This is a genomic window from Lacinutrix venerupis, assembly GCF_001971745.1.
Classification (GTDB): Bacteria; Bacteroidota; Bacteroidia; order Flavobacteriales; family Flavobacteriaceae; genus Lacinutrix; species Lacinutrix venerupis.
In genome coordinates this window covers 1351200-1466542 of record NZ_CP019352.1, presented here as the reverse complement: position 1 = coordinate 1466542, position 115343 = coordinate 1351200, and the positions used below count along the sequence as shown (strand labels likewise).

78 protein-coding genes and 1 pseudogene (2 of these 79 cut by a window edge) are annotated in these 115343 nt (G+C 30.6%); 33 read left to right on the top strand and 46 right to left on the bottom strand.

The genetic code is table 11. The annotated features are described in order from the left end of the window. Both dndD and BWR22_RS06525 read right to left on the bottom strand, forming a co-directional pair. On the bottom strand, positions 1-1535 hold the 5' portion of the coding sequence (dndD, locus tag BWR22_RS06535; protein ID WP_076732793.1) for a DNA sulfur modification protein DndD. The gene continues 571 nt to the left of window position 1, outside the view; only the first 1535 of its 2106 coding nucleotides appear in the window; the start codon lies at positions 1533-1535; its stop codon lies off the left edge, out of view. A gap of 175 nt (positions 1536-1710) precedes the next feature. After that, positions 1711-3624, bottom strand: coding sequence for a sigma factor-like helix-turn-helix DNA-binding protein (locus BWR22_RS06525; RefSeq protein ID WP_076732789.1), 1914 nt, complete (start codon positions 3622-3624; stop codon positions 1711-1713). 382 nt (positions 3625-4006) lie between these two features. On the opposite strand from BWR22_RS06525, the pseudogene dnaX reads away from it, so the two are divergent. The 3 genes and pseudogenes from dnaX (at position 4007) to miaE (ending at position 6992) form a co-directional block, all read left to right on the top strand. Next, positions 4007-5735: pseudogene (dnaX, locus tag BWR22_RS06520) on the top strand (DNA polymerase III subunit gamma/tau). An 84-nt stretch (positions 5736-5819) separates the two neighbouring features. Next, complete coding sequence (locus BWR22_RS06515; protein ID WP_076732788.1) at positions 5820-6410, top strand: hypothetical protein; 591 nt, start codon at positions 5820-5822, stop codon at positions 6408-6410. Beyond that, positions 6411-6992, top strand: coding sequence for a tRNA-(ms[2]io[6]A)-hydroxylase (gene miaE, locus BWR22_RS06510; protein WP_076732786.1), 582 nt, complete (start codon positions 6411-6413; stop codon positions 6990-6992). It abuts the gene before it with no gap. Positions 6993-7084: 92 nt separating this feature from the next. On the opposite strand, the gene BWR22_RS06505 is transcribed toward miaE, so the two are convergent. From BWR22_RS06505 to BWR22_RS06490, 4 genes are all read right to left on the bottom strand, one after another. Beyond that, positions 7085-7615 (bottom strand): porin family protein, encoded by a 531-nt coding sequence (locus BWR22_RS06505; protein ID WP_076732784.1) that lies wholly within the window; start codon positions 7613-7615, stop codon positions 7085-7087. Between the two features lie 100 nt (positions 7616-7715). Beyond that, on the bottom strand, positions 7716-8627 hold the full coding sequence (locus BWR22_RS06500; protein WP_076732782.1) for a Ppx/GppA phosphatase family protein: 912 nt from the start codon (positions 8625-8627) through the stop codon (positions 7716-7718). Further along, positions 8627-10687: a polyphosphate kinase 1 gene (ppk1, locus tag BWR22_RS06495; protein WP_076732781.1), complete on the bottom strand. Its 2061-nt coding sequence runs from the start codon at positions 10685-10687 to the stop codon at positions 8627-8629. Before ppk1 ends, BWR22_RS06500 begins: the two co-directional genes overlap by 1 nt. Before the next feature lie 40 nt (positions 10688-10727). Beyond that, positions 10728-11237 carry a SixA phosphatase family protein gene (locus tag BWR22_RS06490; protein WP_076732779.1) on the bottom strand — a complete coding sequence of 170 codons (510 nt, stop codon included), beginning with the start codon at positions 11235-11237 and terminating at the stop codon, positions 10728-10730. Between the two features lie 439 nt (positions 11238-11676). Between BWR22_RS06490 and BWR22_RS06485 the strand changes: the two genes are divergently transcribed. The 3 genes from BWR22_RS06485 to BWR22_RS06475 are packed head-to-tail and all read left to right on the top strand — an operon-like array spanning position 11677 to position 31655. Next, the gene (locus tag BWR22_RS06485) at positions 11677-28752 is read left to right on the top strand and encodes an HYR-like domain-containing protein (RefSeq protein ID WP_076732778.1); all 17076 of its coding nucleotides are present in this window, start codon (positions 11677-11679) and stop codon (positions 28750-28752) included. 8 nt (positions 28753-28760) lie between these two features. Beyond that, complete coding sequence (locus BWR22_RS06480) at positions 28761-29708, top strand: PorP/SprF family type IX secretion system membrane protein (RefSeq protein WP_076732776.1); 948 nt, start codon at positions 28761-28763, stop codon at positions 29706-29708. A gap of 6 nt (positions 29709-29714) precedes the next feature. Then, positions 29715-31655, top strand: a complete 1941-nt coding sequence (locus BWR22_RS06475; protein WP_076732775.1) for an OmpA family protein — start codon at positions 29715-29717, stop codon at positions 31653-31655. Between the two features lie 360 nt (positions 31656-32015). On the opposite strand, the gene BWR22_RS06470 is transcribed toward BWR22_RS06475, so the two are convergent. Beyond that, the gene (locus tag BWR22_RS06470) at positions 32016-32501 is read right to left on the bottom strand and encodes a CAP domain-containing protein (RefSeq protein ID WP_076732773.1); all 486 of its coding nucleotides are present in this window, start codon (positions 32499-32501) and stop codon (positions 32016-32018) included. Positions 32502-32685: 184 nt separating this feature from the next. Further along, positions 32686-33333, bottom strand: a complete 648-nt coding sequence (pdxH, locus tag BWR22_RS06465) for a pyridoxamine 5'-phosphate oxidase (RefSeq protein ID WP_076732771.1) — start codon at positions 33331-33333, stop codon at positions 32686-32688. Positions 33334-33706: 373 nt separating this feature from the next. Between pdxH and BWR22_RS06460 the strand changes: the two genes are divergently transcribed. Continuing rightward, the gene (locus BWR22_RS06460; RefSeq protein WP_076732770.1) at positions 33707-34906 is read left to right on the top strand and encodes a GAF domain-containing sensor histidine kinase; all 1200 of its coding nucleotides are present in this window, start codon (positions 33707-33709) and stop codon (positions 34904-34906) included. 84 nt (positions 34907-34990) lie between these two features. On the opposite strand, the gene bglX is transcribed toward BWR22_RS06460, so the two are convergent. The 14 genes from bglX to BWR22_RS06390 all read right to left on the bottom strand — a co-directional run bounded on the left by bglX (position 34991) and on the right by BWR22_RS06390 (position 58397). Beyond that, positions 34991-37300 carry a beta-glucosidase BglX gene (bglX, locus tag BWR22_RS06455; RefSeq protein ID WP_076732769.1) on the bottom strand — a complete coding sequence of 770 codons (2310 nt, stop codon included), beginning with the start codon at positions 37298-37300 and terminating at the stop codon, positions 34991-34993. Between the two features lie 6 nt (positions 37301-37306). Then, on the bottom strand, positions 37307-38953 hold the full coding sequence (locus BWR22_RS06450; RefSeq protein WP_076732768.1) for a glycoside hydrolase family 16 protein: 1647 nt from the start codon (positions 38951-38953) through the stop codon (positions 37307-37309). Between the two features lie 9 nt (positions 38954-38962). Then, positions 38963-41116 carry a PKD domain-containing protein gene (locus BWR22_RS06445; protein WP_076732766.1) on the bottom strand — a complete coding sequence of 718 codons (2154 nt, stop codon included), beginning with the start codon at positions 41114-41116 and terminating at the stop codon, positions 38963-38965. Positions 41117-41139: 23 nt separating this feature from the next. Then, positions 41140-42606 (bottom strand): RagB/SusD family nutrient uptake outer membrane protein, encoded by a 1467-nt coding sequence (locus BWR22_RS06440; protein ID WP_076732764.1) that lies wholly within the window; start codon positions 42604-42606, stop codon positions 41140-41142. Positions 42607-42609: 3 nt separating this feature from the next. Continuing rightward, on the bottom strand, positions 42610-45651 hold the full coding sequence (locus tag BWR22_RS06435) for a SusC/RagA family TonB-linked outer membrane protein (RefSeq protein ID WP_076732762.1): 3042 nt from the start codon (positions 45649-45651) through the stop codon (positions 42610-42612). Positions 45652-45890: 239 nt separating this feature from the next. Continuing rightward, complete coding sequence (locus BWR22_RS06430) at positions 45891-48710, bottom strand: helix-turn-helix and ligand-binding sensor domain-containing protein (protein WP_076732760.1); 2820 nt, start codon at positions 48708-48710, stop codon at positions 45891-45893. A gap of 134 nt (positions 48711-48844) precedes the next feature. After that, complete coding sequence (locus BWR22_RS06425) at positions 48845-49228, bottom strand: hypothetical protein (RefSeq protein WP_083678234.1); 384 nt, start codon at positions 49226-49228, stop codon at positions 48845-48847. Between the two features lie 18 nt (positions 49229-49246). Beyond that, the gene (locus tag BWR22_RS06420) at positions 49247-49669 is read right to left on the bottom strand and encodes a hypothetical protein (RefSeq protein ID WP_076732757.1); all 423 of its coding nucleotides are present in this window, start codon (positions 49667-49669) and stop codon (positions 49247-49249) included. Between the two features lie 12 nt (positions 49670-49681). Then, positions 49682-50101 carry a GreA/GreB family elongation factor gene (locus BWR22_RS06415; RefSeq protein ID WP_076732755.1) on the bottom strand — a complete coding sequence of 140 codons (420 nt, stop codon included), beginning with the start codon at positions 50099-50101 and terminating at the stop codon, positions 49682-49684. A 24-nt stretch (positions 50102-50125) separates the two neighbouring features. Beyond that, positions 50126-51430, bottom strand: a complete 1305-nt coding sequence (locus BWR22_RS06410; protein ID WP_076732753.1) for a Glu/Leu/Phe/Val family dehydrogenase — start codon at positions 51428-51430, stop codon at positions 50126-50128. Between the two features lie 582 nt (positions 51431-52012). After that, complete coding sequence (locus BWR22_RS06405; protein ID WP_076732752.1) at positions 52013-53338, bottom strand: sigma-54-dependent transcriptional regulator; 1326 nt, start codon at positions 53336-53338, stop codon at positions 52013-52015. A 5-nt stretch (positions 53339-53343) separates the two neighbouring features. Next, positions 53344-54435, bottom strand: a complete 1092-nt coding sequence (locus tag BWR22_RS06400) for a sensor histidine kinase (RefSeq protein WP_076732751.1) — start codon at positions 54433-54435, stop codon at positions 53344-53346. 112 nt (positions 54436-54547) lie between these two features. After that, on the bottom strand, positions 54548-55867 hold the full coding sequence (gene nhaA / locus BWR22_RS06395) for a Na+/H+ antiporter NhaA (RefSeq protein WP_076732749.1): 1320 nt from the start codon (positions 55865-55867) through the stop codon (positions 54548-54550). A 151-nt stretch (positions 55868-56018) separates the two neighbouring features. Further along, on the bottom strand, positions 56019-58397 hold the full coding sequence (locus tag BWR22_RS06390) for an outer membrane beta-barrel family protein (RefSeq protein WP_076732747.1): 2379 nt from the start codon (positions 58395-58397) through the stop codon (positions 56019-56021). A 270-nt stretch (positions 58398-58667) separates the two neighbouring features. On the opposite strand from BWR22_RS06390, the gene BWR22_RS06385 reads away from it, so the two are divergent. The 3 genes from BWR22_RS06385 to BWR22_RS06375 all read left to right on the top strand — a co-directional run bounded on the left by BWR22_RS06385 (position 58668) and on the right by BWR22_RS06375 (position 63625). Next, positions 58668-60254: an FMN-binding glutamate synthase family protein gene (locus BWR22_RS06385; RefSeq protein ID WP_076732745.1), complete on the top strand. Its 1587-nt coding sequence runs from the start codon at positions 58668-58670 to the stop codon at positions 60252-60254. 121 nt (positions 60255-60375) lie between these two features. Continuing rightward, complete coding sequence (locus BWR22_RS06380) at positions 60376-62610, top strand: FUSC family protein (RefSeq protein ID WP_317042544.1); 2235 nt, start codon at positions 60376-60378, stop codon at positions 62608-62610. A gap of 133 nt (positions 62611-62743) precedes the next feature. After that, complete coding sequence (locus BWR22_RS06375; protein WP_076732741.1) at positions 62744-63625, top strand: SdiA-regulated domain-containing protein; 882 nt, start codon at positions 62744-62746, stop codon at positions 63623-63625. 13 nt (positions 63626-63638) lie between these two features. On the opposite strand, the gene BWR22_RS06370 is transcribed toward BWR22_RS06375, so the two are convergent. Beyond that, positions 63639-64403, bottom strand: a complete 765-nt coding sequence (locus BWR22_RS06370) for a hypothetical protein (protein WP_076732739.1) — start codon at positions 64401-64403, stop codon at positions 63639-63641. A gap of 389 nt (positions 64404-64792) precedes the next feature. On the opposite strand from BWR22_RS06370, the gene BWR22_RS06365 reads away from it, so the two are divergent. The 3 genes from BWR22_RS06365 to BWR22_RS06355 all read left to right on the top strand — a co-directional run bounded on the left by BWR22_RS06365 (position 64793) and on the right by BWR22_RS06355 (position 76245). Further along, positions 64793-70303, top strand: a complete 5511-nt coding sequence (locus BWR22_RS06365; protein ID WP_076732737.1) for a M14 family zinc carboxypeptidase — start codon at positions 64793-64795, stop codon at positions 70301-70303. 250 nt (positions 70304-70553) lie between these two features. Then, positions 70554-75173, top strand: coding sequence for a LamG-like jellyroll fold domain-containing protein (locus tag BWR22_RS06360; protein ID WP_076732736.1), 4620 nt, complete (start codon positions 70554-70556; stop codon positions 75171-75173). 211 nt (positions 75174-75384) lie between these two features. Next, positions 75385-76245: a T9SS type A sorting domain-containing protein gene (locus BWR22_RS06355; RefSeq protein ID WP_083678230.1), complete on the top strand. Its 861-nt coding sequence runs from the start codon at positions 75385-75387 to the stop codon at positions 76243-76245. An 82-nt stretch (positions 76246-76327) separates the two neighbouring features. Here the strand turns inward: BWR22_RS06355 and hisS are convergent, their stop codons facing one another. The 6 genes from hisS to rpsF all read right to left on the bottom strand — a co-directional run bounded on the left by hisS (position 76328) and on the right by rpsF (position 80494). Beyond that, a complete protein-coding gene (hisS, locus tag BWR22_RS06350) occupies positions 76328-77713 on the bottom strand; it encodes a histidine--tRNA ligase (RefSeq protein WP_076732732.1) in 1386 nt (461 codons plus the stop codon). Between the two features lie 199 nt (positions 77714-77912). Then, on the bottom strand, positions 77913-78380 hold the full coding sequence (locus BWR22_RS06345; RefSeq protein WP_076732730.1) for a DUF6495 family protein: 468 nt from the start codon (positions 78378-78380) through the stop codon (positions 77913-77915). Positions 78381-78394: 14 nt separating this feature from the next. After that, entirely contained in the window at positions 78395-79294 is a 900-nt protein-coding gene (locus BWR22_RS06340; RefSeq protein WP_076732729.1) for a glycerophosphodiester phosphodiesterase family protein, read from the bottom strand. Between the two features lie 87 nt (positions 79295-79381). Further along, complete coding sequence (rplI, locus tag BWR22_RS06335; RefSeq protein WP_076732727.1) at positions 79382-79843, bottom strand: 50S ribosomal protein L9; 462 nt, start codon at positions 79841-79843, stop codon at positions 79382-79384. Positions 79844-79856: 13 nt separating this feature from the next. Further along, complete coding sequence (rpsR, locus tag BWR22_RS06330; protein WP_076732725.1) at positions 79857-80153, bottom strand: 30S ribosomal protein S18; 297 nt, start codon at positions 80151-80153, stop codon at positions 79857-79859. 2 nt (positions 80154-80155) lie between these two features. Further along, complete coding sequence (gene rpsF, locus BWR22_RS06325) at positions 80156-80494, bottom strand: 30S ribosomal protein S6 (protein ID WP_076732723.1); 339 nt, start codon at positions 80492-80494, stop codon at positions 80156-80158. A gap of 209 nt (positions 80495-80703) precedes the next feature. Here rpsF and BWR22_RS06320 point away from each other — a divergent pair, with 209 nt between their 5' ends. After that, entirely contained in the window at positions 80704-81399 is a 696-nt protein-coding gene (locus BWR22_RS06320) for a LytR/AlgR family response regulator transcription factor (RefSeq protein WP_076732722.1), read from the top strand. A 132-nt stretch (positions 81400-81531) separates the two neighbouring features. Here BWR22_RS06320 and priA read toward each other — a convergent pair whose 3' ends face one another. The 4 genes from priA to BWR22_RS06300 form a co-directional block, all read right to left on the bottom strand. Further along, positions 81532-83985: a replication restart helicase PriA gene (priA, locus tag BWR22_RS06315; RefSeq protein ID WP_076732720.1), complete on the bottom strand. Its 2454-nt coding sequence runs from the start codon at positions 83983-83985 to the stop codon at positions 81532-81534. A 66-nt stretch (positions 83986-84051) separates the two neighbouring features. Further along, positions 84052-84933 (bottom strand): tetratricopeptide repeat protein, encoded by an 882-nt coding sequence (locus BWR22_RS06310; RefSeq protein WP_076732718.1) that lies wholly within the window; start codon positions 84931-84933, stop codon positions 84052-84054. 13 nt (positions 84934-84946) lie between these two features. Beyond that, positions 84947-85396: a hypothetical protein gene (locus BWR22_RS06305; protein WP_076732716.1), complete on the bottom strand. Its 450-nt coding sequence runs from the start codon at positions 85394-85396 to the stop codon at positions 84947-84949. Between the two features lie 39 nt (positions 85397-85435). Next, positions 85436-86575 (bottom strand): T9SS type A sorting domain-containing protein, encoded by a 1140-nt coding sequence (locus BWR22_RS06300; protein ID WP_076732715.1) that lies wholly within the window; start codon positions 86573-86575, stop codon positions 85436-85438. A 165-nt stretch (positions 86576-86740) separates the two neighbouring features. Here BWR22_RS06300 and BWR22_RS06295 point away from each other — a divergent pair, with 165 nt between their 5' ends. Then, positions 86741-88522 carry a tetratricopeptide repeat-containing sensor histidine kinase gene (locus BWR22_RS06295; protein WP_083678227.1) on the top strand — a complete coding sequence of 594 codons (1782 nt, stop codon included), beginning with the start codon at positions 86741-86743 and terminating at the stop codon, positions 88520-88522. Continuing rightward, positions 88523-89257 (top strand): LytR/AlgR family response regulator transcription factor, encoded by a 735-nt coding sequence (locus tag BWR22_RS06290; RefSeq protein ID WP_076732712.1) that lies wholly within the window; start codon positions 88523-88525, stop codon positions 89255-89257. Here the strand turns inward: BWR22_RS06290 and BWR22_RS06285 are convergent. Genes BWR22_RS06285 through nadC form a run of 3 tightly spaced genes read right to left on the bottom strand, consistent with a single transcriptional unit; the run spans position 89254 to position 91546 of the window. Next, entirely contained in the window at positions 89254-89670 is a 417-nt protein-coding gene (locus BWR22_RS06285) for a DUF2147 domain-containing protein (RefSeq protein WP_076732710.1), read from the bottom strand. The two genes, BWR22_RS06290 and BWR22_RS06285, sit on opposite strands and share 4 nt — an antisense overlap. Further along, entirely contained in the window at positions 89663-90673 is a 1011-nt protein-coding gene (locus BWR22_RS06280; protein WP_083678225.1) for a YihY/virulence factor BrkB family protein, read from the bottom strand. The genes BWR22_RS06285 and BWR22_RS06280 overlap by 8 nt, the downstream gene beginning before the upstream one ends. Positions 90674-90685: 12 nt before the next feature. Further along, positions 90686-91546, bottom strand: coding sequence for a carboxylating nicotinate-nucleotide diphosphorylase (nadC, locus tag BWR22_RS06275; RefSeq protein ID WP_076732708.1), 861 nt, complete (start codon positions 91544-91546; stop codon positions 90686-90688). Positions 91547-91637: 91 nt separating this feature from the next. Here nadC and rlmH point away from each other — a divergent pair, with 91 nt between their 5' ends. Further along, positions 91638-92111, top strand: a complete 474-nt coding sequence (rlmH, locus tag BWR22_RS06270) for a 23S rRNA (pseudouridine(1915)-N(3))-methyltransferase RlmH (RefSeq protein WP_076732705.1) — start codon at positions 91638-91640, stop codon at positions 92109-92111. Positions 92112-92116: 5 nt separating this feature from the next. On the opposite strand, the gene BWR22_RS06265 is transcribed toward rlmH, so the two are convergent. Both BWR22_RS06265 and BWR22_RS06260 read right to left on the bottom strand, forming a co-directional pair. Continuing rightward, positions 92117-92785 (bottom strand): hypothetical protein, encoded by a 669-nt coding sequence (locus BWR22_RS06265; RefSeq protein WP_076732702.1) that lies wholly within the window; start codon positions 92783-92785, stop codon positions 92117-92119. Between the two features lie 67 nt (positions 92786-92852). Then, the gene (locus BWR22_RS06260; RefSeq protein WP_076732699.1) at positions 92853-93569 is read right to left on the bottom strand and encodes a hypothetical protein; all 717 of its coding nucleotides are present in this window, start codon (positions 93567-93569) and stop codon (positions 92853-92855) included. A 31-nt stretch (positions 93570-93600) separates the two neighbouring features. Here BWR22_RS06260 and BWR22_RS06255 point away from each other — a divergent pair, with 31 nt between their 5' ends. Together BWR22_RS06255 and BWR22_RS06250 are read left to right on the top strand one after the other, a co-directional pair. Continuing rightward, on the top strand, positions 93601-94176 hold the full coding sequence (locus BWR22_RS06255; protein ID WP_076732697.1) for a non-canonical purine NTP diphosphatase: 576 nt from the start codon (positions 93601-93603) through the stop codon (positions 94174-94176). Positions 94177-94321: 145 nt separating this feature from the next. Continuing rightward, positions 94322-95188, top strand: a complete 867-nt coding sequence (locus tag BWR22_RS06250) for a tetratricopeptide repeat protein (RefSeq protein WP_076732695.1) — start codon at positions 94322-94324, stop codon at positions 95186-95188. 117 nt (positions 95189-95305) lie between these two features. Here the strand turns inward: BWR22_RS06250 and BWR22_RS06245 are convergent, their stop codons facing one another. From BWR22_RS06245 to BWR22_RS06225, 5 genes are all read right to left on the bottom strand, one after another. Beyond that, a complete protein-coding gene (locus BWR22_RS06245) occupies positions 95306-96415 on the bottom strand; it encodes a hypothetical protein (protein ID WP_076732693.1) in 1110 nt (369 codons plus the stop codon). Continuing rightward, positions 96415-97686 carry a hypothetical protein gene (locus BWR22_RS06240; RefSeq protein ID WP_076732691.1) on the bottom strand — a complete coding sequence of 424 codons (1272 nt, stop codon included), beginning with the start codon at positions 97684-97686 and terminating at the stop codon, positions 96415-96417. Before BWR22_RS06240 ends, BWR22_RS06245 begins: the two co-directional genes overlap by 1 nt. Before the next feature lie 36 nt (positions 97687-97722). Further along, positions 97723-98574 carry a hypothetical protein gene (locus BWR22_RS06235; RefSeq protein WP_076732688.1) on the bottom strand — a complete coding sequence of 284 codons (852 nt, stop codon included), beginning with the start codon at positions 98572-98574 and terminating at the stop codon, positions 97723-97725. 172 nt (positions 98575-98746) lie between these two features. Next, a complete protein-coding gene (locus BWR22_RS06230) occupies positions 98747-99235 on the bottom strand; it encodes a hypothetical protein (RefSeq protein ID WP_076732686.1) in 489 nt (162 codons plus the stop codon). 103 nt (positions 99236-99338) lie between these two features. Further along, entirely contained in the window at positions 99339-99815 is a 477-nt protein-coding gene (locus BWR22_RS06225) for an Hsp20/alpha crystallin family protein (protein WP_083678223.1), read from the bottom strand. A gap of 591 nt (positions 99816-100406) precedes the next feature. Between BWR22_RS06225 and BWR22_RS06220 the strand changes: the two genes are divergently transcribed. The 10 genes from BWR22_RS06220 (at position 100407) to BWR22_RS06175 (ending at position 107714) form a co-directional block, all read left to right on the top strand. Continuing rightward, complete coding sequence (locus BWR22_RS06220) at positions 100407-101141, top strand: DUF6090 family protein (protein ID WP_076732683.1); 735 nt, start codon at positions 100407-100409, stop codon at positions 101139-101141. A gap of 64 nt (positions 101142-101205) precedes the next feature. Beyond that, positions 101206-101922, top strand: a complete 717-nt coding sequence (locus tag BWR22_RS06215) for a DUF6090 family protein (protein WP_076732680.1) — start codon at positions 101206-101208, stop codon at positions 101920-101922. Positions 101923-102162: 240 nt separating this feature from the next. Continuing rightward, positions 102163-103014 (top strand): TIR domain-containing protein, encoded by an 852-nt coding sequence (locus BWR22_RS06210; RefSeq protein WP_076732678.1) that lies wholly within the window; start codon positions 102163-102165, stop codon positions 103012-103014. Further along, positions 103011-103388, top strand: a complete 378-nt coding sequence (locus tag BWR22_RS06205; protein ID WP_076732676.1) for a hypothetical protein — start codon at positions 103011-103013, stop codon at positions 103386-103388. Before BWR22_RS06210 ends, BWR22_RS06205 begins: the two co-directional genes overlap by 4 nt. Positions 103389-103576: 188 nt before the next feature. After that, complete coding sequence (locus BWR22_RS06200) at positions 103577-104206, top strand: hypothetical protein (protein ID WP_076732673.1); 630 nt, start codon at positions 103577-103579, stop codon at positions 104204-104206. A gap of 156 nt (positions 104207-104362) precedes the next feature. After that, positions 104363-104866 (top strand): hypothetical protein, encoded by a 504-nt coding sequence (locus BWR22_RS06195; RefSeq protein ID WP_076732670.1) that lies wholly within the window; start codon positions 104363-104365, stop codon positions 104864-104866. 361 nt (positions 104867-105227) lie between these two features. After that, positions 105228-105542 carry a hypothetical protein gene (locus BWR22_RS06190; protein ID WP_156875580.1) on the top strand — a complete coding sequence of 105 codons (315 nt, stop codon included), beginning with the start codon at positions 105228-105230 and terminating at the stop codon, positions 105540-105542. Positions 105543-105776: 234 nt separating this feature from the next. Further along, entirely contained in the window at positions 105777-106535 is a 759-nt protein-coding gene (locus BWR22_RS06185; RefSeq protein ID WP_076732665.1) for a hypothetical protein, read from the top strand. Positions 106536-106579: 44 nt separating this feature from the next. Next, positions 106580-107074 (top strand): hypothetical protein, encoded by a 495-nt coding sequence (locus BWR22_RS06180; protein WP_156875579.1) that lies wholly within the window; start codon positions 106580-106582, stop codon positions 107072-107074. Between the two features lie 223 nt (positions 107075-107297). Beyond that, on the top strand, positions 107298-107714 hold the full coding sequence (locus tag BWR22_RS06175) for a hypothetical protein (protein WP_076732660.1): 417 nt from the start codon (positions 107298-107300) through the stop codon (positions 107712-107714). Positions 107715-107860: 146 nt separating this feature from the next. On the opposite strand, the gene BWR22_RS06170 is transcribed toward BWR22_RS06175, so the two are convergent. Then, positions 107861-109291 (bottom strand): AAA family ATPase, encoded by a 1431-nt coding sequence (locus BWR22_RS06170; protein ID WP_076732658.1) that lies wholly within the window; start codon positions 109289-109291, stop codon positions 107861-107863. Positions 109292-109594: 303 nt separating this feature from the next. Between BWR22_RS06170 and BWR22_RS06165 the strand changes: the two genes are divergently transcribed. Then, the gene (locus BWR22_RS06165) at positions 109595-111463 is read left to right on the top strand and encodes a DEAD/DEAH box helicase (RefSeq protein ID WP_076732655.1); all 1869 of its coding nucleotides are present in this window, start codon (positions 109595-109597) and stop codon (positions 111461-111463) included. A gap of 94 nt (positions 111464-111557) precedes the next feature. Then, positions 111558-112355 (top strand): carboxypeptidase-like regulatory domain-containing protein, encoded by a 798-nt coding sequence (locus BWR22_RS06160; protein WP_076734383.1) that lies wholly within the window; start codon positions 111558-111560, stop codon positions 112353-112355. A 111-nt stretch (positions 112356-112466) separates the two neighbouring features. Here the strand turns inward: BWR22_RS06160 and BWR22_RS06155 are convergent, their stop codons facing one another. Both BWR22_RS06155 and BWR22_RS06150 read right to left on the bottom strand, forming a co-directional pair. Continuing rightward, positions 112467-113123, bottom strand: coding sequence for a TrmH family RNA methyltransferase (locus tag BWR22_RS06155; RefSeq protein WP_076732652.1), 657 nt, complete (start codon positions 113121-113123; stop codon positions 112467-112469). Between the two features lie 64 nt (positions 113124-113187). Next, positions 113188-114015 carry a hypothetical protein gene (locus tag BWR22_RS06150; protein ID WP_076732649.1) on the bottom strand — a complete coding sequence of 276 codons (828 nt, stop codon included), beginning with the start codon at positions 114013-114015 and terminating at the stop codon, positions 113188-113190. Positions 114016-114129: 114 nt separating this feature from the next. On the opposite strand from BWR22_RS06150, the gene BWR22_RS06145 reads away from it, so the two are divergent. Further along, entirely contained in the window at positions 114130-114801 is a 672-nt protein-coding gene (locus BWR22_RS06145; RefSeq protein ID WP_076732647.1) for an SIR2 family NAD-dependent protein deacylase, read from the top strand. Between the two features lie 5 nt (positions 114802-114806). Continuing rightward, on the top strand, positions 114807-115343 hold the 5' portion of the coding sequence (locus BWR22_RS06140) for a DUF4421 family protein (protein WP_076732644.1). The gene runs 420 nt beyond the window's last position; 537 of the gene's 957 nt are visible here — the first part of the coding sequence; the start codon lies at positions 114807-114809; the stop codon falls past the right edge of the window.

The following is a 115343-nucleotide window of genomic DNA, read 5'->3' as shown; positions in this document are numbered from 1 at the left end:
TCATTTATATCTACTTTTTTCACTAACGTTTGTAGTTGTTGATTTAAACGAACTATATCACTTTCTAATTTCTTTATTTTTACTTTATTACCACCAATTTGTTCCTTACTTATATCTCTTTTGTATTCAGCAGTTTCTTTTTCAGATATTGCCTCTAAAATATATTCGTCTTCTTGATCTGCATCAACTTTACTCAAAGTTTTATTTAATTCTAAAAGTTTAATTTGCACTTCATTAAACTCCTCAATTGTAGTTTCGAATAAACCTTTAGATTGCTCATTAACTAAGTTTATAGCATCTTTAATAATATTTTTTTCTGAATTATTCAAATCGTGCTCAAATTCTAATTCTTGATAATCTCCATTATCACTAAATAACTCTGAACCTAAATTTTTAGCTTTTTCGTAATAAAAGTTTTTGTCTTTAAAAGACATTGTAGAATTGTCTGGTTCAGGTGGTTTATTAAAAAGAAGCTCAATAAAATTCTCAATTTTTTCTGAATTTTCTTTTGATGAATTTTGTGATAATTCGTTTTTCTCTTGAATTTCAAGATGATCGCTTACTTCTTCAAGTTTTCCTGTTAGAATAGTTAAAGGAATTATTTCGCTTAATTCATTAAATTTTTCGGATAATTCAAGTCTCTTTGCTTGTAACTTTTCTATTTCGGATGAAATCGATTCTCTATCAAATATAGAATTGCCTTGTTTACTGTGTTGTGATATAAAAATATCGTATTTCCTGATAGATTTCTTTAAATCATCAATCTCTTTAAGCTTTTCGGCATTCTCTTCTTCAAGCTTTTCAATATCGATGTTAAAGAGTTCAATAGCTTTTTCTTTATCTACAATTTGTTCTTGTAAATTTTTAGTAGCTCCTTCTTTTTTAAGAGAATTTATATAAAACTCTATATCTTCAATAAGTGTATCGTAAGCATCTAACCCTAAAATTTTACCTAAAGCATCATTTATAAAACTTCCTTCTTCCTTAATTGATAAGTTGGCTATTTCAGATATTTTTTCTGCATCAAAAAAGACAAATTTTGCAGCATCTATTGGAATTATATAATCATTTATAAAGTTAATTTTATCTGCTTCATCATCAAAAATTTCCATTTTTGAATCGGCATCTAAAATCATAAGTTCTTCACTCATACTAGAAACATTAAATTTCCTAGTAATAATTACGCTTTCAGAATTGGAATTTAATTTCTTTAGTTCCGGTAATTCAATTTCTGAAATAAGTAAGCTAACAGAAAAAGTATCTTTATTCTCTTTTTTTGCAGTCCAATTAAGAGATTGAAACATAAAAGAGTCATAATTTTTTTCTTTTTTAATTTCTTGTTTAAAGTTGTTATCTACTTTTTCAATTTGTCGACCGTACAAGCACCATACTATTGAAATTAGGAAATTAGTTTTACCATATCCATTTCTACCTCCGATTAAAATAATATTTTCATCAGAATTGGTAGTTAAGTCAATATTAACTTCTTTGTAATATTGCCTAAAATTGTTGATTTTTATTTCGGATAATTTCATTTCACGGATTTATTAATGGTGTCATCAATTTTTTGCTGATGATAGTTTTTTCTAGAATGTAATTTTTTTGTTTTTACAGAATCTAATAAAGTTTCTATAGAATTAAAATTCACTCCTTTTTCATTACAAATTTCTTTGAGTCTTTGACTCTGTAGTATTTTAGTTTCCTTTATTTTCATAAGTTTATATTTAATGAAGTCAGAATGTTTTTTGTTTCTTTTAAAGTAAGATCGTAATTTTTATTTAAAAAATTACTCATTTGATTAATGTCGTTGAAAGTATTCTTTTTCAGTTTTCCTTTGATTATTTTACCTAGCTGAATAGGTAGTTTTTCATATTTTATTAAATCGTAATCATTTACTTTATTTGATAAACCAATAAATTTTTGATTAAAAATTATAAACGATTTGTTAGGATCAAGTTTTAAATTGGTTATTATATTTCTTTCGTTTGTCTTAGCTCTATATTTGTGAACTTCTTCAAGAATTTCAGTTATATGAATAGGGGTGTTTGAGTTCTCCAATAATTCAGTTACAATATCCTTTATTGTTCCTCCCTTAATATCATTTCTTGTGTTTTCCCATTTTTTCAAACCAAAAGTGCTACTTCTTCCAAAATAAATAATCTCATTACTACGTTGACAACTACCTCTTAAAGCTTCTTCACTTTTAGTAGCTTCAGGATAGTGAATGCATATCCATTCATAAATTTTACTTAATTTTGATGGTTTATTTAAATTTTCTAAAGCCTCAATAATATATTCAGGAACTTGTTTGTGTGTATTTCTTTTAAAAATTATATTTTCATTTAAATCAAGATTCATCTCAAATTCTTCATTAATAATATTTTCAGCAATTGGAAATGCTGAGTTTAAAACATCGATTTTATCATTAATTAAAAACCTTGATAAATAGCTTTTAAAATTAAAAGAATAAGATTCTACAATTTTATCACTTATTCTATTGTCAATATCATTAACCAAAGCATTAAAATCAATTTCTTTAACAATTTCTTTTTTTATTAAAAAGAAATTGTTCCAATTATGTCTATTACGAGTATTAAAATATTTTAGTTGGATAACATCCTCAACAAATCCAATCAACGAAAATCTATTAGATAAGTAAACGTAAAGTATGAAGGTTATAAATTCTCTTGAAAAAAATGTGAGGTTAGTAATGTTAATTACATCAATTAGATCTTGATTTATTTCAATTTGTTCAGCATTAGTATCGATATTATATTTTTGGAATAAATCCTCATTAAAATTTTGAATAAAAGAGAGTTTCTCGAATAATTCATCTAGACACGTTACTCTTATTTGTCTTACTCTTTCTCTAGTCAATTTAACTTCGTCTGCAATATCATCAAGAGTTAATTCTTTTTGGTTTTGATATATCTTAAAAGCTTTTTTTACAATTGCTATTTGTATATTATCAAATAAGGCATTATTGTTTAATAAAAAATCTGTAAGTAAAAATATTGATTCTGATTCAAGTACATTGCTTGGGATTTTTGAAATAGAAAAAGTCCCTTGAATTAAGAAATTGTTTTTTAATGAAATTAGATGTTTTTCGTCATTAGATTGACTAACTTCAATTAAGAATTCTTTTATAATTGAAAAATAAATTTCTAATTCTGGAACACATTTAGCTCCAACGTTTTTAATATTATTGACATTAAATTTTTCAGAAAGTAAAATTTTTTGTGCAAAATTTTTAATTTTCAAATTACCATTTAAATGAAGTGTAATAGCATTTTTGCTTCTTACAGAAAGACTATTTGTATTAACCAGTATGAAGCTATTTATGACTTCTCTTTGAACTCTTGTTAACTCTGAAATTATTGCTTTTAGAAGATTTTCTTTTTTGATTACTGTTTGTTCATTTTCGAAATGTTCTCCTTGATATTTGTTACAGATTTCAATTAATTCTTCATTAGATTTTCTGCCACAATTTCGAAGCTTATCGAAAGATTTATGTTTGAAGTAATATTCCTTTAAATCTTTTATTGAATTTATTTTATTGTATTTGCAAACGTGATATGACCGAACACTAATTTCTTCTTTTCTATAAATATCGTCTATTGTCATTCTAATTCGTGAAGATTCTTTTAATTCAATTTAATTATCTAAAATACATTTTATTTTTTTATTCAGTTTACGGTTTTCCTTAATTTTCTTTCAGCGCAGGCAAAATTAGGCTCTTTTAGTTTTCAGCTTTAACAAAAACCAAAAAGTGCCTAATGTGCGGCTGAATTCAGCTTGTTTACAACGTATTAACTGATATAAAATCATTTTAATGTTTTATATCAAACGATAAACGAAGTTAGCAGAAATTTTTAACACAATCAAGTTATTTTGATATTGAAAAACAACTTATTTTGTTAATAACTCCTATTAAATTATACTTTCAAAATTCTAAATTCTAAATTGAATTTTTAACTTTGTTATTCTAAATAAAAGCATTAAAAATTTGGAACACTTTGTAGTATCTGCCAGAAAATATAGACCACAAACGTTTAAGGACGTTGTTGGGCAGTCTGCTATTACAAACACTTTACTTAATGCTATAGAAAATAACCATTTAGCACAAGCTTTATTATTTACAGGTCCGCGTGGTGTTGGTAAAACCAGCTGCGCACGTATACTTGCTAAAATGATAAATAGCGATGGTACAGAAACCGGAGACGAGGATTATGCTTTTAATATTTTTGAGTTGGATGCTGCATCTAACAACTCGGTAGACGATATTAGAAGTCTTACAGACCAAGTACGCATACCTCCTCAAGTTGGAAAATATAAAGTATATATTATAGATGAGGTACACATGCTCTCTCAAGCTGCTTTTAATGCTTTTTTAAAAACATTAGAAGAGCCACCTAAACACTGTATATTTATTCTTGCAACTACCGAAAAGCATAAAATTATACCAACCATACTATCGCGCTGTCAAATTTTCGATTTTAAGCGTATTACTGTTAAAGATGCTAAAGAGTATTTAAAATATATTGCAAAAGAGCAAGATATTACTGCAGATGATGATGCACTCCATATTATCGCCCAAAAAGCAGATGGTGCTATGCGTGATGCATTATCAATTTTTGATCGTGTGGTTAGTTTTTCTGGTAAAAACTTAACACGACAAGCAGTTACAGAAAATTTAAACGTACTAGATTACGAAACATATTTTACAAGTACAGATTTAATTTTAGGCAATAAAATTCCAGAGTTATTATTACAATTTAACAACACGCTTTCTAAAGGTTTCGATGGCCATCATTATATTGCTGGTTTAGCATCGCACTTTAGAGACTTATTAGTCTGCCAAAATCCTGCAACCATAGCGCTTTTAGAAGTTGGAGAGCAAACTAAAGAAAAATATATAGCACAAGCAAAAAAAGCATCTCAGTCTTTTTTATTAAAAGGAATAGAACTAGCAAACGAAACCGATTTAAAATATAAATCCAGTAAAAACCAACGTCTCCTCGTTGAACTTTGCCTTATGCAGCTTGCCTCTATCACTTTTGATGGAGAAAAAAAAAAATAGCAGTCGGTTCATAATTCCGCCATCTTATTTTAAACGCGTTGGCATAAAACCAATTCCAGTAAATAAGCCTACTCCTAAAACATCAGACTCTAAAGAAGTTATAGAAAACAACCAACAAACTATTGCTAAACCAACTCCTAAAGTTGAAGTAGCAGCAGAAAATGTTAAACCAAAAATTGTTTTAAATAGAGAAACAAAACGTACTTCTGGTTTATCTTTAAAAAGTATTCGTGCAAAAAAAGAGCACGAAATAAAACAAATGGAGGTTGTTGTTGACGAAGAAAACCTACCAAGAGAAGCCTTTTCTCAAGACGAATTAACTAAAGTTTGGAATACCTTTGTTACTAAAATTGAAGCTGAAGGTAAAATGAATTTAGCCGCAATATTATCTATAGACAAACCAACTTTAAAAGGCACAACCATACATTTAACGTTCCCAAATGCTACTAATAAAGTTGAAGTAGAAAGACAATCTTTCGATTTATTACAATTTCTTAGAAAAACATTAAAAAACTACGATATAAGTTTAGATATTGACGTTAATGAAGAAATGCAAAAGAAATTTGCATATACGCCAGACGAGAAATATGAAAAACTAAAAGAGAAAAATCCTAATATTGAATTATTAAGAAAAACTTTTGATCTCGATCTTTAAACAGCCCAAAAACAGCAGTGTTTTAAACAATAAAACACCTTAACTATAACTATTTATTTTTTTTGAAAAACATTAAAATTTAAAATGAAAAACGTCTTGTTTCTTTTAGCTATTGTTTTTCTTGTCTTTGTGGGATGCGATGGCAAGGATCGTGTTCACTTAACTAACTCCGAAATTTTAAAAGAACACAAGTTACTAGACTCTTTTTCTGAAAAAGTTAAGTACATTCCTGAACAATATTCTGAAGTTGTAACAGACTCACTTTATGATAATGGTTTTAGAGTAAAAATTAAAATGTATACAGATTTAGATAGAGATGTATTATTTACAAAAACTGAAGAATCTATTACTTACAAAGAACATTACAGAAATTTTAAGTTTGATATATTAATAGAGAAAAACAATTCTATTATATATCAAAAATCTTTTGATAAAGATATAATAAATAAAGAATTGGCAGTTTTTTCGAATAATATACCTGAAAGTTCTCTATATTTTAATTTTGGAAAATTAGCAGTATTAAAATATATTGAGGTTGATTATGAACCTTCGTTAAAAAATATGATAATTATAAATTTCATGTATGCTATACCAAATACAGATAGATATTCCACACATTCATTAATGGTTAATGACAAAGGAAACGGAACTATTATTCACAAAAATGTAAATTAAATGCTAGGATTAAAACTACCAACCGATCCGCGTTGGGTAAACATAGTAGAAAAAAATATTGAAGATATTTTAACAGACCATGCTTTTTGCGAACAGAAAGCAACAAGTACTGCAATTTCTTTAATTGTAAGCTTTCCTGAATACACAGACTTAGTACAAGAAATGGTGGCTTTAGTGAAAGAAGAGATTAGCCATTTTAAAATGGTACACGATTTAATTTTAAAAAATGGTTGGGTTTTAGGTAGAGACAGAAAAGATGAATATGTTGCAAAATTATTACAATTCTTTCCTAAAGGCGGTAGCCGTACTACCCAATTAGTACATAGATTACTTTATGCAGCTTTAATTGAAGCACGAAGCTGCGAACGCTTTAGACTATTAAGCGAAGAATTAGAAGATAAAGAATTAGCTGAGTTTTACAGAAAGCTTATGGTAAGCGAAGCCAACCATTACACTATGTTTTTAGGATTTGCAAGACAGTATGGAGATAGAAAAGAAGTAGATAAAAAGTGGCAAGAACTTTTAGATTTTGAAGCAGAAATTATGAAGGACTTGAGCAAAAGTGAAACCATTCATGGATAGCATTTATGAATAGACACATTTAAGTTTAAAACTAAAAAAAATCCAACATTAAACATGTTGGATTTTTTAGTTATATAATTGTATTGGTTTGGTTAAAACTTAACACCAAATCCTATTTGCATGTTTGTATTTTTTGCTTCAAGATTTGTTTCGTCATCAAAGATATTGGTTAAACCATAAGAATATCTAAAGTCTATAAAAAATTCATCTGAAATCATATATTCTATTCCTGCTAGACCAGAAAATGCTAAGTTTTGTAAACCATCTTCATATTCATGACCTTTTAAACTTGCTTGTGGTCCTAAACCTATAGCTAAACTTTGCCCTAATTTATATTTAAAGAATATTGGCATTTGAATGTAGTCTATTCTAATAGCTTCTTCTTTTGCTCCTTCTGCAGAAAATTGAATTTCTGGCGCAATAGATAAACTACTTCCTAAACTGTATTCTGCAAAAAATCCAATTGCAAAACCATTTCTATGCATGTTTTCAAAATCTCCAGTTGTTGGTTCAAAATCTAAATTTGAAATATTATAACCTGCACGAACACCATATAAAGCGTTTTGAGAGAAGCCATAAATTGAAAACATTGCAAATGCAGCGATAAGTATAATTTTTTTCATAAAAGTTGGATTTATAATTTTAAAGTTTTGGTTTATTTTTAAAGTTGCACTAATATAATTTATTTTTAATATAATTTAAGCAATTAAAAGATAAAGTGTATCATTTTAACTTTGTATGGCTTAAAATAATTTCTTTATACATACTTTTTATGATTCCGTCTGCCAATCCTATTTTTGGAACATAAATATCTTTTGCTCCACTCCATTTCATTGCAGACAAATAAATTCTTGTTGCAGGAATAATAACATCGGCTCTATCTTGGTTCATATTTAATTCTGTAATTCTCTCTTCGTAAGAGTAGCTTTGTAATTTTTGATAATATGAGGTTAAATAAAAGTATGTTAGCGGTTTACCTAAAGCTTTACCAGAGGTTTTAAAAATATTATTTATATTTCCTCCAGAGCCAATAACATCTATTTTCTCATATTCTTTAGTTTCTGTTCTTACCCATTGTTCTAACTCTTGCCAAGTTTCTTTTTTAACGATATCGTTTAATAAACGTACAGTACCTACTTTAAAGGATTTTGATACTGTTTTTTCTCCGTTATGGATAACACTAAATTCTGTACTTCCTCCTCCTACATCTACATATAAATATGTTTTATTTTTATCTATAAACGTACTTAAATCTGTAGCCGCTATAATTGTAGCTTCTTCTTCTCCTCCTATAATATCTATAGTTATTCCAGTATTTTCTAGTATTTGCGCTGCTAATTTTTCACCATTTTTAGCCTCTCGCATTGCAGAGGTTGCACATGCTTTATATTTATCTACACGATGTGTTTTCATTAACAGTTTAAACGCCTGCATGGTATCTAACATTCTATTAGTATTTTCTTTCGAAATTTTACCATTTATAAACACATCGGCTCCTAAACGAATAGGTACTCTTACTAAAGATGTTTTTTTAAATCGTGGTGGCTTATTTTTTTCTTCTACAATACTAGAAATAAGTAGTCTTACAGCGTTCGAACCTATATCTATTGCAGCATATTTAAATATTTTTAGCATTAATTTAATTGGTTTTTATAATAATTATAGGTTTCAAATTGCGCTCTTACTTTCTTTAATTTATTTTGTTTATAATTATTAGACTGCTTGCTATCTAAAATTCTAGATTTTACATTATCGCTCCAACAAATATTAAAAGTTTCTATTAGTTCGTTTTTAATATTTTCATCATAAATAGGACAACTAACCTCTACTCTATTTTCTATATTTCTTGTCATCCAATCTGCCGAAGAAATATAAACTTTTGGGCTATTATCATTACAAAAAACATACAACCTAGTATGCTCTAGAAATTTGTCGATTATACTTACTACTTCAATATTTTCACTCATTCCCTTAACACCAGGAATTAAGCAACAAATACCACGAACAATCATTTCTATTTTAACTCCTGCATTACTAGCTTCGTACAATTTATCTATCATTTTGTAGCTAGAAATACTATTCATTTTTAACCTAATATACGCAGGTTTTCCTTCTTTTTTATTATTGATTTCGTTATCAATTAATTTAAAAAATGTATTTTTAGTATAGTGAGGAGATGTTATAATATGCTTAAATCTATAAACTTTATAGTTAACAGAAAAGAAGCTAAATAATTTATTTATGTCTTTTAGTATTTTTTGATTTGCAGTAAAGAGAGTATAATCTGTATAGATTTTAGCTGTAGACTCATTAAAATTTCCTGTACTAATAAAGCCGTAACGTACTATTTTTTTATTCTCTTCCCTTTCTATTAAACACATTTTACTATGCACTTTTAAACCTTGTACTCCAAAAATAAGTTGTACGCCTTCTCGTTGCATTTGCTCTGCATAATCTATGTTTGCTTGCTCATCAAAACGTGCCTGAATCTCCATAGAAACAGTTACTTTTTTTCCATTAATTGCTGCATTAATTAAGGAGCTTGCTACATGAGAAATTTGTGCTAATCTATAAATAGTAATTTTTATTGTTTTTACTTTAGGATCTAAAGCTGCTTCTCTTAAAAATTTTACTGTATATGCAAAGGTGTGGTATGGCGTGTATTGCAAATAGTCCTTTTTAGCAATAGCCTCAAAAATACTGGTTTCTAAACTTAATCCTTTTACTGGTAATGGTTCAATTTTATTATATAGCAAATCTGTTCTACCTAGACTTGGAAATCCCATATAATCTCGTCTGTTATGGTACCTACCGCCTGGTATAATACTATCAGAACTTTCAATTCCCATTTTTGCCATTAAAAAAGAGAGTGTTTGTTTGTCTATAGTTTTATCATAAACAAATCTAACAGGTTCACCATCTTGTCTATCTTTAACACTATCGCTAATTTTTTCCATAAAACTTTTGCTTAAATCACTTTCAAGATCAAGCTCTGCATCTCGTGTTATTTTTATCATGTGAGCAGAAATAGTTTTATAATCGAAAATATTAAAAATATCATCTAAACAATAGCGTAATAAATCGTCTAACATAATGATATAGTTCTTGTTACCTTGTTTTGGCAACACTATAAAACGATCTATATTTTTAGAAATTTCTATTAGTGCATATTGATTTTTTTCTCCTTCTAAAACCATGTTTATTGCTAAGTAAGCTGCACTGTCTTTTAGATTAGGAATCTCTACTTCATTATTTAATATTATAGTTACTAAAGCAGGACTTACATGCTGAATAAAATAGTTTTTTATAAAGTTTTTTTGACTATCATTTATTTGATTTTCCTTTATAATAAAAATATTTTCGGCTTCTAATTTTGATTGAATATTACTTAAAATATTTAAACTTTCTGCCTGTTGTTTAATTACCGTTTTAGTAATTATTTCTAATAAATCTGAAGCTTTTATTCCTCCTAATTGATTTTTTCCTGCTTTTCCAGCTTCATCAATACGCTTTACTGTTGCGTAACGCACTTTAAAAAATTCGTCCAAATTATTAGAGAAAATACCTAAAAAACGCAGACGTTCTATTAACGGAACATTCTCATCTGAAGCTTCTTGCAAGACTCTTGCGTTAAATTGCAACCAACTTAATTCTCTATTTATATAGGTATAATTTTGAACTATTTTTTTCTTCATTTTGCAAATATTTCATCACAAATATATTCTATTATTTACATTATTTTAAATGTTTTGGAAATACAATTTTTTCAGTCTTTCCTCTATTAAGATTTTTCCAACTATCAATTTCAAAATTTATCTTTACAAAGCCAGACGTAGTAACGTTTTCTACTTTAATATCTCCATAATTGTTTACAAAATTAGTAAGCGCATAATTATGACCAAAAATCATAACCTTACCGAATGAATCGTTAATAGACTCGATAAACTGCAAAAGAGACTCTCCAGAAAAATCATATAATTGCTTTGAATATTCTATTTTAACATTTGCTAAGCCTAAATTTTTAATAAAAATTTCAGAAGTTAATTTCGTTCTTTCTGCTGCGCTACAAAAAATAATTTCTGGTTCTATTTTAACACTATTTAAATGATTAGAAACCAAGTTAGCATCGTTAATACCACGCTTTTTTATTGGACGATTAAAATCTTCTAAATTATTATTCCAACAGGATTTTGCATGACGTATTAAGTAAAGTGTTTTTTGTCTATTTATCGTGTTTATTCGCATTTTATCGATATTTTATATATATTTGTCTTTTTAACGAATATATGTGTTATTAAACATTTTTATTTGTTAGCCTAAAAAAATACAATTTATTTAGCAAAGCTATTAATAGGCTTGCCCCTAAACCTAAAACCTACTGTCGCCATAAAATGGTGAAACTCCCTTAAGATTAAGCAAATTAATAGTTTTAATTTATGAGTTAACTATGTTATGTACAAATTACTAAAGATAATATTATCTCCCGTTTTATTAACAACTTACTTCTGTAACTTGTTATTTGTTTATTTCTACACATCAATTAAACTAATACATAAATATTTTTCTAAACAGAATTATATTAAAGCATTTAAATATAAATTTCAATTTATTCAATTACACGTATTTATGAATAAATTTGATTATAAAAAAACTATTAATAAACCCCATTTGTTAATTACTAACTATGCCAACCTTTATATATAAATTCAAAAAATCGCTACACGAGTATTTATTTTTAGCGTTTCTATTTATTAGCTTTTCATCTTTTTCGCAAACCCAAGCTAATTCTATACAAACTGGTGTTACCTTTCAATGGGCTGAAGCGTCTCAACCACTCAATAACAGTTCGGCTACTATAGAGTCTATAACTATTGATGGAGATATTTACAACACTTTTGTAGTTCCTTCTGGTTACGAAATGACTATTGTTGGACCTCAAGGCCATTCTAGAAATAGAATATTAGACAATGGAGCTCCGTTTTCTAATAGTGCTTTACCACCTTGGAATGCTAAAGCTCTTGATGCTTTTCAAGATTTAAATTTAAACCATTATTTCTCAAGCGATGTTAATGGAGATAATATTTGTATGGATTTTTCTGCTGCTTTAAATACAGATGGACAAGTTCAAACCATTTTTTACAACCCACCTATCCCTTCAAATACAGGAGGTGTTTTTGCCGCAATAGAAAGAAATGCAAATAACTGTTTCTATATTGAAGTTTTTGGAACACTTGCAGGTAGTTCTACAGTACAAAAAATTGGTGAAACATTTGTAAGACCTTATTCAAGTGCCCAATGGGGACCTGGATACACTCCTCCACCGGCAGGAAACACAATAGATTATTGGAAAACTAATAGAGTTGCAGAAAATAACGGAAATATTGGTGTTGCTTTATTTTATTTAGATGATATAGCTCCAACAGGTTCAAAAATACATAATATTAGATTTCTAGCTGCAACCAATGACCATGGAGATGGTAAATTTTTTATTTTACAAAAATATGCGGTTAGTAATACACAACAAAGTTGTATAGACACCAAACATAGTGGTGATTTATCAGAATCTGATAATGTTCCTGAAAATTCTACATATAGTTTAGTTTCAGGACCTTCACCTGCTGGTCAAGCCTTTAATTTAAATACGGACGGAACCTACTCGTACACTCCTACACAAGGCTTTACAGGAACAGTAACTTTTGATTATCAAGTTTGCTTGCCAGAACCTAACCAAAGTGTATGTGATACTGGTAAAGTTACTATAGTAGTTAATCCTCCTCCAGGACAACCTGTTGTAGAATTAAATTGTAATGGGCCAAATGATAATTCTATAACTATAACCTCTCCAACAGGTTCTCAATATGAATATTCTATTAATAATGGACCTTATCAATCGTCTAATACATTTAATGGGATAACTAATGGAGATTATTCTATTTCAATTATAGATAATTATACCGGATGTGAAAACTTAAATGCAACAACTTATACTGCTGTAGATACTGATGGAGATGGTATTTTTAATGATTGTGATCTTGATGACGATAATGATGGTATTTTAGACATTGATGAATCTAATTTAGTAAATAATTTATGTCCAATTTTAAATTCATCTAACAAAGTACACACGCCTGGACCTTCTTCAAACGGTGTAGGCTCTACAACTTTATGGAGTAACGTAGGTACTTACGAAGGTACACCTGTAGATTTAAAAGTAGAAGTATTAAGTGCTGATCCGGACATTTCTGTTAACATAGATGATTATACTTTTATAGGAGAAATATATGTTTTAAACATGACAGGAACGGCTACCTCTGGTCAAGCCACTCTAAGATTTAGTTATTTTGTATCTGGAACTAACACTCCAATTCAAGTTACTAGTAAACTAATATGGAAAGATTTAGACGGAGGAGTTTATGAGCCAACTGGAGATTTATTTAATGAAAAAATAACTTTTCAATCATCCGATTTATCTGGTTATCAATTCTCCGACCCTACGTTTGTATCTGCTAACTTAGTATCTTCTAATACAGAATTTACTTCAAATTTCAATACTGATTCAGTTTCTGATGAAAGATTATGGATATCTACATTTTTAAATCCACTTTCTTCTTTTGAAGTTACTTTTGATAAAAGAGCTTTCCAAACCGGTTATGTTTATGGATGTGATGAACTTACAAATCCAGGAACAAGTGTTTTAACTTACGACACAGATAATGATGGCATACCAGATTTATTAGATTTAGACAGTGATAATGATGGTTGTAGCGATGCAAATGAAGCTTATAATAACCCAAACGCAGATGCCGGAGATAGTGGTATATATGGTACAGATACACCTACATTTGCTAATGGTCAAGTAAACCAATTTGGTTTAGTAATTAGCGCCGGAATAGATAGTAGCCAACAAGCATACAATAATTCTATAGCAACTACAAGTAATGGAGAAAATACATTTCAAGAAGCAGTAGTTACTGAAATTACAGAAGAATTAGAAGACCAAGAAACATGCGAAAATGCTAATGCTACATTTACAGCTACTGCGATTGCAACTATACTTCCTACAACTCCTGCCACTACCGCAACCACTAATTTAAATTATGAATGGTTTGTAAGTACAGATAATGGAACTAGCTTTAATGCAATACCAGGAGAAAGTGGAACAATAGCAAGTGGAGCTCAATTAAATCTTGTTTTATCGAATGTTACACTAGATATGGATGATAACATTTATAAAGTATTATTCACTAATGAAGCAAATATTTGTTTCGAAGAAACTTTAGCAAGCCTTACTGTAAATCCTAAAGCTACATTATCGGTTCCTAATGAAATTACCATAGAAGGCTGTGATACTAACGACATAAAAGCATCGAATGCTGTATTTAATTACAATACTTCTCAATCTGGTAATGTATTAAATACTTTTAATAATGTAAATAATTACACAACAACAAATACAGATCAAATAAATACTATAACCTATATAGACACTATAGTATCTTCAACTAACTGTTTAACAATAGTTAATAGAACATTTACATTAACAGATGCTTGTAATAACACAACTAATGTTGTGCAAACAATTACAGTTCAAGATACAGAACCTCCTTTAATAGATACAAACGCTTTAAATTTTACAGTACAATGTGATGGATCTGGGAATGCAAGTGAATTTAACAATTGGATAAATTCAAATGGAGGTGCCTATGCATACGATGAATGTGGAGGACCAATAACTTGGACTAATAATTTTACAAGCCTAACAGATGAATGTGGTGGAACAGGAACTACTACTGTAACGTTTACAGCTACAGATCAATGTGGTAATTCTTCAACTACAACAGGTACATTTACAATTATTGATACCTTACCGCCAAATATTGTTGGTTTCCCTTCTAATGTTGATAACACACAACCTTCTTGTGTAAATGTTCCTGTATTAAGTTTTAGCTCTTACACAGAGGAGTCTGGAGACGGTAACAACTCAACTTTTTTACAAGGAGAAGTATTTAGATTTCCTTCTATAGCTCCTGGTGTAGATGCATTATTAACTATCGTTGCTACTGTAGGAACAACAATACCTGTTTTAGATGATAACTCTAATGGTGTAGATTCTTTTAGACCACGTACAGCTTTTAGCATAGCATCAATTGGAGATAGAGCATATACCGAATTTAAATTAGATTTTGTAGATAGCGGAACATCTAACTCTACAACTCTACCAGAATTCTATTCTAATTTTAATGATATTGATGGTAATTCGTCTTTTGGAGAGGTAAACTGGACAGCATTTACTGCGAGCTATACCGTTAACAACCCAACAGATTTAACTATAACAGAAGAAGGACCATGGATTGTTGCTACTGCTGGAACTACAGAATACACAGGAGTAACGAATGCTAATCCACAAGCAAATATTACAACACGTAACACCAACGCTTCATCTTTTTCTTTTAGAGTTGGAGCTGTTGCAAGAGCTAACAATGTCTCTGCTAATGGTAGACAGCATAATATAGAATTTAACTGTATTTCTAATTATACAAATGCAGCTACTATCTCTGACGAAATTACAATTGAATGTGATGAGCTACAACCTGCAGAAACTTTAACTGCAACAGATGAGTGCGGTAATGCAACTATTACATTTTCAGAAACAACGACTCCAGGCACATGTGAAAACGAATTTACTGTAGAACGAACTTGGATGGCATCAGATGAGTGTGGAAATACTACAACTAGAACATTAACAATAAATGTAGTTGACACAACACCTCCAAGCTTTACAGTACCTGAAAACATTACAATTAATTGCGAACAAGACCCGTTAGATTTATCAATTACTGGTGATGTAACAGATGAAAACGATAACTGTGATACAAGTTTAGAAGCAACTTTTTCAGATGTTGAAGATAATTCTTCAGGAAACTGTTCTAGTGAAATAACTATTACAAGAACTTGGACATTAACTGACGCTTGTGGAAACACAACTGCAGCCGACCAAATTATTACTGTACAAGATTCTACAGCACCAACTTTTACAGTACCTTCAGACGTAGTTATAAACTGTGAACAAGATCCTAACGACCTTTCTTTAACTGGTGATGTAACCAATGAACAAGATAACTGTGATAATGACCTTCAAGCTACTTATACAGATAGCTCATCAGTTGGTTCTTGTCCTAATGAATCTGTAATTTTAAGAGAATGGACACTCGTAGATGATTGCGGTAATACTACAAGTTTTACACAAACTATTACTGTTGAAGACAATACCGCTCCTAATTTTATAGGTGTATTACCACAAAATATTACAGTAGAATGTGATCAAGTACCTGAACCATCTGTATTATTATTCGATGATAACTGTAATAGCATAGATTCAAAAATATTAAATTGGGAAAATGAAACTTGGCCATCAGGTTCATTAAGTAATAATTATAATGTTGATGGTACTAACGTTTCGATAACAATTCAAGACCCAACTAATTCACTAAACTCAGGCACTCCTGTAGTTGGTTCATTTTATCAAGGTGACGAACCTACAATAGAAAAAACTTTAATAATTGCATCAAGCCTTCCCCTTTTACAAGAAGACACTGTTACTTTAACTATTTCTCTTGGTAACCCTGGAGTTGGCGTAACAAATACATTCTTCAAATTATTTGATGTTGACGGTGAAATTAATAATTTTTATAGACAAGAAGATTATACCATTACAGGTAGTTTAAGTGGGAATCCGGTAATGCCTTCTTTAAGTGCTACAGACAACCAAATTATTAATGGTAATGATGTTTATGGTATAGATCCAACAAGTCCTAGCGGAGGAAATTCAACCGAAGGTGTTGTTTCTGTTGCTTTTTCTGAAGCAGTAGATACTATTACTATAGTTTTCAAAATTATTAATAGTCCAAATATTAATCCTAATAGTTCTCCTGGTTTCGCATTACACAATATTTCTTTTACAGAAGAAAACGAAACTCCTTTACCTACTGCTACTTTTAATGAAACTATTACAAATGGTAATTGTACAAACGAATATACAATAACAAGAACTTGGGTTGCAACAGATAACTGTAATAACCAGGTTACACATACACAAATTATAAATGTTCAAGATACTAGTGATCCAACTTTCTCTGTTCCAGCTGATATTTCTATAAATTGTGATCAGGATCCTAGTGATTTAACACTTACTGGAGATGTTACAGATGAAGCCGATAACTGTTCAGATTCCATAGAAGCTACTTTTACTGATGCTACAGCAGCTGGATCTTGTCCTAATGAAACTATAATTACTAGAACCTGGTCATTAACTGACGCTTGTGGAAATACAACTACAGCTGATCAGACTATAACAGTATCAGATAACTCTGCTCCTACATTTACTGCTCCAGCGGACATTGAAATATTTACTGATGCTTCTTGTAATTACGATGCAACAGTTGGTCAAACTGGAGATGTTACTAACGAAGCTGATAACTGTGATACAACTTTAGAAGCTACTTTTACAGATTCTGTGGCTAATGGTTCTTGTGAAGGTGAAACCATAATTACTAGAACTTGGACCTTAATCGATGATTGTGGTAACCCTGCAGCTTCTCAAGTACAAACTATAACAGTATCAGATAACTCTGCTCCTACATTTACTGCTCCAGCGGATATTGAAATATTTACCGATGCTTCTTGTAATTACGATGCAACAGTTGGTCAAACTGGAGATGTTACTAACGAAGCTGATAATTGTGATACAACTTTAGAAGCTACTTTTACAGATTCTGTGGCTAATGGCTCTTGTGAAGGTGAAACTATAATTACTAGAACTTGGACTTTAATTGATGATTGTGGTAACTCTGCAGCTTCTCAAGTACAAACTATAACAGTATCAGATAACTCTGCTCCTACATTTACTGCTCCAGCGGATATTGAAATATTTACCGATGCTTCTTGTAATTACGATGCAACAGTTAGTCAAACTGGAGATGTTACTAACGAAGCTGATAATTGTGATACAACTTTAGAAGCTACTTTTACAGATTCTGTGGCTAATGGCTCTTGTGAAGGTGAAACTATAATTACTAGAACTTGGACTTTAATCGATGATTGTGGTAACTCTGCAGCTTCTCAAGTACAAACTATAACAGTATCAGATAACTCTGCTCCTACATTTACTGCTCCAGCGGACATTGAAATATTTACTGATGCTTCTTGTAATTACGATGCAACAGTTGGTCAAACTGGAGATGTTACTAACGAAGCTGATAACTGTGATACAACTTTAGAAGCTACTTTTACAGATTCTGTGGCTAATGGTTCTTGTGAAGGTGAAACCATAATTACTAGAACTTGGACCTTAATCGATGATTGTGGTAACCCTGCAGCTTCTCAAGTACAAACTATAACTGTATCAGATAACTCTGCTCCTACATTTACTGCTCCAGCGGATATTGAAATATTTACTGATGCTTCTTGTAATTACGATGCAACAGTTGGTCAAACTGGAGATGTTACTAACGAAGCTGATAATTGTGATACAACTTTAGAAGCTACTTTTACAGATTCTGTGGCTAATGGCTCTTGTGAAGGTGAAACTATAATTACTAGAACTTGGACTTTAATCGATGATTGTGGTAACTCTGCAGCTTCTCAAGTACAAACTATAACAGTATCAGATAACTCTGCTCCTACATTTACTGCTCCAGCGGATATTGAAATATTTACCGATGCTTCTTGTAATTACGATGCAACAGTTAGTCAAACTGGAGATGTTACTAACGAAGCTGATAATTGTGATACAACTTTAGAAGCTACTTTTACAGATTCTGTGGCTAATGGTTCTTGTGAAGGTGAAACTATAATTACTAGAACTTGGACTTTAATTGATGATTGTGGTAATTCTGCAGCTTCTCAAGTACAAACTATAACAGTATCAGATAACTCTGCTCCTACATTTACTGCTCCAGCGGATATTGAAATATTTACCGATGCTTCTTGTAATTACGATGCAACAGTTGGTCAAACTGGAGATGTTACTAACGAAGCTGATAATTGTGATACAACTTTAGAAGCTACTTTTACAGATTCTGTGGCTAATGGCTCTTGTGAAGGTGAAACTATAATTACTAGAACTTGGACTTTAATCGATGATTGTGGTAACTCTGCAGCTTCTCAAGTACAAACTATAACAGTATCAGATAATATTGCACCAGACCTATCTACTTGTACATCAGTTACAAATACTACTGTAGATTGTACTGCTGATCAAAATCAAACCATTGCTGATAACTGGAATGCTGCTAATATTGCTGCATTAGAAGCTTGTGCAACTGATAATTGTGATTCAGATTTAACAGGTCAAGTAACTTCTAATTACGATTACAACAACTTAAACGTAGTATGTGGTCCTTGTGGTTCTATTCCTGTAACTTATACCGTAACAGATGATTGTGGTAACGCATCTACTATTACAGTAACGCTTAGCTTCGGTGATGCTACTGGTCCAGATTTAACTAATTGTGATGTTACTGACGAAACTATTGAATGTAACGGTACTTTAAATGAAACTATCGCTAACGATTGGAATGCAGCTAACATTGCTGAACTTCAAGCTTGTGCTGATGATATTAATGTTACAATTACTTCAGATTACAACTTTACAAACCTTACTTCTACTTGTGGTGCGGGTGGTACTATTACTGTTGTATACACTGCTACAGATGATTGTGGTAATGCAGAGTCTGTTACTGCTACATTAACATTAGAGGATTCTGTTGGACCTGACCTTACGGCTTGTTCTGTAACCGATCAAACTATTGAATGTGATGGTACAAATAATGAAACGCTTGCCAACGATTGGAATGCTGCTAATATTTTAGCATTACAATCTTGTGGTACAGATAGCTGTGATACCGATGCTACTTTTAATGTCACTTCAGATTATGCATTTGCTAACCTTGTCTCTACTTGTGGGCTTGGTGGTACTATTACTGTTACTTATACCGTAGCTGATGATTGTGGTAATGATACAACACTTACTGCTACACTTACTCTTGAAGATTCTGTTGGGCCTGACCTTACGGCTTGTTCTGTAACCGATCAAACTATTGAATGTGATGGTACAAATAATGAAACGCTTGCCAACGATTGGAATGCTGCTAATATTTTAGCATTACAATCTTGTGGTACAGATAGCTGTGATACCGATGCTACTTTTAATGTCACTTCAGATTATGCATTTGCTAACCTTGTCTCTACTTGTGGGCTTGGTGGTACTATTACTGTTGTATATACTGTTGCTGATGATTGTGGTAATGATACGACACTTACGGCTACTCTTACACTTGAAGATACTACGGGTCCTGACCTTTCGGTTTGTAATGATGTTGTAGATACTGCTGTAGATTGTACTGCTGATCAAAACCAAAACATTGCAGATAACTGGAATGCTGCTAACATTGCTGCTCTTGAATCTTGTGGTACTGATAGCTGTGATGCTGATGGTGTTTATACAGTGACTTCTAATTACGATTACAACAACTTAAACGTAGTATGTGGTCCTTGTGGTTCTATTCCTGTAACTTATACCGTAACAGATGATTGTGGTAACGCATCTACTATTACAGTAACGCTTAGCTTCGGTGATGCTACTGGTCCAGATTTAACTAATTGTGATGTTACTGACGAAACTATTGAATGTAACGGTACTTTAAATGAAACTATCGCTAACGATTGGAATGCAGCTAACATTGCTGAACTTCAAGCTTGTGCTGATGATATTAATGTTACAATTACTTCAGATTACAACTTTACAAACCTTACTTCTACTTGTGGTGCGGGTGGTACTATTACTGTTGTATACACTGCTACAGATGATTGTGGTAATGCAGAGTCTGTTACTGCTACATTAACATTAGAGGATTCTGTTGGACCTGACCTTACGGCTTGTTCTGTAACCGATCAAACTATTGAATGTGATGGTACAAATAATGAAACGCTTGCCAACGATTGGAATGCTGCTAATATTTTAGCATTACAATCTTGTGGTACAGATAGCTGTGATACCGATGCTACTTTTAATGTCACTTCAGATTATGCATTTGCTAACCTTGTCTCTACTTGTGGGCTTGGTGGTACTATTACTGTTACTTATACCGTAGCTGATGATTGTGGTAATGATACAACACTTACTGCTACACTTACTCTTGAAGATTCTGTTGGGCCTGACCTTACGGCTTGTTCTGTAACCGATCAAACTATTGAATGTGATGGTACAAATAATGAAACGCTTGCCAACGATTGGAATGCTGCTAATATTTTAGCATTACAATCTTGTGGTACAGATAGCTGTGATACCGATGCTACTTTTAATGTCACTTCAGATTATGCATTTGCTAACCTTGTCTCTACTTGTGGGCTTGGTGGTACTATTACTGTTGTATATACTGTTGCTGATGATTGTGGTAATGATACGACACTTACGGCTACTCTTACACTTGAAGATACTACGGGTCCTGACCTTTCGGTTTGTAATGATGTTGTAGATACTGCTGTAGATTGTACTGCTGATCAAAACCAAAACATTGCAGATGCTTGGAATGCTGCTAACATTGCTGCTCTTGAATCTTGTGGTACTGATAGCTGTGATGCTGATGGTGTTTATACAGTGACTTCTAATTACGATTACAACAACTTAAACGTAGTATGTGGTCCTTGTGGTTCTATTCCTGTAACTTATACCGTAACAGATGATTGTGGTAACGCATCTACTATTACAGTAACGCTTAGCTTCGGTGATGCTACTGGTCCAGATTTAACTAACTGTGATGTTACTGACGAAACTATTGAATGTAACGGTACTTTAAATGAAACTATCGCTAACGATTGGAATGCAGCTAACATTGCTGAACTTCAAGCTTGTGCTGATGATATTAATGTTACAATTACTTCAGATTACAACTTTACAAACCTTACTTCTACTTGTGGTGCGGGTGGTACTATTACTGTTGTATACACTGCTACAGATGATTGTGGTAATGCAGAGTCTGTTACTGCTACATTAACATTAGAGGATTCTGTTGGACCTGACCTTACGGCTTGTTCTGTAACCGATCAAACTATTGAATGTAACGGTACTGATAACCAAACTATAGCCGATGATTGGAACGCCGCTAATATCTTAGCGCTACAATCTTGTGGTACAGATAGCTGTGATACCGATGCTACTTTTGAGGTTACTTCAGATTATGCATTTAATAACCTTGTCTCTACTTGTGGTGCTGGTGGTACTATTACTATTACTTATACCGTAGCTGATGATTGTGGTAATGATACAACACTTACTGCTACACTTACGCTTGAAGATTCTGTTGGTCCTGACCTTACGGCTTGTTCTGTAACCGATCAAACTATTGAATGTGATGGTACAAATAATGAAACGCTTGCCAACGATTGGAATGCTGCTAATATTTTAGCATTACAATCTTGTGGTACAGATAGCTGTGATACCGATGCTACTTTTAATGTCACTTCAGATTATGCATTTGCTAACCTTGTCTCTACTTGTGGGCTTGGTGGTACTATTACTGTTGTATATACTGTTGCTGATGATTGTGGTAATGATACGACACTTACGGCTACTCTTACACTTGAAGATACTACGGGTCCTGACCTTTCGGTTTGTAATGATGTTGTAGATACTGCTGTAGATTGTACTGCTGATCAAAACCAAAACATTGCAGATGCTTGGAATGCTGCTAACATTGCTGCTCTTGAATCTTGTGGTACTGATAGCTGTGATGCTGATGGTGTTTATACAGTGACTTCTAATTACGATTACAACAACTTAAACGTAGTATGTGGTCCTTGTGGTTCTATTCCTGTAACTTATACCGTAACAGATGATTGTGGTAACGCATCTACTATTACAGTAACGCTTAGCTTCGGTGATGCTACTGGTCCAGATTTAACTAATTGTGATGTTACTGACGAAACTATTGAATGTAACGGTACTTTAAATGAAACTATCGCTAACGATTGGAATGCAGCTAACATTGCTGAACTTCAAGCTTGTGCTGATGATATTAATGTTACAATTACTTCAGATTACAACTTTACAAACCTTACTTCTACTTGTGGTGCGGGTGGTACTATTACTGTTGTATACACTGCTACAGATGATTGTGGTAATGCAGAGTCTGTTACTGCTACATTAACATTAGAGGATTCTGTTGGACCTGACCTTACGGCTTGTTCTGTAACCGATCAAACTATTGAATGTAACGGTACTGATAACCAAACTATAGCCGATGATTGGAACGCCGCTAATATCTTAGCGCTACAATCTTGTGGTACAGATAGCTGTGATACCGATGCTACTTTTGAGGTTACTTCTGATTATGCATTTACTAACCTTGTCTCTACTTGTGGTGCGGGTGGTACTATTACTGTTACTTATACCGTAGCTGATGATTGTGGTAATGATACAACACTTACTGCTACACTTACTCTTGAAGATTCTGTTGGGCCTGACCTTACGGCTTGTTCTGTAACCGATCAAACTATTGAATGTGATGGTACAAATAATGAAACGCTTGCCAACGATTGGAATGCTGCTAATATTTTAGCACTACAATCTTGTGGTACAGATAGCTGTGATACCGATGCTACTTTTAATGTCACTTCAGATTATGCATTTGCTAACCTTGTCTCTACTTGTGGACTTGGTGGTACTATTACTGTTGTATATACTGTTGCTGATGATTGTGGTAATGATACGACACTTACAGCTACACTTACGCTTGAAGATACTACAGGTCCTGACCTTTCGGTTTGTAATGATGTTGTAGATACTGCTGTAGATTGTACTGCTGATCAAAACCAAACCATTGCAGATAACTGGAACGCTGCTAACATTGCTGCTCTTGAATCTTGTGGTACAGATAGCTGTGATGCTGATGGTGTTTATACAGTAACTTCTAATTACGATTACAACAACTTAAATGTAGTATGTGGTCCTTGTGGTTCTATTCCTGTAACTTATACCGTAACAGATGATTGTGGTAACGCATCTACTATTACAGTAACGCTTAGTTTTGGTGATGCTACTGGTCCAGATTTAACTAACTGTGATGTTACTGACGAAACTATTGAATGTAACGGTACTTTAAATGAAACTATCGCTAACGATTGGAATGCAGCTAACATTGCTGAACTTCAAGCTTGTGCTGATGATATTAATGTTACAATTACTTCAGATTACAACTTTACAAACCTTACTTCTACTTGTGGTGCGGGTGGTACTATTACTGTTGTATACACTGCTACAGATGATTGTGGCAATGCAGAGTCTGTTACTGCTACATTAACATTAGAGGATTCTGTTGGACCTGACCTTACGGCTTGTTCTGTAACCGATCAAACTATTGAATGTAACGGTACTGATAACCAAACTATAGCCGATGATTGGAATGCGGCGAATATCTTAGCGCTACAATCTTGTGGTACAGATAGCTGTGATACTGATGCTACTTTTGAGGTTACTTCAGATTATAGCTTTGCTAACCTTGTCTCTACTTGTGGTGCGGGTGGTACTATTACTGTTACTTATACCGTAGCTGATGATTGTGGTAATGATACGACACTTACTGCTACTCTTACTCTTGAAGATACTACGCCTCCAGATGTTACTATTTGTACAGATGTGGTTGATGAAACTGTTGAGTGTAATGGTACTTTAAATGAAACTATTGCTGCTGATTGGGATGCTGCCAATATTTTAGCGCTACAATCTTGTCCTGGTGATGATTGTGATACTGATAGTACTTTTACAGTAACTTCTAATTACAACTTTAACAACTACAACACTACTAACGCTTGTGGTCTTGGTGGATCATTACCTATTACTTATACGGTAGCTGATGATTGTGGTAACGAAGCTACTATTACGGTAACACTTACGCTTGAAGATACTACGCCTCCAGATGTTACTATTTGTACAGATGTGGTTGATGAAACTATTGAGTGTAATGGTACTTTAAATGAAACTATTGCTGCTGATTGGGATGCTGCTAATATTTTAGCGCTACAATCTTGTCCTGGTGATGATTGTGATACTGATAGTACTTTTACTGTAACTTCTAATTACAACTTTAATAACTACAACACTACTAACGCTTGTGGCCTTGGTGGATCATTACCTATCACTTATACGGTAGCTGATGATTGTGGTAACGAAGCAACTATTACGGTAACACTTACGCTTGAAGATACTACACCTCCAGATGTTACTATTTGTACAGATGTGGTTGATGAAACTATTGAGTGTAATGGTACTTTAAATGAAACTATTGCTGCTGATTGGGATGCTGCTAATATTTTAGCGCTACAATCTTGTCCTGGTGATGATTGTGATACTGATAGTACTTTTACTGTAACTTCTAATTACAACTTTAATAACTACAATACTACTAACGCTTGTGGCCTTGGTGGATCATTACCTATCACTTATACGGTAGCTGATGATTGTGGTAACGAAGCAACTATTACGGTAACACTTACGCTTGAAGATACTACACCTCCAGATGTTACTATTTGTACAGATGTGGTTGATGAAACTATTGAGTGTAATGGTACTTTAAATGAAACTATTGCTGCTGATTGGGATGCTGCTAATATTTTAGCGCTACAATCTTGTCCTGGTGATGATTGTGATACTGATAGTACTTTTACTGTAACTTCTAATTACAACTTTAATAACTACAACACTACTAACGCTTGTGGCCTTGGTGGATCATTACCTATCACTTATACGGTAGCTGATGATTGTGGTAACGAAGCAACTATTACTGCTACTCTTACTCTTGAAGATACTACGCCTCCAGATGTTACTATTTGTACAGATGTGGTTGATGAAACTGTTGAGTGTAATGGTACTTTAAATGAAACTATTGCTGCTGATTGGGATGCTGCCAATATTTTAGCGCTACAATCTTGTCCTGGTGATGATTGTGATACTGATAGTACTTTTACAGTAACTTCTAATTACAACTTTAACAACTACAACACTACTAACGCTTGTGGTCTTGGTGGATCATTACCTATTACTTATACGGTAGCTGATGATTGTGGTAACGAAGCTACTATTACGGTAACACTTACGCTTGAAGATACTACGCCTCCAGATGTTACTATTTGTACAGATGTGGTTGATGAAACTATTGAGTGTAATGGTACTTTAAATGAAACTATTGCTGCTGATTGGGATGCTGCTAATATTTTAGCGCTACAATCTTGTCCTGGTGATGATTGTGATACTGATAGTACTTTTACTGTAACTTCTAATTACAACTTTAATAACTACAACACTACTAACGCTTGTGGCCTTGGTGGATCATTACCTATTACTTATACGGTAGCTGATGATTGTGGTAACGAAGCAACTATTACGGTAACACTTACGCTTGAAGATACTACGCCTCCAGATGTTACTATTTGTACAGATGTGGTTGATGAAACTGTTGAGTGTAATGGTACTTTAAATGAAACTATTGCTGCTGATTGGGATGCTGCCAATATTTTAGCGCTACAATCTTGTCCTGGTGATGATTGTGATACTGATAGTACTTTTACAGTAACTTCTAATTACAACTTTAACAACTACAACACTACTAACGCTTGTGGTCTTGGTGGATCATTACCTATTACTTATACGGTAGCTGATGATTGTGGTAACGAAGCTACTATTACGGTAACACTTACGCTTGAAGATACTACGCCTCCAGATGTTACTATTTGTACAGATGTGGTTGATGAAACTATTGAGTGTAATGGTACTTTAAATGAAACTATTGCTGCTGATTGGGATGCTGCTAATATTTTAGCGCTACAATCTTGTCCTGGTGATGATTGTGATACTGATAGTACTTTTACTGTAACTTCTAATTACAACTTTAATAACTACAACACTACTAACGCTTGTGGCCTTGGTGGATCATTACCTATCACTTATACGGTAGCTGATGATTGTGGTAACGAAGCAACTATTACGGTAACACTTACGCTTGAAGATACTACACCTCCAGATGTTACTATTTGTACAGATGTGGTTGATGAAACTATTGAGTGTAATGGTACTTTAAATGAAACTATTGCTGCTGATTGGGATGCTGCTAATATTTTAGCGCTACAATCTTGTCCTGGTGATGATTGTGATACTGATAGTACTTTTACTGTAACTTCTAATTACAACTTTAATAACTACAACACTACTAACGCTTGTGGCCTTGGTGGATCATTACCTATCACTTATACGGTAGCTGATGATTGTGGTAACGAAGCAACTATTACGGTAACACTTACGCTTGAAGATACTACACCTCCAGATGTTACTATTTGTACAGATGTGGTTGATGAAACTATTGAGTGTAATGGTACTTTAAATGAAACTATTGCTGCTGATTGGGATGCTGCTAATATTTTAGCGCTACAATCTTGTCCTGGTGATGATTGTGATACTGATAGTACTTTTACTGTAACTTCTAATTACAACTTTAATAACTACAACACTACTAACGCTTGTGGCCTTGGTGGATCATTACCTATCACTTATACGGTAGCTGATGATTGTGGTAACGAAGCAACTATTACGGTAACACTTACGCTTGAAGATACTACTGGACCAGACTTATCTAACTGTGCTGTTACAGACACTACTTTAGAGTGTAACGGTAGTGAAAATCAAACATTAGCAGACGAATGGAACACAGCAAATATTAATACATTAATATCATGTGGTGTTGATGATTGTGATGTTGACAGTGTAAATACTGTAACTTCAGATTACGATTTTGTTAATTTAGTATCAGATTGTGGTTCTGGAGGAACTATAGAAGTAACTTATACAGTTGCCGACGATTGTGGAAATACATCTACTCTAGTTGCTACTTTAACAATTGAAGATACTAGTGCTCCTGTTTTATTAACTAATATTGAACCAGAATCTTACGTTATTTGTTCTGAAATTCCTGCACCTCCAACTTTACAATTTTCTGATGAGTGTTCTAACATAGATGTTGTTATCGACTTCGCAGAAACTAATAATAATCTTGGAAATGGTGAAGATTATCAAATTATTTGGGAATGGACAGCTACAGATAGTTGTAATAACTCAAGCGTGTATATTCATATAGTAAATGTTATTAGTGAAGACTTTGTAACAGATATTGATGCGGAGCACTGTAATACTGATGGTATTGTTAATTTATTTGATTATTTAGCTGAAGGTATTGACGATACTGGTGAATGGGTTGTAGAACAAGGAGACGTTATTGTTGATTACGATGGTACTTTTGATCCTGTAGATTTAGAACTTGGTGATTATATATTTAATTACTCTGTTTCAAGTAGCGATTGTATTGCTACAACAAGATTAACATTAAACATTAATGACGAATGTAGTGTGCAACCATGTGGAACTGAAGGTTATACTATATCTAAAGCTGTAACACCAAATGGAGATGGGCATAATGATTTCTTCTTTGTTCAAGGAAACTTAAAATGTGGATTCATTATAGATTTACAAATATTTAACCGCTATGGTGCTATAGTTTACGATGTTAAAGACTATAAAAATGATTGGAGTGGTCAAGCTATAAAACAATCTGTTGGATCGGCAGATAAGTTACCAAATGGAACATATTACTATGTAGTAACTTTAAGAGATAGCGGAGCAGATCCAATTACAGGACCATTATATTTAGGTACTAAATAAAAAAATTAATGAAAAAAAATAGAGTTTACATATTTGCTATTATAGCATTAAGTTGTTTGTTTTCATATGCTCAACAACTACCTCAATTTTCTCAATATATGTTTAACACCATATCTGTAAATCCAGCATATGCGGGAAGTAGAGAAACAATTAGTGTTGTTGGTTTACATAGAAGTCAATGGGTAGGATTAAAAGGTGGACCTAGTACACAAACACTATCTATACACTCTCCATTAAAAAATGAACAAGTAGGTTTAGGACTATCTATAATTAATGATCAATTAGGTTATGAAAATTTCGTATTTATGTACGGAGATTTTTCATATACAATTAATGTAAACGAAACTACAAAACTAGCCTTTGGTTTAAAGGGTGGTTTTACACATTATAATTTAGATACTATTGATTTTTTAGATGATGAGCAAATCTATTCAGATCCATTTTTTAGCGATATTTCAAGTCGTTGGAATCCAAATATGGGTGTAGGTTTATTTCTGCATAGTAACAAATGGTATTTAGGTTTATCTGCTCCAAGAATATTAAATACAGACTATAATTTAAGAGGAAACGAAGATGCTGGACCAGAGTATTTAGCTTTAGAACGTATTGGTTATTATCTTACTGGTGGTTATGTTTTTGAACTTAATGAAAATCTAAAATTAAAACCTTCTACCCTATTTAAAGTTACTAATGGAGCTCCTATTTCATTCGATATAAATGCAAACTTATTATTCTTCGAAAAATTCTGGATCGGTGGAGGTTATCGATACAATCAAGACACATCAACAATTGGTGCTTTAGCAGATTTTCAAGTATCTCAACAATTAAGAATAGGTTATACTTACGAATATTTTCTGTCTGATTTAAGACCATACACAAGTGGAACACATGAAATTTTATTAATGTTCGAAGTCTATAAACCAAGAAAACGTATTAAATCTCCAAGATATTTCTAATAAATAATGAAAAACAACATACTATACATATTGTTCTTTTTTACAGTCTCAATTTCGACTGCACAAATTAAAGTTGCCGATAACTTTTTTAAAGATTATGCCTATTATCAAGCTACAGAATTATATTTAGAAGTTTTAAAAAAAGGTGATACTACAGAACATGTTTTAACAAGACTAGGAGACTGCTATTACAATAATTCTAATGTACAATTAGCGAGTTACTGGTATAAAAAAGCAGTGACAAAGTATAAAGATGTTAATCCAGAATATTTATATAAATATATTCAAACATTAAGAAGTTTAAATCAATTTGAAGAATCTAAAAAATGGTCTGTTATTTTTAAAGAACGTAAAAAAAATGACAGACGAGTTAAAGATGATGAATTTGATATTGAAAAATTTGAAGCTTTAGAATCTGTAGAAAAAGTTTATGTAGATTTTGAAAACCTTGACATTAATACCGAATATTCAGATTTTGGTAGCTTTGAAAAAGACAGCATCCTATATTTTGCATCAACAAGAGTGAAAGATACTATTTTAGATGAAAAAAAATTATACCAATGGAATAAAGAACCCTTTTTAAATATATACCAATCTACAGTAACAATTAAAGATGGTAAGAAAATAGTTGAAACTCCTACTTTAATATCCTCTAATGAAGTAAATTCTGACTTTCATGAAAGTTCTGTTGCCATAACAAAAGATGGTAAAACAATGTATTTTACTAGAATTAATTTAAACAAAAAAAATAAAGCTAAATACGATAAAGAAGGTACATCTCAAATAAAATTATACAGAGCTAAAAATATAGACGGAAAATGGAAAAAAATTGAAGAGCTTCCATTTAATGGCGAAGATTTCTCAACTGGCTCTCCTGCCTTAGATCCAGAAGAAAAATTTTTATATTTCTCTTCAGACCGTCAAGGTTCATTAGGACTTACAGATATTTATAGAGTTAGAATAAATAAAGATGGAACCTTTGGAAACCCTATAAATTTGGGAGGAAAAATTAATACAGAAGGAAGAGAAAACTTTCCATTTATAGCAAAAGATTCTACATTATATTTTTCGTCAGACGGACATATAAATTTAGGGCTTTATGATATTTTTGAAACTAATGCACTAAAAAAAGACACATCCGATGTTTATGTAAGAAACCTTGGAGCGCCATATAATAGTGGCTTTGATGATTTTGCATTTTTTATTAATACAGACACAAACACTGGATACTTTTCTTCTAATAGAGAAGGTGGAAAAGGAGGAGATGATATTTATAGTTTTGGTAAGTACGAATGCAAACAAATAATTAAAGGTATAACAAGAGACAAATTATCTAACGAGCCATTAGCAAAAGTTATTGTTAAACTTATGGATGAAAGTGGTAAGGTAATTCAAACTGAAACTTCTAATGAAAATGGAGAGTATGAATTTAAAGATGTAGGTTGCAATAAAACTTTTGTTGTACTTGCCGAAAAAATTATTTACAGACCAGACCAAAAAGATGTTGTTACATCACAAGAAAGTGGTGTAGAAACTATTGTAGATCTTTATCTAACTCCATTAATTATAGATAGTGAAATTGTAATAAATCCTATATTTTTCGATTATAATAAGTCTAACATTAGACCAGATGCTGCTTACGAACTTGAAAACATTGTTGCTGTTATGAGAGAACATCCTAATATGGTAATTAAAATTGAATCTCATACAGATAGCCGTGGTAGACACTCTTATAACGAAAAATTATCTGATAGAAGAGCAAAATCAACTAGAGACTATTTATATTCAAGAGGAATTGCAACAAATAGAATTGAGAGTGCTATTGGTTATGGCGAAAGCCAGTTAATTAACCATTGTAATGATGCTAACAAAAATAAATGTAGTGAAGAAGAACATCAAGCAAACAGACGTTCTAAATTTATAATTACTAGTGGTTATGTAAATTAATTATTGTTTACTTTTTCAAAATAATAATTAATACTATTTACAAGTTTATTTAAATAACAGCTCTTTATAATCATACCAAGTAGTAAAAACTTTACCGCTTATAATTCTTTATTATAAGTTGCTTAAAATTATATCATTTTTGTATTAAAGCTCTTAGATAAATCATTTTATATAAACTATTACTTAATAACAAATACTAAATAAGAATTGATAAAAATTATTTAATTTTTTTTATACATTTTTATTTGTTTAATAATTAATAGAAAAAAATATATTATAAAGAAAGAGGTAGCAATTTTATATTGCTACCTCTACTCTATTAATTATTTAAATATTTGCTATTTATAGCATATATAAAGACTAATTTTTCATAAAAATATTAGTAAAATACCATTTACCCTCATCATTCTGTTCTGCCGATACATCAAAATTAGTGTAGTCTCCCAACATGTTAATTCTATGCCCTTCACTATTAATCCAAGCATTTACAACAGTTTCTGCAGAAGAATACCCATAAGCTACATTTTCTGTTACAATATTAGCTCCTGCATTATTTACTAAAAAGTTTTTTCTAGAATAAAAGTTTAAATGAGAAATATTATCTGTTTCTGCCATGTAATCTGAATGGCTATATGTTTGAGATTTTATTAATCCGTGATTAGATAAAGCGTTTAAACCATTTTCTATTCTGTATGCATTAATAAGTTCCATAATTTCAATTTCAATAGTCTTTGCCTCTGGAATAATAATATTTCCTAATTCTGTATCTTCTACGTTTTCTTTAGAACAAGAAGTTGCTAAAATTAAAAATAAGGCTAACAATAGTAGGTTAAGATTAGTTTTCATATTTGGGATAATTTGTTTGGGTGATTAAATATACCCAACTATAACCCAACCAAATGTTAAAGAAATGTTAAAATCGATGAAAAACATGCATTTCATCGAAAACATATGTTTTTAATCGTTAAAAACTACTTTTTAAACACAAAACACAACTCTTTAACGTTTAAAACAAACACTTAAACGTGCATCAAGGCGACAATCTTGTTTTTACCCATGAAAAATTCTTTTCAAGCTTATAATGTATACGATCATGCAACCTATTGGGCCTACCTTGCCAAAATTCAAATTCTATTGGCTTAACAATATAACCTCCCCAAAACTTTGGTCTTGGTATCTCTTTGCCTTCGTAAATTTTTTCAAGTTCTTTTAAATTAGATTCTAAAACATCTCTATCTTTAATAACGCTACTTTGGTTAGAAACAATAGCTCCTAATTGACTTCCTCTAGGTCGAGACTCAAAATAACCGTCGCTTAAGTTTTCTGCAATTTTTTCAGCTTTACCTTTAATTATTATTTGTCTTTCGGCACCAGCCCAAAAAAAAGACAAACATATTTTGGGATTTTTATTTATAGCCTGGCCTTTTTCACTATTATAGTTTGTATAAAAAATAAAACCTTCGTGAGTATATTTTTTAAGTAGCACAACCCTATTTTTAGGAAAACCATTGCTTCCTATAGTAGAAAGTGTCATTGCATTAGTTTCATCTTCTGGAAAATGAGCATCAACCTCGTTAAACCAAATTCTAAATAACTCAATAGGATTTTCTGGTGTGTCTTTAAGAAGTAATTCATTTTTTTCGTAAGACTTTCTATAATTACCTAAATCTTTTTCCATAATTGTAATTTACAAGATTAAAAAACAAATTTAAGCCTTAAGTTTTAATACTTAATAAAAAAATAGATTATTGCAAGCCTTAAAATTCATCTTTTATAGTTTAAAAATTATATATTTAATAGCATCTATTTATACTATAAATTAAATAAGATTTATTAATATATTTGCTTTACGCTCTCTTACCATGTTTAAACAATCTAATTGAAAATAGGTGAAAGAATTTTAAAATTTAGTTTACAAGAAATAGTATAACAATTAAGGAAAGTAAATAATTATATTATTTTTTAAAACTATAATGTTAATATTTACGTAGTTGCATTAATGAAACTAAGTTTCATTATCAAAATTCAACCACCTACATTAAAACCTACTTATGATTGAACCATTAACACCTAAAAATGAGTACGAGAGACAAAAAGCAGTTGAAAGCTATTCCATTTTAGATACTTTACCAGAAGAAAGCTACGACAATATTACCGAAATAGTGTCGTATATAACAAAAGCTCCAATCTCACTTATAACACTTTTAGATAACGATAGAAATTATATTAAATCTAATTGTGGTTTTCCTATTTCAGAATCTCCTAGAAATATTTCTTTTTGCGGGCATGCTATAAATCAAAAAGAAAAAATTATGGTTGTTGAAGACGCTAGAGAAGATGAAAGATTTATAAACAATCCTTTGGTAGAAGAACATAAAGCCATTTTTTATGCAGGTGTACCGTTAATAAATCCGCAAGGTTATAAATTAGGCACTTTATGTGTTTACGATCATGAACCAAGGCAATTAAATAAAACGCAAAAAAAAGCTTTAATTTCCATGTCTAAACATGTAGTTAATCTTTTTGAGCAACGCTTACAAAACAAGGCATTAGAAGACATAAAAAAAAGATTAGAGAAACGTAATCAAGAACTTAATAAATTTGCCTCAATAGTTTCTCATGATTTAAAATCACCAATAACAAATATTATAGCTTTAACAGAGCTCTTGGAGGACGAAAATAAAGGCAAACTTAATGATGACTCTAAAACATATTTAAACTATCTAAAAAGTTCATCTACAGCTTTAAAAGATTACATAGATGGTTTATTAATTTATTATAAGAATGATGATTTATTAGAACTCAATAAAGAAACAACAACTTTTAACGATTTAATTACAAAAGCTACTAAAATTGCTATTCCAGAACGTGATGTAATATTAAAATCTACTCAATCAGATAAGGAGATTATAGTAAACAAATCTGTAATACTTCAAATTTTTGTTAATTTATTGACTAATGCAGTAAAATATGGAGATAAAAATCCAACAGAAATATTTGTAGAGTTTAGCGAATCTGAAAAATATTATAATTTTAGTGTAAAAGATAATGGTAAAGGCATACCTAACAATCAATTAACTTCTATTTTCGATTTATTTACCACTCTTAAGGTTAAAGATAAGCATGGAAATTTAGGTACTGGAATCGGTTTAGCTTCTGTTAAAAAGCTAGTCGAGCATCAAGGAGGTAGTATCTCTGTTAATTCTACAGAAGGTTTAGGAAGTATTTTTTCTTTTACAATTGAAAAATAAAAAAAGTGTGTTTATTTTTAATAAACACACTTACTAATTAAAAAAGCTATCAATCTTCGATTTTTAATTACTTTTTTTAAATCATTATAATTTAAAGTTAGCTTCAAGTTGTGCTTTAGAGCTTCCGCCTACAAAAACTTTAAAGTTTCCTGGCTCAACAACAAATTGGTTTTGGTTATTAAAAAATCCTAGCTCTTTCTCTGAAAGCGTAAACTCTATCTCTTTAGATTCACTAGGATTCAACTCGACTAATTCAAATCCTTTTAATTCTCGTACTGGTCTAGTAACACTAGCATACTCATCTTTTAAGTAAAGTTGAGCAACTTCCTTTCCTTTATATTTTCCTGTATTTGTTACCGTTACACTTACAGTAACATTTTTAGAATTTTTGTATAAATTTTTAACTTTAAGATTGTTATACTCAAAAGTTGTATAGCTTAACCCATGCCCAAAAACATATAACGGATCATTTTTTTCATCTTGGTAATGAGACCAAAACACAACATCTGGTCCTGGTAAACTAGGTCTTCCTGTATTTTTATAGTTATAGTATAATGGTACTTGGCCAACATGTCTTGGAAAACTCATTGGCAATTTCCCACTCGGATTGTAGTCTCCATAAAGTACTTGCGCAATAGCATTCCCACTTTGTGTACCTAATTGCCATGCCTCTAAAATAGCTGGTATATTTTCATGAGCCCAGTTAATTGCTAATGGTCTACCGTTATTTAAAACCAATACTATATTTTTATTTACTTTAAAAACGGCTTCTAGCAATTCTTGTTGCACTCCTGGTAACCCTAAATCTGTTCTACTACGTCCTTCTCCACTCTGGAAACCATGCTCTCCTAATACCATAATTACAACATCGGCACTTTTTGCTGTAGCAATTGCTTTTCCAAATTCGCTTTTATTAGTTGAATTAATCTTAATCTCTGTAATAAAATTAGGCTCTCCAACAACTACATCTGCTCCTTTTGCATACGTTATTGTATTACCTTTATAAGCCGAAAGACCTTCTAATACCGAAACTGCACTATTATCTTCAGCTGCAATTCTCCAACTTCCTAAAGGACTCGTTTTATCTGAAGCTAACGCACCTATAACTGCAATATTTTTACCTTCTTTTTTTAGAGGTAATACATTATTTTCATTTTTAAGTAAAACAATAGATTTTTTAGCCATATCTAAAGCAGCATCATGAAGTTTTTTACTTCCTGTTACTTCTTTTTCACGAGCTTCATCTAAATATTTATAAGGATCATCAAATAATCCTAGTTCAAACTTTACTCTTAAAATTCGTCTAGCTGCATCATCAATAACAGACTCTTTTACTTTTCCATCTTTTACTAATTTTGCTAATTCATTAACATACAAATAAGATTCCATATCCATATCTGAACCAGCATTTGCAGCAATTTCTGCAGCATGATTTCCATCTTTTGCAAAGCCGTGAGCAATCATCTCTGTTATAGATCCCCAATCTGAAACCACAAAACCATCAAACTCCCACTTATCTTTTAAAATATCTCTTTGAAGATATTTATCTCCAGTAGCAGGTACACCATTAAGTTCGTTAAACGAATTCATAAATGTTCTTACTCCTGCGTCTTTAGCAGCTTTAAATGGAGGTAATACAACATTATTTAATGTAGAAGTACCAATATCTGCAGTGTTATAATCTCTACCGGCTTCTGCAAAACCATAGGCTGCAAAATGTTTAGCACAAGCTGCAATAGTGCTACTTATAGATAAATCTTCTCCTTGGAAACCTTTTACTCTTGCTACTGCAATTTTAGAACCTAAGTAAGTATCTTCACCTGCACCTTCCATTACACGTCCCCAACGTGCATCTCTAGAAATATCCACCATTGGAGCAAAAGTCCAATTAATACCAGCTGCAGAAGCTTCTAAAGCAGCCATTTCTGCAGAAACCTTTATTGCTTCTAAATCCCAACTTGCAGATTCTGCAAGTGGAATTGGTGATAGTGTTTTATAACCATGAATAACATCGAAACCAATTATTAATGGTATTCCTAATCTTGATTCTTCTACGGCTATTTTTTGTACTTTTCTAACATCTTCAACTCCTCTTACATTAAGCATAGAGCCTACATAACCTTTACGTAAATGATCGTATTTTTTCGCTGCATTTCCGGCTTCTGGTGCTGGACCAGTTAAATCCCAAAATCCATTATACTGGTTCATCTGCCCTATCTTTTCCTCTAAAGTCATTTTTGATAATAAATCCGCAACTTTCTTTTCTATAGAGGAAACATTAGATGTTTCATTTGAAGAATTTACAGCCAAATATTTATCTGTACTACTACTTTCATTTTTACATGAAAATATTACTAAAAAACATAACAATATTGTTATACTAACTCTTTTCATATTCTATTATTGATAAACTCTTATATATTCAATTTCTAAAGTTTCTTCTGTAAACGCTGGATCTACATCTCCTCCAAAAGTGCCTCCTATTGCCATATTTAGAATTAAAAAGAAATTACTATTAAATGGTAATGAATCAGAATTAATTACTGTATGGTATACTTCTCCATCCACCAATATTTTAATTACATCTGGTGTCCATTCCACAGAGTAATCATGGAATTCTGAAGTAGCTGTATCCACTGTAGTGGAATTACCATCTGCATTACCTGCCGACATTCCTGGATAATGTAAAGTGCCGTGTATAGTGTTAAGATCGTTACCAACATGCTCCATATAATCTATCTCGCCACATGCAGGCCATGGATTTGTTATATAATCTGCTCCTAACATCCACATAGCTGGCCACGTTCCTGCAGTAGCTGGTAATTTTGCTCTTGCCTCTATTCTACCATATGTAAACTCATAAAGACCTTCGGTTTTAATTCTTGCTGAAGTATAACCAGAACCATTTGCTTTTGCAGTAATTTTAAGCATACCATCCTCAATAATTATATTCTCAGGATTATTTGTATAGGTTTGTAATTCTTGATTTCCCCAACCATTATCTCCTGTTCCCAAATCGTAAGTCCATTTTTCTGGATCCGGAGCTCCGTTTACATCAAATTCATCTTGCCATACCAAGTTATTGTAAATTGATTGAAAATCGTTAGAAGCTCCTTCTTCTTCAGATGTAATAATAAACCACCAATCGAATTCGTTATTACCATCTGTAGTTCTTAAAACTAATTCGTTAGGTGGTTGCTCTGTACGTTGGAATAATTCATATTTATGGTTTCCTCCAGTATAATAACCAATAAAACCTAAGCCTGTTAAATTAATTGTTTCTATTCCTCCTGGCGCAGTTATCACCCAACTTTCTGAATAATCTTGATAAGGATAGTTTTCTATATCGGCACCGTTTGGTGTTTCGTTATGTGGTCCTAATTCATTTATTAGTGGATCTCTTCCAAAAACAGTACCCGTTACATCTACTGTTGGATCGTCGTTTGTACTATTAGTAATATGAGTAAAAGTACCATCTGCATTAAAAATATAACGATCATCATACATGCCGGTTGCAGATTTTTCTTCTGGACCAGCTTGGTACCATTCTGCTTGAACCGTACCTCCTACAGGTCCAAGTCCAAAATGTGCATTTTGTTCAGATTTTATTCTCCATGTTTTTGACCCATCTCCAACTAAAGTTGCTAATAAATCTGCTGGTGGCGAATAAGTTGCTAAAACATCTACCTCTATTGTTGTACTTGTTGAAACTCCACCAACACCATAAGCGACTACAACTACGGTATAAGTGTTTACACCCAAATCTGAAAATGTAAAAGTAGTTACTCCAGATGGTGCGTTTTGTTGTGCTGCACCAAAACTGTACTTATAACTTAATGCGTTATCTGCTGTGGCTGTAAATGTTACCATTCCACTTCCGTCTCCATTTGGGTTAGCACTATCTTGCCCTGCAATTTCTGGAACAACTACTATGTTTGTAGGTGCTAAAATTTCTCCAAAAGTTTGATCTTCATCTTGACACGCGATAAAGAAAACTGTAAACAGTGCTAGTAAACTTATATTAATAAAATTATTATATTTTTTCATAATTATATTTTAGTTTGTTAATTCTACATCATCAAAATAGTAACTATTTCCACTTCCATTAGCTCCAAAATTTGGAAAAATAACTATTCTATCATAAGATTCTGATGTACTAAAAGTAGCTCCGGTTGTTAAATCGAAAGAAATCACTTCCCAAGAGTTTGAAACCGTTGTAAGACCATCTATTTCTACAAAAACTGTTGGATTACCATTTGCATCTGGCGTAGACATCGAGTCTTCTAATTTAAAACGAATGGTCTCGCCTGCTGCTGGAGACCAAACTTTCATATTAATTGTTGTTCCGTTAGTAAAATCTACAGCTCCATCTAAATTCATTGATGCTCCAGCCCATACTTGAGCGCCTGTAGTTTTTTGTATTTCTAGAACATTAGCACTTGTATTTATACCTGTTGCATCTGGATTTGCAATTACAGCTGCTGGTATTGGGCCAAAATTTACATCTCCAAATCCCGTCCACTCGTAAACTATATTAGAGTTTTCGAAAGAAACTGGTATTTGGTTTGCAGTTACTGCATTAGCAAATACGATATCATCGAAATAAAATGTCTCTCCATTTCCTCCTGCTCCAAAATTTGGGAAAATAACTATAGTGTCGTAAGACTCTAAAGTATTAAACGATGCCCAAGTAGTTAAATCAAAGGATAATACTTCCCAACCATTCGCTACAGTTGTAACAGCATCTATCTCTGCTACAATGGTTGGATTTCCATTTGCATCTGGAGTTGACATTGAATCTTCCAACTTAAATCTTATAGTTGCTCCTGCAGATGGCGACCAAACTTTCATATTAATTGTTGTACCGTCTGTAAAATCTATAGCTCCATCTAAACTCATAGATGCTCCTGCCCAAACTTGAGCTCCTAGCGTTTTTTCAATTTTTAAAACGTTAGCACTTGTATTTATTCCTGTTGCATCTGGGTTTGCTATTACTTCTGCAGGTATTGGACCAAAACTTGCATCTCCAAATCCTGTCCACTGATAATTTATTGTTGTTGACTCAAAATCTACTGGTATTGAAGGTACAGAAGAAACACTTGGCTCTTTATAAAAGTAGAAGTTATCTATATATACAAATGCAGCGACTTCATCTGAGTCTATTAATAATTGTGTAATACTATTTTTGTTTGCTAAGTTTCCATTATCGAAACCTGTCATGTCTAATTCTATACTTTGCCATGAACCTGCAACAGTATCTCCTAAAGGTTGTTCTGCTTCTCCTCCATCTACTGTATTTACAATTTTAACAGATAAACCATTTGTTATTCCTGATGGTACCCAATAATCGATATGCATTTTTTCCATAGAAGAAAGATCTATACCACTATCGTAATTTGTTACCATTCCTATAAAATCTAAACCAGATAACTTCCATACATTATCGCCTTCTATTGTAATGGCTTCAAAAGCTGAAGAAGACCAATCTGTTGGCAGCTCGTTTAAAGTTACATTTGTATAGGCATCACTAAAAACCGAAACTACATCTTCTGCTGCTCTTGCTGGAGGTGCTTGTGCTGCTACTAACGGCGCTAAAATTTCTGTTACTTCAAATTCTTCTGAATAAGAAATTGTATCTACAGAACCACTAAATGCTGTAACTGTTATTGTATAAGTTCCTGCATCGTTATAAACAAAAGAAGTTGTCTCGTCTATATTAGACATTAGTATTGTTCCCGCTGGATCTCCAAAATTCACCTCATAAGACATTGCAAAATCTGCAGAAGCAGTAACGTTTACTTGTTTTGAAATATTTGCATCGTTTTCGATAGTGACTACCAAATTTTCTGGTGCCTGAAACGATACTTCAATAGTTTGCGCTATTGTAGTAGTTTTTCCATTAATTCCAGTTGCTGCAATAACAATTTCATAAACTCCTTCTTCGTAAGTGTTTTGAGCACTTTCTCCAGGATTTAAAAGTCCTGAATCTGTTCCAGATCCATCTCCATAATTTACTCTAAAACTAGCAACATTTTCTCCTGTTGGTGTTATAGTTACTAATCCAGAGTTATCTTGAGCTATAGTTACAACTGCAGCTACATTAGATGGTGCTGGTAATGCGCTAACATCCGGTAAATCGTCTTCTTGTTCACAACCTAAAAAAGCTGTGATAATAATAAATAAGCTAAAAATGTACTTTAAATTTTTCATGATTTTTCTCATTTTAATTTTTATTAATATCCTGGATTTTGCGCCCAACGATTACCAGTTAATTCTATTTCTATTTGTGGTATTGGAAATAACTCATGTTTTCCGGCTATAAATCCATCAATTTCTTGAGCAGCTCGACCAGTTCTAACCAAGTCGAAAAAACGATGTCCTTCACCTACAAGTTCTACACGACGTTCGTGATAAATAGCTTCTGTTAAAGCTGTACCAGAAACTGTTACATCATGGTTCATATCTCCAAAGGCACGTTGTCTTACTCTATTTAAGTAATTTTGAGCTCTATCATCTGCAATACTTCCTCTATTTAAAGCCTCTGCAGCCATTAGTAATACATCTGCAAAACGGATTGCTCTATAATTATTTGGATTTGTTAAGTTTTGATCACCAATATTACTATCGCCTTTACGTGCTATATATTTTCTGTTATAATAACCTGTATGCTCGTAGCCTGTACCAAAAGTTGCTCCTGTTGAAGCTGCCCAAGCCTCAATATCTAATATTGCTGTTTCAAATCTTGGGTCATCGCTTTCAAACTCGTCTACAGCTTCTTGTGTTGGAACATTAAAACTAAAACCAGAATCGAACAATGGCCCGTTATAATTGCGAATACCATTAAAACCAACTGCTACATTACCTTCACTACATTGTAAACATTCGAAACCAGCACCTTCTTGATCTGTATATTGCACCTCGAATACAGACTCTATATTATTTTCGTTATCATTTTCGAAAAGTGTTGTATAATCAGTAACTAAATCATGAGGCCCATTATCTATTAAATTTTCTAAAACTAATGCTGCAGCACCAAATTTGTCTTGATATAAATAAGCTTTACCTAATAGTGCTTCGGCAGAACCTTTTGTAATTCTCCCAACTTGTGTTTGTGTATATGGTAAGTTATCTATTGCATAAATTAAGTCTAACTCTATTTGAGCGTAAACAGCCTCTTTTGGAGTTCTATCTAAATCGTTTTGTTCTCCAAAAAGAATACGTTTATCTACAACTAATGGCACATCTCCAAACCATTTTACAAGTTCAAAATAGTAGTATGCTCTTAAAAATCTTGCTTGCGCTAATATGTTTTCTTTTCCGTCGAAGTCTATATTATCCTGAAACTCAAGAATAAAATTTGCACGATTGACACCTGCAAACATCCAACCCCAAATAGCACGTAATTGTGAGTTACTTGAAGTATGAATCATATCATCAATTTGCTGAAAACCTGGCACGTCTGTAGCACTTTCTCCTCCACACAAAGTATTATCTGATGCTATTTCGCCTAATAAAACATTTTGATAAGTAGTTTGAAGCAAATCGTAAGCTCCAACTAACGCATCTTGGTAGTCTTGTTCTGTATTAAAATAGTTGTCTGATGCTGGATTTGCAGGTTCAACATCTACAAAATCATCACTACAAGAAATAGTAGCAAATAATGCAACAGATGAAAGAATTATATATTTTATATTTTTCATAATTTAAAATTTTACGTTAGTACCAAATAAAAATGTTCTTGGATTTGGATAAAATCCTGGATCAAATCCACTTCCTATGGGAGCTCCATTTGACGCTGTAGCATCGAAACCACTATACTCTGTTAAAGTAAACACATTAGATACAGAGACATATAGCCTAATATTATTTAAACCAATATTTTGTAACTTATCTTTATCGAATGTATAACCTAACTGCATATTTTGTGCTCTTACAAAAGAGCCGTCTTCTACATAATAATCTGAAAACAGAAAATTAGTAGTTGCTGCTTCTGTAATTCTTGGATTAGAGTTTGTTGAACCTGGACCAGTCCACCTGTCTAAAGCATAAGATGTTAAATTTGTTTTTGCACTATTTCTATCGTAATTTCTTACTATATCATTTCCTATTGAAGCAAAGAAATAAGTTTGAAAATCGAAATTTTTATAATCGAATGTTAAGTTTAATCCCATTGTTACATCTGGAATTGGATCTCCAATAAATGTTCTATCTTCAATATCTATTTTACCATCTTGATTAAGGTCTACATATCTTAAATCTCCAGGTTGTGCATTGGCACCTAAAGCTAACTGAGATGGATGCGCATCTACCTCTGCCTGTGTTTGAAAAACACCATTTGTTTGTAATCCATAAAATACACCTATTGGTTGTCCTACTTGCATTCTAGCAGGAGGCTCTTGACCAATTCCAAAAGAACCTCCCTCTACGAAATCTGCTCCATTATTAACTTCTAAAACTTCATTTTTTAAGGTTGTAAAATTATAACTGATATTAAATTTAAAATTATCGGATAGATTGTCTTTATAACTAATTTGAAATTCTAAACCTTTATTTTCTACAGTACCTGCATTAACCGTTGGTGGTCCAGCCGCTGGAGCTGTGGTACCTAAAATTGATGATGTTTGAATATCTAAAAGTAAATTTTCTGTTTTACGTTTAAAATAATCTGCAGTAATATCTATTTTATTATTAAATAGTCTTGTTTCAAAACCAATATCTAAAGCTTTTTGCTCTTCCCATTTTACTTCTGGATTTGCAATTGCTCCAGTAGCAGAACCAGTTATGATTTGGTCATCAAACACATAAACGCCTTCTCCATTAAGGGTAGATACAAACTTAAACTCATCTATTCTATCGTTTCCTAAAACACCATAAGACCCTCTAAATTTTAAGAAATTTATAGTATTACTGTTTTCTAAAAAACTTTCATCTGAAGCGACCCAACCAGCAGAAGCTGATGGGAAATAACCAAACTTATTTTCTGGGCCAAATTTTGAAGAACCATCTCTTCTTAATACTGCAGAAAATAGATACTTGCCTTTGTAATTATATTGCAATCTTCCAAAATAAGATAGTAATCTAGAATCGAACTCTGTACTTCTTCCTAAATTTGGATTTGTTACATCTAAAGCATCAAATACGTTTGCAGAAGCAAAAACTGTACCTTCTGGAAGATTTTCTCCTACTAGCGAATTAAAGTTTCCTGAGGTTTTAAACACAGAGTTACCTAAGGTTAATTTAATATTATGACTATCGTTAATATTTTTTTCATAATTAACAATGGCATCAAAAGTATAATCTCTAAAGTAATTTAAGTTTTCGGTTAAAGAAATGCCACTAACATTATCGAAAACTGAACTATTTCCATATTCTACTATTGGAGAAAAATAACGCTCTCTTACTTCGGCATAATTCCATTGATAATTTACTTCTGCAGAAAAACCATCTAAGAATTTATAATTTAAACCAAATACACCACTTATTTTATCGACTTTAGCTCTGTTAAATGTGTTTTCAATTTGCTTTAAAGGATTTACAACCTCTATAGGATAATTTGCCGAAGAGGTGAATGCTCCGTTTTCATCTGTTGGCGCATCGGTTGGAGCAAAGTTTACAGCATTAAACAATACAGAACCTAAACCACTTTCTGGCAATGTTTTTCTGGTTGTACCGGTATATATAAGGTTAGCTTTAAGATTAAGGTTTTCTATAATTTCTAAACCGTAATTTATACGAGAATTATATCGTGTAAAATTAGCTTTACTACCTCCCACTATACCATCTTGAGTTAATAAAGAAGCACCAAATGAGTATGTTGATTTTTCTGTCCCTCCGCTTGCAGTTATTGCATTGCTAAATATTGGAGCAGTTTCAAAAACTTCGTCTTGCCAATCTGTACCTTTACCTAAACCATATGTATTAGGGAAAGGTAAACTATTACCACTTGCAGCAGCTGCTTCATTTTTTATTAAAGCATATTCTGTTGCATTTAGCAAAGGAATTTTTCTTGTTGTTTCTTGAAAACCAACATAAGCATCATAATTAAATGACATTGGTTTATTTTTTTTACCTGTTTTTGTAGTTATTAAAATAACACCATTTGCTGCTCTTACACCATAAATACCTGCTGTTGCATCTTTTAATACTGTATAGCTTGCAATATCATTTGGGTTTATAACACTTAAATCTTCAATAACGTTTCCGTCTACCAAAATTAAAGGTCTATTATCTTTATTAGTTGAGACTCCTCTAATTCTAATATCTGAAGCACTACCAGGTGCACCAGATTGAGAGGTTACATTTACACCTGCAACTTGACCTTGTAAAGCTTGCTCTATACGAGTTGGCTTAAGCGCCTCTATTGTTTCTGCCGAAACTGTAGCTACAGCACCTGTTACTTCTTTTTTCTTTTGAGTCCCATATCCTATTATTACAACCTCTTCCAGTTTTCCAACATCTCCTTCCAATGAAACATTAATTGATGTTTGACCATTAACTGCAATTTCTTTAGTTATATATCCTACATAAGAGAATTGAAGTATAGCATTTGTTGGTACATTTTCGATGTTGTAAATACCATCGAAATCTGTAGAGGATCCTATATTAGAATCTTTAACAATAATATTTACACCTGGAATTGGGCCTCCATCTACAGCATCTGTAACGGTACCCGAAATATTAATATTTTGAGCGTAGTTAAAGTAACTTATGCACAAGGTTAATAATAAGGTTATTTTTATTTTCATAAAGTTAGATTTATTGTTTCCTCAAAATTAAAACTGTTTATTAAAGATTTGTTAAAAATAACCGCAACAAAAAATATACAACACAAAAAAAAGAGCCTAAAATTATTAGATTAACAGTGCTAAACCTTTAACCATAAGGTGTAAGAAATATCAAAATAGCATACTTACCTGTTAAAAAAAACAACAAAAAAAATAAATGTTGTGGTAATGTATAGGTAAAAATTGATAATGTTGTGTTACTACAACTCTATGATGTAGTTTGCTAAACTCGTTTTATGAGGTAAATTCATTTTTTTACGCAAACGATATCGTTTAACCTCTACACTTCTTGGCGATATATTAAGTAATGGCGCTATTTCTTTGGAAGACAGATTTAATCTAAGATAAGCACACAATTTAAGATCATTAGGAGTTAAGCTACTATGCTTTGTTTTTAATTTTTGTAGAAAGTCTTTATCTGCATTATTAAAAGCTTCTTGAAAGAATTTCCAATCATCTGTATTGTTTAAGTTTTTATCTATTATCTTAATAACAGATTTAATATTAGCATCTGTTTCCTTATTATTTAATTCTGCTTTAATACTATTTAAAAATTCGTTCTTTTTAATTAAACTCATAGTAGAAATAGCTAACTCTCTATTTTTGTTTTCTATATCTTGTTGCAACTGTTGATTTTTAAATTGCATTTGTTGTTGCTTATTTTCTAATTCTTTACGTTCTAAATCTCGTTGTGCTTTAATTAATATTTTTTCTCTTTGCTTTTTGTAATACCTATTATAAAAATAATGTAATAAAAGAATTATAAAAATCGTGCTTAACACATATGCAATAACTGCCACATTAGAGGCATACCAAGGCTTATTTATATAGAATTGATAAGTAGCGTTATTTGATACATCTTCCCCTACTCTTGCTCTTACAACAAAAGTATAGTCTCCTGAAGGTAGATTTTTATATCTTACACTTGGTGTTGAAGACCAATTACTCCAAGTATTATAAATACCATCTAATTTATGCTGATATTCCACAACATTAAATTTATTAAATTGTGTAAAACTAAATAAGAACTCTATATTATTACTATTTGGTTTTAAATCTGCAAATTCATTTAGACTTAACGATGTACTTTCTCCATTATTTTTACTACTTATAATTTGATTAAGCGCAACATTTCCAGTAGCATTATTAAATTTTTCGGTATCAATTATTAAATAACCTGATGCAGTACCAAATAAATATTCATTACCTTTTATATGAATTACATTCTCATAACTAGTAACACTATTTCTAAGGCGTTTTGGCAATGCTATTCTTTTTACTTCTGGTTTAGCAGATAATTTTCCTGGTTTAATATATATAACATCTGTATTTGTAAATCCCCAAAGAGAATTAGATTCTTTATTATGTATTAATTTACCGGAAACGTAATTATCTGATGGAAAAAAACTACTTATAATTGTATCTTTTACAAACTTATCTTTTTCAAAATCGTATTTATAGAATCCTTCTCTATAAACATAATTTAAATTATTGTTATACTTAATTAAGCTTGAATGTGCTCCTTTGCTAATATTTTTAGTTTCTACTGTTTTAATTTTAGTAAATGCTGAATTACAAGTAATTTCATAAACACCTTTATATTCATGACTTACAAAAATAGTTGTGTTATTTACTATTTCGAAAAAACGAGAAGAAATATCGAAGCCTTCTATTTTATTTCTAAAAGTCCAATTATTATTTATTTTTTCTAATATATATAGTCCACTATAATTTCCTTGCATTAGTAAATTAGGCGCTCCTTCAATTTCCTTTATTGACCACGTTCCTTGTATATTAGAAATTTTTTTTGCTTTATTTTTATCAATAATATAGGTCCCAGAATTATGCCCACAAAATAATTGATTGTCTATAATTTGTAAATTCCAAACTTGCCCTTGAGTACCATTAATAAACTTAAAAGATTCTGTAGTATTATTAATATCTCTATAAAAAAGTCCTTGATTTGTACCTAAATATAAAATTTCATTTTTAATTGCAGATGTATAAACAGAACCAAGTTCTCCTTTAAAGTCGTTAAAAATTTTTATTGGAGATTTACTATTTATACAATTAATACCGTTGTCTAAACCAAGCCATAAATTACTATTTAAGTCTTCGAATACTGACAACACTGTATTATTACTTAAACCTAAGTTTTGATTTATTTTATAAACTAAATCTCCATTTTTATTTAAAATAATTACTCCATTAGAAATAGTACCAAAGGCAAAACCTCCATCTTTTAACCTTATACTGCTATATACACTATAATTAACTAAAGATTTGTTTATCTCCTTTTCCCATGGTATTAATATATTGTTTTTATACGCATAAACACCGTTGTTTTCTGTTTGAACTAATAAATTTCCTTGGTAGTTAAATATATTTACAATAGCATTATTTCTTATAATTTTACTATCTATAAATAAAGATTTTTTTCCGTTTATAATTTTAAAAATTCCCTTATTAATATCTTGAAAATAAATAGTATTATCTACTTTAAACAACTTAGTAATTGTAAATTTTGATTCTATTATTTTAAAAGTTTCATCTAAAGTATTATAAATATAAATTCGATTTAGCGATCTAAATATCATCCATTTATCAAGATTTACAATTTGCCAAAATTGCTCATCCTCAACTACAGAAAAGTCTTTTTTTTGAGAAAGTGATGTGTATTCTAATGTACCAAAACTGTTTTTTTTCCAGTAGCCAAATTCCATGTAACAGCCTGTATAAATTTTATCACCTACCACATTTACAGAACGTAATATGGTTTCATTTGGAGAGTTATATCTTGTCCACTTAGCTCCGTTATACTCCAAAAGACCAGCATCGTTTGCTACATAAATTGTTTTATCTAAAGATTGAGAAATTGCCCAATTTTGATATTCACCATTATATTGTTGTGGTGTAAAAACATTTATTGGTGGTATTTCTTGTGCGTTTAATTGAAAAGAAAACAATACAAAAACCAACAAAAATAAAGGCTTAATATGTTTTTTGTGTGTTACAAGCATGACATAAAGTTGTATTGCAATATACAACTTTGTATGGTTGTTGCTTACACAAGCTAATCGATCTAATTTAGGATTAAAAAAAATGTTGAATTGGGTTAATTCAACATTTTTTATTTTTAAAAGAATATTCGCTATTAATTGCTTCTAAATTTTTTTAGTAATGTATAATATTGATTCTTAAACAAAGAAAAATCTTCTACTAAAGAAATATAACTATCTTGTTTCTGTCCATGCACTTTTAACCTATTTAAATCGTATTCTGTTTTACCGTATTCGATTTCTTGAAGAAGCTCTTGCTCATACTTACATAAACTAGCCATAAGCATAACATTTTTTCTACGTAATGCGGTTATTATGTTAGAAACAGAAACATTTTTTAACAATTGCTTTTCAATAATACTTAAATAATCTAATTCAATATTAAAAGCCTCTAAAGTATTATGCCAATAAGACAACTCGATTAAGTCTTTTTTTAGACAAAGTCTTCTATGCGACTCTATTTTATTTAACCCTACCAACTTAATCTACTTAGTCTATTATTTATTAGTTTTTACTAAAGTAAAATTGCCTTGAACTTTATTAAAAAACTCATCTTTTAATCTTCTATATTTATCTAAATGGTATAAATAGCTTCTTCTATAGCTTTCGTGCTCTGTTATGTAAACCATATCACATTCTGTATCTTCACACTCCACAATATTAGATCTGGAATTAGAATACTTTTTAAGTGCATTGTAAAGTGTTTCGTTTTCTATTTCTTTTTTTTCAAAACGTTCAACTACACTATCATCATCAAACTTTTCGTTAAGTTCGTTTTTACATATATTAATAAGATTTATAAGTTCTTTTTTAATATATTCTAAATGATTTAACCAATTGTCTAACTCCATAGTGTTTATTTTATGTGTGACATCTACGTTTGTATCATGATCGAAAATTTCAATGTTTTTAGTTTTCATAATAAGTTTATTTTAAATTACAACATCTAATCCTTTTAAAGATTCTGAGATTGTAACATCTACAATTTTTAGTTTTTGTTTTCCTCCCGGAAAATCCCAATCAACAATATCTCCTTTTGAATAACCAAAAAGCGCTGCTCCCATTGGTGTTAAAATAGAAATCTTATTTAATGATAGGTCTTTATCTTGAGGTATTACAACCTCTAAAACTCTTTCCCATCCTTTGTTTGACTTTAAAGTAACAACACTATTAAATCGAACTACATCTTTAGGCATTTTCTCTTCATCCAGAATATTCGCTGTTTTTAATTCTTCGGTTAATTTTAATAATGATTTTCTTACTACATCATCATTAGCATAACCCGAAATATTAAGTATACGTTTTAAATATACATACTCTTTTTTCTCTAAAATTAAAGTCTTGTACTTCATTACAATACTATTATAATTAATAAATCAAGGAAAAATACCTCTTTGTATGTATGCCTTTTCAATACGTTTTATTGCTATACAAAAAGCGGCTGTACGCATATCTATACCTTCTTCTTTAGAATAATCGTAAACTTTATTAAAAGATTCTTGCATCTTTTTATCTAGCTTGGCCATTACCTCGTCTAACTGCCAAATTTCACCATTTCTATTTTGCAACCACTCGAAATAACTACCTACTACTCCTCCCGAATTACATAAAATATCTGGAATAATAGCTATACCTCTTTCTAGTAAAACCTTTTCTCCCTCAACATTTGTTGGACCGTTTGCTCCTTCTGCTATAAGTTTTGCTTTAATAAAAGGTGCATTTTCACTTGTTATTTGGTTTCCTAAAGCCGCAGGAATACAAATATCACAATCCAAACTAAAAAAATCGTTTTTACTTACAGGCTCAGAATATGGAAAACCTACAATGCTTCCTTTATTAGCTTTAGCGTAATTAAAAAGATCTTCTACTTTTATTGTATTAGCACTTTTAATACTTCCATAAGCATCTTGAACTCCAACTAATAATGCACCATCTTTTTCTAAAAAATAAGAAGCCCAATAACCTACATTTCCAAATCCTTGAACAATATATTTTTTACCTTTTAAGTTTACATTATTCTTTTTCGCCCAAAATTTAATAGATAAATACACTCCATAACCTGTAGCTCTATCTCTACCTTCTAATCCACCGCTTCCATCTGGTTTTCCAGTAACTACGTGTTGATTTGCTGACCGCTCTGCAGGTGGACGCGTACTCATATACGTATCTGCAATCCATGCCATAGTTTGACTACTTGTATTAACATCTGGAGCTGGAATATCGTGTTCTGGCCCAATATTATCTGCTAACGCATAGGTAAAACGTCTTGTAATACGCTCTAATTCTGATTCTGAATATTTTGAAGGATCAATTTTAATACCTCCTTTTCCTCCACCGTATGGCAAACCTGCTAACGATGTTTTCCAGGTCATCCACATAGCTAAAGCTCTTGCAGCATCTATGTCTACAGTTGGATGGTAACGTAAACCTCCTTTGTATGGACCTAAAGCACTATTATGTTGCACTCTATAGCCTGTAAAAACTTCTACATCTCCATTATCCATTTTTACTGGGAAGTTTACAAGAATCTCATTGTTTGTTATGCTTAATATTTTTCTAATATTTGGATGTAAATTTATATGGTTTGCAGCACTATTAAACTGCTCCATAACGTTATCCATCATACCTCTTACAGGTGCTTTTTTTACTTCTTTTTTTAAATCTGCTGTAATTGTTGTCATATTTTATTCTTATTTAAAATATCGATTTACTATCGATCTCTCATTATATTTTTCTGTGATATATCTGCTTCTAGTTGCTCTAGAACTAGAATTTTTATTTACTACATGCCTATTAGAAAATAATGACATAAATGTGTTTAAATTCATAATACTTATTACTTTAAAAATTATATTAACTCTAGTTTCTTTTCTATTTGTGGTTTGCTTTTTATTATGGAGTCGCTTGGTTTGATTGCATCAAACTCACTGCAAGACCATACTTTATCTTTTTGCGTTGTTAATGCACAATAGCTTTGATGTATACAAATAGGACAAATATTAAAATGCTTCATAATTAAAACTTATAAGGTTATTTATAAGCTTAAAAGCAATGCGTATGCCAATTGAAGAATTAAAAAACAGCAACACACCAAAATCCTTATAAACAAAGAAAAAACTAAAATATTTAATATTTTAAAAAAATATTTTAGCGGTACAAAAAGTCCCAATTGAGTAATATTGTACCACTATTTTAGGTGTGAAATAAATATTATTTATTTGTGAAGATTTATTTTGAAAAAATATTAAACTGAAAAGCAACAATTATTCTTCTAATTTTTTCCTAATTGTTTTTCTATCTATTCCAAGTATTTGTGCTGCTTTAGTTTTATTATTTTCTGTAAGCCTTAATACTTTTTCTATATATTGTTTTTCTATTACTTTTAAAGCTGGCAATTCACTTTCATCAAAATTTAAAACATACTTTAAATGTTCTGGTAAATGTGTAATATCTATATGCTTATCGCACATTATTACAGCACGCTGAATAACGTTTTCTAATTCTCTAATATTACCAGGCCAATTATATCGTTCTAAAACCGATAAAGCTTCTGGTGTAATTTTTATAAATCTATCTTTATATTCAATACCATATTTAAACAGAAATTTATCTACTAATAAAGCAATATCTTCTTTTCTTTCTCTTAAAGGCGCTATTTCAATTTCTACAACTGTAAGTCTATAAAACAAATCTTCTCTAAAAGTTTCTTTTACAATCATATCGCGAAGATTACTATTTGTAGCTGCAATAATGCGAACATCTATTTTTTCGGCTTTTGTAGCACCAACTTTTACTATTTCTTTTTCTTGCAACACACGTAATAACCGAGATTGCACAGTTAAGGAAGCATTACCAATTTCATCTAAAAAAATAGTTCCGCCGTTTGCCGCTTGAAAAAAACCTTCTCTATTAGTTTCGGCTCCTGTAAAAGCACCTTTTATGTATCCAAAAAGCTCTGCTTCTAATAGGTTTTCTGGTATTGCTCCACAATTTACAGCTACAAAAGGTGCTCTAGAAAATTTACCTTGATAATGGATTGCTCTTGCTACCAATTCTTTTCCTGTACCACTTTCTCCTTTTATAAAAACGGTTGCTTTATTATTTTTTACACGCTCTATTACCTGAATAACATTATTTATTTTTTCAGAATTACCAATAATTTCTCCATAAGCTTTATTATTAACATCAAGCTTTTTGTTTTCTAACTGTTTGTCTTCTGTAGCTTTTAAGGAGCGATTTAACGCAAGCTTTAATTCGTTTTTTGTAAATGGTTTGGTTAAATAATCTACAACTCCAGATTTAATTGCTGACAAAGAATCTTGAACCGATGGATAACCTGTAACTACTAATTTTGGAAGTTTTGGATAATGTTCTGATACAAATTTTATTAACTCAGACCCATCTAATTCCGGCATCTTTAAATCGGTTATTAACAAATCTATCTTTGTATCTCGTAGAATTACAACTGCTTCTTTTACAGAGATAGCTTTAAAAACATGATAATTCCAAGATTGAAGGTGGCGCTGTAATAATTCTAGAATATTAACATCATCATCCACAATTAATATATTTTCTTTTTGTAATTGCATAATTTTTACTCTTTAGGAAGTATTACGGTAAATGTAGCACCGTTATTTTTGTTATTTTCTGCTTTTATTATGCCTTTATGAGATGATACTATTCCATGTACAACGCTTAATCCTAAACCAGAGCCTTCTCCTGTTGGTTTAGTTGTAAAAAAAGGTTGAAATATTTTATCTAAATCTTCTGGTAAAAAGCCTTTACCTTCGTCTTTAATTTTGAGAATAATGTTATTTTGCTTGCTCTTAGCCTCAACAACTACCAATCCATTTTTGGGCGAAAAATAAATAGCATTCATTAATAAATTAAATATAATTTGCGTTAATTGAATAGGATCTGCTTTTAAAAACAACTCTTCTTCTTCTATTTTAACAATGTATTTAACTTGTTCTTTTCTAAAAGTAGCATCTAATAAATTTATAGCATTTTTAATGTTTGGAATTACGTTTACACGTTTCATTTCCTGAGGCATCTCGCAGGCAAAAAACATAAGTTTTTTTACAACCTCTCTAGAAAAAATAGCGTTTTGTATAATTTTATTAACATCTTCTATTGCTTTATTACTAGCTTTTAAATCGTCTTTTAACAATTCGGCAAAACCTAAAATATTAGCTAAAGGTGTATTTAACTCGTGTGCAATTCCTGCGGTAATCTCGCCTAAAATACTTAAACGATCTGCCCGCTCCATTTGTCGTTTTAGAGAAGCTTCATTTTTAATAATTTCTAATCGCTCTAGAAGACTTCCTATTTTTAATGCAATATTGTTAAGCAAAAGTTGCTCTTCATCTAAAAAATCTTCTCTTTTAAATTTATTTGCATTTAAATGTGCTATTAATTGCCCTTCAGCTTTATTAAAAATGGATATATTAGCCTTAATAATGACTGTATTTTCTGTGCTTTTGTTTGTTGAAACCGTATTAGCTTTTGTTATTATTTCTATTTCTGTTTCTTTTGGAAATTGAAATCCTTTTTTAAGGCTATAAGTAATTGCTTTTAGCGTACTTTCTATATGTTCTATGTTGGCATTTTCTACAATAGAAGACACTTCGTAAAGACACGTGAGTTCTTTTATTCGTTCTTTTAATGCTTTTTCTGCGCTACTCATATTCTTAAATTAACATATCATATTTTTAACAACAAGATATTACAATTCATTTGTAAAATAACAATAGTTAAAGCGTTTATGATAAAGTATAAATTTATATTATATAGCTGTTTTACTCTTTAATTATTACTTGTTCTGCTTTTGTTTTATTAAAACGTAAAATACAATATCCTATAATTGCTGAAATAAGGGAACCAATAAGGATTCCTATTTTGGCCGAATCTATATATTCTGGTGTAGATGCAAATGCTAAACTTCCAATAAAAATTGCCATTGTAAAACCAATTCCCGCAATAAAAGATACTCCTAAAATATGCGTAAAACTTATATCGTGCGGTACTTCTATTAATTTTATTTTTTTAGCAATAAGTACGATTAAGCTTATACCAATTCCTTTTCCTAAAACTAAACAAATAATAATATTTGTTACTAAAGCAATATTTAAATTTTCGGTACCACTTATTAAAACTCCTGCGTTAGCCAATGCAAATATTGGTATTATAAAGTACGCTACCCAACCATGTAGGTTATGTTCTAAATGCTGCAAAGGAGATTGAAATTTATTTGACCAATCGTTTAAATTATCTATAGATTGAATTTGTTCTGCAGATAAAATTGGTTTTTTTAAAACACTTGCTTTTTTTATATTGTTAAAAACATTTTCCAGCTGATTTAAGAATGTACTTGTATCTATTTTTTGACTAATTGGAACTGAAAAAGCCAGTAATATTCCTGCAACAGTTGGGTGAATGCCTGATTTTAAAAACAAAAACCAAATAATTACACCAAAGAAAAACATTATAAATCTAGAATAATAACCTTTATAAGAAAGAAAGTATAAAAACGCCAACATAAGTATAGCTACTAATAATAGTGTTGTATTTATGCTACCGCTATAAAACAAAGCAATTACAAGTACTGCTCCAATATCGTCTACTATTGCAAATGCTGTTAAAAAAACTTTTAAACTTAATGGCACTTTTTTTCCTAAAACATTTAAAATAGCAAGCGAAAATGCAATATCTGTTGCCATTGGGATTCCCCAACCTTTAGCTGTTTCTGGATTATTATTTAAAAGTAAAAAAAACACAACCGGAATTACCATACCGCCAATTGCTCCTACTAACGGAAATGCTATTTTTTTAGGAGAGTTTAACTCACCAATAGTTAATTCGCGTTTAATCTCTAGACCAATTAGGAAAAAGAATATAGCCATTAAGCCATCGTTTATCCATAGGATTAGAGGCTTTTTAAATTCGAAGGTTTTTGTAATAATGCCAATATCGTATTGCCATAATTCTCTATAAACATCTCCAAATGGTGAATTTGCCCAAACTAATGCTATAATTGTAGCAAGCATAAGCAAAATACCACTAAAGCTTTCAATTTTTACAAATTTTTGGAATGGTGTGAGGAATACTTTTTTAATCATACGGCTAGTTTTCTAACAAAAAAATTAATCTCAAAGATAAGATTTCAATATAGAAAAGCTTACAGTATATTTTTAGTTTAGTTTTTATTTAACACAAAATAAACACTTTAGCATATTATAAGTTTTAAGAAGTATAAACTCTAAAAATAAATTAACGCCTTCTTCCTCCAGAATATGTCATAGCTTCTCCTTTACCAAAACCATAACTTAATCCTAATGTTACAAAACGTCCTCTTTGACTAAAACTATATGTTTGAAAAGTTGGTTGAGATACAAAGGTTTCTGAGATGCGAGACTCGAACATATCTCGAATACCTAAATTAACTACTGCTTTTCCTTTTAATATTTTTTTTCTAACTCCTAAGTCTAAAAAAGCATAGCCTGTTACGTCACCTTGAAAGGTTTTGAAACCAGATTGATAATTACCTGTTAATTCTAAATCTATGTCTGCAGGTAAGCCTATTTTAGAACCTAATCTTGACGACCACTGGTTGCCAGAAAAATTAAACGATTGCTCTTGAAAAGCTCCTACACGGTCGAAAAAATTAAAATTAAAATCTCCTGTTAACACAAGCCATTTATTAACATTATATTTTCCGTTAGTTTCGAAACCTACCGATGCATTAGTACCTATGTTTTCTGGCGTTGTAGTTGTTACATTATCTGCAAATGTAGAAACGCGTTCTACAACTTCTGTAGTATATTTATGATATAAACTTGAACTAAAAGAGGCTTTTCCTATTTTATAAATACTTGTTAACTCGTAAGAATCTGTAAACTCTGGTTGTAAATTTGGATTTCCTTGTCTTACATTAAAATTATTACTAATATTAAAGAATGGATTCAAGTCCCATAGTCTTGGTCTAAAGATTCGTTTAGAATATCCGGCTTGAAAAGATACATTATCGTTTATTTTATAAGAGGTATGAAACGATGGAAAATAATTTGTAAAATTTTGAGAATTAGCTTCGTTTGTATTTGTTAGCAGCGTATTTAAATCTGTATTTTCTAATCTTATTCCTGCTTTAACTCCCCATTTATCAAGTTCATAAGCAACTGTAAAATAAACACCTAACACTTTTTGATTGTATTCAAAATTATTAGTTAAATCTTGATTAACTACGTAAACTCCATCTGTAAAGTCTCTTACTTCATAATCGTTACCAACATCGTTAATTAGATATTGTGCGCCAGCTTCTATACTATAAGTTTTAGATAATGGATTTGTATAATCTGCTTTAAAAGTATAATCTGATTGTTGGAATTCTGTATCTGTTTGTTGATTACCATTAACGTTTGATCCTGCTATAGTAGTATTTTTAAATTGTGAAGCTTGGTCTTTTCCAAAAAAACGGCCTAGAGCACTAAGTTGTAAAGAGTGGTCTTTATTATTTTTAAATTGTTTTTTATAATTAAGTTCGTATTGATATTTTGGATTGGTAGCATCGGTTACTTCTTCTCTCAACCAATTGGAAATTAAGGCATTATTAGAATCATAAAAACTAAAATTTGTTTTAGAAGGTTGGTCTTCAACTTCGTATGCAAAATTTCCTGATAAGGTTAGTACATTAAAATCATTTATATGATAATCTGTTCCTAAAGTTATATTATAAAACGTTTCGTCTCTATAAGCTGTACCGTTGCTATATATAACTTCGTTATCTATTAAGTTTCTATTAACCGCTTCATTGTCTCTTGGTAGCGATCGGTAACCAACACCAATTTGTGTAAATAAATTAAATTTTTCTGTTCTGCGATTAAGACTAATACCTACACTATGGTTGTCTGGTGTACCTGTATTTGCAGAAATGGAACCATTCCATCCTTTTTTCTCTTCTTTTTTTAAAATTATATTTAAAATCCCAGCTGTACCAGATGCTTCATATTTGGCTGATGGATTGGTAATAATCTCTATACTTTCAATCATGTCTGCTGTTAAAGTACCTAACGCATTACTAGACTCGTCTGCCAATACCGATGGTTTTCCATTTATTAATATTTGAACTCCAGAGCTTCCACGTAAGCTTATTTCTCCTTCGATATTTACATTTACAGAAGGAACGTTATTAAGCACCTCTAATGCGCTTACACCAGTACTACTAATATCTTTCCCTATATTAAAAACGCGTTTATCTAGTTTAAAAACAGTTTTTGAAACCTCTCCAGTAATTACAACTTCCTCTAGCGTTTCGTTATCTTCAGAAAGTACAATAGTTCCTAAATCTATTTTATTATTTTTTACTGTAAAATTGGTAATACGCTTTGTTTTAAAACCAATAAAACTAATTTGAATATAAAAATTAGATGCAGAGGTGTTTATTGTAAATTTTCCTTCATCGTTTGAGGTCGTTCCGGTAATAATCTCTTTGCTATTATTTTTATACAAAGCTACTGTTGCGTAAGGAATTGTTTGATTACTTTGATTGTCTACCAACATACCAACAATTTCTATTTTATTGTCTTGTGCAGTAGCACTATTAACACCTAATAAAAGTATTATAACAACTATATATTTAAAGACTGCTTTCATGTTTGTAAACTATATTTATTTCTTTTTTATACAGACAACAAAAATAACGATTAACGCTTTAAATACTAATAATTTAAAGCGTATATATTTTGTTAAAAGCTAAAAATTATTTAACCCAAACATAGCCGTTTTAATTTTATAAAACATATATAGAAAACTAATAGTTTCTAAAATTGGAAACATCCTAATAAAATTTTATAAATTTGCTTTTGCTGTAAAAACAGACTGTTTTTATAACAAATATTTTCTATCCATTAATTAAGACACTTTATGAAAGTTCGCGAATATTTTTTATTAATATCTGTTTTAGTAACTATTGCAATTATATCTATTGCGTTATTTTGGCAACCTATTCTGTGGTTATTTTTAATAGTTGCACCTTTAATATTAATGGGACTTTTTGATATATTTCAAAAATCTCATACTATAAGAAGAAACTTTCCTCTTATTGGAAGATTTAGATATGTTTTAGAGTCTATTCGTCCTGAAATTATGCAATACTTTGTGGAAACAGATACACAAGGTCGTCCATTAAACAGAATACTTAGATCTTTAGTTTATAGACGTGCAAAAGGAGAAAACGACACCGAGCCTTTTGGTACACAAATGGACCTTTACCATTCTGGATACGAATGGCTAGAACATTCTATGTATGCAAAAACAAACCCTAAAGATATTGGCGTTTTTCCTCGTTTAATGATTGGTGGTAAAGATTGTAAACAACCTTATTCTTCAAGCTTATTAAATATTTCTGCAATGAGTTTTGGTTCTTTAAGTAATAATGCTGTTCTCGCTTTAAACAAAGGTGCTAAAATGGGAAATTTTGCACATAATACAGGAGAAGGAGGAATTAGTGAATACCATTTAAAGCACGGAGGAGATTTAATATGGCAAGTAGGAACAGGATATTTTGGGTGTAGACACGAAGACGGTACTTTTAATGAGGAAACCTTTAAAATAAATGCTCTACGACCAGAAGTAAAAATGATAGAAATAAAACTATCTCAAGGTGCTAAACCTGGGCATGGAGGAATTTTACCTGCATCTAAAAACACAGAAGAAATTGCTAAAATAAGACATGTAAAACCAGGAATTGCAGTACATTCTCCGCCTTCACATTCTGCTTTTAAAGATCCAATAGGATTTATGCATTTTATAAAAAAACTAAGAGACCTTTCTAACGGGAAACCTATTGGTTTTAAACTATGTTTAGGTAGAAAGCAAGAATTTATGGATTTTTGTGAAGCTATGCTTCATACTGGAATACAACCAGATTTTATTACAGTAGACGGTGGAGAAGGAGGTACCGGTGCAGCTCCAGTTGAATTTTCGAACTCTATGGGAATGCCTTTGCGTGAAGGTTTAATTTTTGTTCATGATACACTTGTTGGATTTGGTATAAGAAAAGATATTAAAGTTATTGTTGCTGGTAAAATTATTTCTGGTTTCCATATGGCAAGAGCAATTGCTTTAGGTGCAGATGGTTGTAATAGTGCTAGAGCTATGATGTTATCTATTGGCTGTATTCAAGCCTTACAATGTAACACAAACACATGTCCTGTAGGTGTTGCAACACAAAATCCTTCTTTAGTTAAAGGATTAGTTGTAGATGATAAAGCACCTCGAGCTCAACGCTACCATGAAGCAACAATACACAGCTTTTTAGAACTTGTTGCTGCTGCCGGCTTAAATAGCCCTAACGAATTAACTAGAAATCACATTAGCAAACGAGTTGGTTTATATGATGTTAAAACTTACGAAGAAATTTACCCTTATGTAGAAGAAGGATCTTTAGTAAATATAGACACAATTCCAGAGGATTACATGAAGTTTTTTAAATCTACTCGTGTAATGTAGTTGTGGTTTGTTACAAGGTTTATTTCTTTTAGCTATTTTAAATTAAAGCATATTGGTTAAATAAAATAATTTCAAATTTAATAACACAAATTTGTATATTCATATTGTACCTTTACTTTAAATTTTAAGCAAACTTCATATTTTAAATTATATTTTAAATAACTCTAAGGAACTTTTAAATTTTTTTAAAAGCACCAGTTTTAGCAAAGCTATTTTAATTAGTCTTGCCGTTAGTATACCTATAATTCTAGGCATAATTACTAAACGTTTTGAAATTGGTTTAGCCTTATGTTTTGGTGCTTTTTGGTGCTCTCCAAGTGATGTTAATGGTAGTTTAAAACACAAGCAAATTGGCATATTATTTTCTGCCTTATTAGTTTCTATAATAAGTTTTATAGGTGGCTTTCTTCACTTAACAGGTTATTTTTTATATCCAATTTTAGGTGTTTTAACCTTTTGTATTGCTTTTATCTCTATTTATGGGTTTCGAGCTTCATTAATAAGCTTTTCTGGACTATTAGCTTTAGTTTTAAGTTTTGCACATACTTTAGAAAATCTTGAAGTCTACCAATATGCATTATTAATTGGTTTAGGTGGTTTATGGTATTTATTAATATCAACAATATGGTATTATATAAACCCTAAAGCACAAACCGAAGAACTTCTTAAAGAAACCATTGTACTTACAGCAGAATTTCTAAATGTTAGAAAAAAATTAATAGGTAAGAAAAAAGAAAAATACAGCTTAAAAACTAAGCTTATGACTTTGCAAAGTGAGTTAACCGAGCATCATGAAACTTTAAGAGAAATACTCATTTTATCAAGAAAAAGCTCTGGAAAATCTAATTACCAAAGTAAGAGGCTACTTGTATTTATACAATTAATTGAAATTTTAGAAAATGCAATTGCAAATCCTGTAAACAACGATAAAAGAGATGCTTTACTTAAACTTCATCCAAATATAAAAAGAGAATTTAAAAATATAATTTCAGAACTATCAAAACAATTATTAAGTATTGCTGAAAATATTAATAATCCAAAAAAAATACAAGTTAGTAATATGCTTACTAAAGCATTTACCACTTTAGAAAAAAGTATTTTAAAATTTAAAAATGAAAATAACTCTGAAGATTATGAATTATACTTAATGCTTCATAATTTTTTAGACTATCAAAAAAAACAAAACGAAAAACTAAAGAAAATTAAATGGCTTTTAGGTAATCCAGATTTAAAAAGTGATGATTATATTAAAAACGATAAATTAAATCGTTTTATAGTTTCACAAGATTATAACCCTAAATTACTAATTAGAAATTTTAGTTTTAGATCTAATATTTTTAAACACTCTTTACGTTTAGCATTTGTGGTAATGCTTGGCTATGCTGTGGGTATGTTTTTAGATTTTCAGAATCCGTATTGGATTATACTTACAATAATTGTGATTATGAGACCAAGTTATGGTCTAACAAAAACAAGAACTAAAGATAGAATTATTGGAACATTAATAGGTGCTATTTTAGCAAGTGGCTTAGTATTTTTAATAAATAGTCCTTATTTATATGGTGGTTTAGGCATAATTGCTTTGGTTATTGCTTTTTCTATGGTACAGAAAAACTATAAAGCTTCTGCTACTTTTATAACACTTAGTGTAATTTTTATTTATGCTATTTTAGAACCTAATATTTTAAAAGTTATCCAATTTAGAGTTTTAGATACTTTAATTGGAGCATTATTATCTTTTGCAGCAATGCTATGGTTATGGCCTGCTTGGTCTTTTATGGAAATAAACGAGTATTTAAAAAACAGCTTAAAAGCAAATACATTGTTTTTTAATTCTATTACCAATCATTATCAAACTAAAGGAAAAGTACCAACAAGTTTAAAAGTTAATAGAAAAGAAGCCTTTTTACAAACCTCTAATTTAAGTTCTGCGTTTCAGCGTATGGCTCAAGAGCCTAAATCCAAACAAAATCATATTGATGATATATACCAATTAGTTGTTGTAAACCATAGTTTTCTTTCTGCTTTAGCTTCATTAAGCGCATATATTCAAAATCATGCTACAACAGAAGCTTCAAAAGATTTTAAATTAATTACTAATAAAATAACAAACAATCTTAATACTATTTGCAAAGATTTAGCAACTATTAACTTTGAAGATATTGAGTTAAAAAATAAGACTTTAGAAACAAAAGAGAATGCTTTTATTTTTCCGTTTAAAACTATAACCAATCAAGTATTATTACAAACTAACAATATAAGAAACCACAAAGAGGCACACTTAATTTGGGAACAATTATATTGGTTGTATAGTTTAACCGAAAAGATGCTAAAAATAGTAAACAGATTTAAATAAATATTACAATTTTATTTTGTTAAAGGTTTCTAACTAAACTTTTAACTAACACTTAAAGTTCATATTTTTGTATTAATACTTTTATAAACTTTTTAACACAAGTATTAATTAATAAAAAGTATCTTATACACATATGAAAATATCAAACTTTAATATTACTGTAATTATTTCGGTTCTTGTAAGTGTTTTAATTTTAGGATTACAAAAACCAATTACAGACTCTATTCTTAAAAAGCAATTAACAGAAGAAGATAAATACCATGCAACCTATTCTATAAAAAACGCATATATTTTACCAGAGATATTAAACGAAATTAGCGGTATTACCTCTCTTGGTAATGGGCGATTTGCATGTGTTCAAGATGAAGATGGCATTATTTTTATTTATAATATAAATGATAATGAAATAGAATATAAAGTAAAATTTGGTAAACCTGGAGATTACGAAGCTATAGCCATTAACGAATCTGATGCTTATGTAATGCATAGCGAAGGTGTTATTTTTGAAATTAAAGATTATGAGTCTGAAAATCCTGAAATTTCTGAAATTGAAACACCTTTTAAAGTAAAAAATAATATTGAAAGTTTAACTTTTGATCCAGATAATAACCGGTTACTTACCATTGCAAAAAATATAGATTTAGACGATAAGAGTTTCAAAAATATTTATGAAATACCTTTAGATACTAAAATAATGAACTTAGAGCCTATTGCAAAAATTAATTTAAATGACATTAAATTTAAATCGTATAAACAAAAAAGTATCGAAAAAACCTTTAATCCTTCGGATATAGCAATACACCCGAAGACTAAAGATATTTATATTATTGAAGGTAAAAATCCAAAACTTTTAATACTTACCAAAAATGGTGAATTATCTAAAGTACTACCATTAGATAAGAAGAAATTTGAACAACCGGAAGGTATTACTTTTAGTGAAGACAATAGATTGTTTATATCTAACGAAGCTAATAGTAGTAATGCAAATATTTTAGAAGTTATTATAAAAGAATAGTTTTTAACGAAGGTTATTTAATATAATTTTTAAGAAGTTTTTTAAGAAGTTTTACATCTTCATTCTTCTCACGCTTTAAATTCTGTTTTTTATCTTGTTCAAATAAAGCATAATCAATTTCAATTAAATTAATATTTTTCTTTTTAAGTATATCTTTTCGTTTATTCTTATACTTTATTATTTGCTCACCTCTAGTAATACCACTTACCGTCATTACCTTTAATTTTTCTAGCTCTTGCTCTGTTTTATTTTGCTTGTCTAGAAATTCAATAGCTAAATTAGCATCGTTATAAAATGCAGCTAAAGGAAGTTTTGTTCTAGTTTTTCCTCTTTTATGTAAATCTCCAACTAAAGAAGCAAACGTATGCTTACGTGAAGATTTTTCGTTAAGTAGCTCATCGCAAATATTTAAAATATAGAACTCGTCGCTACGCTCTCTACTTTCTTTTAATTTTTCTTTTTTAGACACAGTAACAATAGCATCATTTTTTGGCAAGTTAGCACCTTCCCTTACTAAATACCAGTACACAGCTGTTTCTGTTCTCTCTGCATGAATAAGTGGTATTCTATCTAGTTTATTATCTTTATCTAAAGCTCTTAATACTTTTCTAAATGGCAAACCCTTTTTAACATCTTTATTAAATACACCAGTGCTTACCATATCTGGCATGATATCTTTTATTGCAATCCAGTTTACTTTAGTATTATTATCAAAATAATTTTTAATAACATTATTTATTTGATCTATACTATCCTTTTTATCAAGCTTATTATCCATAATTATACTTTAAAATTAATTTTATTTTATACAAATAAAACGGCCGCAAGATAAGCGAATATTATTACGATATAATTATAAAAACACATAATATCACCTTCTAAGAAACTAATAGTCTGTTTATTGTTTTTTTAAACAACATAGAATTTAGTTACATAATATTACAACCGTTTAAAGTATAAATTAAATATAGAAACAGACTTTAAAGCTATATTTACATCAAAAAAAACGCATTTAATCCGATAAAAATGCATTTCATAATTATTTAATTATCAGCTGTTTAAAATACTAAATAGCTTTTAATCGTATTTTTTTGCGTTTTGTAGATGATATTTGAATCATTTTTAATAGTTTAGCAAACTAAATTAGATAATCCAATTCTACTAAACATGAAAAAAATTACCTTACTATGTGTTGCCTTATTTATGGTGGCATTTTCTTTTTCGCAAGAAAAGTATTCTCGCATTAAAATTAACCATGCAAACCAACATATAGCAAACACTATTGCTTTGCAAGGCATTGATTTAAATTGTGGCGCTAAACATGAAGGAGAAGCTATTTCTCTTGATTTATCTGCAAAAGAGATTAATAATTTAAGAGCAAACAATGTTTCTTTTACGGTTGAAATAGACGATTTACAAAAATTTTACTCCGAAAAAGCAAAAATAGACCTTCCTAAAGCTAAAGCCGAATTAAAAAATGCTCAATCTCGAGCAGCGGCACAATCTAACAATTATAAATCTTCAATTTCAAATATTGTAACAAATAACATTATTCAATATACTGGATGTGACGAAATAGATTTTGTTGAACCTCAAAATTTCAATTTAGGTAATTGGGCTGGATGTTTAACGTATAGAGAAGTACAAAATGAGTTAGATGATATGTACACATACTCTCAAACTAATAGTTTAGATATTGTATCTGTTAAAGCAAATGCATCTTCTACCGGACAAAAAACTTGGGGAAATCCAGCTAACACAATTACAAATAATGGTCTTACTTACTCTGGACAAGGTACAGCGAGCTCATTTGAAAATCAACCAGATAGAGACGGAAAAACGTTTTGGGACCCAGAAACTATATATTATATAAGAATAACTGGTGATCAAAGCACAACACCGGAAGGTACAAAACCACAAATATTATTTACTTCTATGATTCACTCTAGAGAGGTAAGTGCTTTAATGAATAACATGTACTTTATGTGGTATTTAGTTGAAAATTACGCTACAGATCCTGCCATTAAAGAGCTAGTAGATAATAACGAATTATATTTTGTACCTGTTGTAAATCCTGATGGTTTAAAATGGAATGAACATTTAGATGCAAGATTAGACGGATTAGTAGACGATGGGAGCTATTACCAACGTAAAAATTTAAGACCTAACACAGGTGGCACTGGTAACACTTCAGACAATAGAGGTGTCGATTTAAATAGAAACTTCGATTATTATTGGGGATACAACAATATTGGTTCTTCTGGTACACAAACAAGTGGTACCTACAGAGGTCCAGCTCCAGAGTCTGAACCTGAGACTCAAATTATGGTAGATTTTATTAATACCAGAAATATTAAATCTGCTGTTTGGAACCACTCTTTTGCCAACTCTGTACCACATCCATATGGTGGCGAACCTACCGATAGTTCTGGTAGAGAAGATGAATACTACAAGTGGCATGAAGAAATGACGCGCTATAACAGATATTTATATGGAGCTACTATTTTTTATGAATCTAATGGTTTACCTGATGATTGGATGATGGGTGGTGTGCCAGATAATAATAACTCTACAGGTTCTGGTCAAGCTATTATTGCAACTACTCCAGAACATGGTGGCGAAGGTTTTTGGCCTACACCATCTACTATAATTCCTATTGCTAAACGCTCTATGAGAATTTCCTTAGCAACAGCTTATTATGGAGGTAAATACGCTAAACTTCATGATTTAACACAAAGTAACATAACAAGCTTATCTGAAAATTTAGAATTTGGTATTGAGCGTATAGGACAAACAGCTAGTGATTTTACTGTAACAGTAACTCCTATTTCACCTAATATAGCAAGTATATCTTCTCCTGTAACAGAAACAGGAATGCCTGTTCTATCACAAAGAACAGTTTCATTTTCTTTAAATTTAAATTCAGGTATTACTCCTAACGAAGAAATTCAATATAATGTTAAACTTTCTAACGATGATGGCATTATATATGAAGCTAACTATAAAAAATACTATCAACCAACACTTTTATTCGATCATGATCCAGATGCCACAGGCTTAACAGGATGGACACAATCTAATGGTTGGACAAATACAACATCAGACGCATATTCAGGATCTAATGCTTTAAGCACTGGAACATATTCTAATAACATTACAAAAACATTAACTACAACAAATAGTTTCGACTTTACAAATTCTGAAGAAGTACTTATACAGTTTTATACTAAGTGGGATATAGAAAGAAATTATGATTTTGTTGAAGTATTAGCTTCGCCAGATGGTGGTTCTAACTGGTTACCGCTTTGCGGAAATTACACAAAACCAAATGCAACTAGTGCAACAACAAGTCATGATAATAAAAGTTCTAGTGGAGATAACCCTAATTTTCAAGCTAATAGTTCTGGGCAAGTTTATGATGGAGATAGAATGGACAATTGGGTAATGGAAGAATTTACTATAGATGCTAGCAATTATGCTTCTCTTCTTAACTCAAACAACGTAAGAATAAGATTTAATTTTAGAACAGATAATCGTAATGTAAATGAAAACTACTCTACAACAAACGATGGTTTCTTTATAGACGATTTTAAAATTATAAGCGTTAATGTAGCTTGCCAAACCACTGTACCTACAAACCTTGCTGTTTCAAATATCTCAGCATTTAGTGCTCAAGTAGATTGGTTTGAAGTAACTTCTGCTACTTACGATTTAAGATATAGAGAAACTGGATCTGGAGCAGCTGGTTGGACAACTGTTACAAACCTTTCTACAAATAGCTACACTATTACAGGACTGTCGGCAGATACAGATTACGATGTACGTGTAAGAACACGATGCGAAACTAATACTTCTAGTTATAGCGCTATTGAAAACTTTACAACTCCGGCAGCTGTACCTTGTACAGGCACTCCTGTTGTCTCATTTCCATACTCTGAAAGTTTTGAATCAAATTTCGGTTTATGGACAAATAACACAAGTGGAGACGATATAGATTGGACAAGAAACTCTGGAACGACACCAACAAACACTACTAATAATCCAGATATTACTGGTCCTTCTGGAGCAAGTAATGGCACGTTTTATATTTATACTGAAGCATCAGGAGAAGGAACTGGTTACCCTAACAAAGTTGCTTATATCACAAGTCCATGTTTTGAATTAGATGGTTACGAAAATTCTCAATTCTCTTTCGACTACCATATGTTTGGTGCAACAATGGGAAATTTATACGTAGAAGTTAGTACAGATAATTTTGCAACTTTCAATACTGTTTTTACTCAAATAGGTCAGCCAAACTCTCAAACAACAGCTAATTCAAATCCATGGTTAACAGAAACTATTGATTTATCTGATTACGATGGACAAACAATTAAATTACGTTTTCATGGTATTACTGGTTCTGGTTTTAGAAGTGACATCTCTGTAGACAATATTAATTTTACAGCAGATGTAGCCACTTCTTCACCACCTGTAGCGGCTTGCCAAAACATTACAGTACAATTAGATAATACCGGTAATGCAACTATTATAGCAACAGATATAGATAATGGTTCTACAGACGATGTAGCTATTACAAACTACGCAATAGATATTGATACTTTCGATTGTTCTAATATTGGAACTCCAGTTACCGTAACACTTACTGTTACAGATGCCGAATCTCAAACCGATACTTGTACCGCAACTGTTACTGTAGTAGACCAAGTAAACCCAGAATTCGTTAATGTACCTAGTGACCAATCGTTTACCTGTGGAAACAATAATCCAACATGGACAGACCCAACAGCAACAGACAATTGTGATACCACTTTAACTGTAGTTAGAACTGATGCTACAGGATTAAACAGTGGAGACACTTTTCCATCTGGAAACACAACCATAAGTTACTCTGTAACCGATAATAACGGCAATACAGAAACAGCATCATTTAATGTAAACATTATAGCAGATAACGAAAATCCAACAGCTGTTTGCCAAAACATATCTGTACAATTAGATAATACAGGTAATGCAACTATAACAGCTTCTCAAATTAATAATGGCTCATCAGATAATTGCGGAATAGCTAGTATTTCTGCATCTAAAACAAGTTTTACTTGCGAAGATGAAGGTCCAAATAATATAACCTTAACCGTAACTGATGCTAATGGAAATTCTGACACTTGTACAGCCGTTGTAACAATAACACTACAAGATGAACCTGCTACAGTAAATTGCTGGGACAATTACACTTACAACTATACAAATTGTTCTTGGGAAAACACAGGAACTCAAGATCCTGAACCAACGGCTGTTAACTGTTGGGATAATTACCAATTTAACGATAGTACGTGCCAGTGGGAAAACACAGGAACTCAAGATCCTGAACCAACTGCCGTTAACTGTTGGGATAACTACCAATTTAACGATAGTACGTGCCAGTGGGAAAACATAGGAACTCAAGATCCTGAACCAACTGCCGTTAACTGTTGGGATAATTACCAATTTAACGATAGTACGTGCCAATGGGAAAACATAGGAACTCAAGATCCTGAACCAACGGCTGTTAACTGTTGGGATAATTACCAATTTAACGATAGTACGTGCCAGTGGGAAAATACAGGAACTCAAGATCCTGAACCAACGGCTGTTAACTGTTGGGATAATTACCAATTTAACGATAGCACATGCCAATGGGAAAACACAGGAACTCAAGATCCTGAACCAACGGCTGTTAACTGTTGGGATAATTACCAATTTAACGATAGCACATGCCAATGGGAAAACATAGGAACTCAAGATCCTGAACCAACGGCTGTTAACTGTTGGGATAATTACCAATTTAACGATAGTACGTGCCAGTGGGAAAATACAGGAACTCAAGATCCTGAACCAACGGCTGTTAACTGTTGGGATAATTACCAATTTAACGATAGCACATGCCAATGGGAAAACACAGGAACTCAAGATCCTGAACCAACGGCTGTTAACTGTTGGGATAATTACCAATTTAACGATAGCACATGCCAATGGGAAAACACAGGAACTCAAGATCCTGAACCAACTGCCGTTAACTGTTGGGATAACTACCAATTTAACGATAGTACGTGCCAGTGGGAAAATACAGGAACTCAAGATTCAGAACCTGCTACAGAATGTTACGAAACTGCAACGTTTAACGACACTACATGTACATGGGAAATAACAAATAACGGAACAGCAATCACTTATTATGCAGATACAGATGATGATGGATATGGTGATGCAAATAATTCAATTCAAGATTGCACTCAGCCAATGGGCTACGTTACAAATGATTCAGATTGTGATGATTCTAACAACTTAATAAATCCAGAAGCAACTGAGATTCCTCAAAATGGTATTGATGAAGATTGTGATGGATATGATGAAGAAACCTTAGGATCTACAGAATTTGAAAATGAAAACATTAGTATTAGTCCTAATCCTTTTAATTCAACTATTAATATTTTATTACCATTAAATTATAATAATGAAATAATAACAGTAACAATTTACGATTTAAATGGAAGAGTTGTTTATACTAAAACCACTACTCCATCATTAAGAAAATTAACAATTAATGGTTTAGAAAGATTAGATCAAGCTCCTTATTTTTTAAGACTTTCTAATTCTAAAAATTTAATTATTCATACTCAAAAAATGATTAAATTCTAAAGTAATTATTTAATTAATAAAAAAAGTTGAGCATATTAATGCTCAACTTTTTTATTTTCAAATAATCTTTTATCGATAAAACACATAATTACACGCTCAAATACACTGATTTTTTATTTTATAAAGAACTAAAAATCAACGTATTACAAACTGAATATGCATTTCATCGATTATTTTTGCTTTTTAAGGACTAATATTGTAGTTTTACAACCTATTACAAACTAGGTTCCCTAAATTAACCTATTAACCTATGAAAAAAACTACCCTCAAAGCAAACCTATTAGCTATAATAGCTTTTTTAGGATTAATTAATCTGTTCTCATCTCAAGCACAAACAACAACAACTCTTGGTTTTTATGACTTTGAATCTGGAACACAAGGTTGGACAGAAAGTAACCAAGGATTTCGTAACAATAATGGAACTTACGCATATAGTGGAAATAATAGTTTCTGGTTAAGAGATAATCTTGGCAATAATTCCACAATGACCTCTCCTTTTTTTAGTTTAGGATTGTACGATAAAGTTGATATTAAATTTTTCTTTACTACATATAGCATGGAAACAGGAGAAGATTTTTTTGTAGAATATCACGATGGTGGTGTTTTCTCCAATTGGGAAACTGTTGCTAGATTTGTAAGTGGTAGTGTAGCTAATAAAAGTGCAGACTTTCAATCTACAAATTCTGTTATATTTTATAGTAAAACTGTTACATTAATGTCTACAGATTATACTTTACCTATATTACCTACTGGAAGATTTAGAATACGTTGTGATGCTAGTAACACTGGTGATTATGTAATGGTAGATGATATTACTATATCGGGTACTACATATGCTAATCCTACTACAGGTCCAGGTGGAGTAACTAATAATTTAGACTTATGGTTAAAAGCAGATCAAGTAAATGGAACTACAACTGCTGCCGATGGATCTCTTGTAAGCCAATGGATAGATAATGGAAAAGGAAATAATGCAGAAGTTGTTGTTGCTGGTCAAGAACCCGTATTTAGAAACAATACTGTAAAAAACATGAACTTTAATCCTGTTATTGAGTTTGAAAACGACAATAATACAGCATATAGTGATATGACATATATTACTAATAGAGATGAGCTAAAAGGTACAGGAGGTTTTAATACAAATGATATGTTTGTGGTACTAATGCCAGATCCTACAGTTACCACTTCAATGATTCCTTTAGATACTTTTACCAGCTCAGATCCCTTAGCTGAAAGTTATGCAGAAGATGTAACTGGTTTTGGTTATGGATCTTACACTGCAAGGTTTAATAACGAAAGGTTAACTTATTGTATTGGAACCACCAGTGAAGGCGAATCAGTTGCTGAAAATGGATATGGAAGAGCAGATACAAACTCAACTAACGATTATAATAAAATTCAAATAATAAATATTAGACAAAACGCAGCTGATACTGATATGGAATTATATTTCAACGCCAATCAGGTTGGAAATGAAACAAATGACATTTCCAAATATGCTACTATTAACAATGGAAGATATTGGTTAGGAAGAAGCCAATACTGGAATGGTAGTTTTGATGGTCGTATTGCAGAAGTAATAACATATAACTCAAGAAAATCTGATGCCAACCTTACTCAAGAACGTAATAGAATACAATCTTATCTTGCCATTAAATACGGTATAACATTAGGTGTTAACGGTACTTCGCAAGATTATGTAGATAGTGACGGAGACGTTATTTGGGATCAATCTGCAAACGTTGGATACAATTACGATATTGCTGGTATTGGTAGAGATGATGATGGAGAATTAAACCAAAAACAATCTAGAAGTGTAAATGATGCTGTAGATGGTTTTGGAAGAATTGAAGGTATCCTTACTATGGGATTAAACGACATTTATAATACTAATTCAGAAAACATTTCAACAAATACTGAAACTTTAAATGATAAAAACTATTTAGTTTGGGGAAATAACAATGCTAGTTTAGATGCTGCTCCAATAACCGTTGCTGTAGATTTAAGTTCTGGAATTTCTGGATTGTCGACTCCTGTAAGCTTTTTAGGAATGCAACGTATCTGGAAAGTTGTTGAAACTGGTGGAGATGTAGGTTCTGTAAAAGTAAGTATTCCTCAAGATGCTATTAGAAATATTAGTCCTCCTGGAAGTTATTATATGTTTATTTCAGATACACCAGTATTCGATCCTACTGCAGATTATAGATTAATGCAAATAAATGGATCTAATCTAGAAGCAGATTACGATTTTAATGGTACTAAATATATCACTTTTGGTTATGCACCGCAAGTAGAAGTAACACGTTCTGTTTATTTTGACGGTTCGCAAGACTATATCGATATGTCTAATAAGTTAAATTTAAATCCATCTGGATTTACAATTTCTGCTTGGATAAAAAGAGATGCCGCAGATACTGGTAATGCATCTATTATATCTAAACGAGATGTAGCTTATACAGAAGGTTATGATTTTAGGATAATAAATGATAACAGAATTCAAATGCGTTGGATAAATGGAACCAACCAAAACCTAACATCTAACACTTCTATTCCAGACGATGAGTGGCATCACGTTGCTGCCATCTACAACGGTACAAGAGTTTACCTATATATTGATGGTGTATTAGACCGATCTGCAAATAGAAATGCACCTATAGATACAGATGAGTCTTTTAATATTGCTGCTGCAGGAAAAAACACGCCTACACAATACTTTAGAGGAAATATTGATGAAGTTAGAATTTGGGATACAGAACTTACTCAAGCACAATTACAGTATATAATGAATCAAGAAATTCAAGAAAATACTGGTTTTGTTAATGGTAAAGTTATTCCATCGTCTATAACTAAAAACGATGTTGCAACCATACCGTGGAATGCTTTAGCTGCATATTATCCAATGTCTATTTATACATATACAAATACAGAAGATGCTTCTGGGAATGGAAATCAAGGTGCTTTAAGAAACTTAAACACAGTAGATTTTCAAACTGCACCATTACCTTACCAAACGGCAAATAATACAGATTGGAATTTAAACAGCACATGGCTTAACGGAGATGTGCAAACAATTCCTGGTGCCGCTTCTATAGTAAATAGCGACACTACTGTAGATTGGAATATTGTAGAAACAAACCACAACATTACTATGGATAATACATCGTTACCTACTGCAAACAATAGCAATAGAGTTTTATTATCTCTTAATGTTATAGGTAACACTTTATCTGTAGCAGGAAATACAGCTACAAACTCAGGGAATGCTTTAACAATATCTCACTATCTAAACTTAGATGGTAAAATAGATTTAGAAGGAGAATCTCAATTAATACAAACAATAGATTCAGATTTAGATGTAACAAGTTCTGGACTATTAGAAAGAGACCAACAAGGTACACAAGACTTATACACATATAATTATTGGTCTTCACCAGTTGGTGTTAGCAACACGACCACTAACAACAATAATTACACAATTCCAGATGTATTGTTAGACGGTACTAATCCTGCTTCACCTCAAGCTATTAATTTTATAATTAATGGTTATAATGGAACATCTGGCTCACCTATAGGTATTGCAGATTACTGGATTTGGAAGTATGCAAACTTAGCTACAGACTATTACAACTGGCAACATGTACGTAGTACTGGAACAATGTCTGCAGGAGAAGGATTTACAATGAAAGGTGTAAGTAACACAAATGGCAATATTGCTTTAGAACAAAACTATGTTTTTAGAGGAAAGCCTAATAATGGTGATATTAACTTAACTATAGATAACAATTATGATTATTTAGTTGGTAATCCATATGCATCAGCATTAGACGCTAATACATTTATATTAAATAACACAAACACTACTGGTACAGTATATTTTTGGGAGCACTTTGGTGGAGGATCTCATTATGTATCACAGTATGAAGGAGGTTATGCAACATATAATCTTTCGGGAGGTATACCAGCTATGCAACACGATTATACAACAGGAGGAACTACAACAGGAGGAACACCAACAAAAACTCCAGACCGTTATATTCCTGTTGGACAAAGTTTCTTTGTTACAGGATCTAGTTCTGGAACTATAAACTTTAATAACGGACAACGTGTTTTTGAAAAAGAAGGAGCGAACTCTGTATTTATAAGACAAAGCAATAACCAACCAAACGAAACTGTATATAATGATAATAGATTAAAAATTAGATTAGGTTTTAATTCTGTTAATGATACTTATACAAGACAAATCCTAGTAACACAAGATGTAAATGCTACACCACAAGTAGATTTTGGATATGATGGAGAATCTAACGATTCTCAAGTTACCGACATGTTTTGGGATATAGATGATAAAAAATTTCTTATTCAAGGAACAAACCAAATAGATGTTTCTACAATTTTACCATTAGGAATTATTACTAATGAAAATGGAGATAACAGTATTAAAATTGATGCTTTAGAAAATGTTCCTAATGATTTAGAGATATACATTTATGACAACGTTACAGATACTTATTTTGATATTAGAAATAACCCGGAATTTACCGTTAATTTAAATGCAGGTGAGTATTTAAACCGTTTTGACTTAAGGTTCTCTAACGCAAATACTTTAAGCACTCAAGATTTTGAAGCTGAAACTAGTTTACAATATTATTTTGCAAACAATAACGAAACTATTGTTATTAATAATCCAGAATTCGAAATTATTAAATCTGTAGAATTATTTAATATTTTAGGTCAGTCAATTATAAAATATACCGAAATAGAAAATGACAGTATTATTGAATTAAAAACTAGTAATATTTCTACTGGAGCATATATTATAGAAATTAATACCGAAAACGGAAAACTCTCTAAAAAAGTTTTAGTTGAGTAATATATAGAAATCTAAAAATTCTAAAGCCTGAAACATTAAGTTTCAGGCTTTCTTTTTATGTAAAAAGTAGTTAATCGTAAAAATTAACACAAACTTGCCGTACATCGTATTTATTAGTTTTTTGTAGCTTTTTTTAAAATTTAACTTACTTATTGCTATAAATTTGAGAGAAACAAAATCTTACTTTTTTTGTTTTTTAAAATCGCTAACCATGAATAATTTTTCGCTAAAAAAAATATTATATACGTTTATAATTACATTATTCTGTATCAATTTATTTGCCCAACAAGGGACTAATAATGATGATAGAATGAAAATTAGATTAGGCTTTACCTCTACAACCAATACTCACAAACAAATTTTAGTAACTGTAGATAATAATGCGACTGCAGGAATAGATTTTGGTTACGATGCCGAAATTTTTAACACTAATCCAGATGATATTTACTGGATAATAGATAATAGAAAATTTAATATTCAAGGTATAGACAATATAGACGAAAATTCAATTTTACCTATAGGTGTACATACTGCTATAGATGGTGATTACACTATAGTAATAGACCAATTACAAAATGTACCAGAGGATAGAGAGATTTTTCTTTTTGATAAAGAAGACAACACTTATTACAACATAAAAAATAACACTGGAGTTTCTTTAACTTTAAATGCTGGAGACTATGTAAATCGATTTGAATTACGTTTTATAAATGAAATTGAAACCACAGAAGAAGAAGAAGAAGAAGAAAATTCTACAACAGATAATACCGATGAAGAAGACGAAGACGTTTTTGGTATAAACATAGATATTAGCTTAGGTTTAAAGGCTGAAGCTGGTGTTCAAATTCAGTTTTTAAACAACTCAAAACAAATTAGCATTAACAATCCTGCTACTGCTCCTATTACATCTGTCGAAATTTATTCATTTTCTGGAAAATTAAAAGCAAAGTATAATTCTATTGGTAAAGAAGAAAAAATTGTAATACAGACAAATAACTTAAAGTCTGGACAATATATTTTAAGAGTTAATTCGGATGTAGAATCAAAATCAAAAAAAATATTAGTTAATTAATTTATTACTTACATCTAAATAAAAACTAAAAAAACCTGAGAACAATAAGTCCTCAGGTTTTTTAATTATTATAATATTCCTATTAATTTTTTAATAAACTTATTAGTTCTTTTAGTTCTACTTTATTCTGTTCTCCAGATTTCATATTCTTTAAAGTATAACTATTTTTATTCATTTCCTCCTCTCCTACTAAAACCACAAATGGAATATTACGTTTATTAGCATAATTCATTTGCTTTTTCATATGCTTTCCATTTGTAATTTTATCTGGATAAAGCTCTGCATTAATACCTGTTTCTCTTAAATATTTAATTGCTTTTAAACTAAATAATGCTTCGGCATCTCCAAAATTTATAAATAGAACTTCTGTACTTTTAGCAATAGTTTCTGGAAACAATCCTAATTCTTCTAACACTAAATAAATACGGTCTAAACCAAAACTTATACCAACACCACTTACATTTTTAAGACCAAAAACACCAGTTAAATCGGCATATCTTCCTCCACCGCCAATAGATCCCATTTTTACTCCTTGTGGTGCAGACACTTCAAAAATAGCGCCTGTGTAATAATTTAATCCTCGAGCCAAAGTAACATCTAACTGTAAATTAGCAGTTTTTAGGTCTAGCTCACTAATTGCTTTATTAATAAAATCTAATTCTTCAATACCTTTTTTTCCTTCTTCGGAAGTACTAAGAATGTCTTTTAAACTTTCTATTTGAGAATTAAAATCTCCAGTTAAAGAAAACAATGGTTGCAATTTATCTATTCCGCTTTGCGAAATTCCTTTACCTAACATTTCTTCTTTTACCTTCTCCTCTCCTATTTTATCTAACTTATCTAAAGCTACAGTAAAATCTATAAGTTTATCGCTAGCACCTATTACTTCAGCAATACCAGAAAGTATTTTACGATTATTTATTTTAATAGTAGTTCCTTTTAAACCTAAAGCAGTAAACACATTATCGTAAAGTTGTATAAATTCTACTTCTTGCCATAAGCTATCACTACCAACAACATCTGCATCGCATTGATAAAACTCTCTAAATCGTCCTTTTTGTGGTCTATCTGCTCTCCAAACTGGTTGCATTTGGTAACGCTTAAAAGGGAAATCTATATCGTTTTGGTGTTGTACTACATATCTAGCAAATGGCACTGTTAAATCGTAGCGCAAAGCTTTTTCTGAAATTTTAGCGGTAATTTTATTAGAATCTTTACCTGCGTATTCTTCATCATTTACTTTGGATAAATAATCACCACTATTTAAAATCTTAAAAATTAAACGATCACCTTCTTCACCATACTTTCCCATTAAAGTATCACTATTCTCAAAACTTGGTGTTTCTATAGGTTGAAATCCAAAAGTTTTAAATTGAGATTTTATAGTATTAAATATGTAATTGCGTTTTGCAACTTGTTCGGGATTAAAATCTCTTGTTCCTTTTGGTATACTTGGTTTTTGTGCCATAATAATTCCCTTTTAAAAAAGGGATCTGTTTTAGGTCTTCTCGATACAATTCTTAATATTTAAGAATTATTCGAAGTGACGTTATCTTAAATTTAGGTTCCACAACAAGTGCGGAATGACAAAAATAGAAGAATTAATTTGAAATAATAAGGAAAATTATTTCTACTATTTATAAGGTTTCTTCCTTCTCAGGAACTCGTTAATTTATTAACTTAAACATATACTCGTACAACTCTCCTTTAGTTATATTAGATCCTTGTTGTATAAGAGTAAATTTATCTAAATTTTTATCTTCGCTATAGTCTTTTTTGGCTTGAACAAATTCTACATTATCATGCATTAAGTTATTTCTTAACCAATTAAAGCCTTCTTTTGTTGTTAAATCGACATCTTCTTTTACTTTAATACCAATTAAATGCATGTTATCTTCGTTTAAAGAAAACAAATGAATATCGTTTGGAGAAATGTGCTCTAAATATCTGGTTTGATTTAGTACTCCTTCCCAAATTAAATCGCTAAAAACATCTAATTCTACTTCTGCTAATTCTGGCTTATTGGCTTTTAAATTTGCCCATTCTTCTGCTGTTATAGATTGTGTTGCTAAAAAGTTTATAAACTCCTTATGTAACTCTTCAAACTGCTCTTTTGTTAACCTAGCGTATTTCATCTTAATTGTTTATTCTATTTTTTAATATTTAAAGCTTTTGCCACCGCAAACGGCCTGTCTGTTGCAAAAATATCTATTCCTTTATTTTTCCAAACACTGTATGGCACTTCTCCTTTAGATTTTGCTTGATTATCTAAATTTCCTAATGTACCTAAAATTGTTTTTATACCATAAGATTGTACTTTTTTATAAAACGCATCTGGAGATAAGCGTGTTCCAGTAAAAGCTAACATATTTTCGGTAGGAATATTAGAGTGCAATAACCAGTCTAACTCCTTATCATTCCTTGCAGAAACAGATAATAGAAGTTCTGGTGCCCACTTATAAGCTTTCTGTGCTTGTTTTAAATCGTAAGTAATTATAATACAGTTATCTTCTGCTTGTTCTTTTCTAATAGCATCTATTACTGTTTCAACATTAACACTTCTTTTTATATCTACTGTTAACACTACATTATTTTGCTTTGCCCATTTTAAAACATTAGTAAATAATGGAATTTTAAAACTGGTTTCGTTACCAAAATCGTCAACCATATTAAAGGCTTGTAATTCTTGATAAGTATAATCTAAAATTTTTCCAGAACCTGTAGTTGTTCTATCTAAAGTATTATCGTGTAATAATACAAGTTTAAAATCTTTTGTTTTAGCTACGTCTATTTCGTAAATAGCAGGAATACTATCGTTTACATATTGTAAAGTCTCTAAGCAATTTTCTGGGTAGTTTTTTATACTCTTTCCTCCACGATGTACACTTATAATTGGTGCTGCATTAGGCTTATATTTAAAAGTTTCAATTAAAACAGATTTTTTTATAATTTCTGTATTAGTTTGAGGTAAAGTTTCATTTTTAGAAACATCATTCTTGCAAGAAACAAGTAAGACAATTAATACTATAAAATGTAAATGTTTTTTCATTAGTAATTCTGCGTTAGCGTAAAATTTAAAATTAAAAAAACCGTTTGAAGAGACTCCAAACGGTTTTGTACTATGTGATTTAAAATCTTAAGATTTAGCTACAACTTCAAAATCAATATCTGCTGTTGCTTCTCTGTGTAAACGTACAGTTGCTGTGTACTGTCCTAAACGTTTAATGTTTCCACCTGTAATAGTGATAAACTTTCTATCAATAGTGTGTCCTTCTTTTTCGAAAGCATCCACTAAATCTAATTTAGTTACAGATCCAAATAATTTATCTCCAGCTGAAGCTCCTTCTGTTGCTTTAGCAGCGATTTTAATATCTAATTGTTTTAAAGCTTCAATTGTAGTATTCGCTTCTTCAATTAATTTTTTGTCTTTAAAGGCACGTTGCTTTAAGTTTTCGGCTAATACTTTCTTTGCAGAAGATGTTGCCAATACAGCGTGTCCTGTAGGAATTAAAAAATTTCTACCATAACCGTTCTTAACCGTTACAACATCGTCTTTAAATCCTAAGTTTTCAACGTCTTGTTTTAATATAAGTTCCATTGTTATGCTAGTTTTATTTTAATAAATCTGTTACGTATGGTAATAAAGCTAAGTGACGTGCTCTTTTTACTGCTACAGATACTTTTCTTTGGTATTTTAAAGAAGTTCCTGTTAAACGTCTTGGTAAAATTTTACCTTGCTCATTAACAAACCCTAATAACCAATCTGCATCTTTGTAATCTACATACTTGATTCCAGATTTTTTGAAACGACAATATTTTTTTTGCTTGTTCGTATCAATATTTAAAGGTGTTAAATATCTAATTTCACCTTCTTTTTTTCCTTTTGCTTGTTGTTCGATAGATGCCATAATTACGCTTTTTTGTTTAATTTAACTCTTCTTCTCTCTGCCCACGAAATCGCGTGCTTGTCTAAAGCTACAGTTAAGTAACGCATAAAACGCTCATCACGTCTAAACTCTACTTCTAAAGGAGTAATGTGTTCACCATCTATAGTGTACTCAAATAAGTGGTAAAATCCACTTTTTTTGTTTTGAATTGGGTAAGCTAATTTTTTTAAGCCCCAATCTTCTTTGGCTACCATCTTTGCTCCTCTTTCAGTAAGAAAATCTTCGTATTTCTTTACTGTTTCCTTTATCTGTGTATCAGATAAAACGGGATTTAAGATGAAAACAGTTTCATAATGATTCATAAAAATCTATTTATTTGTGTTAAAAATGAGTGCAAAAATAACTCTTTTTATTATAACTCACAATTCTTTTTAAAATTAAATTGAAACAATTTTTAAACTCATTTTAAATCTAAAAAAATTGTTAAATTTTACATTTAAGCGATGTTTTTTGGTTTTAATCCGAATTTTTTGTAACATTGTCGATAATTAAACCCAAATATACAAACGCTATGACTCTAAATTGTGTAGTAGTTGATGACTCAGCAATACAAAGACTTTCAATAGTTAAATTGATTGAGAACAATAACTCATTAAATCTTATTGCTGAATACAGCAGTGCTTTAGAAACAAAAAACGGATTAAATACTCACAAGGTAGATCTTATATTTCTAGATATTGAAATGCCCGTACTTAATGGTTTCGAGCTTTTAGACGTATTAAATAACAGACCACAAATTATTTTTGTTACTGGAAAAACTGAATACGCTTTTAAAGCTTTTAATTACGATGCTACAGATTACCTACAAAAACCTATTACTCGTGAACGTTTTAATCAAGCTGTTGAAAAAGCTTTAGAACAACATAAACTTAAATTAGATTTTAACGAAACCGAAGGTGAACATATTTTTGTAAAAAGTAACCTTAAAAAACGTAAAGTATATATTAAGGATATAAAATGGATTGAAGCTCTTGGTGATTATGTAAAATTAGTTACCGAAGATACTTCTCTTGTTGTTTTATCTACAATGAAAGCTTTTGAAGGCGAATTACCTGACGGTAAATTTTTAAGAATACACAAATCTTATATTGTAAATCTTGACAAAGTAGATAGATTTAACAGTAAAAATGTTGAAGTTGGTTCCTACGAAATCCCTTTAAGTAGAAATAAAAAAACATTGCTTGTTGATGCCCTAAATAATATTTAAACTTAACCGCACTTATTTTAATTAACTAAACTAATCCTACTCTATCGAGTAGGATTTTTACTTTTAAACAGTCTTTTTAGCGTGCTTTTTTTTTATACAAATTACCACAAAGTGCTGTAACAACAATAATTACTAATAATTATCTACGTTTATTATAACACGAACACCTTTAAAAGGTCCAACAGCCTCAAAACTTGAATTAATTTTATTAATAGCTTCTTTTGTTTTTGCTAAAGATTGCTGTTGTGGAATTTTAATTAAAATGTTTTTTAAGTATTGATTTCTTACGCGAGATACCGGCGGAAACTCTGGTCCTAAAATATTAGTTTTAAAAACTTGCCTTAAAGACTTTGCAAACCAGTCGCTAGCTGTTTCTACTTTATTATAATCTCTATGTTTTAATGTTATTTTTATAAGTCTAAAAAAAGGAGGATATTTAAAATCACGACGTTCTTGCAGCTGTTCTTTAAACATGTCTAAATAATTATTGGTAGACACTTGTTGTAAAATTTTATGATAAGGATTATAAGTTTGAATTAATACTTTTCCTCTTTTATCTGTTCTTCCTGCACGACCAGAAACCTGAAGCATGAGTTGAAAACTTCTTTCGTGAGCTCTAAAGTCTGGAAAATTAAGCATATTATCTGCATTCATAATCCCAACAAGTTTTACATTTCTAAAATCTAATCCTTTAGTAAGCATTTGTGTACCAACTAAAATATCTATTTCTTGCTGTTCTAAAGCTGTTATTATTTTCTCGTAGCCATGTTTCCCGCGTGTGGTATCTAAATCCATTCGCGCAACTTTAGCTTTTGGAAAAAGTGATTTTGCTTCGGTTTCAATTTGTTCTGTCCCAAATCCTTTGGTATCTAAATTTGAAGTTCCACAAGCCATACACTTTTGCAACATTGCACTGTTGTGTCCACAGTAATGGCAACGTAATTGTTTTCTATATTGATGATAAGTTAAACTTACATCGCAATTTGGGCATTGTGGAGAGTGACCACAAGTATTACACTCTACTATTGGTGAATAGCCTCTTCTGTTTTGAAACAAAATAACTTGATATCCTTCTTCTAAGGCCTCGGTGATTTCTTCAATCATTCTATCACTAAAATGACCTTTCATAAGTTTTCTCTTATATTTATCTGCAATATCTACTAATTCTGTATCGGGTAATTGCACATTATTATAACGTCTATTTATTTCTACTAAACCATATTTATTATCTATTGCATTCTTGTAACTTTCTAAACTTGGTGTTGCGCTTCCTAAAAGTATTTTTGATTTGTGCAAATGAGCCAAAACTACTGCGGCATCTCTTGCATGGTATCGTGGTGCTGGATTAAATTGTTTAAAAGATTGTTCATGTTCTTCGTCTACAATAATTAATCCTAAATCGTGAAATGGTAAAAATATAGAAGAGCGAGCACCTAAAATTATTTTAGCTGTATTAGTGTTTTCCAATACATTGTTATAAACCTCAACACGTTCATGAGCAGAGTATTTACTATGAAACACAGCAACCTGCTCTCCAAAATAGTTTTGAAGCCTTGTTACTAATTGTGTAGTTAATGCTATTTCTGGTAATAGATATAGCACCTGCTTTCCTTTTAATAAAACATCTTCTATAAGCTTAACATACACTTCTGTTTTTCCAGAAGAAGTAACGCCGTGCAATACTATTACATTTTGAGTTTCAAACTTATTTTTTATTTGTTTTAACGCTTCTGTTTGGTATTGGTTTAATGCTTTTGTTGCCTCATTATCTTCTCCTTCGTATTGAACACGATCGGTTTGAATATGATATTCCTCTAGAATCTCTTTATCTATTAACGCTTTTACAATTGCAGCAGAAGCTCCACTTTCTTCTATTAAATCTTTTACTTTAATAGGCTTCTTTGTTTTTGCTGAAATAGAAAACAAAGTCATAACAACTTGTCTTTGCTTTTCGGCTCGACTTAAATCTTGCAAGAGTTGATGTAACCCTATTTCGCTTGTATATTGCGCCTGAAGTTTTACATACCTTACGTATTTTGGTTTGTATTTATCGTAAATTTCTTCTTGCAATAAAATAACTTCTTTATCTATTAATCGCTTAATTACTGGAAGTACATTTTTTTTATCAAGAATACTAGATACTTCTTGTATTTTTAAAGTAGATTGATGGTGCAAGGCTTCGAAAACTAAAAATTCGTCGTCCTTTAAGTCTGTATCTTTTATTTCTTTTTTTAAATTTCTACTAATTAGTGTTTCGCTTTCTAAAATAAATGCATTTGGTAAAGCTGCTCTCATAACTTCTCCAACAGTACACATGTAATATTTTGCAATCCACTGCCAGAATTCAAGTTGTTTTTGAGTAACAATAGGTGTTTCGTCTAAAATTTGGTGAATCTCTTTAGCTTCATAAATTTGTGGTGCGTTAGTATGTATAGCTCCTACTAATCCGGTGTGAATTTTAGATTTACCAAAAGGCACAGACACACGCATACCTACTTGTAAAAACTCAGATTCTGCCTGTGTTATACTGTAGGTAAACATCCTTTCTACGGGAATTGCCAATATTACGTCTATAAAATAACCCATAGCCCAAAGGTAATAGGTTTACACAAAAAAACCATTGCTAAAAGTAATGGTTTTTAAGGTTAAAATTTAATCGTCTATTTTAAATAGTTTTTTTAAAGACGATGTATCTTTTTTCTTTTTAGATTGTATGCTTTGTGTCGTTGGCGTTTTATTTTGAGATTGACTTCTTGTTTGATTACTTGTAGTAGAGCGTCTTCTACTAGATTTATTAGAACTTAATACATTTTCTGCGCTATCTTTAAGTTTTGGAATATTAGCAATTGAGCCGCCATTATTTTTATCTGCTACGGCTCTTAAAATAGCTACTTCAACATCCATCTCGCCAAAATAAGCTAGGTCGTATAAAGTAATAGCTTCTGTATAATTATTTCTTTCCTCATGTATTAGTGCCATTAAAAGCAGTTCGTGTCGTCTTGATTTTATGTTATCTTTATTTGGGTTAATTTCTATACAAGATTTAATATCTGTTTCTGCTGCATCTAAATTTCCTAAATTATAATGCAATTGTGCTCTAGAAAAATAACTATAAGTATTTGGAGACATAGCAACAAGCTGATTAAATTTTTCTAAATCACTTTCTCTAGCCTGTTCTCTAATTATAAGTTTCTTACTTAATTTTTCGCTTTCTAAATGATTAAAATAAGCTTCGCAAGTATATACCAATTCTGGCCTTATAGAAATAAGTAAATCCTTTCTAGCTAATTGGCCTAAAAGCATTTTTTTATTAATATCTTCTTCAACAATTTGAGCATCAATTAATGTTGCATATTTTGATAATGTTTCTCTAAAGCATGCTTTGTATGCATTTTCTGTAAGCTTACGTTTTTGCATTTCTAAAGTTAAACAATCGCACATATCTGCTCTAAATGATGGTTTATACGACTGACTATTAACCAAATTGATTAAGAAAAAAAGACTTGTTACAACTATAATTTTTAAAACATTCATTTTTAATTATTGTTTAATTTTTATTGTCATCAACACTCTCTTCTTCTTCACCTTTAAAATACATTTTAACCGTTTGCATACAGTATTTAAGTGCTTTCTTAGACTTATTTAAATTAATGGTTGCTTTTCCTTTTTTCATAATATTGGCGTTTCCACTAGTCATATCATCTAAAATTGTTGGTAAAATTTGCCACAAGCTATCTACATCTCGTTCTGCACGTTCAATTAAAGTGTCTTCAATTTCAGCAGGTACTTCTACTCCAACTGTTGTTAAACTATCGTACACAAATACCTTATGATATAAATCAAAAGAGTTTTCTACAAATTGATCTACACTTTCAATTTTCGAGACTCGTTTTGGTGGTTTTAATCTTTTTTTCTGTGAGAAACCTAGCAATGGCATTAAAAATAATAGAGCCATAACTATACATATGCGTTGTTGTAATATTCTTTTAGTTTTCATAAATTTTTATTTAGAACTTTTTTTAAAACATAAATTAAGCTACTGTTTAATTATTTTTTTTGTACTTGTTTTATTGTCTTTGGTAATTTGTAACAAATACATTCCTGTTTTTAATTTTGAAACATCCACTTTATTAATTCTGTTTAATATGTTTTGAGTAAAAATTTTGCGTCCATTAACATCGCATATGGTTAGGACACCTGTAGTATTGCCTTCTATTTCTATAATTAGTTGATTTTGTACTGGATTTGGGTAAACTTCTAAACTTGAAAAAACGACATCTTCCGCATTAAGAGTTTGACAGTTTGGATACGTACGGCGATCTCTTGTAGTGTTAGTCCAAGTTCCTAAAACATTAGTTTGATCTACCACTATAATTTGGTTACCATCACTATTATTTGTGTAAAGCTTTCTTTGAGTCTCATCGTAAACGCCTGTATTTAAGTTCCAATTTGATTGTAACAGTTCTATTAAAAAACCATTACTATCGTAACTATAAACTTCAATATTATTATTTACCCATTGGTTGCCATCCCAATTTTGGGAGATTTTAGAAACTACTACATTATTTGAATTATATACATAAGTTATTTTTGAACTATCTATCCAGATTGAATTAACCGCATCCCAATTACTATTTATAATTGTATCTATTTGAGAAAATGCAGTATACGTGTAATTACTTTTATCTCTATTAACAAGACTATTTAAAGGTATACTCCATTCTTTATAAAGGGACTCTATTAATAAATCGCTGCCATTATAAGCGTTTTCAATGGTTTCGCTAATTTCCCAATTACTATTTTCCCAAATATAAATTTCTACTAAACTTAAATTATTACCTAGGTATGAAAAATCTGTACGCCTTTCGTTCTCCCAAATTTGAAGATTGGTATTCCAAAGTTCATTTGTACTCGTCGTCATTTGGGAATTAGCATTATAACTAATGCTTAATTGTGTACTATTTCCAAAAATACTTGTTGAAAAATCTAATGTTTGTTGTAAAACATAATCTGGCAAACAATCTGAATTAAAACTATAATTTACAGTAGCTACATGTAACCAATCGTCTACAAACCAAAGATCTGTTTCCCAAGTCTCTGGAACTGGCGGTGCTTGCAGTTGTGCGTTTGCATTTGAAATGATAAGAATAAAAATAAAAAGTAATTTTGCTTTCATTTCTTTTTTATTTGGATTAAGCCTTTATAAAGCAATCCTATTTTTATCAAAAAAACTACAACAAACTTATTATCGTTGACTTTAAACACATTAACGTTGCTTTTGTAAGTTACTTCTAACAATTAATTGCTATTTTTATACAGCTATTAATTATTAAAGTTTAAAATGAAAAAAGTACTACCAACACTCTTTTTCATGGTATCCTTGATATGTTTTTCTCAAAACAAGACCATTGATTCTCTTGAAAACGTTATTAAAAACTACAAAACCGAAGACACTACTTATGTAGATTTAAGAACAAAACTTGTGGCTAGAAAGATGTTTTTAACTCCAACAGATTCTACTTGGATGGATTACAATCTTAAAACTTTAGAAATCTCAAAAAAACTCGATTATAGCAAAGGAATAGTACTTGCTCTTAATAGTATTGGTATTATTGAGCATTATTTTAAATCTAATCCATTAAAAGCTTTAGATCATTATCAAGACGCTTATACCATTATAGAAAAACATCCAGAACTCGATAAATATTCGGTAGGAGTACTTACAAACATTGGACTTATTCATTACGAACAACAAGATTATAAAAAAGCATTAACTAGCTATAAAGCATTATTAAAATATCCTATACACAGAACCAATACCTATTTTAATATTGGCAATATTTATGGTCATCAAAAAAAAATCGACTCCTCAATTTTTTACTATAAAAAAGCTATTGCAGTTGCAGATACAGTAAAACAAATTCTACACATAGCTAATATTAAAAGTAATTTGGGTTTAGTACAAACCAATGCCGGATATATGGTAGACGGTTTAAATAACATAAAACAAAGTTTAGAACTTGTTGAAAATCACAAACTAGAGGTTTTACGAGTATCGGCATATGTAAATGCTGCTGAAGTTTATTTAAAAAATAATATAATTGAAAAAGCCGAATATTATGCCACACATGCTTTAGAACTAAATAAAGCATTAAATAATATGGCCACAAAAAATAGTGCTCTAGCAACGCTAGCAAACGTTTATGAAAGTAAAGGCGATTACAAAAAAGCACTCACTGCCTTTAAAGAACATATTGTTTTAAGAGATAGTGTTATTAATGCAGATAGAAAACTTGAAATTTCAAGAAAAGAAATTCAATACGAAGCAGATAAAGACAGAGCTATTTCCCAAGTAGAAATTGAAAGGCAAAAATCAATTAAAAACACCTCTATTATAGGAGGTAGCGCTCTAATTTTTGCATCGTTAATTGGATTTATATTATACCGAAGAAAACAAGAAGCTGTAACAAAAACCAAAGAAGCCGAGTTTAATGCTAAAGTATCTGATACAGAACTTAAAGCTTTACGCTCGCAAATGAATCCTCATTTTATATTTAACTCCTTAAATTCTATTGGTGATTATATTTTAAAAAATGATACAAAATCTGCTAGCGATTACTTAGGTAAGTTTGCAAAATTAATGAGGTTAACCTTAGAGAACTCTGAAAAAAGTGAAATTTTATTATCCGAAGATATTGCACTTTTAAAAATGTATTTGGATATAGAACGCAAAAGATTTGAACAAAAATTTGATTATACTATTGAAGTTGAAAAAAGCCTAGACCCAGAGAATATAATGATTCCTCCTATGATTTTACAACCGTTTATAGAAAACAGTATTATTCATGGCTTATCTCAAACTAACAAAAAAGGCAGTATTATTATTACGTTTAAAAAACAGAATAAAATGATTCTTTGTACTGTAGATGATAATGGTGTAGGGCGAGAAAAAACAAATAGCATAACTTATTTAGAAAACAAAAAATCTATGGGAATGGCTATTACAAAAAGTAGAATTGATATTATTAATAAAGTAAAAAAAACCAAAGGCGATATTAAAATTATTGACAAATCTCAAGGCACTAGAATTGAAGTATTGCTGCCAATACAACTTGTATATTAAATGATTAAAACAATACTTATAGACGACGAGCAACATTGTATTACTCGCTTACAAGATTTAATTTCAAGACACCCAAATACTTTTAACGTTATTGCTATTTGCAATACTGTTGAAGAAGCTTTAAATGTCGTACCAAAATTGCAACCAGATTTAGTTTTTTTAGATATTAAAATTCATGACAGAACAGGTTTTGATTTTTTAAGAAATTTGCAGGCAGTAAATTTTAAAGTAATATTTACAACCGCTTTTGATAAGTACGCTATAAAAGCTTTTAAATTTAGTGCGTTTGATTATTTATTAAAACCAATTGATGTTGACGACTTTAACGATTCGGTAAATAGGTTAAAAAACAAAAAAAATAATGAAACAATTGAAAGTCAAATAAAGAACCTGTTTAATAATTTAAAACCTAATAAAAATAAAATAATTACAATCCCATCATTAACTGGTTTTGAAACGCTTAAAACAGAAGATATTGTACACTTAGAAGCAGATACAAGTATTACTCATATTTACACTAAAAACAAAAAAACAGTAGTTTCAAAACCTATTAAATTTTATGAGGATTTATTAGATGAAACCTCGTTTTTTAAAACACATAAATCCTATTTAATAAACATTAATCATGTTAAAAAATATTACAAAGGAAAACACAGTTATGTTGTAATGTCTAACAATGCACAAGTTCCTATTTCTGTTAGAAAAAAAGAAGAGTTTTTAAAACGGTTTGATTAGTTTTCTCTAACCCAATATTGAGTGGCATATAAAAAAGAAATATAACCACGAACCTGTAATACATTTGGATCTTCTGTTAATGCTAATCTACACTTATATTCTTTACCATTTTCTGGATCGAAAATAGTACCGTTTTTGTAGTATTTACCACTTTTAGTCATATTTTTAATAAGCTCAAAACCTAGAATAGGCTTATCTTTATCTTCGCCTGTACATTTTGTGCATATTGCATTTTTATCTTCAGGATTTAGTATTTCAATAATTTTCCCAAATACTTTTCCTTCTTTCTCATAAATCTCTACAATGCATTTAGACTCTCCGTCTTTAGCATTAACTGTTTTCCATTTTCCCAAAACACCTTGAGAAAATCCGGAAAAGGAAAATAAAAAAAACACTAATAATATTCTACTCATAACTATGCTGTTTTTTTAAATTCATTATAGACATATTTAATTCAAAACCCAACAATAAAATATTAGCATTAAGCCAGAGATAAAACAATAGTATTAACAATGCTCCAATGGAACCATAAAGCTCGTTGTATCGAGAAAAGTTTTCAATATAAACACCAAATAAATACGAAGTTAGCATAATTAGTATAGTAGTAAAAAATGCTCCTACAGAGAAAAATTTAGCTTTTCTACCTTCTCGTGTTCCTAAATAATATAACGTTGCTGTAGCTAAAAAAGTAACAATTACAAAAAAAGCATATTGTGCTATACTTGCCCAAAACTCAGTTTTACGTCTAGATTCATAACCGTATTCTCTAAAAAAAGCTAATGTATTATCTACTACATATATTTGAAAATATCCTAATACAGCAACTGTTAAAATTAAAAGTAAAGACAAAATTAATGCTACACCCATAGCAAAAAAGTATTGCTTAAATGGATTTCTTGTTAATTGCTCGTGATAAGAGTTTTCGAAACCTGAAAACAATGCATTTACGCCATTTGCCATTAAAAAAATAGCAACAATTAAAACCGTAGATAATAAACCTGTATTATTATTACTGCCTTTTAAGGTTTCAAAAATATTTTCGTGAAAAAAGTCTGTTGTTGTTGGTGGTAATACAGATTCTAAAAATGCTAAAAAATCGGTTTCAAAACCATCCATTGGTATGCTTGGAATAATAATTATTATAAAAAGCAAAAATGGAAATAGTGCTGTAAAAAAACTATAAGCTATTGCACTTGCACGAGCTGTTAACGCACCTTTAGCAATACCAATTACGTATAATTCTAACAAATCGTAAAGCGATAAACCTTCGAAACCAGGTAACTTTATTTTGCTTAAAAATTTTATTATAATATTAAGCACTGGAATTTTAAGCAGTTTTTCTTTTATATTCTGCTCTTTAAGTTGCTCGTCTACAACTATTTCTTCAATAAGCTCATCGACTCTTGTTTCTGGCATTTATGTTTTATTTTAATCTACAGCCTTTAAACTTAAATCTAAATTATAAACCGAATGCGTTAAAGCACCAGACGAAATATAATCTACACCACAAAGCGCATAATCTCTAATTGTTTTTTCGTTTATTCCACCAGAACTTTCGGTTAAGCATTTGTCTCCAATTAACTTTACAGCTTTTCTAGTATCCTCGTAGTTAAAGTTATCTATTAAAATTCTGTATACACCATCACTTTTAAGAATTTCTTCAATTTCATTTAAATTTCTTGCTTCTACAATTATTTTTAAATCGCGATTGGTATCTTTTAAATACTGTTGTGTTTTTTCTATAGCTTTTGTAATTCCGCCCGCAAAATCAATGTGATTATCTTTAAGCATAATCATATCATACAATGCAAACCTGTGGTTCTCTCCTCCTCCAATTTTAACAGCCCATTTTTCTAAAGCACGAATGCCTGGAGTAGTTTTACGTGTGTCTAAAATTTTAGTTCCAGTGCCATCAAGTAAGTCTACAAACATTTTAGTTTTAGTAGCAATAGCACTCATACGCTGCATGGCATTAAGTACTAATCTTTCGGCTTTTAAAATAGATTGTGATGCTCCTGTAACATAAAATACAATATCTCCATATTTTACTTTACTACCATCCTCTATCAAGGTTTCTACTTTCATTTCTGGATCTACATAAGCAAACACTTGTTTTGCAAATTCTACTCCAGCAATAATTCCATCGTCTTTTACCAATAGCTTAGCTTTACCTTGAGCAGATGCTGGAATACAGGATAACGAACTATGGTCTCCATCTCCAACGTCTTCACGAATGGCATTAGCGATTATTAATTCTATTTCTTTATTAAATTGTTCTTGAGAAATCATTTGTAAAAATTGTTTTAGCTAAAATAATGATTGCAAATCAAAAAAATGAAAATATTAAATCTCAAATTACAAAAAGTTTTACCTTTGGCGTATGACTATTAAACTCCTTGCCATTGGCAAAACAGATAATAAGCAACTTCAAGCTCTAATAGACGAATACCAAAAGCGTTTAGGCTTTTATATTAAGTTTAAATTGGAAATTATTCCAGATATAAAAAATTCTAAAAGCTTAAGCGAAGCACAGCAAAAACAAAAAGAAGGCGAACTTATTCTAGGAAAATTAGCTAATACCGATGTTTTAATTTTGTTAGATGAAAACGGGAAACAACACGACAGTGTTGGCTTTTCTAACTATCTACAAAAACACATGAATTCTGGTATAAAACAACTTGTTTTTGTAATAGGTGGCCCTTATGGGTTTAGCGAAGCTATTTACAATCAGGCAAAAGGAAAAATTTCACTATCTAAAATGACGTTTTCTCATCAAATGGTACGATTATTTGTAATTGAACAATTGTATCGTGGATTTACTATTTTAAGAAACGAACCTTATCACCACAGGTAAATAGACTATTCTTCAGCACAAGATTTTTTAGGCAAAATAATTTGTTTTTTGTACTTATATATGGATAAAAGTCTATAATCCATTTCTACTATTTTATTGTTTTTATCTTGAAAATAAATTCTTCTAAATATACCTTTAGGTAAATAGTCCGAAGATTTCCATTTTTCATATTCATCTGTTATAAAGAAAAAAGGTAAAATATATTCTGTATCAGGTTGAATAATAAAATGATGAGATAACGTTTTATTCTTTCGTTTTTTATTATACCTATTAAAAGAATAATACTTAAGTGTATCATTATGTATAATTGTATCTTTTTCTATTTTAAAACTATACTTCTTAAAATAATTTGCCGGTTCAAAACTATAATTACAATCGAGCGTAATTGTCTCTGCTTTAAAAAACAAGTCGTTTTCTATAGTAGAATTCATATTTGCTATATTGTGATGAATAAACTTCATATAACCATTATCCCTAATTTTAGAGAAAGTTAAATTATAGGAGTTATCTTTTGAGTTTACAAAAACATAAGCCTTAGATAAGCCTAATGAATCTTCGATCGCATTTTCGTATTCTAAAACATAATCAAAATTATATATTCTTTCATTTTTAGTTTCTTGACCAAAACTTAGAAAATAAAAAACTAGCATTAATAAGGTTAGTGTTTTTTTCATTAAAATTATAATATATATGTCGTTAATAATTACAAACCTTTTAAATAAAAGCAAGTATAAAATTAACTTATTCGCAATCAACAGTTAGTTTAAGCACTTTTTTAAACTTAACCGTATTAACAAGTTTTAATTTAAAGTTTTTTAAGTTTCTATTAGTTACTTTTATTTTTCTAAATACTAATAAACCCTCAAAATCTAACTTACTTTTATTCCATTGTTCTAACTCAAAATAGTTATTAAAATTTATTTTTTTAAATTCTGGATTATTTTCTATTACTACAAAATCATCAACATCTATTTTTCCTCTTTTTAACCTTCTTTTTCTAATAGGAGCAAATTTAACTGCTTCTTTTCCATTAATTACAGTATCTTTTAACTTATGGTAATTAAGCTTATAACTATCGTCTAATTCTACAATTTCATTTGCATAACCATTTCTAGAAATGTTTTTATAACCACATTTAAAATCTAATGTATCAGGCTTAACAAAATCTGTTTTTAATATCTCGGCATTAGAAAAATAATTATATAAATCCTTAAAATATAAATTAAACGAATCCTTCCCTTTATTATAGAAAGTTAAATTATAAGTATTGTCATTAGAGTTTATTAATTTAAAAAATTTACATTTTTTATCAAAACATTCTCCTCCTGTACTAGAATACTCTAAAAGATAATTAAACTCGTAAATTTTTTCTTTTTTAGTGTTTTGAGAAAAACTTAATACAGAAAAAAGGAACACTAAAACACATACTAATTGCCTCATTAAAATTACTTTTGTCATTTAAGCTAAAATAAGTTAATTATATCACACTATGCAATTAGTATTCGCAACAAACAATCTTAATAAGTTAAAAGAAGTACAATCCTTAATCCCAAAGCATATAAAACTATTAAGCTTAAAAGATATTGGCTGTTTTGAAGATGTTCCAGAAACACAAAATACTATTAAAGGTAATGCTATACAAAAAGCCGAATACATTAAAACACATTATGGCTACGACTGTTTCGCAGATGATACGGGTTTAGAAGTTGAAAGTTTAAATAACGAACCTGGTGTTTTTAGCGCACGTTATGCAGGACCACAACGTAATGCTAATGATAATATGGATTTATTACTTAAAAATTTAGCAAAAAAAACAAACCGAAACGCCCAATTTAAAACTGTAATCGCATTACATTTAAACAACAAACTAGAAACCTTTACAGGTATTTGCAAAGGTGAAATTACGCAAATAAAAAAAGGAGAAAAAGGTTTTGGATACGATCCTATTTTTATGCCAAATGGCTATACTGAAACTTTTGCCGAAATAGATTTAAACTTGAAAAATAAAATTGGGCATCGTGGTAATGCTGTTTTAAAATTAGTAGCGTTTTTAAATAGTTTGTAAGTATTAACTTATTATAAAAATATTAAACAAAAAAACGCATACAAACATTTAAGACCATTTTAAAAAACCATTAATTTTTAAAGAAACAACTTGTAATCTCAATAAAATAGTTACTTTTAAAACAGTAATACAATTGTGTATAATTATGAAACAAACTTTAAAAATTACAATTTTATCTCTAATATTAATTTCAAATATTGGGTTTTCACAAAATAATTTAACTGAATTAAAATTCGACACAAAATTTTATGACGCAATTGATAAATGGGTTGCCTTTCCTAAAAAAGATACAGATTCCACTTATGCCTATGGCTTTATTTATATAGACAATCAAGCAGGTTTTACATTTAATTACGAAACCAATTTCCAAATAAAAGAGCAGGAATTAATTAATATAAAATCAGATTCGAATATAGGGTTTATAAAATATCGACTTGAACCTAACGCAAGTCCTGTTTCTGTTTTAACCGAAAAACAAATTTCTGCATTAAAATTACCTAAAGAACCAGAGTGGTTACCTCTTTATAAAGAAGGTTCCAATAAAGTATCTTACTTAAAACAAGAAGGCTATCACTACAACCACGTTGGCGCTTGCGAATTAGCACTAAAACCATTGTTAAAGGCTTATAAAATTGAACCTCATTTTAAAGGACTTGAATTTGAATTAGCTTATGCTTATAATCATTTAGGAAAGTTTGAAGAAGCGATTCCTATATTAGAAAAAGCAATTAAAAATAATTCAAAGAATTTTTATTTCTACAGAGAATTGGGATATTCATATTTAGGATCAAATAAAATTGTAGAAGCTGAGAAAACATACCGTAAAGGAATTAAAATGTCTGATAATAATTTTGAAAAAAGTGAAATGTCTGTAAATATGTCTCAAGCTTATTTTAAATTAAAAAATAAGAAAAAATTTGACGAATGGGCCAAATTAACTAGAAGCTATGCTAAAGAAAACTCAAAATATGCTCAATATATAGATTATTTTGAACAGAATTGGGACAAATAATAACTACAAATATTGTTTGTATAAAAAACATAGGCTTTGAGCTTAATTATAGTTTTTAAATTAATAAAACCTCTATAATTAATTAAAGAGGTTTTATTGATAGCTTATAATTTTTTTTTAAGCATTTATACTTTTAAAGTCAATATCATTTAAATCCCATTCTTCAAGAGTTGATAAATTACTAAAACTCATAACATGTTTTAAAGGTTTAGCTATTGTATCTACCCATGATTTATCTAACACTTTAGCCTCTGGCAAATCCAACGTTTTGTTATTATTTACATCTTTTATAAGATTAGAAACATATTCATGTAAACTTTTCCAATAATTTTCAAGTGTAGTAACTATTGTTTTTGAAAACTCATGACTTTCACTAATAGATGCCATTTGGGCTACAGCATTATTTAGAACTTGCAGATCACGCTCTACTCCACTAAGCTTTTGGGTTAATTTTTGAATTTCGTTAATTAATTTTATAGACTCGACATCTAAAGCTATTATTTTAACTCCTGCTTCGGCAGCATTCATTGCTAAAATAGCTCCAGTTTTAATGGCGTCTGTATACTTTTCTGAGCCAACGCTAACCGCAATAGCTACACCATTTTTTACCACATCCTTGGCCTCTTCTAAAGCTAATTTTGAAATCGCTTTGTTATTTGCTTTAAGTTTTTCTTGAAGTTGTTCTCTTTTAGTTTCTAACTCATCTGTATAATTTGTTAAATTACTTAAAGAGTTTTTTGCCTCTTCGTATGTGTTTTTTAAAATTACTCTATAATTAGACAGGTCTCCTTCATAAACAACCAAAGCACTTAAAGCTTTTTTTGCATTTAAATGTTTAGCCATTAATAAATCTTTCAATCTATTTAATGTTGCAAGTAATAATTTGGTGTTTTTTGATTTATTATGATGGCAGATATAATCATAATAGCTATGAAATTCTACATTAGCAAAATGTTGCAAATCTATAAAAATTGATGTGATATTATTTTCTGTAATACCAAACCACTCGCCAGACAAACTTTGGATGTGTGGATATTCTATATCAATTTTTCTTTGTAGCATTTTAATTTCTCCTACTACCTGTATATCATCAACTTTATCAATATACAATTTTGGAATAGGCATTTGTTCTACATAATCTGAAAAATTTCTTGTAAATTGAATTGTTGCCATAGAAGGAATTAATTCAATAATGTCGTCCTGAGGTAAAAAATCTATTCCTTTCATTATGCTACAGAGTTAAGTATTGGTGTTGATGACGCTTGACTTTCGGCGTTCATTTCTTTCATTAATTTAATATAAAAAGGAGAATCTGGATCTTCTAAAATTTTTGCCCATTTACCATCACTAGCCATAGCAGACCATTTTGGATCTTCTAATGTTTCATTATCAAAAACTGGTCCCATTAAAGTGTGTACACAATCTGTAAGATCTTTAAAATCACCACTTATTAATTCGTAATCTAAATCTAAACTATCTAAATCTCCAAGATCTGCTATAAAACTTTCCATATCTGTTAAACTAGCATCTATATAGGTTCTAATTGCACCAATACCTTGAGACAAACTTTCTAATCCTGCCACCATAGATTTAATTTGTGTAGCATAATGCTTCGTTGCATAATAAGGTTGAAGAATACTTTCTTCAGCTTCAGAAATAAAAACATTAGTTTGATCTGTAGCAACTTTTGTTATTTTATCTGCTTTATCTACTGCTAATTCAGCCTCACCAACAGCAGTTCCAGCAGCGGCGGCCCAACCTATTGGATTCCAAAAATTAGTTATAGCAATTAAACCTCCAACAATTCCAATACCAACTTGACCTACAGTTTCCCAAGCTATTTCTTGTTGTAGCGTGCTAATATTATTATTTAAAGAATTAATTTGTTTATCTAATTTACTTTTAGCCTCTGATTCTGTTAAATTGGTTAAATCTAATTTACTACCATCGCCATCGGGAATTGCTGCTTGCATGTTAGTAAAATCTGTATTTAAATTACTAATATCCTTGTTTAGTTCTTTATGGATAACATCAAAAGCATCTGCTGGTATACTACTTTCTAAATCTGCAAGTGATTTATCTATTAAATATAAATACTTAGTTATTTTTGTTTTTGTTTCTGGACTTAAAGGATTTGGATTATTTTTTACAGCGGTATAAATAGCTTTTACCGAAACTTCTCCAGTACGAGAAAAATGCCAAATTTTACCAAGTATAGTATTTGTGTTTTCTACTTGAGTAAGTTCTTTTTGTGCATCATTTTGAATTTTATTGAAATGCGTTTTTAAACTTATGTTAATTGCATTTAAATCATCAATCACTTTTTGTTCTACTTTTCCTTTTGCATAATTTGTATTAATTGATGGTATTCCACATTGTTGGACATAGTTAATAAAGTGTTGTATGATTTTTTGAAATGAAACTGTGTTAAAAGTACCTTTTACAAATTCTTTTCCTGGCAATAGAGCTTTAAACCCTTTTTTTGTTGAAGTTTCCATAATTATTGTTTGGTTTTGATTAATATTAATTACAAATTATTTGGCGTTTTTTATAGCTGTCCAATCAGATTCTACCAATTCTATATATAGACTTTCTATATCATTATCATGAGCTTTTAATAGTTCTTGAATGTCTGTGTCTAACGCATGTAATAAAGTTGAAAAAACAACCCAATATCGACTTTGACTATCCATCTCTGCGTCAAATGACTTTAGAGTTCCAATCATACTAGAAGCTGCACCAATAGCAATTGAGTTTGCATTAAATTGCAATTGTATTTGTGCTAAATCTCTCTCATCTTTTTCTAATTTATCTTGTAACTGGAAAGTAATGGCATCCCAAATTGTTTCAACAACGCCAGATACTGTATGTGTTCTCGCTTTTATTTTCTGGAGTATTTCATTTCTATGCCTTTTTAATACTCCATCGTTATCTTTAATCGCTAATTTTTCGCTGGATAATTCTGATATTAATCCATTTAATTTTCGTTCATACAAATCTAAATCTGGTGTAATACCTTCATTAATTATTTTTTGTACTAATTGAGATTGAGCAAGAGCAGTTTTTAAAGCTCCTTTTAACTCATTAATATCTACATTAGGGACTTTTAAAGCTTCACATATTTTAACCATATTTTCACCAAAAGTTTTAATTTCCTTCTCTGCTATATTTATACATGCAGCTAAATCCAACCCAATACTTTTTAATTTTGGCACAAGATTATCTCTAATATCTACAGCAAAATTAAAGGCCGTTCCCGAAAGCGAATTGATTTTAGCTTTCATCTCAATATTTTTATTAAAGGTTTGAATATTGGTAGACAACCTATTTATATTTTTAAAGCTTACTGTAAAGTCTTTAGGTGGTGCAAGTTTTGCAAAACTCATAATATTGTGGTTTTAATTAAAATAGCAGGCTACAACAAAACAAATGTAAACAACTTAAAACCAATACAATAGAGTGTAAATACGTGTTTTTTAGTAAGGTATAAATACGTGCGATAAGCGACTATAAACGTATTATATATTTATCTTTCTATAAAAAAAAGACGAAAACTATTTAGTTTTCGTCTTCTGGTTTAATAAATTCTGAATGGTATTTTTCTAAAAATTGTTTCTGCCGTTTAACCATTTGTTGCCTTATTTTATCTATATCCATAAAATCTGAGCCAAAATCACTTTTAAAAAAATCATCATTAAAGTAATAATTGCTAAAAAGAGAATCTTTAGAGAAAACATCGTCGAAACCATTATTTTTAAAACCAGAGAAATTTTTAAAAAAGTTTGATTTAAAATATTGTATTAAACTATCACGGTCTGATGATGATAGGTTATTATAGGTATTGTTAGAAGACCAAGAATAAATACTGTCGTATCTAATTAAATTTCCGTTTTCGTCAAATTCTTTATCAACTTTCCAAGCGCCTTGCGGCTCGTTAACAGTCTTGTTGTCTTCCTCTTTTTTTTCTATGTTTTTTATGTCATCATTTTGGCTATTACAACTAACACTTAAAAAGCCAATTATTAATAATAAAATATATTTTTTCATTGCTATAAACTTTAAAAGTTAGACATGTATAGAAGTATAGAGGATACCAGTAAATTGATATCCTCTATATATTCATTATTTAAACAAAAATGTAGTGATTAAATTATGAAATTTTAATGCTTCGTGGAGGCTTTTGTTTTGCCTCTTCTTTTTTGGGTAAAAGAATATTTAAAATGCCTTCGTTATAACTTGCATTAATTTTTTCTTCATTTACAGTTTCAGGCAAAGTAAAAGTTCTTTTAAATGAAGAGTAACCAAATTCTCTTCTTGTATAATTTTCTTCTTTATGTTCATTTTCTTCCTTTGTCTCTGTAGAAATTGATAAGGCTTGATTATCAATTTCAATATGGAAATCAGACTTTTTTAGACCTGGAACTGCCATTTCAACAATAAAAGCATCGGCAGTTTCTTTAATATTTACTTTAGGTAAAGTAATACCTGTATTAAAGTTTGAGGTAAATACCGATGGTAGGTCTCGATTAAATATGTCATCTAACCAATTTGACAAAGTCGGGAAGTTTTGATTTGAATTGCTGTTTGCTAAACTTCCGTTTTTAGGAACACTAACTAAATTGCTCATAATTACAAAATTTTAAATTAAACAATGTTTCAAATTTGAAATCCTTATTGATTTCGACTTATATAAAACAAAAAAAATACCAAAATCTATTAAACAAAAAATATCATTAAAATTATATTTAAAACACATATTTAGTTGTCAATTTTTTACAATAAACACATGTTTTAACTTAAATAAATGTCAAATTGACATTTTTAAGATGCAGAAGGCTATAAACAATAAGTGAAAATTTAAAGTAATAATACTTATAAACATAACTTAAAACAAAGCTCATAGCTTATTTAAACTTCTCCTACCATTTGTAATAATTTAGTCATGCTTAAATGTTTATATTTTATTTATTAACTTAGTTTTAAATAATTTTAAAACAATAATAATCATACCATTACAACCACAAAATTAATAACAACAAAAAGCTATTATCATGTACTCCAAAAATTCTAAAATTATAATGACGTTGGATTTGGATTAAGTCTATTACATTAATTGGCATTCTATAAAATATAAAGCAACTAAAAATTTAAACTAGAGAACATTTAAACGTTTTAAAGAATTAACACAAAATACTTTATTATTAAAAATCGCTATTAAATGATAAAATTTTTTAGAAAAATTAGACAAAAATTACTCTCAGAAGGTAAAACCAGCAAATACTTTAAATACGCTATCGGCGAGATTGTGCTTGTGGTAATTGGTATTCTCATTGCGCTTCAAATTAATAACTGGAATGAAAACCGAAAAAGCTCAAATATTCGTAATAATTATTATAAACAAGTGTTGCAAGATTTATCAAAGGATACTGTTTATATTAACAGATACATTAAATATCTAGATACGAGTCTTTCAAAATATCAAAACTATTTAACAAAATTACCTAAAGCAAAAAGTATCAATGATGTAATACCTCTTATTGGTACACTTAACTGGGAATTTGGTTATATTAATTTTAATACAAACACCATAGAATCTTTAATATCTACGGGTGACATTAAGTTAATGCCAGACAAAATTAGAAATGCTCTATTAGATTTAAGAACTTATCAAAACGTAACTATTAATACTGCTTCTGGGAATAATGAAGTTCACTTAAAGGAAAGCCAAAAAGCGCTTGGTCTTGGGTCTATAAATTATATTTTAAATATAAATCCCAAACTATTAAATCAATTAAATAGAGAAGACGATATAATATCAGCTATAAATATTATAAATGGAACTTTTCAGTTAAGAGATTTTACAGACAAAAACTTACAGAAGCAAATGCAATATATGCTAGAATCTACAAAAGAATTATCTGAATTAATAAATTCAGAATTAAAGAATAACTAAAACAACAAAACGCATAATTAATTACTAAAACACAAAAAACTTAAAAAAAAAAATTCGCTATTCAATGATAAAATTTTTTAGAAAAATTAGACAAAATTTACTCTCAGAAAATAAGTTTAGTAAATATTTAATTTACGCCATTGGCGAGATTGTACTCGTGGTTATTGGAATTTTAATTGCATTACAAATTAACAATTGGAATGAAAACCGAAAACAACAAGCTGAAATTACTGATATTTACACCCAAATTGTATTAGATTTAGATAATGATATCGACGAGTTTTCAAACACTATAAAATATTACGACTCTATAAAACCTGTTTACGATGCTGTCATTTCAGACACTAGAACTATAGATTTATTAGACGATGGATTATCTCGATTAATGGCTGGAGGTCCAATAACTAATTTGAATAAAGGTGGTATTGAACGCTTAAAATCTGTCGCTTCTAAAGATAGCCTATCATTGCATTTAATTGAAATATATGATACTGGTACATTTCTTAAAACTTTAGAGGAAAAAATTTCTAATGAAACTTGGCTTCTTGTAACTACATTTAGAGATAATTACAGTTGGTATCCAGAGTGGATAAGTAAAACAATAACAAAAGACAATAGTAGTAAAGAGCTACAAGATTATTTTGTAAATAGTCAAGAATATAGGCATTATGTAATAAGTAGTTACCAGAAAATATACAATGCTTATCTTCCAAATTTAGAATATGGTATTGTAGAATTGAAAAATATAAAGAAATCAATTAATCAACGCATAGATAAATAACCAAGTACAGCAACGCATATAAATAATTGCATCACTCTTGCCTAATTCTAAATACTTTAAAAATCACACCTAGTTTTTATATGTTTACTAAATTAGGTGCTTAAATACTATAAGTACATATGCAGAAAGCAAGTAACTATCTATTAAAAATAAACTAACTTCGTTATTTAAACGATCGTATTATATAATACATTTAAACGTTTTCATATCAGTCGACACGTTGGCCATAATATTGAATAAATGAGTAAAAAAGAAAATATTGAAGCTTCCAAATTAGTTGTTGGAAAAGAATACTTTGAAGATTACCTACAAAAACGAATAGTAATTGGAGAGGAAATTTATAATAGAAATATTCAAACAACAAGACAATTAGAGCAAGCTCGCCAAGACTATTATGATTGGAATGACTTCAATTCAGAATTATTAAAGCAATCGTTTGACAATATTAATAGCGAGTACAAAGAAAAATACGATAGAGTAAATAATATTGGGATTTATATTTCACCAAGTTCACCAGCGGAAGAACTTCGAGAGTTCAAGGACGATGTTTTAAATAAAATAAACAACTTAAAACAACTAATAGCAAAACTACCATTAATTAAAGTGGCTGATGGACTTGATAATGCAGTTACCGAAAAAGAATTCTCGGATAATGAAAAAGTATTTATAGTTCACGGACATAATAATGAAGTAAAATTAGATGTTGCAAGAACTTTAGAAAAACTTGGCCTTTCACCTATTATACTTCACGAACAACCGAATTCCGGAAAAACAATAATTGAAAAATTTGAGGATTATGCAGATGTTGGTTTCGCAATAGTGTTACTAACAGATGATGATTTAGGTAAAGCCAAAAAAGAAGAACAATTGAACACCAGAGCAAGACAAAATGTGATTTTAGAATTAGGCTATTTTATTGGCAAATTGGGTAGAGAAAGAGTTTGTCCTTTATATGCCAATGGTGTTGAACTACCAAGTGATTTAAGTGGAGTACTTTATGTAGAATTGGATAAACCAGGAAATTGGAAAATCAAATTAGCAAAAGAACTGAAAGCTTGCGGATATAAAATTGACGTAAATAAAATAATATGATGTTTGAAATAATTGAAAGCCTTACTAATATTCTTGGACCAATAGCTACTGCAAGTAAAGAAAATAGTTCAAAGAAAGATAGAGCCTTAAGAGCCTTGTCATACGCTTTAGATAAAACTTGTCTTTATTACAGAGATTTACGCAATGGAATTCTAAAAGATAGGGAAAGAGAAGCTCAATTAGTTCGCTATTGGTCGGCAGCAGCAATACCATTGAGACATTTTGATTCCAATTTAGCCGAAATCTGCGACCATAAATCTGAATATTGGTTAGACCCAGAAAACTATGACGATTCACAAATTGATGAAATGGGAATAAGATTGGAAGATGTTCGAAATGCTTACAGACAGCACCTTAAACCGAATTATAGTTAATTTAATAGAAGAAGATAAAAATACTATGGCCAACAACGTGTATAGCTCATTGCGGCTGAATTCCTTAATCGGAATTCATTGCAATTTGCTATCTCTCAGTTACGGCGGAAAATCATAACTGATTTTCCGCAACAAACCATATACAAACACGTTGTGCAACATTAACAAAACCGATACGGAAAAAATAAATGGATAATAAAATAACATTTTTCAGATTTTCTAATTCAAGAATATCCTTTAGTAACACTATAAAAAATGAAGAAATAAAAGAGAAAAACGATTTCAAAAGATACAGAAAAAACTTATCTGAATATCAAGAAATGGATCTCAAAGAACTCACTAGTAAAGAATTAGAGATTATTAGCGATTTTAAACACGAAAGAAAAACATTTGAAAAGAACCTGAATTATGAGTATAAAAACTTGATAAAAGAAATTATTGACTCAAATGGTTGTATTCAAGAGCCAACAGAAAATCATCAACCTATTGTAAAAGAATTCTTTAAACAAATAAATGAAAAATTCCAAATAAGCGAATTGAATGAATTGATTAAACAAAATGGATTTAATTATTACTATAAAAAACATAAAGAGCTCAAACAACAGGTTGAAAGTCAAATTCCACACGACAGAATTGAAATTCAGGATATGGACGAACTTAATAGTATAATTGAAAGCGAAAACAGAAAAGGTTGGTCAATAAAACAAATTGAAGGAATACAATCAGCACATTACGACTATAATGCTGATTCTTATTCTGGTTATGGCTATGGATATAGTTTCACAGAAGGAATAATGATAGTTTGGAATAAAAAATAACGTTGCCCAACAACGTATATAATTTATTGCTAGTTCTAGCCTACTTACAAAAATCCTCGCAGATTTTCTATTCGGGTTGTATTTGCTAAATTAGGTGCTTAAACACGCCACTAATCTTATACAAAACCGTTGTAAACAAGCTGAAAAACGAAAACTATGATACATTTAATTTGGTCAATAATAAACGGAATAATAGTTATTTACTTTCTTTATCTAATTGTTGGATTTATCGCAAAAGGAAAGAAAATATTTAAACCACAATTTAAAGTTGTCTCAATCTCTATAATGGTAATCGGAATTGTTCAAATAATTTCAGCTTCTGATTCTGAGAAAAATTCAAACCGAATTTCAATAACTGAAGATTATAACAGAAAAATCGACTCTGAAATAAAACAAGTAAAATTAGAAGATAATTGGACTTTTGATATAAATATGCTTGTAAAATATTCCATAGAACAAAATAAATATATTCCAATTGAGAGTAACAGTTTTTTGACTGGACTTGTGAGCGGTTATGTGTGGGAATTTAATTCAATTGACACAAATAACATATATCCGAATGAAAAAGCAGAATTTGTTGTTAACGGAATTTTAAAATGGAATCTTTTTGGAATCACAGTATATAGTGAGTCTAAAATTTTTAATGGAACAATAGAATAAAAGCCTGTTTACAACACCATATATAATTATTCCTAGTTCTAGCCTACCTACAATAATCCTCGCAGATTTTCTATTCTGTTTATATTTGCTAAAATACTATAAGTACTTATGCAAAAAGCAATTAACTATTTATAAAAAATAAACTAACTTCGTAATTTAAACTATCGTTTGATATAAAACATTAAAACGTTTTCATATCAGTCCACACGTTGTGTGTAATTAAACCAAAAAACTACGATTGAATAATAAACGAGTAATAATAGATAGAGATTTAGAAGTGATTATTGTAGAAATTAAACAATATCATACCTATCGTAATTTGTTAGAAGGAATACCCAATTCAAAACTTAATAAAATAATATTGGAAAGAACGATAAGTGATGCAAAGGAATTATTTAATTTACAAAACATCCACTTAATTGAACCTATATTAACACCAATTGAATACGAAGGAAATTATCCATTTGGAAATACGGAAAGTTTACCCGAAATAACCTGTTTAGCCGAATTAAAATGTCATTCTGCTTTCAAAAATGAGGAAATGGATTATTCTGGATTGGGACTAGTATGGTTTCAAGGAAACTATGCTTTCCCAATTGAAAAAGCAATTAATGATTTTATAAAAACAATTCCATATCGAAAAATATGCGAGGAATTTTCATATAGTGATATGTAAACTTTATAAAAAAAAAGCCTGTGAAATTGACAGGAGAGAAAGCGGAATTAGAATTTAATAAAAAGATAGAAATAAAAACTACACACAACAATGTGTATAATTCATTGCTAGTACTCACCTACTTACGAAAGTCCTCGCGGACTTTCTATCTGTGATTTATTTGCTAACTTTAGTGCTTAAACACGCAACAAACCACATACAAACACGTTGCCATTAATTTAAGAAAAAGCGAAAATGAATGATTTAATAGAATGGCTTGACCTCGAAATTTCAAAAAATAATTTAGAAAATAATCCTGTAAGTTATCTGTTAAATGATTTTGGAATTGCAGAATCAAATTTTAAGATTACAATCCGAACGGAAAATGGTTTGTTAAAAATGGGAGAAAGATATCCCGAAGGAAGTTATCCCATAGGAACAGATTGGGTTTTAGGTAAAACAGCAAACAAAAAAGATTTCATAAACGAAATTGTGTCATATTTATATAATACTGATGGATTTAATTTTTACGATAAAATACTAAACTACTATAAAAAATCACCAATAAATTTTTGGGAATTTTACATCAATTTTAAAGATGTCGTTAACAATCATTTGTTTGATAATTCTATTAAAAAAGAAGATTTAAATAAGACAATAAGAATTCAACAAGAGTCGACTAATTTTTTTCAATCATTTGCGAATGATAAAGATTTTATCAAAAATTTTAAAGTCTTTGTTTTTAAAACAATTAGCACCTCAAGTACAAGAAGAACAGATTATTATTATGATTTTACAGATTATGTTTTATTTCACAATGGCATTGCAGTAACAGATGATTATATAAAAGGTATTCTTCCAGAAAAAATACACAAATCAGAACGTGATTATAATGATTCCATTCCACGAGCAGGAAATAAGGAATCTGTGAAATTTAATAAAAACAATGAGTTGACTTTAGATTTTTTAAAGAAATATGATTTGAATGAACATTTAAAATTTCTATTAGATTGAACTATTTAGAAGATATTTTTACTGCCGAAAATAAAACCCTTTCAATGAATAGAATTGAATGGTGGCTTTTAAAATATGAGAAAGAATTTAAAAATGTTGATAAAATAGAAAGTGCAAAACATATCTTTCTAGATAATGACGGAACTGTATTGAGGCTACCGCCAACTCTAAAACCAAATCAAAATAATAAGTTTTTAGACCTGTTTAATGCGTTAGACAAATTATCTAATTTTTATAAGTTCGAGGAATATTTTGGACAGCAAATGAAAGAATATGACAAAATTAAAACATCAAAACTTGAATTGAGAAATTGGCTTACTAAAAATGAAAAATTGGGAGCGGACAAGTTTGTTTGTTTTCTACTCGATTATTTAGATTACGATGAAGAAGACAAGGTTGAACATTTAAGTATATTTGTTCTTTCCGCACCCGAAATGGATATTTTGGTTAACAGAGCAGATTTTAAGAACACAATTAAATTTTTAAAGACGTTTAATGAAATCTATTGGAATGATGAAAAGATTGCGAAAAAAAACTAATGGCAACAATGTATATAAAAAATAGCGCAAGTTATTGCTAACACTAAGGTTTGGGCATATTTGGAAAGTCACCAAATTTTTAAATTTGATAATTTCCAATAAAAAGATAAATAGTAAAATTTAAAAATTCGGCTCGTGCTTAATCCGAAAATAATTTATAATTTGAACGCTACGAGCCATACACAAAACCATTAGGCAACATTTGACCCAAAATTACGCACTTATGAAATTGAAAACTTTTTTTAGTAGTTTAATAATCTTAACTCTATTGAGTTGTGGAAACGATGATGACAATAATTCGAGTAATCCTTGTGACTTGAATCCTTTTCCTGGAGTTAACGGAGTAACTCAATCGGATTTTCTGATTCAAACTTTTAACGAACCTGATGAAAAAGGATATTTAATATCAGCAACAATTACGAATGATAATCTTGAATCAGTTTCAGGAAAACCAAGTTTCGTATTTAGAGAAAATGGAGAAATAATTACTTATTCGACTTCTAATATTGCTTCTTCGACTTCTTGTCTGAATATTGACGCTGAATCAACTTGTGATTTTGAATTTAGAGTATATTTAAGTCAGAATGAAAATATTGACAACAATATTGAATTCCTCTGCTTTTATTACTTTGATGAATAAAAACGTTGCCTAACAACGTGTATAATTAATTGCTTTGGTCGTTGTTTATTTAGAAAATTCCTTCGGAATTTTCTCACGTTCGTTTTTGTTTACTAAATTAGTTGCTGAAACACGCAACTAACCATACACAACAACGATAGTTTAAATTATGAATCAAAAAATATTGAAGTTGTAAAATCATTCTCTACTAAATCCATTTTATGCGTATTCTCTAAAACACCGTACGCACTTATAAAGGTAATATGTACCATTTTTTTAGATTTTGTAACCGTTTTTAAACCTTCGCGTTTGGTACGTAGTTTTTGTGCATAATCTTTAGTTATAGCAAATTCATCGGCATAAAACTTCATTTCGCAAATGTTTATAATATTATCTTTTCTATCAATAAGCATATCAATCTGGAATCCTTTTGGGTAGTTAGCATCCTTTCTGTGCAAAAAACTATTCACTTTAGTTTCTACACCCAAAATACCTAAAGCCGCTTTAATGTTTTCAATATGTTTAATACATAAATTCTCAAACGCATAACCACACCAAATTTTATAGGGTTGCGTTTCGCTAACGCGTAACCAATCGCTTTTATTAAGTTTATTTTGTCCTACCATAAAGGTGAGATAAAACAACGAGTACTCATCGGTTAACCTAAAAAGTGTGTCTTTTTTACTTTTTTCTAAAGGCTCGAAGGTTGAAATAAATCCTGAAGCCTCTAACTCGTTTAAAATGTTTGTAAAATAACCACCATCAGACAGTTTTGTTAATTTTAAAATACTTTGTCTGTTTAATCCGCTAGCTTTACTAGCTAAAGCTTTTACAATTTTTATATGGCTACCAGCATTATCAAACAATGCTGGATACAAGTTATTAAACTCTGTAGTTAAAAAGCCATCCTTTTTAAAGCACAAATCGTTAATATTTTGTGCAGCACTTTTACCTTTTTCTACTTGATCTAAGTAATGCGGAATGCCACCTAAAGCTAAATATAGCTGTATGATTTGGTAGTGACTCATTACTATATTTTTTTCCTTTAAAAAGGCTTCGGTTTCATGTAATGTAAAAGGCATTAATGTAATAAGTTTGGTAATTCGATTATGCAAACCACCTTTTGCATTTACCACATGCTGAAGCATCCATGATGCGGCAGAGCCACAAACCACTACAACAATGTTTTGTTGCGATGCCCAATTATTCCACCAGTGTGCCAAAGCTTCCATAAAACCAGAACGCTTACTGGCAATCCATGGCAACTCATCTAAAAAAACAACAGGCTTTTTTAAACTACTATTGCTCACTGCTGCACTTAACTCACTAAAAGCCATTAACCAACTTTCGGGCTTTGTATAAGGTTTTTCAGCTTTAAAATACAAATTCATTTGTATGGTAAAATTCATTAACTGGTCGTGAAGATTAGCATCTTTTAAACCAGTCATTTCAAAAACCTTGTCGTTTTTATATACTTCGCGTATTAAAAATGTTTTACCAACACGACGACGACCAATAATAGCCAACATGTGCGCTTTTGTATCGCGCTGCATGGCTTGCATGGTTTTACGTTCGTCTTTTCTACCTATAATTTTCATACTATACTTAGCGGAATCTATGTAAATATACAACTTTCAGCGTAATATAAAATTATAACACGCGGAATCTTTTTAAAAAAAACACTTTCCGCGTAATAAATAAATTATATATATATTAAGTAATAAAAATAAGATAGTTACAAATCGTAAAATATATCGTACCTTTGCACCTTGAAAACGCAAAATGGCGTTTAATTGACTCCTCAGAGTGAGGATGTGTTACTAGAAGTTTTAGGTTAAGTATGTTCAATGCACTTCTATTTGTAACACCAAACAGATTGACATTGAAATACATAAAAAAGAATGAGCACATTCCAAGAATTAGGTCTTAACGATGACCTATTACAAGGTATTACAGATTTAGGTTTTGAAACACCATCTGAAGTACAAGAAAAAGCAATCCCAATTTTATTACAAGACGAAGGCGATTTAGTCGCTTTAGCACAAACGGGAACAGGTAAAACCGCAGCCTTTGGTTTCCCTATGCTTCAAAAAATTGACGTTAACAGTCGTACAACTCAAGGTTTAATTTTATCGCCAACGCGTGAACTTTGTTTACAAATTGCAAACGAAATGAAAGCTTACGGTAAATACTGTAAAGGTTTAAATGTTGTAGCTATTTATGGTGGTTCTAGTATTACAGACCAAGCACGCGAAGTAAAACGTGGCGCACAAATTATTGTAGCAACGCCTGGTCGTATGAAAGATATGATTAGCAGAAAATTAGTAGATATTACTAAAATTCAATATTCGGTTTTAGATGAAGCCGATGAGATGCTAAACATGGGTTTTAAAGAAGATATTACAGATATTCTTTCTGGAACACCTAAAGATAAAAGTACATGGTTATTTTCTGCAACTATGCCAAAAGAAGTAGCAAGAATAGCTAAAGATTTTATGCACGAACCAAAAGAAATTACGGTTGGACATAAAAACGAAAGTACCTCTAACGTAACTCACGAATACTATTTAGTAAACGCTCGTGATCGTTACCAAGCTTTAAAACGTTTGGCAGATGCTAATCCAGATATTTTTTCGGTTATATTTTGTAGAACAAAACGTGACACACAAAAAGTTGCCGAGCAATTAATTGAAGATGGTTATAGCGCAGGAGCTTTACACGGTGATTTAAGTCAAAACCAGCGTGATATTGTAATGAAACAATTTAGAACACGCCAAATACAAATGCTTGTAGCAACAGATGTTGCCGCTCGTGGTATTGACGTAGACGATGTTACACACGTAATTAACTACCAATTAAGTGACGAAATAGAAACATACACACACCGAAGCGGTCGTACTGGTCGTGCAGGAAAAACAGGTGTTTCTATGGTAATTGTTTCTAAAAGCGAAGTACGCAGACTTAGAAGTATTGAGCGTATTATTAATAAGAAATTTGAGAAAAAAGAAATTCCTAACGGAATGGAAATTTGCGAAGTACAATTAATGTCTTTAGCAAATAAAATTCATAATACAGAAATTAATCACGAAATAGATAAGTATTTAGAAGACATTAATACAATGTTTGAAGATACTTCTAAAGAGGAGTTAATTAAAAAATTCTTCTCTGTAGAGTTTACACGTTTCTTTAACTACTACCAAAAAGCAAAAGACTTAAACATATCGGCTGGAGATCCAAACCGCGATGGTGGTCGTGTTTCAAGTGGTAACGCAACACGTTTCTTTATTAACGTAGGAGAAAAAGATGGTTTTAACTGGATGACTTTAAAAGACTTTTTAAAGGAACAACTAGGTTTAACTAAAGACGATTTATTTAAAGTAGATACAAAAGATACATTCTCTTTCTTCAACACAGAAAAAGAACACGAAGAAAAAGTTTTAGCTCATTTTAATGAGTTTAAACACGAAGGTCGCTTTGTAAATGTTGAAGTAACCGAAGACAAACCAAATCGTGGTGGTCGTGGTCGCGGTCGCTCTGGTGGCGGAAGAAGACGCGATGGCGGAAACGGTGGCGATAGAAGACGTAGCGAAAGACGTTCTGGCGGAAGAAATGACGACAGACGCAGCAGACGTAGCGAAGGATCTGACAGAGGTGATAGAAAAAGAAGAAATGACGATAAACCATCACGCTCTAGAAGAAGCGATGGTGGCGATAGAGATAAAAGTGAATTTAAAACAACACATTCTCGACCAAGACGTTCTAGAAGATAAAAATTAAACCTTTGTGTTAATATTTAGTCAAATAAAAAGCTGCAAGAGTACTAAATAAAATTTGTTTAGTACTTTTATAGCATATATGTTTACAATGAAGCACTTTTTAACTCTTTTTTTTATAATAATTAGTTCCTTCTATGCTTTTGCACAAGAAGAGGATAAAACAGAAACTGTAGTAGCAAAAAATACTGTTGAAGGTGTGATAATAGACTCTCAAACAAGAAATCCTATAGAGAGTGTTAATATTGTAAACCTTAATCAAGTTATTGGAACATCTACTAACAGTAAAGGAGAGTTTAAACTTAAGGCTAAAGCAAACGATACTTTACATTTAACTTATGTTGGTTACAAATCTATTAAAGTACGTGTAACTAACGATTGGCTTAAATTTGGAAGTTCGGATATTATATTAACAGAATTGGCACTTGCCTTAGAAGAAGTCGTTGTTAACGAGTTACAACTTACTGGCTATTTAGAATTAGACATTAAACAAGTACAAGTAAACACTAATTATCGTTATAGTATTTCTGGATTAAGTACAGGTTACGAAGCAGGAAATAACAAATCTCCTAGTAAAATTAGTAAAGTTTTAGGTTCTATATTTAATCCGTTAGATTTTCTTTATAATACATTTAGTAGAAAAGGTACAGAGTTAAAGAAACTTAAACAAATGAAAAAAGACGATGAAATTAGAAATCTTTTAGCGTCTAGATTCGATAGAGAAACACTTATGGTATTATTGCAACTTACAAAAGTAGATTTAGACGAAATTGTATCGCAATGCAACTACTCTAAAGATTTTATTAATAGAGCTAACGATTTACAAATGTTAGATGCTATTAGCCAATGTTACGAGGAATATAAGGTATTAAGCCGCGACAGAAAGTAAATAGTAAGATTATATAATCACAAAAAAAACAGCCTAAAAAAATATTTTTAGGCTGTTTTTTTTTATAAAGATTCACTTATATGCTTAACTAGAAAATAAAACTACAAATCGCTATTGCTCTTCATAATAGCGTTTAACAATTTCGTCATGGCTTTTAATTGTTTTTTTACACCAGTCTAATCGTTTTTCAAATTTCTCTGCTTCTGTTAATTGCCAATCTACAGTGGTTTTTTTAAGTTTTGATGTAGCATGTTGAAGTGTTATAGCTGCAGATACAGATATGTTTAAACTCTCTGTAAAACCTACCATTGGTATTTTTAAAAAAACATCTGCTTCTTTTAAAACCTCATCGCTAAGTCCTTCGGTTTCTCTTCCAAAAAAGAAACAAGATTTTTTAGTAACATCAAAATCGTACAACTCACAATCATTTGTATGCGGTGTTGTTGCTACAATTTGATATCCCTTTTCCTTTATATCTTTTATACAATCTTTTACAGAATGGTATCGATTTAAGTCTACCCATTTTTGAGCTCCCATAGCAATCTCTCTATCTATACTCTTGCTATTAGTTTCTTCAATAATATTTACTTCTTGAATTCCAAACACATCGCAACTGCGCATTACTGCACTAGTGTTATGTAATTGGTAAACATCTTCTGTAGCTACAGTAAAATGCTTTGTTCTTTCATTTAATACTTTTTGGAAACGATGTAACCTGCTTTCGGTAAGATAAGTTTCAAGGTGTTCTAGAAGTTTTATATCAATCATTTTGTAAAAATAAAAAAACCTGACGCAACAGCATCAGGTTTTAAAAAATCTATATCTTCTTTATTTAATTTGCTCCTATATTTCCTTGAGAAATTAACAATGTATTACTTGTGCTTAATTCTACATCAATATAACCATCTACAGTTAAAACATCATTATATAAAAAAGGAGTACCATCGTTTAACTCTTCTACATTTGTATCACTAGATCCTGTTGTACCATTAATTAAATTAAAAGTAAAAATATTAACTCCTGAAGCTGTTGCCATATCTCCAGAACGTATAAATGCTGGATGCTCTCCGCCTGAAGGTGTTCCTGTAAGGTTAAAAACGGCTAATGCTTCGCCATTTTTACGCTCTTTAAAAGTTATATCACCAAAACAGTCTGTTAAATCTCTTTCTTCTAAAGTGTAAGTAATTTGGTTTGCCGTTAATTCATTTTGCCCTATATCTGCATTTGCAACTGGCGTATTTAAATTTACATCGTTAGACTTTACTTCTATATGTCCATCGAAATTTAATAATGCATCATAAGAAATTGGTGTACCATCATCTAAAGCAGTAAAAACAGTAACGCTTCTTCCTGTTTCGCCTACTACTGTATCTAAAGTTAAAGCAACCTCTTCTCCATTATTAGCTACATTATCCATATATAAAAAAGCAGAATGAAAATCGTTATTACTTGTACCATTAAGGTTTAGCTCTATACTTAAAGTAAAGTTCGAGTTTCTAATAATTCTGGCTGTTCCAGAAATTCCAGAATTATCTACCATAGTAAGCACATAACTTTTAGACGCTAATTCTAAAACTTGGTCGGTTTCGGCATCGTCTGATCGGCAACTAGATATTAATACTAACGGTAATAATATTAGGAATTTAAAAAGTGTTTTCATTCTATTTGGTTTTTTATATTGAATGCATAGCGAAAACAAAATTACAGATTAATCGCAAGTCTAACAACCATAAAATAAATAATACTAACTTTATATTTTTAATTTTAATTTTAAATGAAACACATTGTCGTATTAACTGGTGCAGGAATGAGTGCCGAAAGTGGTTTAAAAACCTTTCGTGATGCTAATGGTTTATGGGAAGGCCACAATGTTATGGAGGTTGCTTCTCCAGAAGGATTTAAAAATAATCCTGAATTAGTTCTTGATTTTTATAACCAACGTAGAAAACAGCTTTTACAGGTTAAGCCTAATGCAGCTCATTTTGATTTAGCATCCTTAGAAAAGGATTATAAAGTAACTATTATAACACAAAATGTAGACGACTTACACGAGCGTGCCGGTAGCAGCAACATTATTCATTTACATGGCGAATTATTAAAAGTACGCTCTGTTGAGAATGAAACGCTTGTAAAACCATGGACTAAAGATGTATATATTGGAACTTTAGATGAAAATGGCCACCAATTAAGACCGCATATTGTCTGGTTTGGTGAAGCTGTACCAATGATTGATAAAGCCATAGAAATATGTAATACAGCAGATATTTTACTTATTATTGGCACTTCAATGCAAGTGTATCCAGCCGCTAGTTTAATGCACTACGTACCAGAAAATACACCAACATACTTTATAGACCCAAAACCTTCTATTGGTAGCAATAGCAACCTAACTGTTATAGAAAGCACAGCAACAAAAGGCGTAAAACAATTTATAAATCTGTTATAATTAAAATGAAATATATCTTTCTCTTCTTTTGTATTGGGTTAACTTTTAATGGTTTTTGCCAAGAAACAGTGGAAAAGGATTCTACATATATTACTTCATTTAAACATAAAATAATATTAAAAGCAAATATAAATACACAAACCGAATCGTATTCTATACAAAAAAACGATACGGAGAATTTTAGCTTAACCGCAAATAATAATTTTAAGTTTACACTATCTGCTAATTACGAGTTTCTTGGGCTAAGTATTGGCTTTTCTCCTAAAGCTAGAAACCTACCTTACAAGACGTCTTTTCAAGACATTAAAATGCGCTTATTTGTAAAGCAATGGATCCAGAGTTTTCAATACAGACGTGTTCGTGGTTTTTATAGAGATGGAGAAATTTTAGAAAACGTTCAAGAACAATTTCCACATTTTAAAACCATAAGTTGGAATGGTACAACATCTTATGTTTTAAATCCAAATTTCTCTTTAAAGCATGTTTTATTTAATACAGAATGGCAACGAAAAAGCGCAGGAAGTTTAATCCCAAATTTACGG

Bases quoted from the DNA above. Each gene is read 5' to 3' on its own strand.
- BWR22_RS06195 (WP_076732670.1), top strand. From the start codon at position 104,363: ATGATACATTTAATTTGGTCAATAATAAACGGAATAATAGTTATTTAC.
- BWR22_RS06170 (WP_076732658.1), bottom strand. From the start codon at position 109,291: ATGAAAATTATAGGTAGAAAAGACGAACGTAAAACCATGCAAGCCATG.
- BWR22_RS06515 (WP_076732788.1), top strand. From the start codon at position 5,820: ATGAAAAACGTCTTGTTTCTTTTAGCTATTGTTTTTCTTGTCTTTGTG.
- BWR22_RS06180 (WP_156875579.1), top strand. From the start codon at position 106,580: ATGAATAGAATTGAATGGTGGCTTTTAAAATATGAGAAAGAATTTAAA.
- BWR22_RS06345 (WP_076732730.1), bottom strand. From the start codon at position 78,380: ATGAAATACGCTAGGTTAACAAAAGAGCAGTTTGAAGAGTTACATAAG.
- BWR22_RS06295 (WP_083678227.1), top strand. From the start codon at position 86,741: ATGAAAAAAGTACTACCAACACTCTTTTTCATGGTATCCTTGATATGT.
- BWR22_RS06415 (WP_076732755.1), bottom strand. From the start codon at position 50,101: ATGAAGTACAAGACTTTAATTTTAGAGAAAAAAGAGTATGTATATTTA.
- BWR22_RS06390 (WP_076732747.1), bottom strand. From the start codon at position 58,397: ATGAAAGCAGTCTTTAAATATATAGTTGTTATAATACTTTTATTAGGT.
- BWR22_RS06445 (WP_076732766.1), bottom strand. From the start codon at position 41,116: ATGAAAAATTTAAAGTACATTTTTAGCTTATTTATTATTATCACAGCT.
- BWR22_RS06160 (WP_076734383.1), top strand. From the start codon at position 111,558: ATGAAGCACTTTTTAACTCTTTTTTTTATAATAATTAGTTCCTTCTAT.
- BWR22_RS06525 (WP_076732789.1), bottom strand. From the start codon at position 3,624: ATGACAATAGACGATATTTATAGAAAAGAAGAAATTAGTGTTCGGTCA.
- BWR22_RS06260 (WP_076732699.1), bottom strand. From the start codon at position 93,569: ATGACAAAAGTAATTTTAATGAGGCAATTAGTATGTGTTTTAGTGTTC.
- BWR22_RS06485 (WP_076732778.1), top strand. From the start codon at position 11,677: ATGCCAACCTTTATATATAAATTCAAAAAATCGCTACACGAGTATTTA.
- BWR22_RS06225 (WP_083678223.1), bottom strand. From the start codon at position 99,815: ATGAGCAATTTAGTTAGTGTTCCTAAAAACGGAAGTTTAGCAAACAGC.
- BWR22_RS06505 (WP_076732784.1), bottom strand. From the start codon at position 7,615: ATGAAAAAAATTATACTTATCGCTGCATTTGCAATGTTTTCAATTTAT.
- BWR22_RS06435 (WP_076732762.1), bottom strand. From the start codon at position 45,651: ATGAAAATAAAAATAACCTTATTATTAACCTTGTGCATAAGTTACTTT.
- BWR22_RS06410 (WP_076732753.1), bottom strand. From the start codon at position 51,430: ATGACAACAATTACAGCAGATTTAAAAAAAGAAGTAAAAAAAGCACCT.
- BWR22_RS06385 (WP_076732745.1), top strand. From the start codon at position 58,668: ATGAAAGTTCGCGAATATTTTTTATTAATATCTGTTTTAGTAACTATT.
- priA (WP_076732720.1), bottom strand. From the start codon at position 83,985: ATGGGTTATTTTATAGACGTAATATTGGCAATTCCCGTAGAAAGGATG.
- hisS (WP_076732732.1), bottom strand. From the start codon at position 77,713: ATGGCACAAAAACCAAGTATACCAAAAGGAACAAGAGATTTTAATCCC.
- BWR22_RS06205 (WP_076732676.1), top strand. From the start codon at position 103,011: ATGATGTTTGAAATAATTGAAAGCCTTACTAATATTCTTGGACCAATA.
- BWR22_RS06220 (WP_076732683.1), top strand. From the start codon at position 100,407: ATGATAAAATTTTTTAGAAAAATTAGACAAAAATTACTCTCAGAAGGT.
- BWR22_RS06480 (WP_076732776.1), top strand. From the start codon at position 28,761: ATGAAAAAAAATAGAGTTTACATATTTGCTATTATAGCATTAAGTTGT.
- BWR22_RS06365 (WP_076732737.1), top strand. From the start codon at position 64,793: ATGAAAAAAATTACCTTACTATGTGTTGCCTTATTTATGGTGGCATTT.
- ppk1 (WP_076732781.1), bottom strand. From the start codon at position 10,687: ATGAAGAAAAAAATAGTTCAAAATTATACCTATATAAATAGAGAATTA.
- pdxH (WP_076732771.1), bottom strand. From the start codon at position 33,333: ATGGAAAAAGATTTAGGTAATTATAGAAAGTCTTACGAAAAAAATGAA.
- BWR22_RS06235 (WP_076732688.1), bottom strand. From the start codon at position 98,574: ATGAGTTTTGCAAAACTTGCACCACCTAAAGACTTTACAGTAAGCTTT.
- BWR22_RS06360 (WP_076732736.1), top strand. From the start codon at position 70,554: ATGAAAAAAACTACCCTCAAAGCAAACCTATTAGCTATAATAGCTTTT.
- BWR22_RS06245 (WP_076732693.1), bottom strand. From the start codon at position 96,415: ATGAAAGGAATAGATTTTTTACCTCAGGACGACATTATTGAATTAATT.
- BWR22_RS06475 (WP_076732775.1), top strand. From the start codon at position 29,715: ATGAAAAACAACATACTATACATATTGTTCTTTTTTACAGTCTCAATT.
- BWR22_RS06300 (WP_076732715.1), bottom strand. From the start codon at position 86,575: ATGAAAGCAAAATTACTTTTTATTTTTATTCTTATCATTTCAAATGCA.
- BWR22_RS06500 (WP_076732782.1), bottom strand. From the start codon at position 8,627: ATGCTAAAAATATTTAAATATGCTGCAATAGATATAGGTTCGAACGCT.
- BWR22_RS06165 (WP_076732655.1), top strand. From the start codon at position 109,595: ATGAGCACATTCCAAGAATTAGGTCTTAACGATGACCTATTACAAGGT.
- rplI (WP_076732727.1), bottom strand. From the start codon at position 79,843: ATGGAACTTATATTAAAACAAGACGTTGAAAACTTAGGATTTAAAGAC.
- BWR22_RS06175 (WP_076732660.1), top strand. From the start codon at position 107,298: ATGAAATTGAAAACTTTTTTTAGTAGTTTAATAATCTTAACTCTATTG.
- BWR22_RS06470 (WP_076732773.1), bottom strand. From the start codon at position 32,501: ATGAAAACTAATCTTAACCTACTATTGTTAGCCTTATTTTTAATTTTA.
- BWR22_RS06355 (WP_083678230.1), top strand. From the start codon at position 75,385: ATGAATAATTTTTCGCTAAAAAAAATATTATATACGTTTATAATTACA.
- nhaA (WP_076732749.1), bottom strand. From the start codon at position 55,867: ATGATTAAAAAAGTATTCCTCACACCATTCCAAAAATTTGTAAAAATT.
- rpsF (WP_076732723.1), bottom strand. From the start codon at position 80,494: ATGAATCATTATGAAACTGTTTTCATCTTAAATCCCGTTTTATCTGAT.
- nadC (WP_076732708.1), bottom strand. From the start codon at position 91,546: ATGATTTCTCAAGAACAATTTAATAAAGAAATAGAATTAATAATCGCT.
- BWR22_RS06285 (WP_076732710.1), bottom strand. From the start codon at position 89,670: ATGAGTAGAATATTATTAGTGTTTTTTTTATTTTCCTTTTCCGGATTT.
- BWR22_RS06310 (WP_076732718.1), bottom strand. From the start codon at position 84,933: ATGAATGTTTTAAAAATTATAGTTGTAACAAGTCTTTTTTTCTTAATC.
- bglX (WP_076732769.1), bottom strand. From the start codon at position 37,300: ATGAAAAGAGTTAGTATAACAATATTGTTATGTTTTTTAGTAATATTT.
- BWR22_RS06200 (WP_076732673.1), top strand. From the start codon at position 103,577: ATGGATAATAAAATAACATTTTTCAGATTTTCTAATTCAAGAATATCC.
- BWR22_RS06145 (WP_076732647.1), top strand. From the start codon at position 114,130: ATGAAACACATTGTCGTATTAACTGGTGCAGGAATGAGTGCCGAAAGT.
- BWR22_RS06370 (WP_076732739.1), bottom strand. From the start codon at position 64,403: ATGGATAATAAGCTTGATAAAAAGGATAGTATAGATCAAATAAATAAT.
- BWR22_RS06280 (WP_083678225.1), bottom strand. From the start codon at position 90,673: ATGCCAGAAACAAGAGTCGATGAGCTTATTGAAGAAATAGTTGTAGAC.
- BWR22_RS06255 (WP_076732697.1), top strand. From the start codon at position 93,601: ATGCAATTAGTATTCGCAACAAACAATCTTAATAAGTTAAAAGAAGTA.
- BWR22_RS06290 (WP_076732712.1), top strand. From the start codon at position 88,523: ATGATTAAAACAATACTTATAGACGACGAGCAACATTGTATTACTCGC.
- BWR22_RS06340 (WP_076732729.1), bottom strand. From the start codon at position 79,294: ATGAAAAAACATTTACATTTTATAGTATTAATTGTCTTACTTGTTTCT.
- BWR22_RS06405 (WP_076732752.1), bottom strand. From the start codon at position 53,338: ATGCAATTACAAAAAGAAAATATATTAATTGTGGATGATGATGTTAAT.
- BWR22_RS06305 (WP_076732716.1), bottom strand. From the start codon at position 85,396: ATGAAAACTAAAAGAATATTACAACAACGCATATGTATAGTTATGGCT.
- BWR22_RS06240 (WP_076732691.1), bottom strand. From the start codon at position 97,686: ATGGAAACTTCAACAAAAAAAGGGTTTAAAGCTCTATTGCCAGGAAAA.
- BWR22_RS06185 (WP_076732665.1), top strand. From the start codon at position 105,777: ATGAATGATTTAATAGAATGGCTTGACCTCGAAATTTCAAAAAATAAT.
- BWR22_RS06215 (WP_076732680.1), top strand. From the start codon at position 101,206: ATGATAAAATTTTTTAGAAAAATTAGACAAAATTTACTCTCAGAAAAT.
- rpsR (WP_076732725.1), bottom strand. From the start codon at position 80,153: ATGGCATCTATCGAACAACAAGCAAAAGGAAAAAAAGAAGGTGAAATT.
- BWR22_RS06155 (WP_076732652.1), bottom strand. From the start codon at position 113,123: ATGATTGATATAAAACTTCTAGAACACCTTGAAACTTATCTTACCGAA.
- rlmH (WP_076732705.1), top strand. From the start codon at position 91,638: ATGACTATTAAACTCCTTGCCATTGGCAAAACAGATAATAAGCAACTT.
- BWR22_RS06430 (WP_076732760.1), bottom strand. From the start codon at position 48,710: ATGCTTGTAACACACAAAAAACATATTAAGCCTTTATTTTTGTTGGTT.
- BWR22_RS06230 (WP_076732686.1), bottom strand. From the start codon at position 99,235: ATGAAAAAATATATTTTATTATTAATAATTGGCTTTTTAAGTGTTAGT.
- BWR22_RS06400 (WP_076732751.1), bottom strand. From the start codon at position 54,435: ATGAGTAGCGCAGAAAAAGCATTAAAAGAACGAATAAAAGAACTCACG.
- BWR22_RS06490 (WP_076732779.1), bottom strand. From the start codon at position 11,237: ATGCGAATAAACACGATAAATAGACAAAAAACACTTTACTTAATACGT.
- BWR22_RS06265 (WP_076732702.1), bottom strand. From the start codon at position 92,785: ATGAAAAAAACACTAACCTTATTAATGCTAGTTTTTTATTTTCTAAGT.
- BWR22_RS06460 (WP_076732770.1), top strand. From the start codon at position 33,707: ATGATTGAACCATTAACACCTAAAAATGAGTACGAGAGACAAAAAGCA.
- BWR22_RS06420 (WP_076732757.1), bottom strand. From the start codon at position 49,669: ATGAAAACTAAAAACATTGAAATTTTCGATCATGATACAAACGTAGAT.
- BWR22_RS06320 (WP_076732722.1), top strand. From the start codon at position 80,704: ATGACTCTAAATTGTGTAGTAGTTGATGACTCAGCAATACAAAGACTT.
- BWR22_RS06375 (WP_076732741.1), top strand. From the start codon at position 62,744: ATGAAAATATCAAACTTTAATATTACTGTAATTATTTCGGTTCTTGTA.
- BWR22_RS06210 (WP_076732678.1), top strand. From the start codon at position 102,163: ATGAGTAAAAAAGAAAATATTGAAGCTTCCAAATTAGTTGTTGGAAAA.
- BWR22_RS06450 (WP_076732768.1), bottom strand. From the start codon at position 38,953: ATGAAAAAATATAATAATTTTATTAATATAAGTTTACTAGCACTGTTT.
- miaE (WP_076732786.1), top strand. From the start codon at position 6,411: ATGCTAGGATTAAAACTACCAACCGATCCGCGTTGGGTAAACATAGTA.
- BWR22_RS06150 (WP_076732649.1), bottom strand. From the start codon at position 114,015: ATGAAAACACTTTTTAAATTCCTAATATTATTACCGTTAGTATTAATA.
- BWR22_RS06440 (WP_076732764.1), bottom strand. From the start codon at position 42,606: ATGAAAAATATAAAATATATAATTCTTTCATCTGTTGCATTATTTGCT.
- BWR22_RS06250 (WP_076732695.1), top strand. From the start codon at position 94,322: ATGAAACAAACTTTAAAAATTACAATTTTATCTCTAATATTAATTTCA.